General features: G+C 61.7%; 100 protein-coding genes (2 of these 100 only partly in view). 45 read left to right on the top strand and 55 right to left on the bottom strand.

Features of this window, described 5'->3' with window-relative positions:
- The 4 genes in view from RFER_RS20805 to RFER_RS20790 are tightly spaced (at most 37 nt apart) and all read left to right on the top strand, a layout consistent with a single transcriptional unit that may run on beyond the window.
- Positions 1-1,328: the 3' portion of an efflux transporter outer membrane subunit gene (locus RFER_RS20805; protein ID WP_011466366.1), read on the top strand. 130 nt of this gene lie to the left of the window's left edge; 1,328 of the gene's 1,458 nt are visible here — the last part of the coding sequence; its start codon lies off the left edge, out of view; its stop codon occupies positions 1,326-1,328.
- A 37-nt stretch (positions 1,329-1,365) separates the two neighbouring features.
- Positions 1,366-2,517 (top strand): efflux RND transporter periplasmic adaptor subunit, encoded by a 1,152-nt coding sequence (locus RFER_RS20800; RefSeq protein WP_011466365.1) that lies wholly within the window; start codon positions 1,366-1,368, stop codon positions 2,515-2,517.
- A gap of 13 nt (positions 2,518-2,530) precedes the next feature.
- A complete protein-coding gene (locus RFER_RS20795; RefSeq protein ID WP_011466364.1) occupies positions 2,531-5,626 on the top strand; it encodes an efflux RND transporter permease subunit in 3,096 nt (1,031 codons plus the stop codon).
- The gene (locus tag RFER_RS20790) at positions 5,623-6,273 is read left to right on the top strand and encodes a TetR/AcrR family transcriptional regulator (protein ID WP_011466363.1); all 651 of its coding nucleotides are present in this window, start codon (positions 5,623-5,625) and stop codon (positions 6,271-6,273) included. The genes RFER_RS20795 and RFER_RS20790 overlap by 4 nt, the downstream gene beginning before the upstream one ends.
- A 26-nt stretch (positions 6,274-6,299) precedes the next feature.
- On the opposite strand, the gene RFER_RS20785 is transcribed toward RFER_RS20790, so the two are convergent.
- The 15 genes from RFER_RS20785 to RFER_RS20715 form a co-directional block, all read right to left on the bottom strand.
- Entirely contained in the window at positions 6,300-7,727 is a 1,428-nt protein-coding gene (locus RFER_RS20785; RefSeq protein WP_011466362.1) for a sigma-54-dependent transcriptional regulator, read from the bottom strand.
- Positions 7,724-9,421 (bottom strand): hydrogenase maturation protein, encoded by a 1,698-nt coding sequence (locus RFER_RS20780; RefSeq protein ID WP_011466361.1) that lies wholly within the window; start codon positions 9,419-9,421, stop codon positions 7,724-7,726. The genes RFER_RS20785 and RFER_RS20780 overlap by 4 nt, the downstream gene beginning before the upstream one ends.
- A gap of 7 nt (positions 9,422-9,428) precedes the next feature.
- Positions 9,429-10,493 (bottom strand): hydrogenase expression/formation protein HypE, encoded by a 1,065-nt coding sequence (gene hypE / locus RFER_RS20775; RefSeq protein WP_011466360.1) that lies wholly within the window; start codon positions 10,491-10,493, stop codon positions 9,429-9,431.
- Positions 10,490-11,620, bottom strand: a complete 1,131-nt coding sequence (gene hypD / locus RFER_RS20770) for a hydrogenase formation protein HypD (protein WP_011466359.1) — start codon at positions 11,618-11,620, stop codon at positions 10,490-10,492. The genes hypE and hypD overlap by 4 nt, the downstream gene beginning before the upstream one ends.
- Positions 11,617-11,859, bottom strand: a complete 243-nt coding sequence (locus tag RFER_RS20765) for a HypC/HybG/HupF family hydrogenase formation chaperone (protein ID WP_041791050.1) — start codon at positions 11,857-11,859, stop codon at positions 11,617-11,619. The genes hypD and RFER_RS20765 overlap by 4 nt, the downstream gene beginning before the upstream one ends.
- On the bottom strand, positions 11,828-14,197 hold the full coding sequence (hypF, locus tag RFER_RS20760; RefSeq protein ID WP_011466357.1) for a carbamoyltransferase HypF: 2,370 nt from the start codon (positions 14,195-14,197) through the stop codon (positions 11,828-11,830). The genes RFER_RS20765 and hypF overlap by 32 nt, the downstream gene beginning before the upstream one ends.
- On the bottom strand, positions 14,194-15,132 hold the full coding sequence (gene hypB, locus RFER_RS20755) for a hydrogenase nickel incorporation protein HypB (RefSeq protein WP_011466356.1): 939 nt from the start codon (positions 15,130-15,132) through the stop codon (positions 14,194-14,196). The genes hypF and hypB overlap by 4 nt, the downstream gene beginning before the upstream one ends.
- A gap of 20 nt (positions 15,133-15,152) precedes the next feature.
- Entirely contained in the window at positions 15,153-15,494 is a 342-nt protein-coding gene (gene hypA / locus RFER_RS20750; RefSeq protein WP_011466355.1) for a hydrogenase maturation nickel metallochaperone HypA, read from the bottom strand.
- 10 nt (positions 15,495-15,504) lie between these two features.
- Positions 15,505-16,002, bottom strand: coding sequence for a [NiFe]-hydrogenase assembly chaperone HybE (gene hybE, locus RFER_RS20745; RefSeq protein WP_011466354.1), 498 nt, complete (start codon positions 16,000-16,002; stop codon positions 15,505-15,507).
- The gene (locus tag RFER_RS20740) at positions 15,999-16,253 is read right to left on the bottom strand and encodes a HypC/HybG/HupF family hydrogenase formation chaperone (protein WP_011466353.1); all 255 of its coding nucleotides are present in this window, start codon (positions 16,251-16,253) and stop codon (positions 15,999-16,001) included. Before RFER_RS20740 ends, hybE begins: the two co-directional genes overlap by 4 nt.
- 1 nt (position 16,254) lies before the next feature.
- Complete coding sequence (locus tag RFER_RS20735) at positions 16,255-16,746, bottom strand: HyaD/HybD family hydrogenase maturation endopeptidase (RefSeq protein WP_041791048.1); 492 nt, start codon at positions 16,744-16,746, stop codon at positions 16,255-16,257.
- Positions 16,747-16,807: 61 nt separating this feature from the next.
- The gene (locus tag RFER_RS20730) at positions 16,808-18,514 is read right to left on the bottom strand and encodes a nickel-dependent hydrogenase large subunit (RefSeq protein WP_011466351.1); all 1,707 of its coding nucleotides are present in this window, start codon (positions 18,512-18,514) and stop codon (positions 16,808-16,810) included.
- A gap of 23 nt (positions 18,515-18,537) precedes the next feature.
- Positions 18,538-19,704 carry a Ni/Fe-hydrogenase cytochrome b subunit gene (hybB, locus tag RFER_RS20725; protein ID WP_011466350.1) on the bottom strand — a complete coding sequence of 389 codons (1,167 nt, stop codon included), beginning with the start codon at positions 19,702-19,704 and terminating at the stop codon, positions 18,538-18,540.
- A 2-nt stretch (positions 19,705-19,706) separates the two neighbouring features.
- Entirely contained in the window at positions 19,707-20,702 is a 996-nt protein-coding gene (hybA, locus tag RFER_RS20720) for a hydrogenase 2 operon protein HybA (RefSeq protein ID WP_011466349.1), read from the bottom strand.
- Between the two features lie 2 nt (positions 20,703-20,704).
- Complete coding sequence (locus tag RFER_RS20715; protein WP_011466348.1) at positions 20,705-21,886, bottom strand: hydrogenase small subunit; 1,182 nt, start codon at positions 21,884-21,886, stop codon at positions 20,705-20,707.
- Positions 21,887-22,190: 304 nt separating this feature from the next.
- On the opposite strand from RFER_RS20715, the gene RFER_RS20710 reads away from it, so the two are divergent.
- The 15 genes from RFER_RS20710 to RFER_RS20640 all read left to right on the top strand — a co-directional run bounded on the left by RFER_RS20710 (position 22,191) and on the right by RFER_RS20640 (position 42,210).
- Positions 22,191-22,793 (top strand): HupE/UreJ family protein, encoded by a 603-nt coding sequence (locus RFER_RS20710; protein ID WP_011466347.1) that lies wholly within the window; start codon positions 22,191-22,193, stop codon positions 22,791-22,793.
- A 141-nt stretch (positions 22,794-22,934) separates the two neighbouring features.
- Entirely contained in the window at positions 22,935-23,780 is an 846-nt protein-coding gene (locus RFER_RS20705; RefSeq protein ID WP_011466346.1) for an HDOD domain-containing protein, read from the top strand.
- Positions 23,781-24,025: 245 nt separating this feature from the next.
- Positions 24,026-24,370 (top strand): c-type cytochrome, encoded by a 345-nt coding sequence (locus RFER_RS20700; RefSeq protein WP_011466345.1) that lies wholly within the window; start codon positions 24,026-24,028, stop codon positions 24,368-24,370.
- A gap of 165 nt (positions 24,371-24,535) precedes the next feature.
- Positions 24,536-25,144 (top strand): c-type cytochrome, encoded by a 609-nt coding sequence (locus tag RFER_RS24745; RefSeq protein WP_011466344.1) that lies wholly within the window; start codon positions 24,536-24,538, stop codon positions 25,142-25,144.
- 128 nt (positions 25,145-25,272) lie between these two features.
- Positions 25,273-27,753, top strand: a complete 2,481-nt coding sequence (locus RFER_RS20685; RefSeq protein WP_011466343.1) for an OmcA/MtrC family decaheme c-type cytochrome — start codon at positions 25,273-25,275, stop codon at positions 27,751-27,753.
- 103 nt (positions 27,754-27,856) lie between these two features.
- Positions 27,857-28,780: a DmsE family decaheme c-type cytochrome gene (locus RFER_RS20680; RefSeq protein WP_011466342.1), complete on the top strand. Its 924-nt coding sequence runs from the start codon at positions 27,857-27,859 to the stop codon at positions 28,778-28,780.
- A 16-nt stretch (positions 28,781-28,796) separates the two neighbouring features.
- On the top strand, positions 28,797-30,917 hold the full coding sequence (locus tag RFER_RS20675; RefSeq protein ID WP_011466341.1) for an MtrB/PioB family decaheme-associated outer membrane protein: 2,121 nt from the start codon (positions 28,797-28,799) through the stop codon (positions 30,915-30,917).
- A 602-nt stretch (positions 30,918-31,519) separates the two neighbouring features.
- Positions 31,520-34,162 carry an OmcA/MtrC family decaheme c-type cytochrome gene (locus RFER_RS20670; RefSeq protein ID WP_166485769.1) on the top strand — a complete coding sequence of 881 codons (2,643 nt, stop codon included), beginning with the start codon at positions 31,520-31,522 and terminating at the stop codon, positions 34,160-34,162.
- Positions 34,163-34,473: 311 nt separating this feature from the next.
- A complete protein-coding gene (locus tag RFER_RS20665; RefSeq protein ID WP_011466339.1) occupies positions 34,474-37,131 on the top strand; it encodes an OmcA/MtrC family decaheme c-type cytochrome in 2,658 nt (885 codons plus the stop codon).
- Positions 37,132-37,243: 112 nt separating this feature from the next.
- On the top strand, positions 37,244-37,657 hold the full coding sequence (locus RFER_RS20660) for a ComEA family DNA-binding protein (protein WP_011466338.1): 414 nt from the start codon (positions 37,244-37,246) through the stop codon (positions 37,655-37,657).
- Positions 37,658-37,914: 257 nt separating this feature from the next.
- Positions 37,915-38,244 (top strand): c-type cytochrome, encoded by a 330-nt coding sequence (locus tag RFER_RS20655; RefSeq protein ID WP_011466337.1) that lies wholly within the window; start codon positions 37,915-37,917, stop codon positions 38,242-38,244.
- Between the two features lie 136 nt (positions 38,245-38,380).
- Positions 38,381-39,001: a NapC/NirT family cytochrome c gene (locus tag RFER_RS20650; RefSeq protein WP_011466336.1), complete on the top strand. Its 621-nt coding sequence runs from the start codon at positions 38,381-38,383 to the stop codon at positions 38,999-39,001.
- Between the two features lie 69 nt (positions 39,002-39,070).
- Positions 39,071-39,667 (top strand): NapC/NirT family cytochrome c, encoded by a 597-nt coding sequence (locus RFER_RS20645; RefSeq protein WP_011466335.1) that lies wholly within the window; start codon positions 39,071-39,073, stop codon positions 39,665-39,667.
- A 52-nt stretch (positions 39,668-39,719) separates the two neighbouring features.
- A complete protein-coding gene (locus tag RFER_RS24740) occupies positions 39,720-39,968 on the top strand; it encodes a zinc ribbon domain-containing protein (protein WP_011466334.1) in 249 nt (82 codons plus the stop codon).
- A 253-nt stretch (positions 39,969-40,221) separates the two neighbouring features.
- Positions 40,222-42,210, top strand: coding sequence for a cytochrome c (locus tag RFER_RS20640; RefSeq protein ID WP_011466333.1), 1,989 nt, complete (start codon positions 40,222-40,224; stop codon positions 42,208-42,210).
- Between the two features lie 158 nt (positions 42,211-42,368).
- On the opposite strand, the gene hemG is transcribed toward RFER_RS20640, so the two are convergent.
- Together hemG and RFER_RS20630 are read right to left on the bottom strand one after the other, a co-directional pair.
- Positions 42,369-42,899 carry a menaquinone-dependent protoporphyrinogen IX dehydrogenase gene (gene hemG / locus RFER_RS20635; protein ID WP_011466332.1) on the bottom strand — a complete coding sequence of 177 codons (531 nt, stop codon included), beginning with the start codon at positions 42,897-42,899 and terminating at the stop codon, positions 42,369-42,371.
- 204 nt (positions 42,900-43,103) lie between these two features.
- Entirely contained in the window at positions 43,104-44,036 is a 933-nt protein-coding gene (locus RFER_RS20630) for a LysR substrate-binding domain-containing protein (RefSeq protein WP_011466331.1), read from the bottom strand.
- 249 nt (positions 44,037-44,285) lie between these two features.
- Here RFER_RS20630 and RFER_RS20625 point away from each other — a divergent pair, with 249 nt between their 5' ends.
- Together RFER_RS20625 and RFER_RS20620 are read left to right on the top strand one after the other, a co-directional pair.
- Positions 44,286-45,482, top strand: a complete 1,197-nt coding sequence (locus RFER_RS20625) for an acyl-CoA dehydrogenase (protein WP_011466330.1) — start codon at positions 44,286-44,288, stop codon at positions 45,480-45,482.
- A 537-nt stretch (positions 45,483-46,019) separates the two neighbouring features.
- Positions 46,020-47,300 (top strand): CaiB/BaiF CoA transferase family protein, encoded by a 1,281-nt coding sequence (locus RFER_RS20620; RefSeq protein ID WP_011466329.1) that lies wholly within the window; start codon positions 46,020-46,022, stop codon positions 47,298-47,300.
- Between the two features lie 21 nt (positions 47,301-47,321).
- Here RFER_RS20620 and RFER_RS20615 read toward each other — a convergent pair whose 3' ends face one another.
- From RFER_RS20615 to RFER_RS20585, 7 genes are all read right to left on the bottom strand, one after another.
- On the bottom strand, positions 47,322-48,125 hold the full coding sequence (locus RFER_RS20615) for an enoyl-CoA hydratase/isomerase family protein (RefSeq protein WP_011466328.1): 804 nt from the start codon (positions 48,123-48,125) through the stop codon (positions 47,322-47,324).
- Positions 48,126-48,135: 10 nt separating this feature from the next.
- On the bottom strand, positions 48,136-49,947 hold the full coding sequence (locus RFER_RS20610) for an AMP-dependent synthetase/ligase (protein WP_011466327.1): 1,812 nt from the start codon (positions 49,945-49,947) through the stop codon (positions 48,136-48,138).
- 2 nt (positions 49,948-49,949) lie between these two features.
- Positions 49,950-50,768, bottom strand: coding sequence for an ABC transporter ATP-binding protein (locus RFER_RS20605; RefSeq protein WP_011466326.1), 819 nt, complete (start codon positions 50,766-50,768; stop codon positions 49,950-49,952).
- A gap of 16 nt (positions 50,769-50,784) precedes the next feature.
- Positions 50,785-51,960, bottom strand: coding sequence for an ABC transporter substrate-binding protein (locus RFER_RS20600; protein WP_011466325.1), 1,176 nt, complete (start codon positions 51,958-51,960; stop codon positions 50,785-50,787).
- 53 nt (positions 51,961-52,013) lie between these two features.
- A complete protein-coding gene (locus RFER_RS20595; protein WP_011466324.1) occupies positions 52,014-53,051 on the bottom strand; it encodes a branched-chain amino acid ABC transporter permease in 1,038 nt (345 codons plus the stop codon).
- 90 nt (positions 53,052-53,141) lie between these two features.
- On the bottom strand, positions 53,142-54,020 hold the full coding sequence (locus RFER_RS20590; RefSeq protein ID WP_011466323.1) for a branched-chain amino acid ABC transporter permease: 879 nt from the start codon (positions 54,018-54,020) through the stop codon (positions 53,142-53,144).
- The gene (locus RFER_RS20585) at positions 54,020-54,889 is read right to left on the bottom strand and encodes an ABC transporter ATP-binding protein (protein WP_011466322.1); all 870 of its coding nucleotides are present in this window, start codon (positions 54,887-54,889) and stop codon (positions 54,020-54,022) included. The genes RFER_RS20590 and RFER_RS20585 overlap by 1 nt, the downstream gene beginning before the upstream one ends.
- A 115-nt stretch (positions 54,890-55,004) precedes the next feature.
- Between RFER_RS20585 and RFER_RS20580 the strand changes: the two genes are divergently transcribed.
- The 4 genes from RFER_RS20580 (at position 55,005) to RFER_RS20565 (ending at position 59,812) form a co-directional block, all read left to right on the top strand.
- Positions 55,005-55,727: a TetR/AcrR family transcriptional regulator gene (locus tag RFER_RS20580; protein WP_011466321.1), complete on the top strand. Its 723-nt coding sequence runs from the start codon at positions 55,005-55,007 to the stop codon at positions 55,725-55,727.
- Positions 55,724-56,686 carry a hypothetical protein gene (locus tag RFER_RS20575; protein ID WP_011466320.1) on the top strand — a complete coding sequence of 321 codons (963 nt, stop codon included), beginning with the start codon at positions 55,724-55,726 and terminating at the stop codon, positions 56,684-56,686. Before RFER_RS20580 ends, RFER_RS20575 begins: the two co-directional genes overlap by 4 nt.
- A 91-nt stretch (positions 56,687-56,777) precedes the next feature.
- Positions 56,778-57,698 carry a hypothetical protein gene (locus tag RFER_RS20570; protein WP_011466319.1) on the top strand — a complete coding sequence of 307 codons (921 nt, stop codon included), beginning with the start codon at positions 56,778-56,780 and terminating at the stop codon, positions 57,696-57,698.
- A gap of 77 nt (positions 57,699-57,775) precedes the next feature.
- Positions 57,776-59,812, top strand: coding sequence for a penicillin-binding protein 1A (locus RFER_RS20565; RefSeq protein ID WP_011466318.1), 2,037 nt, complete (start codon positions 57,776-57,778; stop codon positions 59,810-59,812).
- A gap of 5 nt (positions 59,813-59,817) precedes the next feature.
- Here the strand turns inward: RFER_RS20565 and RFER_RS20560 are convergent, their stop codons facing one another.
- Together RFER_RS20560 and RFER_RS20555 are read right to left on the bottom strand one after the other, a co-directional pair.
- Positions 59,818-60,336 carry a flavin reductase family protein gene (locus RFER_RS20560; RefSeq protein ID WP_011466317.1) on the bottom strand — a complete coding sequence of 173 codons (519 nt, stop codon included), beginning with the start codon at positions 60,334-60,336 and terminating at the stop codon, positions 59,818-59,820.
- A gap of 107 nt (positions 60,337-60,443) precedes the next feature.
- Entirely contained in the window at positions 60,444-61,292 is an 849-nt protein-coding gene (locus RFER_RS20555; protein WP_041791041.1) for a PA4780 family RIO1-like protein kinase, read from the bottom strand.
- A 120-nt stretch (positions 61,293-61,412) separates the two neighbouring features.
- Here RFER_RS20555 and RFER_RS23145 point away from each other — a divergent pair, with 120 nt between their 5' ends.
- Positions 61,413-64,571: a bifunctional diguanylate cyclase/phosphodiesterase gene (locus tag RFER_RS23145; RefSeq protein WP_011466315.1), complete on the top strand. Its 3,159-nt coding sequence runs from the start codon at positions 61,413-61,415 to the stop codon at positions 64,569-64,571.
- Between the two features lie 4 nt (positions 64,572-64,575).
- On the opposite strand, the gene ald is transcribed toward RFER_RS23145, so the two are convergent.
- Entirely contained in the window at positions 64,576-65,691 is a 1,116-nt protein-coding gene (gene ald, locus RFER_RS20545; protein ID WP_011466314.1) for an alanine dehydrogenase, read from the bottom strand.
- Positions 65,692-65,929: 238 nt separating this feature from the next.
- Between ald and RFER_RS20540 the strand changes: the two genes are divergently transcribed.
- Complete coding sequence (locus RFER_RS20540; protein ID WP_011466313.1) at positions 65,930-67,099, top strand: NAD(P)/FAD-dependent oxidoreductase; 1,170 nt, start codon at positions 65,930-65,932, stop codon at positions 67,097-67,099.
- A gap of 80 nt (positions 67,100-67,179) precedes the next feature.
- Here RFER_RS20540 and rfaE2 read toward each other — a convergent pair whose 3' ends face one another.
- Complete coding sequence (gene rfaE2, locus RFER_RS20535; RefSeq protein WP_011466312.1) at positions 67,180-67,692, bottom strand: D-glycero-beta-D-manno-heptose 1-phosphate adenylyltransferase; 513 nt, start codon at positions 67,690-67,692, stop codon at positions 67,180-67,182.
- Positions 67,693-67,807: 115 nt separating this feature from the next.
- Here rfaE2 and RFER_RS20530 point away from each other — a divergent pair, with 115 nt between their 5' ends.
- A complete protein-coding gene (locus RFER_RS20530) occupies positions 67,808-69,049 on the top strand; it encodes an HD-GYP domain-containing protein (RefSeq protein WP_041791039.1) in 1,242 nt (413 codons plus the stop codon).
- Between the two features lie 16 nt (positions 69,050-69,065).
- On the opposite strand, the gene RFER_RS20525 is transcribed toward RFER_RS20530, so the two are convergent.
- The gene (locus RFER_RS20525; RefSeq protein ID WP_011466310.1) at positions 69,066-69,680 is read right to left on the bottom strand and encodes a glutathione S-transferase N-terminal domain-containing protein; all 615 of its coding nucleotides are present in this window, start codon (positions 69,678-69,680) and stop codon (positions 69,066-69,068) included.
- A gap of 109 nt (positions 69,681-69,789) precedes the next feature.
- Here RFER_RS20525 and purB point away from each other — a divergent pair, with 109 nt between their 5' ends.
- The 4 genes from purB to RFER_RS20505 all read left to right on the top strand — a co-directional run bounded on the left by purB (position 69,790) and on the right by RFER_RS20505 (position 73,652).
- On the top strand, positions 69,790-71,169 hold the full coding sequence (gene purB / locus RFER_RS20520) for an adenylosuccinate lyase (protein WP_011466309.1): 1,380 nt from the start codon (positions 69,790-69,792) through the stop codon (positions 71,167-71,169).
- A 79-nt stretch (positions 71,170-71,248) separates the two neighbouring features.
- Positions 71,249-71,809: a YaeQ family protein gene (locus RFER_RS20515; protein WP_041791037.1), complete on the top strand. Its 561-nt coding sequence runs from the start codon at positions 71,249-71,251 to the stop codon at positions 71,807-71,809.
- 157 nt (positions 71,810-71,966) lie between these two features.
- Positions 71,967-72,716: a 3-oxoacyl-ACP reductase FabG gene (gene fabG, locus RFER_RS20510; RefSeq protein ID WP_011466307.1), complete on the top strand. Its 750-nt coding sequence runs from the start codon at positions 71,967-71,969 to the stop codon at positions 72,714-72,716.
- A 48-nt stretch (positions 72,717-72,764) separates the two neighbouring features.
- Positions 72,765-73,652: an ADP-polyphosphate phosphotransferase gene (locus tag RFER_RS20505; protein ID WP_011466306.1), complete on the top strand. Its 888-nt coding sequence runs from the start codon at positions 72,765-72,767 to the stop codon at positions 73,650-73,652.
- A gap of 24 nt (positions 73,653-73,676) precedes the next feature.
- Here the strand turns inward: RFER_RS20505 and RFER_RS20500 are convergent, their stop codons facing one another.
- Positions 73,677-74,093, bottom strand: coding sequence for a DUF3717 domain-containing protein (locus tag RFER_RS20500; protein WP_041792995.1), 417 nt, complete (start codon positions 74,091-74,093; stop codon positions 73,677-73,679).
- A 221-nt stretch (positions 74,094-74,314) separates the two neighbouring features.
- Between RFER_RS20500 and RFER_RS20495 the strand changes: the two genes are divergently transcribed.
- The 3 genes from RFER_RS20495 to RFER_RS20485 all read left to right on the top strand — a co-directional run bounded on the left by RFER_RS20495 (position 74,315) and on the right by RFER_RS20485 (position 75,961).
- Positions 74,315-75,034 (top strand): TerC family protein, encoded by a 720-nt coding sequence (locus tag RFER_RS20495; protein ID WP_011466304.1) that lies wholly within the window; start codon positions 74,315-74,317, stop codon positions 75,032-75,034.
- The gene (locus RFER_RS20490) at positions 75,031-75,513 is read left to right on the top strand and encodes a hypothetical protein (RefSeq protein WP_011466303.1); all 483 of its coding nucleotides are present in this window, start codon (positions 75,031-75,033) and stop codon (positions 75,511-75,513) included. Before RFER_RS20495 ends, RFER_RS20490 begins: the two co-directional genes overlap by 4 nt.
- A 94-nt stretch (positions 75,514-75,607) precedes the next feature.
- The gene (locus tag RFER_RS20485) at positions 75,608-75,961 is read left to right on the top strand and encodes a phage holin family protein (protein WP_041791035.1); all 354 of its coding nucleotides are present in this window, start codon (positions 75,608-75,610) and stop codon (positions 75,959-75,961) included.
- On the opposite strand, the gene RFER_RS20480 is transcribed toward RFER_RS20485, so the two are convergent.
- The gene (locus tag RFER_RS20480) at positions 75,929-77,575 is read right to left on the bottom strand and encodes a M48 family metalloprotease (RefSeq protein WP_011466301.1); all 1,647 of its coding nucleotides are present in this window, start codon (positions 77,573-77,575) and stop codon (positions 75,929-75,931) included. The genes RFER_RS20485 and RFER_RS20480 overlap by 33 nt on opposite strands.
- Before the next feature lie 221 nt (positions 77,576-77,796).
- Between RFER_RS20480 and moaC the strand changes: the two genes are divergently transcribed.
- Both moaC and RFER_RS20470 read left to right on the top strand, forming a co-directional pair.
- Complete coding sequence (gene moaC / locus RFER_RS20475) at positions 77,797-78,288, top strand: cyclic pyranopterin monophosphate synthase MoaC (RefSeq protein ID WP_011466300.1); 492 nt, start codon at positions 77,797-77,799, stop codon at positions 78,286-78,288.
- 567 nt (positions 78,289-78,855) lie between these two features.
- Positions 78,856-80,844, top strand: a complete 1,989-nt coding sequence (locus RFER_RS20470; protein ID WP_011466298.1) for a bifunctional DedA family/phosphatase PAP2 family protein — start codon at positions 78,856-78,858, stop codon at positions 80,842-80,844.
- 163 nt (positions 80,845-81,007) lie between these two features.
- Here the strand turns inward: RFER_RS20470 and RFER_RS20465 are convergent, their stop codons facing one another.
- The 5 genes from RFER_RS20465 to gnd all read right to left on the bottom strand — a co-directional run bounded on the left by RFER_RS20465 (position 81,008) and on the right by gnd (position 88,391).
- Complete coding sequence (locus RFER_RS20465) at positions 81,008-82,090, bottom strand: Fic family protein (protein WP_011466297.1); 1,083 nt, start codon at positions 82,088-82,090, stop codon at positions 81,008-81,010.
- Positions 82,091-82,330: 240 nt separating this feature from the next.
- Positions 82,331-83,881, bottom strand: coding sequence for a Wzy polymerase domain-containing protein (locus tag RFER_RS20460; protein ID WP_011466296.1), 1,551 nt, complete (start codon positions 83,879-83,881; stop codon positions 82,331-82,333).
- Positions 83,882-84,032: 151 nt separating this feature from the next.
- Positions 84,033-85,868, bottom strand: coding sequence for a glycoside hydrolase family 15 protein (locus tag RFER_RS20455; protein ID WP_011466295.1), 1,836 nt, complete (start codon positions 85,866-85,868; stop codon positions 84,033-84,035).
- Between the two features lie 68 nt (positions 85,869-85,936).
- Positions 85,937-87,397 carry a glucose-6-phosphate dehydrogenase gene (zwf, locus tag RFER_RS20450; RefSeq protein ID WP_244095760.1) on the bottom strand — a complete coding sequence of 487 codons (1,461 nt, stop codon included), beginning with the start codon at positions 87,395-87,397 and terminating at the stop codon, positions 85,937-85,939.
- Entirely contained in the window at positions 87,363-88,391 is a 1,029-nt protein-coding gene (gene gnd, locus RFER_RS20445) for a phosphogluconate dehydrogenase (NAD(+)-dependent, decarboxylating) (RefSeq protein ID WP_011466293.1), read from the bottom strand. Before gnd ends, zwf begins: the two co-directional genes overlap by 35 nt.
- Positions 88,392-88,672: 281 nt before the next feature.
- Between gnd and RFER_RS20440 the strand changes: the two genes are divergently transcribed.
- Positions 88,673-88,879 carry a hypothetical protein gene (locus RFER_RS20440; RefSeq protein ID WP_011466292.1) on the top strand — a complete coding sequence of 69 codons (207 nt, stop codon included), beginning with the start codon at positions 88,673-88,675 and terminating at the stop codon, positions 88,877-88,879.
- A gap of 40 nt (positions 88,880-88,919) precedes the next feature.
- Here RFER_RS20440 and RFER_RS20435 read toward each other — a convergent pair whose 3' ends face one another.
- A complete protein-coding gene (locus tag RFER_RS20435; protein ID WP_011466291.1) occupies positions 88,920-89,486 on the bottom strand; it encodes a hypothetical protein in 567 nt (188 codons plus the stop codon).
- Positions 89,487-89,514: 28 nt separating this feature from the next.
- A complete protein-coding gene (locus RFER_RS23140) occupies positions 89,515-91,035 on the bottom strand; it encodes a diguanylate cyclase (RefSeq protein ID WP_279587713.1) in 1,521 nt (506 codons plus the stop codon).
- Between the two features lie 255 nt (positions 91,036-91,290).
- Here RFER_RS23140 and RFER_RS20425 point away from each other — a divergent pair, with 255 nt between their 5' ends.
- Positions 91,291-92,406 carry a DNA alkylation repair protein gene (locus RFER_RS20425; RefSeq protein ID WP_011466289.1) on the top strand — a complete coding sequence of 372 codons (1,116 nt, stop codon included), beginning with the start codon at positions 91,291-91,293 and terminating at the stop codon, positions 92,404-92,406.
- A gap of 33 nt (positions 92,407-92,439) precedes the next feature.
- Here the strand turns inward: RFER_RS20425 and RFER_RS20420 are convergent, their stop codons facing one another.
- The 5 genes from RFER_RS20420 to RFER_RS20400 all read right to left on the bottom strand — a co-directional run bounded on the left by RFER_RS20420 (position 92,440) and on the right by RFER_RS20400 (position 96,917).
- Positions 92,440-93,783: a GGDEF domain-containing protein gene (locus tag RFER_RS20420; RefSeq protein WP_011466288.1), complete on the bottom strand. Its 1,344-nt coding sequence runs from the start codon at positions 93,781-93,783 to the stop codon at positions 92,440-92,442.
- Between the two features lie 352 nt (positions 93,784-94,135).
- The gene (locus RFER_RS20415; RefSeq protein WP_011466287.1) at positions 94,136-95,446 is read right to left on the bottom strand and encodes an RNA polymerase sigma factor; all 1,311 of its coding nucleotides are present in this window, start codon (positions 95,444-95,446) and stop codon (positions 94,136-94,138) included.
- 12 nt (positions 95,447-95,458) lie between these two features.
- The gene (locus RFER_RS20410; RefSeq protein ID WP_011466286.1) at positions 95,459-95,944 is read right to left on the bottom strand and encodes a VOC family protein; all 486 of its coding nucleotides are present in this window, start codon (positions 95,942-95,944) and stop codon (positions 95,459-95,461) included.
- 17 nt (positions 95,945-95,961) lie between these two features.
- Positions 95,962-96,411 carry a YciI family protein gene (locus RFER_RS20405; protein WP_011466285.1) on the bottom strand — a complete coding sequence of 150 codons (450 nt, stop codon included), beginning with the start codon at positions 96,409-96,411 and terminating at the stop codon, positions 95,962-95,964.
- 152 nt (positions 96,412-96,563) lie between these two features.
- Entirely contained in the window at positions 96,564-96,917 is a 354-nt protein-coding gene (locus tag RFER_RS20400) for a YciI family protein (protein ID WP_011466284.1), read from the bottom strand.
- Between the two features lie 176 nt (positions 96,918-97,093).
- Between RFER_RS20400 and RFER_RS20395 the strand changes: the two genes are divergently transcribed.
- Together RFER_RS20395 and RFER_RS20390 are read left to right on the top strand one after the other, a co-directional pair.
- Positions 97,094-97,477: a MerR family transcriptional regulator gene (locus tag RFER_RS20395; RefSeq protein WP_011466283.1), complete on the top strand. Its 384-nt coding sequence runs from the start codon at positions 97,094-97,096 to the stop codon at positions 97,475-97,477.
- 23 nt (positions 97,478-97,500) lie between these two features.
- Positions 97,501-98,496, top strand: coding sequence for an aldo/keto reductase (locus RFER_RS20390; RefSeq protein WP_011466282.1), 996 nt, complete (start codon positions 97,501-97,503; stop codon positions 98,494-98,496).
- A gap of 23 nt (positions 98,497-98,519) precedes the next feature.
- Here the strand turns inward: RFER_RS20390 and RFER_RS20385 are convergent, their stop codons facing one another.
- The 3 genes from RFER_RS20385 to RFER_RS20375 form a co-directional block, all read right to left on the bottom strand.
- Entirely contained in the window at positions 98,520-99,617 is a 1,098-nt protein-coding gene (locus RFER_RS20385; RefSeq protein ID WP_011466281.1) for a DNA glycosylase AlkZ-like family protein, read from the bottom strand.
- A 39-nt stretch (positions 99,618-99,656) separates the two neighbouring features.
- Positions 99,657-99,908: a hypothetical protein gene (locus RFER_RS20380; RefSeq protein ID WP_011466280.1), complete on the bottom strand. Its 252-nt coding sequence runs from the start codon at positions 99,906-99,908 to the stop codon at positions 99,657-99,659.
- Between the two features lie 166 nt (positions 99,909-100,074).
- On the bottom strand, positions 100,075-100,953 hold the full coding sequence (locus RFER_RS20375) for a methylglyoxal synthase (protein ID WP_011466279.1): 879 nt from the start codon (positions 100,951-100,953) through the stop codon (positions 100,075-100,077).
- Between the two features lie 194 nt (positions 100,954-101,147).
- Here RFER_RS20375 and rarD point away from each other — a divergent pair, with 194 nt between their 5' ends.
- On the top strand, positions 101,148-102,029 hold the full coding sequence (rarD, locus tag RFER_RS20370; RefSeq protein WP_041791033.1) for an EamA family transporter RarD: 882 nt from the start codon (positions 101,148-101,150) through the stop codon (positions 102,027-102,029).
- A gap of 4 nt (positions 102,030-102,033) precedes the next feature.
- Here the strand turns inward: rarD and RFER_RS20365 are convergent, their stop codons facing one another.
- Positions 102,034-102,738: a glutathione S-transferase N-terminal domain-containing protein gene (locus RFER_RS20365; RefSeq protein ID WP_011466277.1), complete on the bottom strand. Its 705-nt coding sequence runs from the start codon at positions 102,736-102,738 to the stop codon at positions 102,034-102,036.
- 138 nt (positions 102,739-102,876) lie between these two features.
- Here RFER_RS20365 and alkB point away from each other — a divergent pair, with 138 nt between their 5' ends.
- A complete protein-coding gene (gene alkB, locus RFER_RS20360) occupies positions 102,877-103,527 on the top strand; it encodes a DNA oxidative demethylase AlkB (RefSeq protein WP_011466276.1) in 651 nt (216 codons plus the stop codon).
- Positions 103,528-103,530: 3 nt separating this feature from the next.
- On the opposite strand, the gene RFER_RS20355 is transcribed toward alkB, so the two are convergent.
- Positions 103,531-103,911, bottom strand: coding sequence for a VOC family protein (locus RFER_RS20355; RefSeq protein ID WP_011466275.1), 381 nt, complete (start codon positions 103,909-103,911; stop codon positions 103,531-103,533).
- Between the two features lie 187 nt (positions 103,912-104,098).
- The gene (locus RFER_RS20350; protein WP_011466274.1) at positions 104,099-104,617 is read right to left on the bottom strand and encodes a DUF2242 domain-containing protein; all 519 of its coding nucleotides are present in this window, start codon (positions 104,615-104,617) and stop codon (positions 104,099-104,101) included.
- A gap of 621 nt (positions 104,618-105,238) precedes the next feature.
- Between RFER_RS20350 and RFER_RS20345 the strand changes: the two genes are divergently transcribed.
- A complete protein-coding gene (locus RFER_RS20345; protein ID WP_011466273.1) occupies positions 105,239-106,180 on the top strand; it encodes a GSU2403 family nucleotidyltransferase fold protein in 942 nt (313 codons plus the stop codon).
- A gap of 163 nt (positions 106,181-106,343) precedes the next feature.
- On the opposite strand, the gene RFER_RS20340 is transcribed toward RFER_RS20345, so the two are convergent.
- Complete coding sequence (locus RFER_RS20340; protein WP_084795579.1) at positions 106,344-106,985, bottom strand: NAD(P)H-dependent oxidoreductase; 642 nt, start codon at positions 106,983-106,985, stop codon at positions 106,344-106,346.
- A gap of 182 nt (positions 106,986-107,167) precedes the next feature.
- Between RFER_RS20340 and RFER_RS20335 the strand changes: the two genes are divergently transcribed.
- Positions 107,168-108,067 (top strand): LysR family transcriptional regulator, encoded by a 900-nt coding sequence (locus RFER_RS20335; RefSeq protein ID WP_011466271.1) that lies wholly within the window; start codon positions 107,168-107,170, stop codon positions 108,065-108,067.
- 164 nt (positions 108,068-108,231) lie between these two features.
- On the opposite strand, the gene RFER_RS20330 is transcribed toward RFER_RS20335, so the two are convergent.
- The 5 genes in view from RFER_RS20330 to RFER_RS20310 are tightly spaced (at most 31 nt apart) and all read right to left on the bottom strand, a layout consistent with a single transcriptional unit that may run on beyond the window.
- Positions 108,232-111,435 (bottom strand): type I restriction endonuclease subunit R, encoded by a 3,204-nt coding sequence (locus tag RFER_RS20330; protein WP_011466270.1) that lies wholly within the window; start codon positions 111,433-111,435, stop codon positions 108,232-108,234.
- A gap of 31 nt (positions 111,436-111,466) precedes the next feature.
- Positions 111,467-112,489 carry a virulence RhuM family protein gene (locus RFER_RS20325; protein WP_011466269.1) on the bottom strand — a complete coding sequence of 341 codons (1,023 nt, stop codon included), beginning with the start codon at positions 112,487-112,489 and terminating at the stop codon, positions 111,467-111,469.
- Entirely contained in the window at positions 112,486-113,184 is a 699-nt protein-coding gene (locus RFER_RS20320; RefSeq protein WP_011466268.1) for an abortive infection family protein, read from the bottom strand. The genes RFER_RS20325 and RFER_RS20320 overlap by 4 nt, the downstream gene beginning before the upstream one ends.
- Positions 113,184-114,422 carry a restriction endonuclease subunit S gene (locus tag RFER_RS23620; RefSeq protein ID WP_011466267.1) on the bottom strand — a complete coding sequence of 413 codons (1,239 nt, stop codon included), beginning with the start codon at positions 114,420-114,422 and terminating at the stop codon, positions 113,184-113,186. Before RFER_RS23620 ends, RFER_RS20320 begins: the two co-directional genes overlap by 1 nt.
- Positions 114,419-115,343, bottom strand: partial view of a type I restriction-modification system subunit M gene (locus tag RFER_RS20310; protein WP_011466266.1) — the 3' portion only. It continues 620 nt past the right edge of the window; the window shows 925 of its 1,545 coding nt (coding positions 621-1,545); its start codon lies off the right edge, out of view; it ends in the stop codon at positions 114,419-114,421. The genes RFER_RS23620 and RFER_RS20310 overlap by 4 nt, the downstream gene beginning before the upstream one ends.

Genomic DNA, 115,343 nt, shown 5'->3' with positions numbered 1-115,343 from the left:
CCGCACCGTCGCAATGGCAGGCCCCGCTGCCACACGGCGGCCAACTCACTGACCTGGCCCGCTGGTGGCAACAGTTCGACGATCCGCTGCTGACGCAACTCATCGACGCGGCACAAGCGGTGAGCCCCACGCTCGCTTCGGCGCAGTCGCGCATCGCGCAGGCGCGCGCGGCGCGCGTGTCTGCCGCCGCCGCCCTCGGCCCGACACTCAATGCCAATGCCAGCGCGGTTCGTGGTCGCCAGGACTTGAGCCTGCCATTGGGCAACACCACGTCCGTCGGCCTCCAGGCGGCATGGGAGGTCGACCTCTTCGGCGCCAACGCGGCGGCGCGTGACGCAGCGCAGGCCCGGCTGGCCGGCGCTCAGGCTTCCTGGCACGACGCCCGCGTCTCGGTGGCGGCCGAGGTGGCCGGCGCCTACGTCAGCCTGCGCGCCTGCGAGGCCCAACTCGTGCAAACGCAAATCGACGCCAACTCGCGCGCCGACACCGCGCGCCTGACCGAACTGGCGGCAAAGGCGGGCTTGCAAGCCACCGCCAGCGTTGCGCTGGCGCGAGCCAGCGCCGCCCAGGGCAGAAACCTGCTCACTCAGCAGCGCGCGCTGTGCGACCTGGGCGTCAAATCGATGGTGGCCCTCACGGGCGTGGCCGAGCCAGCCTTGCGCAGTCAACTCGCGCCGGCCAGCGCGCGCTTGCCACAGCCCGCGCAGATCGTGGTCGCCAGCATTCCGGCCGACGTGCTGGCGCAACGCCCCGACCTGTTCAGTGCCGCGCGTGAGGTGCTGGCCGCCAGCGCCGACCTGAGCCAGTCGCAGGCGCAGCGCTACCCGCGCATTGTCTTGAACGGCGCCATAGGCGCGGCGCGTTTCTCAAGCGCTGCGGACACGCTCGACGGCCCGGTCTGGAGCCTGGGCCCGGTGTCGGTGGTCATGCCCTTGTTCGACGGCGGGGCGCGTCGTGCCAACGTGGAGGCGGCGCGCGCGCGCTACGTGGAGGCCGGCGTCATCTACGCGAGCCGGCTGCGCGTGGCGGTTCGCGAAGTCGAGGAAGCCCTGGTCGCGCTGCACAGCACGGCCGCGCGCGGCAGCGACGCTCTGGTGGCGACCGAGGGCTTCGCCGCGTCTTACCGCGCCGCCGACGAACGCTTCAGGAGCGGCCTGGCCAGCCTGTTCGAACTCGAGGATGCGCGCCGCAGCGCCGTGCAGGCGCAGAGTGCGTTGATCGAATTGCAGCGCGAACGCGTGATGGCTTGGATCTCCCTCTACCGGGCTCTTGGCGGGGGCTGGATTGCCGACGCGCAGAGCGCAGCAGTGACCGCCACCCGGAACTGACCCCAATCGAATCTCCATTTGCCATTCAGGAACGACCATGAAAAACTACTTCAAACCTCGATGGATCGCACTTGCGGTCGCGCTGGCCAGCCTGCTTGGCGTGGCCTCGTTTGCCCTCACCGAGCGAGCGTCCGACGCCAAAAAGCCCGCGACCGCGGACAAGCCCGCACTGACGGTCAACGCCACCCAGCCGCAAAGCACAACGCTGCCGCGGAAAATCAGCGCCAACGGCAACCTGGCCGCCTGGCAGGAAGCCAGCATCGGCACCGAGGCCAACGGCCTGCGGCTGGCCGAGGTGCGGGTCAACGTGGGCGACGTGGTGAAACGCGGCCAGGTGTTGGCCACGTTCGCTCCCGACACGATTCAGGCCGACCTGGCCCAGATGCGCGCAGGCATGGCCGAAGCCGAGGCCACGCTGGCCGAGGCGGCCGCCAACGCCCAGCGCGCACGCGAACTGCAAACCACCGGCGCCTTGAGTGCGCAGCAGATCAGCCAGTACCTCACCGCCGAGCGCACCGCGCAGGCCCGGGTCGATGCCCAGCGCGCCATGGCCACAACGCAGCAGCTGCGCCTGGCCCAAACCCAGGTGCTGGCGCCCGACAGCGGCGTGATTTCGGCGCGCAGCGCCACCGTGGGCGCGGTGTTGCCGGCCGGGCAGGAGCTCTTTCGCATGATTCGCCAGGGCCGGATCGAGTGGCGCGCTGAGATCCCGGCCGTCGACTTGGCATCGCTCAGGTCCGGCATGGTCGCCACGATCACGCCGGCCGGCGGTGTTCCCATCAAGGGCACCGTGCGCATGGTCGCACCGACGGTCGATGCGGCCACCCGCAACGGGATCGTCTATGTCGACCTGCCGGCGCCCGGCGCGGCCAAGGTCGGCATGTTCGCGCGTGGCGAGTTCACGCTCGGCAGCGCCGAGGCGCTCACGCTGCCGCAGACGGCGGTGCTGCTGCGCGACGGCTTCAGCTACGTGCTGCGCATCGGCCCCGATTCGAAGGTCGCGCAGACCAAGGTGTCGATCGGACGCCGCGCCGGCGACCGCGTCGAGATCACCGGCGGTCTCGATCCGAAAGCACGCGTCGTTGCCGGCGGCGGCGGTTTCCTGTCCGACGGCGACACGGTGCGGGTGGTCGAGACGGCCACGCCGGTGAAGACCGCGTCGAACGCCAGCGGCGTGTCAGCCAAGTGAGTGGGAGCGCGCGATGAACGTTTCCGCCTGGTCGATCCGCAAACCCGTCCCATCCGTGCTCTTGTTCATCATGCTCACGCTGGTGGGTCTGATGAGCTTTCGCGCGATGAAGATCCAGCAGTTCCCCGACATCGATCTGCCCACCGTGATCGTCAGCGCTTCGCTGCCGGGCGCGGCACCGGCGCAGATGGAAACCGAGGTGGCGCGCAAGATCGAGAACTCGCTGGCCTCCATTCAGGGTCTCAAGCACCTGTACACCAAGGTGCAGGACGGCATGGCCACCGTGACGGCCGAGTTCCGCCTCGAAAAACCGACCCAGGAGGCGATGGACGACGTGCGTGACGCGGTGCAGCGCATCCGCTCGGACCTGCCGGCCGATCTGCGCGACCCGGCCATCACCAAGATGGACTTCGCCGGCATGCCGGTGCTGACCTACACCGTGTCGTCGTCGCGCATGGATGACGAGGCACTCTCCTGGTTCGTTGATCATCAGGTCAGCAAGGCGATGCTCGCGGTGCGCGGCGTCGGTGCGGTGAGCCGCGTCGGTGGCGTTCAGCGCGAGGTACGGGTCGAGCTTGACCCGGCGCGCCTGCTCGCGCTGAACGCCACCGCGGCGGATATCTCGCGGCGCCTGCGCGACATCCAGCAGGACGCCTCCGGTGGGCGTGCCGACCTGGGGGGCGCCGAACAGTCGGTGCGCACCATCGCCACGGTGCATTCGGCACAGGAGCTGGGCGCCCTCGAAATCTCGCTGAGCGACGGCCGGCGCATCCGCCTCGACCAGGTGGCCAGCGTCAGCGACACTGTGGCCGAGCAACGCTCAACTGCGCTGCTCAATGGCCAGACAGTGGTCGGCTTCGAGATCACGCGTTCGCGCGGAGCCAGCGAGGTCGAGGTGGCCAACGGTGTGCATATCGCACTCGACAAGCTCAAGACCGAGCACCCCGACGTGACCATCACCGAGGCCTTCAACTTCGTCGATCCGGTGATCGAGAACTACAACGGCTCGCTGGCGCTGATGATCGAAGGCGCCATCCTGGCGGTGATCGTGGTCTGGCTTTTCCTGCGCGAGTGGCGCGCCACCTTCATCTCGGCCGTGGCGCTGCCGCTGTCGATCATCCCGACTTTCGCGGTGATGCACTGGCTGGGTTTCAGCGTCAACGTCGTCACGCTGCTCTCGCTGTCTCTGGTGGTGGGCATCCTGGTCGACGACGCCATCGTCGAGATCGAGAACATCATGCGCCACCTCGGTCAGGGCAAGTCGCCCTTTCAGGCGGCGCTGGAGGCGGCTGACGAGATCGGTCTGGCGGTGATTGCGACCACCTTCACGCTGATCGCGGTATTCCTGCCCACGGCCTTCATGGCGGGCGTGGCGGGCAAGTTTTTTGTGCAGTTCGGCTGGACCGCGGCGATCGCGGTGTTCTTCTCGCTGGTGGTGGCGCGCATGCTGACGCCGATGATGGCCGCCTACATCCTGAAAGCCCCGAAGAAGCCGCATGCCGAGCCGGTCTGGATGAAGTGGTATCTGCGGCTCGCGGCCTGGTGCCTGAAGCACCGCTTGTGGACGCTGATCGCCACCGTGGTGTTCGCGCTGGGTTCGTGTACGCCGCTGTTCCTGGGAAAAATCGCCGGTGGTTTCATTCCGCCCGACGACTTGTCGCAGACCCAGGTCTACATCACGCTGACGCCCGGCAGTACGTTCAGGCAGACGTTGGCAGTGGCCGAGCAGGCGCGCGTGATCGTACAGAAGAATCCGCATGTGAAGATGGTCTACACCGCGGTCGGTGGTGGCAAGGCCGGCACCGACCCGTTCCTGTCGGCCGGCGCGGCTGAGGCACGCAAGGCCACACTGACGATCAACCTCACACCGCGCTCCGAACGCCGCGGCACCAGCAAGCAGGCGATCGAAAGTGATTTGCGTCGCGCGCTCGAAGCAGTGCCCGGGGCGAGGCTGAACGTCGGCTTCGGCGGATCGTCGGAGAAGTTCATGCTCGTCCTCGCCGGCGAGGACGGCGAGGCGCTGAATGCGCACGCCGCACGGGTCGAAAAGGAGTTGCGCGGCATTCCCGGCATCGGCGCGGTGACCTCCAGCTCCAGCCTGCAGCGGCCCGAGCTCGTGGTGCGGCCCGACAACGCGCGCGCCGCCGACCTGGGTGTGACCTCGGCGGCGATTGCCGACACGCTGCGCATCGCGACTGCGGGCGACTATGACCAGGGCCTGGCCAAGCTCAACTTCTCGCAGCGTCAGATCCCGGTGGTGGTGCGCCTGCCGGACGTCGCCCGGCAGGATCTGCCACTGTTGGAGAGGCTGGCGATCCCCGGCGCGCGTGGGCCGGTGGCCTTGGGCAATGTGGCCACGCTGACGATTGACAGCGGCCCGGCGCAGATCGACCGCTACGACCGGCTGCGCAATGTCAACTTCGAGATCGAGCTCAACGGCCAGCCACTGGGCAAGGTGCAGGCCGAGGCGGACGCATTGCCGAGCCTGGCCAAACTGCCCGCCGGCATCAGCAAGACTGCGGTCGGTGACGCCGAGGCGATGGGTGAGCTGTTCTCAAGCTTCGGCCTGGCCATGCTCACCGGCGTGCTGTGCATCTACATCGTGCTGGTGCTGCTGTTCCATGCCTGGGTGCAGCCGGTCACGATCCTGGTGGCACTGGCGCTGTCGATACCGGGCGCGATCCTGGCCCTGTTCATCACCCGCACCGACCTGACCATGCCGTCGATGATTGGCATGATCATGCTGATGGGCATCGCGACCAAGAATTCGATCTTGCTGGTCGAGTACGCGATCATGGCGCGCCGTGAGCATGGCCTGAACCGCTGGGACGCCTTGCTGGACGCCTGCCACAAGCGTGCCCGCCCGATCGTGATGACCACCATCGCCATGGGTGCGGGCATGTTGCCCATTGCGATCGGCTTCGGCACTGACCCGAGCTTCCGCGCGCCGATGGCGATTGTGGTCATCGGCGGGCTGATCACCTCCACCTTTCTCAGCCTGCTGGTGATCCCGGTGGTGTTCACCTACGTCGACGATGCGGTGCAGGGCCTGGGCCACCTGTTCCGGCGCGAACATGCTGGCCCCAGTCCACAAGCAGCAAGACCATGACGGCCGTATCAACCATGACCCCACCGCCACGCAAGACCTACCGTCACGGCGACCTGCGGCGCGTTCTGCTGGAGGCGGGCATCGAACTGGCGCGCGCCGGCGGGCCCGCTGCGGTGGTGCTGCGCGAAGCGACCCGGCGCGCCGGTGTGGCACCCAACGCGGCCTACCGCCACTTCGCCAGCCAGCAGGCCCTGCTGCAGGCGGTGCGCGCCGCCGCCCTGTCGGCTGTGGCCAAGGCGATGGAGGATGAGCTGGCCGCCTTGCCGCACGACCTGCCACCAGCTGACTTTGCCCGCGCCAGCCTGCGCGCCGTTGGCACCGGCTACCTGCGTTTTGCCCAGACCGAGACCGGCTTGTTCCGCACCGCTTTCGCGGCCGCAGGTGATTTGCAGCCAGGCACGCCGGACCCGGCCAAGGCCGGCCCCGGCGGCCTGAACCCGTTCGAACTGCTGGGCGCCGCATTGGACCAACTGGTGCAGGCCGGCGTGATGCCGCCCGAGCGCCGCCCGGGAGCTGAATTTCTCGCCTGGTCGGCCGTGCACGGCCTGGCCATGCTGGTCATCGACGGCCCGCTGGGCAGCGTCGTCGGCCCGCAGATGCAGCAGATTGGGCAGCGACTGCTGGCTATGGTGGAGAAGGGGCTGTAGCCAGTTGCCTGTGCCCCAAGCGCCACTCACCCGAGCCCGAGCCGCATCATCTTCATCCGCAGCCCAACCCGCGTCAAACCGAGTTCGTCAGCGGCGTGGGTTTTATTGCCCTTGTGACGCAGCATGGCATCCCGGATCAGTTGGGCCTCCATACGATCCAGATGGTGTTTGAGCTGCCCTGATTCTTCTTCAACGGCGTCAGACACCGGATCGGGCAGGGCGGCGGTCTGGCGCACGCGCGGTGACAGCAGTTCAGCGCCCAGCACGGGGCCGTCGCCCAGCGCCAGCGCCCGGCGAATCTCGTTTTGCAGTTCACGCACGTTGCCGGGCCAGGCGTGGCGGGTCAGCAGGTTCAGGGCTTCACGCGACATTCTTCGCCCGACCAGGGGTGACTTTTTGAGCATATCGGTCACGATCGGCTCGATGTCCTGCGCACGTTCGCGCAGCGCCGGCAGGTACAGCGTGATGCCGGCCACGCGGTAGTACAGGTCTTCACGAAAGCGCCCACTCGCCACATCGGCTTCCAGATCGCGGTTGGTGGCGGCGATCAGGCGCACATCGACGCCGACCGAGCGTGGGCTGCCGACCGGGCGGATTTCTCCCTCTTGCAGCGCCCGCAGCAGCTTGACCTGGAAGGCGGGCGACGTTTCGCCGATTTCATCCAGAAACAGCGTGCCGCCATCGGCCTGCTGAAACAGGCCGATGTGGGTGTCGGTGGCGCCGGTAAAGGCGCCGCGCTTGTGGCCAAAGAGCTCACTCTCCAGCAAGGTGTCGGGCATGGCGCCGCAGTTTTCCACCACAAAAGGCTGTTCGGCGCGGGCGCTGGCGTAGTGGATGGCGCGTGCCAGCAGCTCTTTGCCAGTGCCCGATTCACCGGTGATCAGCACCGACAGGTCGTGGCCAGCCACCCGCTCGGCCAGCGCACAGACTTCATTGAGCGGGCTGCTGTCGGCGCGGATCAACTTGTCGAAGCCCGCTAGCGCTTTGGCTTTTTGGCGCAGGCTGAAGACGCGCAGGGCCAGGTTTTCGGGGCTGGCGCGCAGCTCCAGCGTCAGGCGCTGGTTTTCCTGCTGCAAGCGCCACAGCTCGCCGGCACTTTGCAGCGTCAGCAGCAATTGGTCCGGGTGCCAGGGTTTGAGCAGATATTGCCAGATGCCGGCCTCGTTGATGCCGGTGATGATGTCTTCGGCTTCGGTGTAACCCGACAAGATGAGCCGCACGGTGTTGGGCCACTGGGCGCGCACGCCGCGCAAAAATGCCACACCCGAGGTGCCGGGCATGCGCTGGTCCGACAGCACAATCTGCACCAACTCCTGCGCCATCACGGCGTTGCCTTGTTCAGCCGACGAGGCCGTGAACACGGTGAAATGGTCATCCAGCGTGCGTTTGAGCGTCTCCAGCGAGCGCTGTTCGTCATCCACCACCAACACCGCCAGGGGTGCGCGCCCGCTCATGGCCGCTTCCAGCCCAGTTCGCGATGCACGGCCAGGTGCCGGGGTGTCCATGAGGCCGGCGACTTGTAAACAAAATGGTGTCGCGCCACGTGGTAGCTGGGGTCGAACCCGTAGAAGTTGCGGTGCATGTGTGTCATCTCCTCGGCGCGGTAGGCGGCCAGTGGTTTGGTCGCTTCGTCGCGCGCTCTTGCTTCGTTTTTAGTAGCTATCTGTGCTTGCAGATCGGGGGCTGCAGCCAGTTTTGATGCATAACGGGCGACCTCTGCGCGAAACGCGGGCACGTCGCCAGGCAGGCAGTCATCGGTGAAGCCCATCTGCAGCGCCTGCTGCGCCATCAAAGGCTGGCGGTTGTGCATGATGGCGCGCGCCGCCTCCAGGCCCAGCCGGCGTGGCAGAGAATACGTCCAGTATTCAGAGCCATACAGATTACCCATGTTTTTGTAATGCGGGTTCAGCATGACCGCCTCACGCGCCCACACCAAGTCGGCTGCCCGGGCCAGAAAGCAGCCGCCGGCGCCGGTGTTGCCGCCCACGGCGGCCACGGTGATCTGATGCTCGGTGGTGATGAGTTCGAGTGCCAGGTCGTTCATGGCGTTGATGTTGCGCCAGGACTCGTCAGCGGCTGAGCCACCCATCAAACTTGCCGCTTCGATCACGTTCAAGTGGACGCCGTTGGACCAGAAGTCTTGTCCGCCCATGAGCACCAGCACGCGCGTTGGCCGCTGCTTGGCCCAGGCCAGGGCAGAACGCAGGCGCTCACATTGCCCGGTGGACATGGCGCCGTTATAGAACTCAAAGTGCAAGTAGCCCACTTGCTCAGCTTCTTCGTAGGCAATGTCTTGCCAGGTGGGGATTTGGACACGCCACCAGCCTGGCAGCGGCGAATATGGAACGGCGGTCAATTCAGGGGCAAACGCCAGCGTGGCGGGCAGCTTGATGCTGCCGGGGCGTTTGACATGGCCGATCCAGACCGCACCATCAACGGTGGCCCGCAACAGGGCGGTTTCGCGCTGCGCGATCACCTCACCCGGCGTGCCGCGCAAGGTGGCTTCCACAGCAGCATCAAACAGATGACAAGCCTGGCCAAACAGCGCGTCGGCCACACCGGGCACGCCGTCCGCCGTATTGATCTTGCGCAGCACGGTGGCGCTGTCGTCAAGCTGCCAGTCAATCGTGCGCTCAGTCTGTTTCATCAGGGGTCGCCAGCGGCTGTTGACTGGGCGCTGCGGCACAAAGCTGCCGCTGGCCAAGCGCTCCACGGCCTGCAACACGGCCTGAGTGGCCGCTTGCGTGACTTCATGGCGATAGACGCTGGCTTTCTTGGCGGCGCGCAGGCAGAAGTTGGCGCAGGCCCAAACCGGCCCGCTGTCCATTTCAGCCTCGGCCTGCAACACGGTCACGCCCCATTCCTGTCGTCCCGCGTCGATTGCCCAGTCCAGCGCCGAGGGTCCCCGGTCGCCCGGCACGCCGGGGTGAACAATCAGGCACAGACAGTGCGACCAGACGGACTCAGGAATGGCGCGGCGCAGGTAGGGCGCCACGATCAGCTCGGGTGCAAACAAGGCACAAGCTTCCTCGGTCACCGAGTCGCTGATGTCAAACTCAACCGACACCTCGTGCCCGCGCTGGCGCAGTTCAGCGCCGAGCCGCTGGCTCAGGCTGTTAAAGGCATGGGTGAGCAGCAGGATGCGCATGGTTTTTTTAGCAGATGCGCGGCAGTTGGTCACCGGCCAGCCAATCCACAATGCGCCGGCCGCCAAAGGCGGTGGTGAGCTGGACAAAATGATGCTCGTCGGCCATCACCTCGCCAATCACGGCGGCGTCCACGCCCAGCGGATGCGCGCGCAGGGTGGCCAGCAGGCGCGGCGCATCGGCAGCCGCGCAAATCACAATCAGCTTGCCTTCGTTGGCCACATAGAGCGGGTCCAGGCCGAGGAATTCACAGGCCGCAGCCACCACCGGTTTGATCGGAATGGCTTTCTCATGCAGCATCATGCCCACACCGGATTGCCCCGCAATTTCGTTCAAGGTCGAAGCCAGGCCGCCTCGGGTGGGGTCGCGCAGGCAGCGGATGTCGGCACCGGTGGCCAGCAGCTGGGCGATCAGGCCATGCAGCGCGGCGGTGTCGGATTCAATGCTGGCCTCAAAGCTCAGGTTTTCGCGCTGGCTCATGATGGCCACGCCGTGGTCGCCCATGGACCCGGACACCAGCACCACATCGCCCGGCCGCACCCGGGCTCCGCCCAGTTCCAGCCCATCGGGCAAGACGCCGACGCCGGTGGTGGTGATGAAAATGCCATCACCTTTGCCGCGTTCCACCACCTTGGTGTCACCCGTGACCACGGGCACCCCTGCAGCATGGGCGGCGCGTGCCATGGATTCAACGATGCACGCCAGCTCAGCCAGCGCAAAACCTTCCTCCAGAATAAAACCGGCGGCCAGATAGAGGGGCGTGGCGCCCATCACCGCCACATCATTGAGCGTGCCATGCACCGACAGGCAGCCAATGTCGCCACCGGGGAAGAACAGGGGGGAGACCACATGGCAATCGGTGGACATCACCAGTCGCGCAGGCTTGCCGTTCAAAACCGCGGCGGGCAACACGGCCCCATCATTGCCCTGGCCCAGGTAGGCGTTGCCCAGATGGCGGGTGAACAGCTCAGAGATCAGTTGCACCATGGCGCGCCCGCCCGAGCCATGCGTCATGTCCACCCGGCCATGTTTCAGATCGAGCGGACGCACGTAGCCGCGTTTGACTTCACTCATGGGGTCATGTCCTTGTAACGCCCGTAACTGTAATGCGCCGCGCAGGCACCTTCGCTGCTGACCATGCACGAGCCCACCGGGTTCTCCGGCGTGCAGACGGTGCCGAAAATCTTGCAGTCTTGCGGTCGCTTGACGCCGCGCAGAATGGCCCCGCATTCACAGGCCTTGTTGTCGGGCACCGATTGGTAATCCATCTTGAAGCGGCGCTCGGCATCGAAGCTGCCGTATTTCTCACGGATCATCAAAGCGGAATAAGGCACCACGGCGAGCCCGCGCCACTCGAATTCGCGGCGCAACTCGAACACCTCGGCGACCCGGTCCTGCGCCTTCTGGTTGCCGTCGCGGCTGACCGCGCGTGCGAACTCGTTTTCAACCTCGGCACGCCCTTCGTTGACCTGCTTGACCAGCATCAGAATCGCCTGCATCACGTCCAGCGGCTCAAAGCCGGCAATCACCACCGGTTTGCGGTATTCCTCGGCAAAAAATTCATACGGCCGACTGCCAATCACGGTTGACACATGCGCCGGGCCGATGAAGCCGTCAATCGGCACCGTGCCCCACTGCCGTACTTCGGGCGACTCCAGAATCTGGCTGATCGCCGCGGGTGTCAGCACATGGCAGCACAGCACGCTGAAATTGCTCAATTGTTCCTGGTGTGCCTGCAAAATAGCCAGCGCCGTTGGCGGTGTGGTGGTCTCAAACCCGATGGCAAAAAACACCACCTCGCGCTCGGGGTTGTCGCGCGCAATCTGCAAGGCATCGAGCGTGGAATAGACCATGCGAATGTCGCCACCGCGCGCCTTGGCCTTCATCAGCGACAGGCCTTCAGAGGCCGGCACGCGCAAGGTGTCGCCATAGGTGCACAGGATCACGCCTTGCTTCAGTGCCAGGTCGATCGCCATGTCAATGCGGCCGATCGGCAGCACACACACCGGGCAGCCGGGGCCGTGCACCATGCGCACGTTGGGCGGCAGCAAGTCGGACAGGCCGTAGCGGGAAATGGCGTGGGTGTGGCCGCCACAAAATTCCATGAAGCTGTAGCTGCGCTCAGGCTGCGCCAGCCGGGCGATCTTGAGGGCCAAGGTTTTGGCGACCTCGCCGTCACGGAATTCGTCGATGTATTTCATGAGGCCGCGGCAACTGATTCAGCCATTTCAGAAAACAGCGCCAGCGTGCGCTCGGCCTCTTGCGGGTCCAGTTTTGACAGCGCATAACCCACATGCAAAATCACATAGTCGCCCACCTGAACATCGTCCAGCAGCGCCAGCGAGATCTCCTTTTTGACGCCTCCCAAATCAACGATGGCCCAGTCGCCCGCCGGGCCGCAGCCGACTTCAATCACTTTGACCGGTAGTGCAAGACACATCTTTAGTCTCCAAAGAATTCAAGGCGATCCAGGCCTGCCCGAGCGCGATGCTGCCATCGCCCGGCGACGTGTGAACCGGTGCCAGCACGGTGATGCCGCCTTGTTCCAGATTTTGCCGCAGACCTGACGATAGCAGGGTGTTGAGAAAGCAGCCACCACCCCACGCCAGGGTGCGCAATCCGGTGGCGGCTGAGGCTTGCAGCACCCAGTCGGTCAGGGCGGCCACCAGGGTCGCGTGAAAGCGGGCGGCGGCCTGGTTGACGTCGCTGGCACCCAGGAGTGATGCCAGAACGGGCAGCAGATTGAGTTGGCCCCGGTCACTGAGCGTCCAGCCCTCAGCCATGGCGGCAGGCCAGCCCTGGTTATCTATAAAAAGAGTAGCACACTGTTCAAGCAACACGGGGGCTTGAGCCTCATATTTCATATAAGAGCAGAGGCCCAGCAAACCCGCTGCTGCATCAAACACGCGGCCCATGCTCGACGTGCGCGGGCTGTTGAACTGGCGCTGCAGCATGGCGGCCACGGTATCTGCGCCGGGCTCCTGAAAACGCTCCACGATGTCGGCGTTGCGGCCCAACTCATGCAGCACCGAAGCCGCCATGCGCCAGGGCTCACGCGCGCACCTGTCGCCACCCGGCATGGCCAAGGGCGACAGGTGGCCCAGGCGCTCGAAATGCGCCCCATCGACCTTGAGCAATTCACCACCCCAGGCGCTGCCGTCGGTCCCCAGGCCCACACCATCGAGCGCCAGCCCCAACACGGGGCCCTGCCAGCCGTGCTCGGCACACACGGCGGCAATGTGGGCGTGGTGATGCTGCACAGCCAGCGTGGGCAGCCCATGGCGATCGGCAAATTCAAGGGCAGCGCGTGTGCTGTAGTCGTCGGGGTGCAGGTCGTGCGCGACGACCGCCGGCTTGACGTCGATCAGATCGCACAGGCGCTGCACCGTCTCGTTCAGGAAGTCACAGCTTGCGGCGTTGTCCAGGTCGCCAATGTGAGGCGACAAAAAAGCTTCATCGCCACGGGTCACGCACACCGTGTTTTTGAGGTGGGCGCCAAACGCCAGCACGCAAGGCCGGGAAAGCCCGGATGGCCCCGCGTGTGGCAAGCGAATGGCGACAGGCGCGTAACCCCGGCTGCGCCGGATGAACTGCGCTCCCGGTCCCAGCGGGCGCACCACGCTGTCGTCGCAGCGCGCCACGATGTCGCGGTCGTGGTCCAGATAGGCGTCGGCAATGCCAACCAGACGCGTGCGCGCCTCTGCCATATCGCGCACGATGGGCTCACCACCCGGGTTGGCGCTGGTCATCACCAGCACCATGGCCTGCGGCTTGTTGGTCCAGGCGCTGCCCGCAGGTCGGCCGGCGGCCTCATGCAACAGCAAGAAGTGGATCGGCGTCGTGGGCAGCATCACACCCAGCCACAGCAGGCCCGGCGCCACACCACACAAGGCGGCATCGCCACCTGGCCGCGCGCGCAGCAGCACGATGGGGCGCTCACGGCTTTCCAGCAGAGCACGCTCTGCATCCGATACCTGCGCATAAGGCGCCAGGCTGGCGACGTTGGCCAGCATCACGGCAAAGGGTTTTTCTTCGCGGTTCTTGGTGAACCGAAGCCGCGCCACCGCCTCCGGGTTGCGCGCATCACAAGCCAGGTGAAAACCGCCCAGCCCCTTGATGGCCACGATTTTCCCGTTTTGCAGCAGGTGCAAGGTGCGTTCAATCGGATCGCCTTGAATCGTCTGGTGCTGCGCATCCAGCAACGCCAGCGTGGGGCCGCATTGCGGGCAACAGGTGGTCTCGGCATGAAAACGCCGATCCGCCGCTGCCCTGTATTCAGCGCCACAGGCCGGGCACAGCGGGAACGCTGCCATGCTGGTCTGCGGCCGGTCGTAAGGCAAGGCGCGGGTCACCGTGAAGCGGGGGCCGCAATGCGTGCAGGTGATGAAAGCATGGCGCCAGCGCCTGTTCGTGGGGTCAAACAGCTCGTTCAGGCAATCGGCGCAGACGGCAACATCCGGGCCAATGGCCGTGACGGCGCGGCCCTGGATGCTGTCGATGATGGAGAAACCGGCCCAGTCTTCTACCAAAGCCTCACGCGCCTGCACCGCATCAACTCGCGCCAACGGCGGCGCATCCGTGCGCAGACGTTGCAACAGTTCGGCAACTTGGGGCTCAGCGCCCTGGGCAGCCATCTCGACGCCCTGGGCGTCATTGCGCACCCAGCCGGTGAGCTTGAGTTCCTGCGCCAGGCGCCAGACAAAAGGCCGGAATCCGACCCCTTGAACAATGCCGCTGACCCGGATGTGACGCGCAACGAGTGGCAACGCAGTCGTCAAGCCTGCGCCTGCAAGCGCGCTTCCAGATGGGCAATACGCGCCTTCAGACCGTCCACTGTTTGCTGCCGGTCGGCGCTGGCCTGGGACACGCCATCACGCAGAAAGGCCAGCCACTCGTCCATGCCTTCGCCACTGGTGGCCGAGAGCTCAATGACATGAATGCCAGGATTGACCCGGCGCGCGAAGCCGATGGCCGCATCCACGTCGTAATTCAGATGCGGCAGCAGGTCGATCTTGTTGAGCAGCATCAGGCTGGCGGCACGGAACATGTCGGGGTACTTGATCGGTTTGTCTTCACCCTCGGTGACCGACAAGATCACCACCTTGTGCGCCTCGCCCAAGTCAAAGGCGGCGGGGCACACCAGGTTGCCCACGTTTTCAATCATCAGCAGGGATTCATCCTCCAGCTTGAGCTGTTCCATCGCGTGCCCGACCATGTGGGCATCCAGATGACAGCCCTTGCCGGTGTTGATCTGGATCGCCTGGGCACCGGTGGCGCGAATGCGGTCAGCGTCCTGACTGGTTTGCTGGTCGCCCTCAATCACGGCCACGGCTTGCTGGCCCAACAGGGCAATGGTCTTGCACAGCAGCGTGGTCTTGCCGGAGCCGGGGCTGGACACCAGGTTCAGCGCAAAAATGCCGCGCTCAGCCAAGTTTTGCCGGTTGGCTTGCGCGTAAGCGTTGTTCTTGGCCAGGATGTCCTGCTCAATCTGCACCATGCGTTTGGGCGTGACGCCTGGGGCGTGCGCGTGTGCCGGGGTTTCGTCGTGCGAATGTAGGTGGGCATCGCTGTCAGCATGGTCGTGCGTATGCGCGTGATCGTGGGGATGATCATGACTGTGGCTGCTGCCATCCGGATGCACATGGTCGTGCGTATGCGCCTGTTCACCCTTAATCTTGACTTCACCCACACCGCAGCCACAAGTGACACACATAGCCAGTCTCCTATTTGTTGTTACTCTACTTCAAGTTCTTTGACCCGCATTTCAGTGCCCCCGGTGACCTGCAGTTGGTAGCCGCCACATTGCGGGCACTGGCCAAACACTTCCGCCATCGGCACTGTTTCTGCGCAGGCCATGCACCAAGCAGTGCCGGGCAATGTCATGATTTCCAGCCGCGCACCTTGGGCGACGCTGTCCCGCGTCACCGCATCAAAACAAAATACCATGGCTTCGGGCTCTACACCCGAGAGCTGACCAATTTCAAGCCAGACGGTGGTGACTTTGGCAAAGTGATCTTTGCGCGCTGCATCCTCTATCAGTTGCAGCACCCCTTCGGCGAGCGACATTTCGTGCATAGCGGGCAGCTTACTGTTTTCGAAAAGCAAAAAAGTTTCGGCGGGACACCGGGGTCTGCCCAGCAGCCCTATCTTTTTTGTTAACCGCCTGGGGCGGCTGCGGCACCGTCAACAGGCCGACCAAGGAGGCGCGCGCCGTCATGGTCGCCTCCGACTGGCTTGAGAACTTGCCCATGGGCGAAAACAGCGAGCAGCTCTGGTACTCACCCAGCTCCGTTTCATGGCCGCCCAGAAACGCAAAATCACCCGCAGGGAACCTGACAAAGCGACGTTTGTTTTCACCCGTGGAGACCCAGTTGTCAATGCTGCCGGGCAGCAGCAACAGGCTCATGCACCAGGGCGTCACCACCATGCCCAGCCAATGCCCCTGCCAGCGCTGGAAATCAATGGCCTCGACGGACAGCGCCGGATTGAGAATGGGCACGTCGACCATGCATTCCTGCTGGATGCGGGAAAAAGCCGCTTCAACCGCGTCAGCCGGACTGACAATGTGAATGTTGGGGCTCATGCGGATTCACCCCAGCGCCTGGCGTCATCGTGCTCTGCCATCAGCTCCTGCATCAATGCCAGGGATTCCTGCGCTCGCGCCGAGTCGATCCGCTCAAACGCAAAACCACCGGCCTGAATCAGCAGGTAGTCGCCGACCGCAATTTCTTCATCCAGCAACAGCAGGCTGACCTCGCGCCTCAAGCCAAAACACTCCGTGACGGCTGTGCCAGCACGAACCTCGATCACGCGGGAAGGTGCGGCCAGGCACATCTCAAGCGACCTGTGCCGTCAGGGGCTCAAGCGCATAGCCGCGCAAAACCAGTTCAGCAACGGCCATCTCGACCAATTGCGGAATTGTTTCCGCAATGGTCGGCGTCATCTCCATGCCCAGTTCCAGTGAAATCGGCTCAACGCCCAACACCACAATTTCTTTCGGCATGGTGTCTAGCAGTTCCAGACTGGCCAGCACATCGGGCAGACCAATTTGATGGGGCGAGAGCTTGCTGCGGAAAAAAACCGGAATCTGATCGCCCGATATTTTGACAACCGTCCCTGCCGCGGCACCGGTCCTGACGACATCGATCACGATCAGGAAATCGAGGTTGGACAGGTCTTCGATCATCTCCATGCCGGAGGTGCCGCCGTCGATAAGCTGCACCTCCGCGGGCATCTTGAAGGCCAGCTCCAGCGCCTCCACCGCGCGCACGCCTGCCGCCTCATCGGTCAGGATCGTGTTGCCGATACCCAGTACAACTGCATGCATAAAGTGAGGCCCCGAATGAAAAGAGTCAGCCATTCGTTGACCCTTGGATGGTACGCCGCTGCTAGACCGCCTTGACCGAGATGGCCGTGCCGCTCACAGTGTCGGTCAAATGGATGGCGCAGGCAATGCAGGGGTCAAAGGAGTGAATGGTGCGCAGCACTTCCAAGGGTTTTTCCGGGTCGGCGATGGGCGTATGGAGCAAGGAGGCTTCGTAGGGACCCGGCTCATCCTTCTCGTTTCTGGGACAGGCGTTCCAGGTGGAAGGCACCACGCACTGGTAATTCTTGATCTTGCCGTTGTCAATGACCACCCAGTGCGACAGGGCGCCGCGCGGCGCCTCATGAAAGCCCACGCCCATGACCTCGCCCTTGGGAAATACCGGCTTGTTGAAAGTGGCCAGATCACCCTTGCCCATATTGGTCAGCAAGGCGGTCCATTGGTCGGCCAGCAGATCCACATTGACGCAGCAAGAGATAGCGCGCGCCGCATGACGACCGATGGTGGAGTGCATGGCGTCGAGGCCAATCTTGGTCTTGGCCAATGCAGAGACCGTGTCAAGTGTGGCCGTGGCGTATTTGGTGGTGGCTTCATGACCGGCCGCCAGTCCATTGAGCACGCGGGCCAGCGGGCCGACCTGGGCGACCTTGCCGTAGAAGGTGGGCGACTTCATCCACGAATACTTGGCATCATCCTTGAAGTCGGTGTAGTTGGGTGTGGTCTCGCCCTTGTAGGGATGCAAAGCACCCGCTTTGTCATAGTTGTACCAGGAGTGCTTGACGGACTCTTCGACACCCTTGATCCAGTACTCGTCGTTGAACGACGAGATGGGCTTGCGCTTGGCCAGGTCGCCGCCCTCAATGAAACCGCCGGGGAAGGCAAACTGCGTTCCCTTGGCATCGAGCGGAATATCGGGCACCGACAAATAGTTGGTGACGCCTTTGCCTATGGCAGTCCATTCCGGGTAGAAAGCGCCCACGGCAGCGACGTCGATCAGGTAGACATTCTTGACAAAATCAGCCAGTTCATCGATCCAGCCCTTGATGGCCATCAGGCGTTCCACTGTCAACACCGCTTGTGAATCCGTCGCCAGCGGATTGGCCACACCGCCCACCGCCACATTCTGGATGTGCGGTGTCTTGGAGCCCAGAATGGACACGATCTTGTTGGCCTTGCGTTGCACTTCGAGCGCCTGCAGATAGTGCGCCACCGCCAGCAGGTTGACCTCGGGTGACAACTTCATGGCCGGGTGGCCCCAGTAGCCGTTGGTGAAGATGCCGAGCTGCCCGCCATTGACAAAATGCTGGAGCCGCTCGTGCACGCGCCGCATCTCATGCTTGCTGTTGAGGTGCCAGCTGGAGAGGCTTTCACCCAAAATGGCGGTTTTGTCCGGGTCTGCCTTGAGCGCCGAGGTCACATCGACCCAGTCGAGTGCCGACAGGTGGTAGAAGTGAACGATGCTGTCATGCACCGAGTGCGCCAGGATAATCAGGTTGCGGATGTACTGCGCATTGAGTGGAATTTCCATTTTCAACGCGTTTTCCACCGCCCGCACTGAGGTAATGGCGTGCACCGTGGTGCAGACCCCGCAGATGCGCTGCGTGATGGCCCAGGCGTCGCGCGGATCGCGTCCCAGCAAGATCAGTTCCACCCCGCGCCACATCTGGCCGGACGACCAGGCTTTGTTGACCTTGCCGCCATCGATGTCGACATCGATGCGCAAATGGCCTTCAATGCGGGTGATCGGATCAATGGTGATACGTTGTGACATTTTTGTCTCCGTCCTTGTTTTATTTAAGAAGCGACCTGCGCATGTTCCCGCGGCAACACCGGGAAGCGGCGGGTGATGATGATGTACCCGAGCACCTCGATGGCGAAGATGCCGACAGTGACCATGACTTCGGCCAGCGAGGGGAAGTAGGTCCAGCCCGAGCCGGTGAAATGCCCATAGCCAATCAGGAAGCCATTGAGGCGCAGCAAGATGCCACCGATCATGATGGCAATGCCTGCCAGAAACAGATTGGCCGGGTTGCGCCGAGCCTGCGTGCTGCCAATCAGGAAGAAGGGCGCGACAAAGGCGATGTTCTCAATCCAGAACGAGATGGCGACCCAGTCCGGATGAAAAGCCTCACCCAGCGCGCCCCGAATCAGCAGGTCGCCAAAGCGCACCACCAGATAAACCGCCAGCACACCCAGCATGATTTTGGACAACGGGTTGAGCAGACGCATCTCTATCGTCCGGCGGTAACCGGCTGCCGCGACACAGGACTCGAACAGCACCACGCCATATCCAATCACGATGGCGGTGAGAAGGTAGATCAAGGGCACCGCGGGCGTTTGCCACAACGGATTCACCTGCCCACCCATCACCACCAGCATGGTGCCCAGCGAGGACTGATGCATCATGGGCAACAACACGCCCAGCGCAATAAAGAAGAACAGCCACTTGTTGAGTTTCTTCTTCACATCCCGTCTGCCCATTTTTTCCAGAAACACGGGTGAAAACTCAATCCACATCACCAGGATGTAGGCCGTGACGCAAACCGCCACCTCAAACATCACGGAACTGGGATTGGCATAGCCCGGCCAGAAGATGTGCCAGAAGTTCCACCAGCGCCCAAGGTCCACGAAGATGCCCGCGCCCGCGAGTGTGTAGCCAAAAAGACTGGCCAGCAGAGCCGGACGCACCAGCGGGTGGTATTCACCTTTGTTGAAAATATAGACCAGCAAGGCGACCGAGAAGCCGCCGCAGGCCAGCGCCGAGCCGATCATCACATCGACCACGACCCAGATGCCCCAGGAGTAACCGTCGTTGATATTGGCCACCATCCCCAGGCCAAATATGAAGCGCACCAGAAGAATGGCAGCCATGATGGCAATGAGAACACCACAGACCAGCGTTGCCGCATTGACCAGACTGCCGCCGACCGGTGTGGGCGCCGCATGTTGATGAGTCGTCATGATCACTTCTCCCCTTTGTCTTTGTCAGTGCCTGACTCATCGTCCTCGTCATGTACGTTGCGTTTGGCAATGAAGCTCAATGCGCCCAACACGACCACCGGCATCACCAATCCACCGTAAAGTGAATGCTGGAGGGTCTCCGACGTGGCCGCCGACGACTTGGGTGGCAAGTCGGGCATGCCGACCTTGGCAAAAGTTACCGCGGAGAGTTTGAGCACCTGCGTGCCGCCGAATTCTTTCTCGCCATACACGTGCTGGAGATAGTTGCCGACCGGACCTTCATAGCTCTGATCCGGGCCGCCAATCTTGCCTCTCGGGTAACGTGTGACGCTGCCGGGCTTGAGTGCAATACGTCGTTTGGCTTCAAGCAGCAGATCGGCACTGCGGCCATAGAGCGTGGCACCGGTTGGGCATACTTCGGCGCAGGCGGAGTAGTGACCGTCAGCGTAGCGATGACGACACAACTCACATTTGCCAATCTTGCCGGTGGGCGAGTCGTATTGGTATTTGGGAATACCAAACGGGCAAGCCACCACACAATAACGGCAGCCGACACAGGCGCCGGGGTCGTAGGCCACAATGCCGGTTGCCGGGTCTTTCGTCATGGCCGACACCGGACAAGCAGACACGCAGGAGGGGTCGGCGCAATGCATGCACGATGTCTTCATGAAGGCAAAGCCATTCACCTCGGCATCTTTGGTCTGCATCGTGCCGTTGCGGTACATCTTGATGATGTTGAAGGTGTAGCCCGACGTGTCCAGTGGCGTGTCCCAGAGACGATCTTCGGTCGAGAACTCCGGCGGATTGTTATTGGCCTCTTTGCAGGCGGCCACGCAGGCCTTGCAGCCGATGCACAGCGTCGCGTCATACAACAGGCCCAGCGCCTCGGCCGGGCGACTATGGGTCTCGCGCGCGCAAGCTGGTGGCGCAACTGCGGCTGAGGTGATCGCTGCGCCACCCGCAACAACCCCTTTCAAGAAGTGACGACGAGTGTCCATGATTACACCTGAGCCTGGTCTTTGGACTTGCCTTCAGCTTTGGCGCGCTCGGCCTCGGATGCCGCGTGCGACAAGCCCAGATTGCGCGTCAACATCACGGCAGCGCCAGCCGCGGCGCCGGCCAACGCAGCGAGCGCAGCAGCAGAGGCAAAGGACGCACCCTTGCCTTGTTCTTCCACAATGCGCGGATACTGTTGCGGTGGCACGATATTGATCACTGTGGCGACCTGATGAATCGGCTTGGTAAAGCCCACGCCTTTTTCACTGCAACCGATGCAGGGGTGGCCACAGCCGACCGGCCAGTTGTTTTCGCCCGCGTCGCCAAATCCTATGGTTGAGCAATTGGCATAGGTTTCCGGCCCTTTGCAGCCCAGCTTGTAGAGGCAGTAGCCCTGACGATGGCCCGCATCACCAAACTCCATCGCAAAGCGCCCGGCATCGAAGTGCGCGCGGCGTTCACAGTTTTCATGAATCAGGCGCGAGTAGGCAAATTTGGGGCGCCCCAATTTGTCGACGTCAGGTAGCTTGCCAAAGGTCAGAAAGTGCACCACGGTGGCGAGAAAGTTATAGGGGTTGGGCGGGCAACCAGGGATGGTGACCACAGACTTGCCCAGCACCTCGGCCACACTGGAGGCGCCGGTCGGATTGGGGCCGGTAGACGGCATACCTCCCCAGGAGGCACAAGAGCCAATGGCGATCACCGCCGCCGCATCAGCGGCACATTCTTTGACCAGATCAATCGCGGTGTGGTCCCCGATCTTGCAGAAAATGCCGTTGTCCTTGACCGGAATGGCGCCTTCAACCACCAGCACATATTTGCCTTTGTGGGTCTTCATCGCGTCTTTGCGGGCGGCCTCGGCCTGGTGCCCGGCGGCGGCCATCAAAGTCTCGTGGTAGTCGAGCGAGATGACGTCCAGAATCAGCTTTTCCAGCGTTGGATGTTCAGCCCGCAACAGCGACTCCGAGCAGCCCGTGCACTCCTGAAAGTGCAGCCAGATCACCGATGGACGCTGGCTGGTTTCTATTGCCTTGGCCACCGCAGCTTCGGCGCCTTTTGGCAGTCCCATGGTGACCGCTAGCGTGGTGCAAAATTGCAGATAGTCACGCCTTGACATACCCAGGCGTTGCTCGACGCCATGGAACGCATCGGACCCCAAGTCAAATAGCTCATTCATATCGCCCATGTCTTGTCTCCTCATAACGCCAGGTCGAGTCTGGACCTGATCGCTACGACATAGGCAATTTACGGGCCAAGCTGAAACTGCGATTTTCAGGTCAAAATTTAAGGGTTTACCCGAGCTAAAAAACGCAATTTCAGCGTACGGATGGTTAGCAAATATGCAGCCTGCTAACCAGTATTTCCGTGACCAAATTGACCACCACGCCGTCATGACGATTCTGTTTCATTGGTGTTGGCGCGCGAGCCGAACCAGGCACGAATCTTGTATGAAAATCTTGTCTTTCCATAATCATATTTAGGAGCATCCCATGAAATTCTTGTCCCATAGATTGCTGCGCAATGTCAGCGTTGGCAGCTTGGCGCTGGTTGCTGGTCTGGCGCAGGCCCACACAGGGCATGGCACCACGGGTGTCTTCGAGGGGCTGGTTCACCCCTTCGGACTGGACCATCTGCTGGCCATGGTGGCAGTGGGCATGTGGTCGGTGTCCGCCCTGCCTGCCAGCAGGGTCTGGTGGGGGCCTGCCACGTTTCTGCTTGCCCTGGTAATTGGTGCAGCGCTTGGCGCCATGGGCTTGACCATGTCCTGGCTTGAACAGCTGATTTCCTTGAGTGTGGTGCTGTTCGGTGTCATGCTGGTCGCCTCGCGTCAAAAAATGCCGCTCGCGCTTGGCTTGGGATTGATCGCCTTGGCGTCATCAATGCACGGTCTGGCGCACGGTGCTGAAACCCCGGATACCGGCTTTGCCGGCTACGCCGCTGGCTTTCTGTTAACCACCGCCACACTCCACTTGGGCGGTGCGGCGGCTGGTTTGGGCGTTCGCCGCTATCTCGCCAGCACAGCCGACTGGGTCATCACCGCGATGGGAACCCTGTTGGGGGGTGCTGGTCTGTATTTGTTCAGCCAATTGTGATCCGTAGAGGCAAAAAGAGGTGTCTTAAACCTCTTTTTTCAGGAGAGTAAGGCGGGCCTTGACCTGTTGCGCAGGCCCTAAGATACTTGCCCGGCTAGCAACACAAGGATCGCTGTGGCCAACTTACTCCAACCTGCCGTTATGTCGGCGCCTCATGTGCACCTGACGGATCCGCTGTCCGGGCTTGCGGCTTGGCTGAGCTACTTCCGTAGCGCCGAGATACCGGTACTGGCCGAGACCGCCGAGGCTCTGGAAGCGTTACGCGCCCGTGAGGATGATGTGGATGCGAGCATGTTGAGCTCGGTCATACAGAATGACCCGCTGATGACACTCAAGCTACTGGCGCATGTGGGCTCCAAGCGTCGGCCAGACGCAGCCACCGGCACCGAAACCATCACCAGCGCGCTGGTGATGATGGGCATTTCGCCATTTTTTCAGCACTTTGGCGCGCAACCCACGGTTGAAGATCGGCTGCAAGATCAGCCGCTGGCGCTTGAAGGTTTGCTTGATCTGCTGAAACGCGCCGAACGCGCCAGGCTTTTTGCATTGGGTTTTGCAGTGCATCGCGCTGACCTGGACGCCGGCGCCATCCAGCTGGCAGCGTTTTTGCATGACTTTGCCGAAATGTTGCTCTGGTGTCATGCGCCCGCCCTGGCGCTCAAGATGAGCGAGGCGCAGCGCGTCGACCCGACGCTGCGTTCTGCCAGCATCCAGCGTAGTGTGCTCAATATAGAGCTGGACGATTTGCGGCAAGCGCTGATGCAAGACTGGCGCCTGCCCGAACTGCTGGTGCACATCAGTGACGGCAAGCATCCCGACCACCCGAGCGTGCGCAACGTTCTGCTGGCCGTGCGGCTGGCCCGGCACACCATGCTCGGCTGGGACAATGCAGCCCTGCCCGACGACATTGACGACATCGCCAGCCTGCTCAACGTGTCGCCCCGCATTGCGCTGGCGTTTGTGCACAAGATTGATCAGTCAGAGTAATAGGCGTGTGTCCACGCAAGGTTTCGGGTATCAGCGGCTCGCCGTTGACGTCTTTTCGCAGCTTCTTGGGTCGCCCAGGTCTTACCCATGCTTACACATGCGCTGGTCTGATCCAGTTTGATTTGATGCAAGTCATGTTCCGGCGGATCGGTGGTCAAATTTCAATTCTGTCCCTTGACATGATGAGCGGCCGAATGCTCAAATTCACCCGTCAAGTCTCGTGTTATTTTTTTAGGAGCTTTTGAATGTTTAAATCCACTCTCACCATCGTCAGTGCGTCGCTTATGTTGGCATTTGCCAGTGTGGCCCCGGCTCATGCCGCCGTTGACGCCGACGCCGCGCAAGCACTTTTCAAGAAGAATGATTGCACCAAGTGCCATTCAGTTGATAAAACCAAAAAAGGTCCGTCTTTGAAGAAGATCGCGGCCAAGTACAAAGGCAAAGCGGACGGCCAGGAAAAAGTCATCAAGAACATAACGACGGGACCCAAGGTCAAGCTTGACGATGGCTCTGAAGAAGAGCACAAGATCATTGACTCCAAAGACCCAGCCGCGCTCAAGAATGTGGCCGACTGGATTCTCTCGCAGTAACCCTTCTTGGTCCCGTGATCGGGTCGATCATCGGACGAGTAAATCTTTCGACGGCAGGGGTTGATCCGGAAAAAATCAATCACTACTGAAGAAGACGGATCCATAACGCTAATCGCTTACAGCGGTTAGCGTTATGTCGTTTTACGGGAACATGATGGAGAAAAAATGAAGCACTTGTCGGTTCAATCGGCCGCAGTCTGGCTGGTGTTGGCTTCAGCAGCGGGCTGCAGCGATAGCAATGTTGGCAGCAGTGAGAGGCCTGCATCTTCGCCCGTTGCCGTGAGTGCTAACGCAGTGACGGCAAATGATGCCGCCGCAAAGACCGCCGCCAAAGCCGCCGATGCCGCTGCCGCAACAACCGCCGCCAAAGTCACCGCCGCTGTACCCACTGCTGTACCTACTGCTGTACCTACTGCTGTACCTACTGCTGTACCTACTGCTGTACCTACTGCTGTACCTACTGCTGTACCTACTGCTGTACCTACTGCTGTACCTACTGCTGTACCTGCGGATGCCGATGCGGCACAAGCATTGTTCAAGCGAAATAGTTGCAACAAGTGCCATTCGGTTGATAAAAGCAAAACAGGTCCATCCCTGCAAAAGATTGCAGCCAAGTACAGGGGCAAGGCTGATGGTCAAGAAAAAGTCATCACGAATATTACGACCGCACCCAAGATCAAGCTTGACGACGGTAGCGAGGAAGAGCACAAGATCATCGATACCAAGGATCAGAAAGAACTGAAGAATCTGTCTGATTGGATTCTTTCGCAGTAACATCTGCCCCACTTTACAAAAATACAAGAATGTTTGGCGAGATTGAATCGCAGAGAAGCGGCAGTGCCGTTTAAACAGCTTCCAACGGGTCGTGCGATACCGTTTATAGGGCAACCGACGGAGAAAAAATGAAACAATTATTAGTACGATGGGGCATGGCTTGCTCGGTGGTGGTTGCCATGGCCGGTTGCGGTGGTGGTGGCGGTGATGGGGGCAATGTGCAGCCGCCGTCTTCAGCCGCGGTCAATAGCGCCATCGCAACGGCGAGCGCATTAGCGGCCAACGACACGGCGATAAATTCCGCTGCGCCCTTCACTGCGGTGCAGGCAGCCGGTGTACCGGTCGTCACAGTCAACAGCCCGCCCAAGGTCAACTTCACGGTGTTTTCTGACGGCGCGGTCAAAACCGGTTTGGTCATCACCAACGTGAGCTTTGCCATTGCCAAGCTTGTGCCCGGTGCCAATGGCAACCCGGACCAGTGGGTGAATTACATCTATCGCAAAGAGACTGCAACAGCTGGGGTCGGCCCGGGGACGCCCGGTGCGCCTGTGCTCGCTACAGCCATGCAGGCCACAACCGACGGCAAGCAAACCGACGCTGCACTGCTGGCAGCCCAGTTGGTTTACAACGCCGACGGCTATTACACCTACACCTTCAAGACCGACATCAAGGACGTCGCCCAGACCAATGGGGTGGTCTTCGAGCCCGCGTTGACGCATCGCGTCGCCATCCAGCTGAGCTACAAGAATGCCAAGGGTGAGACGGTTCTGGTCAACCCTTACTTCGACTTCACCATCGGTGCCGATGGCAAGTCTGTCCCGGTGACTGACCCGGCCAAAACCCGCAAGATGACAGACGTCGCGTCCTGTAACAATTGCCACGGCAAGCTGGCCTTGCATGGTGGCGGACGCGTCGACACGCAGTTCTGCGTGATGTGCCACAACCCCGGCACCACCGACGCCAACAGTGGCAACGTCCTGAATCTGGCCACCATGGTCCACAAGATCCACGCTGGCAAGCGGCTAATGGCCGCGGGCGAGGACTACACAATCTGGGGCTACCAAAACAGCATGAACAGCTACGCCGATGTCGGTTTTCCGCAAGACCTGCGCAACTGCACGGTGTGCCATTCCGGTGCCAACCCCAAGACCCCGCAGGGTGACAACTGGAAGACGAAGCCGAGCAAGGAGGCATGCCTGACCTGTCACGTCAGCAATGTGGGATCGGCTTGGGAAATCAGCCATAAGCTCATTGCCGGTACCCTCGTCGGGGCCGGGGCGCAAGCCAACGCGTTAACGAACCAGCAGTGCGCCAATTGTCATAGCGCGGGCTCGGTTGTCTCTGCAGAAAGCGTGCACTTTAACCAGGTCGAGGTGAATGCCGCCAAGTACAAGATGAACATTGAGAGCGTCGCCTTTAACGATACGGCTGACCACAAAACCCGTAGCGTGACCGTCGAGTACTTCCTCTCAGATCCCACGAATGGTAATGCTGCGTACAACCTGGTGACGTCGGAATGCACCGGCACTGCCCCCGCCATCGCTTGTGCCAACACGACCAAGTTCGGCAACCTCCGCTTCTATCTCGCCTTCCAGAATATGGTTGGCCAGTCAGATGGCACGACCGAGTTCTCGGCCTACAACAATGGCGGCAGTAGCGCCAATGCCTACGCGTACCAGGGCACCAATGACGGCAGCAACCACTATACGGTGAGCATTCCCGTCCCCGACGACACCGCCACTGCGGTTGCGAAAGGCACGGCCCGCGTCGTCAGTATTGGGCAGGTCAAGGAACACATGCTGGCAGCGACGTCCGGGACCAATCCTCGGCCCGAGGTGGTGCCAACGGTGCTGGTGAACACGGTGGTGCAGCACGCCTACAAGGAACTCGCGCTGACGGGTGCCTTGCTGCCGCGCCGCACCGTTGTCTCCAATGACAAGTGCAACGTTTGCCACGGCGCGCTGGGGACCACTTCCGGATCGAATACGCTCGCCAATGCCTTCCACGGAGGTGCCCGCAACACCGTTGAAGCCTGTGTGGTCTGCCATGACGCGAACCGGATGTCCTCAACCATCATGACCAATGGCATGGCGCTCAATGAGTCCTACCAGTTCAAGCGCATGATCCACGGCATCCATGGCAACTCCAAGCGCATTTATCCGTTCACGCATGGCAACAAGGTGGTCGGAGCATTCTGCAACCCCGCCAATACCAGCGACATTGCCAAAGCTGCTTGCGATGGCACCCTGACGTTTGCGACTGATGTTGAAAACTATGCCGCTGAGGTTGCCTATCCAGACGCTACGCTCAACTGCAACGCCTGCCACGTGAACAACTCCTACAAGACCGATATGGGCACGCTGGGTGCTGTCGTTCAGAAGGACGCCGGCGTGACAGATCCGAACCTCTGGAAGGTTATCTCGCCCAAGGCGGCCACCTGCACGTCCTGTCACGACTCTAACGCGGCCATCGCGCACGTCACCAAATTTGGTGGTGCAACGTTCGGCGACAAGTCGCAAGCAGCCGTTGCCATGCCGCGCGAGTCCTGCGACGATTGCCATGCGAGCGGCGGCGTCAAGAGCGTGGACACCGTCCACGGTCAGAAATAGCCATGAGCAGGAGAGGCTTGTCACAAGCTTCTCCTGCTGTTTTGATCGTTAGGACCTTCGGCGCAGTGTCGTGAGTCAGAGCAAGTTTTTGAAGGGGTTTGGGATGCGAATTAAGCGTTTAATGGCCGTCGTTGGCCTCAGTTTGTTCGGGTTGCTCGGTTCAGCCTGGAGCGCCGAGCCCGTCGGGGCGGCGTTGTGCGTGACCTGTCACGACGAAGAAGACCTGCCAGACATGAGCAGGTCCGCGCACGGCTTCACCGCTGACAAACGCGCGCCGGATTGCATCAGCTGCCACGGCCCGAGTCCGACCCATGCCAAGAAGCCAGCCGGCGTCGCCGAGCGGCCCCATCCCGACCGGATGTTCACCAAGAAGTCGACCACGCCTGCGAGCGAGCGCAACGCGGCCTGCCTGACCTGCCACAACAAGGACGCCAAGCGCGCGTTGTGGGGCGGCAGCCAGCACGATGCCGCTGACGTTGCCTGCAATTCCTGCCACAAGATCCATGCCAACAGCGACAAGGTGCTGTCCAAGGCCACCCAAACCGATGTCTGCTACACCTGCCACAAGGAGCAACGCACACAGATGAACCGGCCTTCGCACCACCCGGTGCCAGAGGGCAAAATGAGCTGCTCGGATTGTCATAACCCGCATGGATCGGCCGGCCCCAAGCTGGTCAAGCGCGACAGTATCAACGACACCTGCTACACCTGCCACGCCGAAAAGCGCGGCCCGTTCGTGCATTCGCATGAACCCGTCACCGAAGACTGCTCCAACTGCCACAATGCTCACGGTACAACCGTTGCGTCCATGCTCAAGGCCCGTCCGCCCTTGCTGTGCCAGCAATGCCACACGCCGCACGCCCAAACCGGCGATGGCCCGATTCCTGGCCAGCTCACGAGCGCCACTCGCAGCCAGAACTCTGTCACCATCTGGCAGGGCCGTAGCTGCCTGAACTGCCACACGCAGGTTCACGGTTCCAATAATCCGTCGACCACCAACCCGACCCCACAGCTCTTGATGCGCTGATGTACGGAGAGCAATCATGACCAGTATCGTTACATCATTTCGCTTTCAGCGCACCGCGCTTGCCTTGGCAGTGTGTGCCGCTTTCGCCCCCGTTCAGGCCCAGGCCGAGGATGACGCTGCCAGCGCCGCACAAACCACGATAAGTGTTGGCCTCGGCGCGGTCGACGGCTCCAACGCCGACCGGGCGCTGTTTCGCCAATACAACGGTTTGCGCGATCAAAGCGCCGTCGGCATGCTGGACATCGACTACAGCCTGCGCAAACCAGAGACCTCTAGCTGGGTCCAATTTACGGGTTCGAACCTGCTGGGCGACACGCGTGAGCTGGGCTTGGTCTGGAAGAATCCGGGTAGCTGGAAGTTCACCGCCGACTATGGTGAGTTGGTTCACTACGATCCAAATAGGGTTAATACCGGCCTGCTTGGCGCCGGTTCGACGACACCGCAGGTGGTCGTTGTGCCTCAAGGTACGGGGGCCGAACTTGACTTGAAGACCAAGCGAACCAGCCTGGGGCTCGGGTTCACCAAGATCATCTCGCCAAGGCTTCAATTTGCAGTCGATCTGAAGACCGAAAATAAAGAGGGTGCGCGGCTGTTCGGTCTCGGCCAGATCTGCTCCCCCCTGATCACGGGGTCGTGCAACACCGCGCTGGGTTCTGGCGTGCTGATGCTGCCCGAGCCCATCAACGCCAACCACAGTCAGGTCGAAGCCCGCTTGAGTTATGCGTTGGAAAAGCTGCGTTTCAGCGTCGGCTACTATGGCTCGTTCTACCGCAATGACAACGCCGCGCTTCAGCCGAATTTGGGTGGCTTCGCCAGCACCACCACGCCAGTGCTGAATTCACTGGCTCTGGCGCCAGACAACCAGGCGCATCAACTCGACCTGAGTGGCAGCTACGACTTCACCGGCACCACACACGGCTCATTTAAGCTGGGTTACGCCCAAGCCACACAGAACGCTGACTTTGCCGGCGCCGGTCTGATTGGCCCTGCAGGCGTCGCGAATCTTGGTGCTCAGGTGAATACGACGATGGCCAAAATTGGTATTACCTCGCGCCCGATACCCAAGCTCTCGTTGCTGGCCGATCTGCGCTATGAAGACAAGGACGACCAGACGCCGCTTGCCAACTACAACGTCGCTGGTGCGGGTGCAACTGCCGTGTCCGCCACCAACCGCGATCTTTCCAGCAAGAAGATCAAGGGCAAGCTGCAGGCCAGCTGGCAATTCACCAGTGACTATCGCGGCACCCTGGGTGCAGACTACGAATCCATTGATCGCGGCGCCTTCACCGCGACCAGTGCGGTGTCGGGCTTCATCCCACTGCGCCAGGAGACGACGGAGACGGGCGTGCGTGCAGAGCTGCGCCGCCGGTTGACAAATGACTTGAGCGGTGCGATCAGTGTGTCCAGCAGCAAACGTGACGGCTCAAACTGGTTGCAGGGCAGCAGCAGTGCGACAGGAGTCACCGAGGTTGCCGACCCCGCCACCAGCCTGTCCAGCGCCATCTTCATGCCGACACTGGCCGATCGCCAGCGCGACAAGATCAAGTTGTTTGCCGACTGGCAGCCCAGCGAGAAGTTGAGCCTTCAGTTCAGCGCTGAAGAAGGTAAAGACAAGTTCAGTACGCCCAGCACTTACGGTTTGCACGATACCCGCATGAATCAATTCAGCGTTGATTGGGGCTACGCGTTGTCTGACAAATGGGCCTTGAACGGCTATGTGTCCCAGGGCCTGCAAACTTTGAATCAGTCGCACCCTGCTGGTTACGTGATTGCTTTTGACAACACGAACACCGGTGTTGGTCTTGGCTTCACTGGCAAACTTGCCAGCAAGCTCCTGGTCGGTGGCAACCTGTCCTACGTAGATGACAAAAGTGTCTACAAGCAAACGCTCGTGAGCAGCGGGGGTTTGCCAGATGTGGTCTATCGCCAGACCGCGCTGAAATTGTTCGGCAAGTACGAGCTAGAGAAAGGCTCTTCGGTACGTGTTGATCTGGTGCACCAGCGCGTTAGCGTGAATGACTGGGCTTGGGACAATAACGGCGCGCAGTTCGCATATTCAGACGGCACAACGGTGACACAAAATCCGAACCAAACCGTCAGTTTTATCGGCGTCACTTATATCTATCTGTTGAAGTAGCCCGCTTGAGCGGGTTAGAATTTTCCCCGGGGGATCCGCGCCTGGCCACCCGGGAACATGTGCCTTTCGTCATTTGGCACAGCAAGAATCGCCTGTCCATTGCTGGGTATCAGGACAAGCCTCTGGCCAATCTAGCAAGGCCGCTTTGCCGCTGACTGCGAACTTGTTGAGGTTGCGAGGCATAAAAACTCCATTGCGGAAATGTCATGCCTCACACGCAAAAATTCTGACAGGCGCCCTAACTGCTGGTTCAGTAGTACACGACTGCAGCGCTTAGTCGAATGTGCCAAGTTGTAACAGCATTGCGCTTGATCTAAGACAAACATCCCATCACTCCTTGATAGACGAACGGCACGTGCAATGGTACAAACGCTTCCACATGTAAAGTTTTATAAAGCATGTGTCAATGTGGCATTAACGTTAAGGAGTCCTCAGTGAAATACCCTGATTTGTCTAGTAGAAGTCGACTACGGTCGACCTGGCTCAAGTTCGCGTCAGCGAGCTTGCTAGCCGTCGCCATTGCAGGTTGCGGTGGTGGCAGCGATGGTGCCCCCGGTGCAACTGGTGCCCCTGGCGCCCCTGGTGCTCCTGGTGCCCCTGGCGTGGACCTCACTGCCCTGGTGAATGTCGGTAGCAACACCACTGCGGCAACGCCTGCAGCTGCAGCCGCCTGGCAATCGCTTGCGCCCCAGGTCACGGTGACCAGCGTCACCATCAACAGCGCCCCGGTTGTCAAGTTCACCGTCAAGGATGCGGCTGGTAAAGCGATCGTGGGCCTTGCCAACTACTCCCAAAGTTCAACCGCCACCGTCAAGGGACTGACCAATCTGGGCTTCACCTTGGCCAAACTGGTGCCCGGCACCAATGGCGACCCCAGCAAATGGGTCAGCTACAACGTTATCAGGCCCGTCACCGTCGCAGAGCAGGGAGGCACCATTGCCGCCACTGCTTCGTGCAACAAGACGGCCACTGCCGCAGCCACCTGGTGCGGCACCTACCCAACCACCGACACACAGGGCACCCTGGTCGATAACGGTGACGGCAGCTACCAATACACCTTCTTCCGCGACGTCACCAAGGTCAAGGACCTCGTCGCCGGCCTAACGGACACGGCTGATGGTCTTTCCAAGAAAGCTGACCTGGGCGACCTGAGCTATGACCCGACCCTGACTCATCGTCTGGGGATTCAACTCGGCGGTGCCGCTCCTGGCACGGGCAGCAACAATCCGACCGCCAACAGCACCGGAGCACCCGCTTCAGTCAATATGGTCAACACCGCAAACGCCGTGTACAACTTCCGGCCCGATGGCGCGGCGGTGACCGCCTCGCGCGACATCGTCAAAATCGATTCCTGCAGTTCCTGCCACCAGGGCCAAGTTCTGGCGCATGGCAGCCGCAAGGATCCCAACTATTGCGTGACCTGCCACACTGACCAGATCAGATACTCGTTCAGCATGGAGGCGCCTGCCAGCGGCTTCACCTTGACTGGTGGCATAACGGGTACAACGCAGCAGAAACGTGCCGAGCAAGCGGTTGTCAATGGCCGGGCTGTCGGTAACCTGCCCAACTTCCTGCATAAACTGCACATGGGTAACGGACTGGTCAAGCAAGGCTACAACTACAACGCCAATGGCGGCGCCATGCTGTTCAATGAAGTCACCTTCCCGCAGAATGTCAATAATTGCACGACCTGCCACGACGGTTCTGCGACCGCGGCGATCAAGACTGCCAATGGCGACAACTGGAAGAGCGTGCCCAGCCTTCTCGCTTGCGGCGCCTGCCATGACGGCATCAACTTTGCCACTGGCACCGGGGCAACACTGGCTGACAAGGCCAAGGATCTTGCAGCCAAAGTCGCAATTGGAACCACACAGACCGGTCACGTTGGTGGTGCCAAGGCCAATAACGCCCAATGCGTGTTGTGCCATGATGCAGTAACCATTCCGACCTACCACGCTGCCGAAAATGCATCGCCGCATAACCCGACCGTTCCGGTCGGACTGAAGAATTTCAAATACGAAATCAAGTCCGCCGCCGCCACTGCGACCAGCGTCACGGTCGTGTTCAAGATTACCGCCGACGGAACGCCAGTTACCTTCTTGGCCCCAGCCGCAGGCATGGCCAATCCGTTGACGGGCTTCACCGGTGCGCCAGGCTTCTTGCTGGCCTATGCAAAGACGCAGGATGGTGTCACCACGCCGATCGACTACAACAACCTGGGCAATGGCCAAAGTAACGCCCAGCCAGTCAGCGTGTCGATCGCCAGCTTGCTGGACACAGCCAAGGCCACCACTGTGGGCACCTTGGCCGGTCCTGACACCAGCGGGTACTACACCGCAACCATCGTTGGTACTGCCAATGTCTTCCCCACCGGTGCGGTACTTCGTACGGTGGCACTGCAAGGTTATTTCACCCAGGTTGCGCCTGCAGCCGCTCGCCACACCCTGTCGGTCGTGAAGATGGTGGGTACCGACGCAGCACGCCGTTCTGTGGTGGAGCCTAACAAGTGCGGCAACTGTCACGAGGTGTTTGAAGGACACGGCGGCAACCGCAACATCGGTCTTGGCTCTGAAGGCATTGTGGTCTGTCTCGTTTGCCACAACCCTGGCTTGGTCACCAGCGGCCGGGGTATACCAGACGTCACGCTTGCCAACTGGAAGTTCACGACTGCAGAAGATGCCATCCTGACGGCTTGGGGTGTTGTCAAGACCGCGGTGAACGGCGCTTTGGGATTCCCGCAGGTCTCCAATAACTTCAAGGACATGATTCACGGTATCCATGCTGGCAAGGACCGTACCAACCCGATCGCCATTGCACGCAATCGCGGGGCCTCGGTAAACTTGACTGCTGGTACACAAAGCGGCGCGATCACATTGATCGACGGCAACGAAATCGGCTTCCCGGGCATTCTGAACAACTGCGAGTCCTGCCACAAAGCCGGTACTTACAGCACGGTTCCGGCCAACACGCTGGTGAGTTCATTTGAGGCAAACATTGCTGCGGCGAACACGACCACGACCGACGCGGTGAACGCTCTCAAACAGCCGAATGTGTACGACAAGGTGACGACCCCGTTCACTGCCGCCTGCGTCAGCTGCCATGACGCGGCCACAGCCCAGGCCCACATGACCCTGAACGGCGGTCAGATCCTGGTGCTACGCACTGCAGCAAACACGGCGGGTGAATCGTGCGCCGTGTGTCACAGTGCTGGCAAGGAGTTTGATGCCGCGGTCGTTCACAAATGATCCACGCATTCTGAGACAGGCCGAGTTGGGGTACTGAGCAAAGTGCCCCGACAGTCGGACTCAAGAAAACAACCCGGATACGGCGACGTACCCGGGTTATTTTTTGCCTGGCTGGGTCGCAAAAACGACCCTTGCCAATTCATTCGGAAACAATACAAATAAGGATGAAGTGATATATGTTGCGCTTGACCTAGCGCAAATAACTCACTTTGTTCACTGCGCCAAACTCTTTCTAAAGTAGTACAAACGCATACGCACGTAAAGATGTGTAAACACGGAATGAAGTTTGTATCAACGTTAAGGAGTTCTCAGTGAAATATTCTGAACTTTCAAGTCAAAAAAGAGCGGGGCCGCATTGGCTCAAGTTCGCTGCGGCGGGCTTGCTCGCGGCTGCCATTGCTGGTTGCGGTGGTAGCGATGGCGCTGCTGGCCCGGCCGGCGCGACCGGACCTGCCGGGGCGACTGGCCCCGCTGGCACACCTGCCGTTCCCACAGTCAGTGTCGCAGCCCTTACGCCTGCACAGTGGGCGGATGCCAATTTTACCGGTGTCGTCACTGGCGTTACCATCGCCAGCCCGCCGGTCGTCAGCTTCAAGGTGACTGATGCCACTGGCGCCCCCGTCATCGGTCTGGGTAGCACCTCCAAGAGCGCTACTGCAAAGTTCGCAAGTTATCCCAACCTGGCGTTCGCATTGGCCAAATTGGTACCAGCGGCCAACGGCAGCCCCAGCAAGTGGGTCAGCTACAACGTGACCACCGTAGAGACATCAACCGCCGCTATCACCGCCAGCAAACCCACCACCGACAACACCGGCACGCTGGTAGACAACGGTGACGGTAGCTACAAATACACCTTCTACCGAGATATCACCAAGGCCAAGGATGTGGTTGCGGCGCTCACCCTGACCGGCGCCAACAAGGCCGCCGACCTGGGCGACTTGACCTACGATCCGACTCTGACCCACCGTCTGGTGCTGCAGCTTTCGGGCAATGCGCCTGGAACCGGCACCAACACGGCCGATGCCGTTCAGGTGACCCCAGGGGTTGCCATGAAGAACCCGCTGAACGTCATTTATGACTTCATCCCTGCCTCCGGCAAGGTCGTCACTGACACCGACACGCAGCGCGAAATTGTGGCGATTGCCTCATGCAACCAATGCCACAGCAAGCTGGCGTTTCATGGCGGTGGTCGTGTTGACACCCGGTATTGCGTGGTCTGCCACAGTGACCAGCGCAAGTACAGCAACGCTGAAGCAGCCACCACATCTACCGGCTATTCTGGCAGCACGTACCGGATCAACGACAAGGCAGTCGGTAATTTCCCGATGTTCGTGCACGCACTTCATAAGGGCAAAGAGTTGACCAAGACCGGCTACAACTACGCCAACGTCCTGTTCAACGAAATCGGCTACCCACAACCGATCACCAACTGCGTCAAGTGCCATGATGGTTCCGCTACGGCCAAGAACAAGACGGCGCAAGGCGACAACTGGAAGAATGTCCCGAATCTGGTTGCGTGCGGCTCGTGCCATGACAATGTCAACTTTGCCACGGGTGCCAACCACATTGGCGGTGCCAAGGCTGACGACAAGCTGTGTGCACTTTGCCACGACGCAAGTTCGATCGCTTCGGTCTACCACGTGACGGTTGATCCGACCGGCGCGAATGGCCGTGGTGGTTATCCGTTGAACACTGCAGATAACGTGCCCACCCCCGGTTTCCCGTCGGGCCAAGGTCCGTCGATCCCGCTGGCTTCGCAACTGAATCTGCCAGCCGGTGTCTACAAGATTGGTCTTGAAATCAAATCGGTCACGGTTGCCGGTGCCGCAGGCGCCAAAAAAGCCACTGTCGTTTACCGTGTCCTGAAAGACGGTGCGCCAGTGACTTTGAATACCACGGGTAATTTGATTACCGGTGTTGACGGCACACCGGACATCTATTTGGCCTACGGTGTACCGCAGGATGGTCAACCAGCGGATGGCAGCACAGTGGTCGACTGGAATGCAAGCCAATCCGTGCATGTCAGCGACATCGTGGCAACGCAAGGTGCTCCCGCTGCAGATGGCTGGTACACCGTGGTGGTGAACAAGATCATTCCGGACAACGCCAAGATGGTTACGGCCGGCCTGGGCATCAACTACAACGGTTTTGTTCAGTTGAACAATGCAGCCTATCCGAAGGGCATCCGCCTGCGCGAGCCCAAGTTCGCCATGATGACTGCAACCGGTTACACCGCTCGTCGCGCCGTGGTCGATGGTGATAAGTGCAATAGCTGCCACGGCCAATTGGGTGTCGCTCCGTCCTTCCACAGCGGTGCCCGTAACAACGGCGCTGGCTGCGTAATGTGCCACACCCCCAACAATTCGACCGGCCATACCGGGGCGGCGAATAATTTTGGCGGTGGCTGGTCAGTCAGCGGCAAGAACCTGATTCACTCCATCCACGCGTCAGGCAAGCGGGAACAAGCGTTCACCTACGAAGCAACCGCCGCGAACCCGAACGGCTTCCAGGAAGTTACTTATCCTGGTGTGCTGAACAAGTGTGAACAGTGCCACGTGGCTGGTAGCTATGACTTCAGTGCCTCGGCCAATGCTGCGGCGTTGCCTAACCTGTTGTGGACCACTGAGGCAAAGACCGACATGAGCAATCCTACGTCGGCTCCTTCGATCGGACTCTCACCATGGGTTACCACATTGGGCGCAGGACAGGCGAACTATTCCACTACAGGTACTTTACCGCTTGGCAATCTGGTGACATCACCGGTGACATCGTCCTGCTTCGGTTGCCACGACAGCAAGACAGCGGTCGCGCACATGCAACTCAACGGCGGCACCATTTACGGCTTGGTTTCAGCCGTTTCTGTTAGCAAGACCACCGACCGCTCACAGGGCTTCGCCAAAGTCGAATCCTGCACGGTCTGCCATGGTACCGGCAAGGTGGCCGACATCAAGGTTGTTCACATGAACTAAGCAGCCCCACGCTGCACTTACCAAGAACCCCGGAGGCAGCAATGCCTCCGGGGTTTTTTAAGTTTTCTCCAATACACTAGCAAGCACCAAGATAAATCAAGGAACGATTTTCATGAAATTCAGCATCGCCAAAACCACCCTCATCTCCCTCACTCTGCTGTTGTCCGCCAGCGTATGCACGGCTGCAGACACCAAAGCTGTCGCGCCGCAGCAAGCCGCCAGCAAAGCGCAGGCGACCACCAAAAGCGTCAAGAGCGGCGCTGATGCCAAACCCAAGGTCGCGCCCAAAATCAAACTGGTTGACATCAACAGCGCCAGCGCTGCGGAACTGAAAAAGCTCCCTGGCATCAGCGACGCGCAAGCTGCCAAGATCATCGCTGGCCGACCTTACGGCAGCAAGGCTTGGTTGGTGAGTCACAACATCATCGACGCGGCAGTTTACGAAGGACTGAGACAGCAGGTTATTGCCAAGCAGCCGAACAAGGACGCAGTTAAGAACGCGGAGCTCTACATCAAAAAGAAATAGCAGGGCACCTGTCTTTATTTGTAGCCAATCTCAATCAGAAATGAACAGGCAGATGATGGGCATGTTGCGGCTACTTGCCACCTGGTCCGATTTGAGTCAAGATTAGCAAAATTAGTTCTGGAAGAGGTCTGCAATTTCGAATGGACGAATTGAATCCGACCTCAAGTTTGGGCTCTTGGCCGCTGTGCCGCTCGAAGCCATAGAGTCATTTGGGTGGCAAATTACCACGTCGTTTTTTTCTTTGAAGGATTATCAAAATGAAGCTTCTGACAACATTATTTCTGGCCGGCGGTTTGATGACTGCTTCGTTTGCTTACGCCGCACCCGACGCAGATGCAGCGCAAGCGCTGCTGAAGAAGAGCAACTGCACCAAATGCCACTCCGTCGACAAAAAGAAGGACGGCCCGGCGTACAAGGAAGTCGCCAAGAAGTACAAGGGCAAGGCCGATGCCGAAGCCAAGCTGCTTACGCATATCACCACGGGTCCGATGATCGAGATCGACGGTGTCAAAGAAGAACATTCCAAAGTCAAATCAAGCGATGTTGCCGAGCAAAAGAATCTGGTGCAATGGATTTTGTCGCTTTAATAGTCTGACCAGTTGAGGGCTCCCCCGGGGTCTTGAATGCCCCGGTGCGGGGGCTGAGTCCGGTTGAGCGTTGTCTCTTGCGGTTGTTCGTGGGTCATCAGCGACGCTGATACGTGTTTTCCTTGAGGAGTGCTACATGCCTAACAGAGTAATCGCAAAGGTGCGAAGAATGGTCTCGCGCAAAAGGGCCATTGTGGTGCTATTTGTCGGGTTTGCCATGGGCATAGTCGGGTTGAGCCTCTTTGGTACCAGCATGATCTATACCGGCACGGAGGCCTTTTGTGCCACCAATTGCCACGAAATGGCTGACAACAATACCCTTGAGTATCGCGACACGATTCACGACAAAAACCGCACGGGTGTGCGCGCCATCTGCTCAGACTGCCACGTGCCGCACTCCCCGGTTCCTTTGTACATTGCCAAAATGGGTGCGCTCAATGACTTGTGGAGTCACCACGTCACGCATGCAGTGGACACCAAAGACAAGTTCAACGCCGCGCGCCCGATGATGGCAACGCGCGTTTGGACTTACATGAAAGGCAACGACTCGCGCGAATGCCGCTTTTGCCATAACGAAGCCAAGATGGATCCGACAAAGCAGACACCAGTGGCACAAGCCCGCCATGCCAGGGCCAAGAAGGAAAAGATGACCTGTATTGACTGCCATTACGGTATTGCTCACACTGTGCCCGAGGGCCCGGGACCACAGGAAATTGAAGTTGACAAGAGCTTCATCCCCAGAAGCGCCATTTTCTAAAGCAAGCAATATAACGACGATTTCCACGCAGTTGCATCAGCATCGCGCGTATCAGAGGAGTAGGGTCAGATGTCCAAATTTTTTAGCAGTTTCCGCAGTTGGGGTTCACGTCCCGGAACCATTGGCGTGCTTATTTTTGGTTTGCTTCTCGGTGTGGTTTTTTTTGGTTCCGTTGCATCATTCATGGTGTATGCCAACTCCGAGAAGTTCTGCGCTACCTCCTGCCACGAGATGGGCCAGTTGGCGCAGGAGCACAAGGGCACCATCCATGACACCAACCGCACCGGGATGCGTGCCACCTGTAACGACTGCCACGTTCCGCACGGCTACATTCCCAACTACCTGGCCAAGTTCAGTCTCTGGAGAGACTACTGGGGCCACTTCGTTACGCATTCAATCGACACGAAAGAAAAATTCGAAGCCAAGCGTTATGAGTTGGCCAAGAAGGTGTGGGTTTACATGAAAGAAAATGATTCACGTGAATGCCGCCATTGCCATACAACCGCCAAGATGGACCCCGACAAGCAATCGGCCAAAGCGAAGGCGCGCCACGAGCGGCTACGCACCGAAAATATTACCTGTGTCGACTGCCATTTTGGCATTGCCCACTCAGAGCCAGATGGTCCGGGTCCCCAGGAAATCCAGGCGGCTGCCGTTGCCAAGTAATAGCGTGCAAGGCGCGGCCTGAAGACCGCTGGCCTTAACGAAAGGAAATATCGTGCTAATAGACTGCTATGAATGTAAAGCCAAGATCAGCGACACGGCGGCCAGTTGTCCCCATTGTGGTGCCCTGCCGGAAGATTCTGACCGCTCCTTGTCTGTTACGGTGACCGACTTGGACATGCGTTTCATGACCATTTTCTGGTTCATGGTCAAGGCCTCTGTTGCCGCTGTTCCGGCTGTCATTTTCGTGTACGTCGCAGCGACGGTCGTTCGCGGCGTGCTGACTCCGCTGTTTAATTTGTAGGCAAATCGACTCGCCTAGCCGTGCCACTTCGTCGCGCAACGAGTGGCGACTCCGATAGCAAACTTCGGATATTTCAGCCGCGCACTTTCATTTTTTTAGCTGGAACCAACACCAGCGCCAGTGCCAGCGATAGGGCGCGTATCTGTGGTGGTCGGCATGCCGTTTTTTGATCCAAGTCATGGCTCAGTCAGTCTGTGTAAGAAACCGACATGTTGCAGGTACACTCGCCCAACTTATCTTGGAAGGTTTTGACATGCGACTAGCGCGTTCTGCCCTGTGGGCATTCTTGGTTTGTCTTGCGAGTGGGCTACTGGCTTTACCAGCCAGCGCCCAGCCGACACTGGACAACGCGACCTGTTTAACTTGCCACGATGGCAAGAAGGGCAAACTTGAAGTCCCGGGGGCTGAAGGCAAAGCGCGTGCGCTGCGCAGCGTGGCGCCCGACAAGTTTAGTGAGGGTGTTCATGCCAACATGCAATGCGTGGCTTGCCACACCGACATTGCTGACAACGCTGATAAAGGCAACGCGCACGTCAAAGACCCTGCGCTCCCTCTGAAAAAGGTGGACTGCGCCGGTTGCCACGAAGAGTTGTGGCAACAGACGGTCAAACGCGGCAAGGAGAGCGAGCAGCCGCGGCTCGGCGTCGTTGCCAAAAACATCGAGGCGTACCGCAAGTCGTTCCACGCTCGCCCCAATGCGGACGACAAAACCAAGCCGAATGCTGCGTGCGACAGCTGCCACGACACGCACAGTTTCAATGTGCCGGTCAAGAACTCTCCGCAATACAACCAATGGCGCTTGAGCATCCCGTCCGTCTGCGGTGAAAGCTGCCACACAGACCAATTGGAGGCTTATCTTGGCTCCGTGCATGGCAAGGAGATCAGCAAGAAGCTGCTCGCTCAAGCCGCCGTTTGTTCTGATTGCCACACTGCCCATGACATCAGCGCCACGGCCAGCACCTCTTTCAAGCTGACGGTCTCATCCCATTGCGGCAACTGTCATGTGGAGAATCTCGATTCCTACAAGGACACCTTCCACGGTCAAATCAGTACGCTCGGCTACGACTACACGGCCAAGTGCTACAACTGCCACGGTAGCCACGAGATACGGCGGGTCAATGATCCGGAGTCCATGGTTTATCCGACCAACCGGATGAAGACCTGCGCCACCTGTCACAACGCCAAGAAGGGTTTGCCCGATGTGCCAGCCGGCTTTGCCAGCTACCAGCCGCACGGCAATGGCCATGATTTTGCCCGCTACCCGCAGATCTGGGTCGCCTGGCAGATCATGGTGCAGCTGTTGGTAGGTACCTTTGGCTTCTTCTGGTTGCACACAGCGCTGTGGTTCTTCCGCGAGTACAAGGAGCGCAAACAACGCGCTGGCCAGCCGCACATCAAGCCTGACTCGGTGCCTGTGCAATTTAAGGGCAAGCATGTCCAGCGCTTTAGCCGCACCTGGCGCATCGCCCACTTGACCTTTGCCCTGAGCTTGATGGTGCTGACCCTCACCGGTATGCCGCTGTTCTACTCGCATGTGGCTTGGGCACCGGTGGTCATGAGTGCGCTGGGCGGACCCCACACCGCAGGCATCATTCACCGCGTGGCGGCAGTCATTTTTGCCGGTGTGTTCTTCTGGCACCTGATCTACATCACCGTGCGCATTGCACGCGACTGGAAGAACTTCAAGTTCTTCGGCCCCAACTCCATGGTGCCGAACCTGCAGGATGGCAAAGACATGCTCGCCATGTTCAAGTGGTTCTTCGGCCAAGGCCCGCGCCCGGTGTTTGATCGCTGGACCTACTGGGAGAAGTTCGATTACTGGGCACCGTTCTGGGGCGTCACGATCATCGGTGTGAGTGGCCTGATCATGTGGCTGCCAGGCTTCTTTGGTGCCTTCCTGCCGGGCTGGGTGTTTAACGTGGCGGCGATCTTCCACGGTGAAGAAGCCTTCCTTGCAGTGGTGTTCCTGTTCACAGTGCACTTCTTCAACAACCACTTCCGCCCTGACAAGTTCCCGCTGGAAGTGGTGATGTTTACCGGCACCTTCTCACTCGAAGAGTTCAAGCATGACCATGGCGTGGAATACAAGCGCCTGCTCGACAGTGGCGAACTTGAGAAGTACCTGGTGGACGCGCCGTCGCCGACCAAGCTGGCGGCATCCAAGTTGCTGGGCTTTGTCCTGATCACGATTGGCCTGACCTTGTTGACACTGGTCGGTATCGGGTTCTTCTCCAGCCATTGAAACCGGCGCGCACAGTGCGTGGCTTTGGCCGCGCACTGTAGAGCGCCCTAGTGGCTCCGGGTGTTTCAGGGACGGGGTCCCCGCCACCGAGAGTCATAAAAAAACGCCGGGCATCATCAAGATGCCCGGCGTTTTGTTTTTGCTAGCTGCGCGAAGCCTCAGGGCATGTCACAGACCCGCTGGCCAAAGGCCTCTACCTGCTGCCAGTCGGTGAACTCAATCACCGCCTTGGGGTCGGTGGGCCCGTTCGTCATGAGCATGATCAGGCGAATCATGAAGCGGTCAACAAAGCGATAGCGGGGGTAGTCCAGCTTGCCTGCAAACACACCCAGCAATTTGGGTTGCCAGCTGAGGGTGCGCAGGAATTTGATCAGGTAGGGATTGGTGTCAGGCTGATTTTTCTCCGGCTTGCGGGCCACGATGTTGACCGTGAAAAACGCGTTGCCCTTGCTCTCCAGCAGCGCTTGGTGGCGCTCTATGAATTGCTTGACCGAGGGCTGGTGTTTGCCGTAGCGGATGCTGGCACCGATGACGATCTTGTCAAAACCGGGCAAGTCCAGCGCGTCGGCCTGGGCCAGCGGCACCACTGTCGCGGCGTGCCCCTGTTGCGCCATGACTTGCTGCAAGCGCTCGCAAATGCGCAGCGTATGGCCGTCGGTGGTCGAGTAAGCGACAAGAATTCTGCTCATCCTTTTTCCTCTGTTTGAATGCTCTGGCAAAGCCGTTGGATGGCTTGGTTTACCCATGGACGGCGCCCAAAGTGACTCCCGGAATTATCCGCGCTAACTGCACTGACGGGCCAACCAGGTCAGTGCTTTAAACGGCAATGCCTGCGTCCTGCCGGAAACCCGCTCACTGCAAAAAGTCTTCGCGTCTTGTGATGTCGCCGCCTGCTAACTGGCGGTCTCAACATCAGGCGTTTCCGCAGTCTGGGCCGCAGCTTTCTGCAGCCAGCGCACAAATCCATTGATGACCGGCCGCTCGTCGGGCGCCTGCGGCGTGACCAGGTAGTAAGCGCGCTCACTGGGTAGCACGCGCTCACAGGCCACCACCAGTTCGCCGCGGGCCAGTTCGGGTTCAATCAGCAAGCGGGGTACCAGCGCCAGACCCAGGCCGTGCGCGGCGGCGGCAGCGGTCATGGAAAACAACTCAAAGCGCGGCCCCGACAAGGCCAGCGGCGCACTCACGCCCATGGCGTCAAACCAGCGCCGCCAGGCCTCGGTGCGGGTGCTTTGCTGCAGCAAAGGCAGGTCGGCAATGGCCGCGGGGCTCAAGCTGCTCTGCCCGGCCAGAAAATGCGGGCTGCAAACCGGCACCACCTGTTCGGCCAGCAGCCGCAGCGCGCGTGTGCCCGCCCACTGGCTCACCTGCTCCGGCGTGCCGGCATACAGCGCCGCATCAAACACCGTGTCGGCAAACATGAAGGGGCGGGTGCTGGTTTCAATGTGGATGGTCAGATCGGGCTGCAGCCGTTTCAGGTCCGCCAGGCGCGGGATCAGCCAGCGCGTGGCAAAGGTCGGCACTGCCGCCAGATGCAGGGTGCCGCCCGGGCCCTGGGCCGACATGGCGTCCAGCGTGTCCTGCTCCAGCGCCTGCAGGCGCGGCGCCACCTGGGCGAAGTAATCGGCGCCGCGCTCGGTCAGCAGCACGCCGTGACGGGTGCGGCGAAACAGGGCAAGCCCCAAGAATTCTTCCAGCGCCGTGATCTGCCGCGATACCGCGCCTTGCGTCAGCGCCAGCTCTTGTGCGGCACGCGTGTAGCTTTGCTGGCGGGCGGCCGCTTCAAAGCAGGCTAGGGCCTGGAGCGATGGGATTTTTCTGCGCATGATGTGCTAAATATACACAATTCTCAGATCGGTGTTGAAAATTAATGCTATGTATGTAATAGCTGTATGCGCTTTTAATACGCGGGCTAAAGGTTGATAAAGTAGATAAATTGGATGACTGTAGATGGTGCTTCCAATATTTATATATTACAAATAATCATGCTTTGGTGATTATTCATCGTTTGCCCTCAAACCGGCTGGGCGCTACCATGCGTTATCTGTCCTTTCACTTTCATCAGGAGACCTCTCATGGCCCACGCAAGCTTCAACTGGCAAGACCCCTTTTTGCTGACCAGCCAACTCAGTGACGACGAGCGCATGGTGCGTGAGGCCGCTGCCGCCTACTGCCAGGACAAGCTGCAGCCGCGCGTGATCGAAGCCTTTCGCAAGGAGCAGACCGATGTCGCCGTCTTCCGGGAAATGGGCGAACTCGGCCTGCTCGGCCCCACCATTCCCGAGGCCTACGGCGGCCCGGGCCTGAGCTACGTCGCCTACGGCCTGATCGCGCGTGAAGTCGAGCGTGTTGACTCCGGCTACCGCTCCATGATGAGTGTGCAAAGCTCGCTCGTGATGTTGCCGATTTTTGACTTTGGCACCGAGGCGCAAAAACAGAAATACCTGCCCAAGCTGGCGACCGGTGAATGGATTGGCTGCTTTGGACTGACCGAGCCTGACCACGGCTCCGACCCCGGCTCCATGGCCAGCCGCGCGCACAAGGTGGCGGGCGGCTACAAGCTCAGTGGCGCCAAGATGTGGATCTCCAACAGCCCGATTGCCGATGTGTTTGTGGTCTGGGCCAAGGAGGTTTCCGAGAGCGGCAAGGTCGGGCCGATTCGCGGTTTTGTGCTGGACAAAGGCATGGCCGGTTTGAGTGCCCCCGCTATTCACGGCAAGGTCGGCTTGCGCGCCAGCATCACCGGTGAGATCGTGATGGACGGCGTGTTTTGCCCGGAAGAAAACGCCTTCCCCGAGGTGCGCGGCCTCAAAGGTCCGTTCACCTGCCTGGACTCGGCCCGCTACGGCATTGCCTGGGGCACGCTGGGCGCGGCCGAAGACTGCTGGCTGCGCGCGCACCGCTACGTGATGGACCGCAAACAGTTTGGCCGCCCCCTGGCTGCCAACCAGTTGATCCAGAAGAAACTGGCTGACATGCAGACCGAGATTGCGCTCGGCCTGCAAGGCTGCCTGCGGCTGGGGCGCATGAAGGACGAAGGCACGGCGTCGGTTGAAATCACCTCGATTCTGAAACGCAACTCCTGCGGCAAGGCGCTCGACATTGCCCGCCTGGCGCGCGACATGATGGGCGGCAATGGTATTTCGGACGAGTTTGGCGTGGCGCGGCATCTGGTGAATCTGGAAGTGGTCAACACCTATGAAGGCACGCACGACATCCACGCCCTGATTCTGGGTCGGGCCCAGACGGGGATTGCGGCGTTTGCGAACTGAGCGATTTGATTTGTCTTGCGACGGCGCAATTGACTCGGCAAAGTGTTGATTTGGCTCGTGGGGAAGATTGATTTGGTTGCTTTTGTATTCCCCCCCCTATCCCCCCGCCCCTTTCCACCCCCGCCGGGGCGGAAAGGGGAGCCAACAGCCACATTTGGCCAACTCTTGAATGGTGGGAAATTTGATTCTTGAGGGCGCGCTGACCTCAAAGTGGGGCCATGGCATTAACGGGCCGATCACCGATACAGAGGCTACGCCGGCTTTCAGTTTGGGCGTGGCAGCGAGCGTTCCAATGACTGGATCGGTCTGTCCATGGGTTACCGCCACTTTGAGGCCAACGCGCCACGGAGCGTTCATTTCCCGCCTTAAGAAACAGGGCCAAATGTGGCTGTTGGCTCCTCTTTCCCGCCCGGCGGGGCGGGAGAGAGGCGGGGGTGAGAGAGTGGGGGAAAAATGGCAAAAAACAAATCCTCACCAGTCAATCGCAGCGCATTCAAACAAGTCGAAAACGAATTGAAAACGAAATTGAAAGCAGACATGAACCAAGCAGACCCACAAGCCACCGCGCCAGCGGGCGCCCTGTCCCACCTCAAGGTGCTGGATCTCTCCCGCGTCCTCGCCGGCCCCTGGTGCACCCAGATGCTGGCCGACCTGGGCGCTGACGTGATCAAGGTCGAGCGCCCAGGTGCCGGCGACGACACCCGCCATTGGGGCCCGCCGTTCCTCAAGGACGCAGACGGCAACGACACGACCCAGGCCACTTATTTCACCGCCTGCAACCGCAACAAACGCGCCATCACGCTCGACATGGCCAAGCCAGAAGGCCAGGCGCTGATCCGCCAGCTGGCGCTGCAAAGCGACATCCTGGTGGAGAACTTCAAGGTCGGCGGCCTCAAGCAATACGGCCTTGATTTCGAGAGCCTGCACGCCATCAACCCGCGCCTGATCTACTGCTCGGTCACCGGCTTTGGCCAGGATGGCCCGTACGCCGAGCGCGCCGGCTACGACCTGATGATCCAGGCCATGAGCGGCCTGATGAGCATCACGGGGGAGGCCGATGCGACGCCCGGCGGCGGCCCGATGCGCGTCGGCGTGGCGGTGATCGACATCTTCACCGGCGTCTATGCCACCAGCGCCATTCTGGCGGCACTCGAAGTGCGCCACCGCACCGGTCAGGGCCAGCACATCGACATGGCCCTGCTCGATGTCGGCATGGCCGTGCTGGGCAACCAGGCGGCGGGCTACCTGAACACCGGCGCCGTGCCGCAGCGCCAAGGCAACACCCATCCGAGTCTGGCGCCGTACCAGACCTTTCCCACGCTGGACGGCGCCATGCTGCTGGCGGTGGGCAACGACGGCCAGTTTGCCCGCTTTTGTCAGGCCGCCGAGCACCCCGAGTGGGCAAGCGACCCCCGTTTTGCCAGCAACACCTTGCGCGTCAAACACCGCGACGCCTTGATCCCGGCGCTGCAGGCGCTCACCCAAACGCGCACCACCGCGCAGTGGGTTGCCCTGCTGGAAGACAAAGCCGTGCCCTGCGGCCCGATCAACGACCTCGGCCAGGCTTTTGCCGACGCCCAGGTGCAGGCCCGTGGTTTAGTGGTCAATCAGGCTGTAGCCACCGTCAATACTGCGCAATCAGCTATAAAACATATAGCAAACATCGTCACGGTGGCGAGCCCGCTGCGCTTGACGGCCACGCCGCCCGTGCTGCGCCGGGCGCCACCGTCCCTGGGGCAACACACCGAGGAGGTGTTGGCCGAGTTGGGGCTGGATGCGGCGGCGATGGTTGCCTTGCGCGCGGCCGGGGTGGTGTAGCGCAGTGCGCGGGGGGAATCGTCAGCGGCCCATGAACTGAGCCGGCTTCTTGGTGAAGAAGGCCTCGATCCCCGCTTTGAAATCCTCGGTCCCGGCACACTCGGCGAAGGCCGCCGCCTCGGCCGCGAGTTGGGTTGGCAGATCGCGTTCGAATGAGGCGCGCATCAGCCGGCGCAGACGTCCGAGCGCCACGGTCGGACCAAGGGCCAGGCGCTGCGCAAACGCGCTGACCTCGGCCTCGAGTTCGCCGGCGGCCAGCACCCGGTTCACCAGGCCCAGTCGCTCGGCGTCGGCGCTGCTCAGGGTCTCGCCCAGCATGGCGATTTCAAGCGCGCGGCGCAGGCCCACCAGCCGCGGCAGCGCCCAGGAGGCGCCCACATCGCAGCTCGTGCCCAGGTTGACGTAGGCCAGGTTGAAGCGCGTGCCCTCGGCCGCGAAGACGAAATCGGCCTGCAGCATCAAACTCAGGCCGGCACCGGCCGCGACCCCATGCACCTGCGCAATCAGCGGCGCATCCATCGCCGCCAACACCATGAGCGCCGCATTGAGCGGACCCAGCAGATCGGCCGCGCCCCGCAGCGGATCGGCGCGCAGGGTGGCAAGGTCGCCGCCCGCCATGAACGCCGGCCCGGCACCGCAGAGAACGACGGCGCGCACCGAGCGGTCGGCCGCCAGCGCTTGTACGGCATTCAGGAGTGCCCGCGCCATGGGCACATCCACCGCATTGAGGGCGTGCGGCCGGTTGAAGCGCAGGGTGGCCACGCCACCGTCGCGCTCCAGCTGAAGCGGTGCGTCGGGGCCGGGTGGCCAAGTGCTGGGGCTCATCGTGTTCCGTTCAGTGGTACAGGGCTTCGATTTCTGCCGCGTAGGTCTTGTAGATGCTGGAGCGGCGCACCTTCATGGTGGCGGTCACTTCACCGTCGTCGTGGTCCAGTTCCTTGGTCAGCAGGTGGAACTTGCGGATGTGCGAGACCTGCGCCAGTCGGGTGTTGCCCTGCGCGATTTCGGCGTCGATCAGCGCGCGCACCTCGGGCCGTTCCACGAGCGAGCGGAAGTGGGTGAACGCGATGCGGCGTGCTTCGGCCCACTGGCTCATGACTTCAAAGTCGATCTGCACCAGCGCGCCGACGAACTTGCGCCCCTCGGCCACGATGATGCATTCCTTGATAAAAGGGCTGCCCTTCATGGTGTTTTCGATTTCCGAGGGCGTCAGGTTCTTGCCACCGGCGGTGATCATGATGTCTTTCAGGCGGTCGACGATCTTGAGCTGGCCGCCCTCCTCGCGCACCACGTCGCCGGTGTAGAGCCAGCCGTCGCGGATGCTGGTCGCCGTGGCCTCAGGGTTCTTGTAGTAGCCGGCAAACACCATGTCGCCGCGCAGCAGCAGTTCGCCGTTCTCGCCGATGCGGTGCTCCACGCCCAGCGTGGGCGTGCCCACGGTGCCGACGATCACTTGGTCAATCGGGTGGCCCGTGACCATGCCGGTGGACTCGGTCAGCCCATAGACCTCGACCAGCGGCACGCCCAGCACGCGAAAGAAACGCACCACGTCGGGCGGGATCGGTGCCGCGCCCGTGAGCGCCACTTGCGCCTTGCGCAGGCCGATGAAGTTCTGCAGGGCGCGAAAGAAAGTCCAGTAACTCAGCCCAAACACCAGCTTTTCTTTGATGCTCCAGGCGGCACGCGGTTTTTCGGCCAGGCCCTGGCAGGCCGCGTAGGCTTGTCTGAACAGCACGCGGCGCAAGCGGCCGGTTTCCTGCAGCTTGATGCTGATGGTGGCGTGCATTTTTTCCCAGATGCGGGGCACGCCCAGGAACATGGTGGGCGCGACCTCGCGCAGGTCTTCCTGCACGGTGCGGATCGATTCGCCAAAGTTGACCTGCGAGCCGATGTAGATCGGCGCAAAGGTGGTCAGCATCTGCTCCGCCACATGGCACAGCGGCAGGTAGGACAGGTGGCTGGTCTCGGCCGTGAGGCGCAAGCGCTCCACGATGCCGGGCACCACGCCGCGGATGTTGCGGTAGGAAATCATCGCGCCCTTGGGCTTGCCGGTCGAGCCCGAGGTGTAGATCATGAGTCCAATGTCGTCCAGCGTCTGGTGCGCCAATACCTCGTCGATCAGGGCAAGATTGCCGCTCGCGGCGCCGAGTTGTTCCACCTCGTCAAAGGTGGCGATCAGTTGACGCGCTTCAGGGGCGAAGCTGCGCAGGCCCTTGGTTTCCATGACCACGATCTTGCGCAGCCGCGGCAACTGCTCAAGCGCGGCCAACACCTTCTCGGCCTGCTCCTGGTCTTCGCAGACCATGATCTCGATGTCAGCGTGGGCCACCACGTAGGCCACCTCGGACGTCGGGCTGGTGGAGTAGACGCCCACGGCGACGGCGCCGACCAGGCTGACGCCCATCTGCGCCAGCACCCATTCGATGCGGTTTTCGGCGATCACGCCGACATGGCCGCCCTCTGGCAAGCCCAGGGCGCGCAGGCCCAGACCGAAGTGGCAGGCGCGCAGGTAGTAGCTGCCCCAGCTGACCGGCTTCCAGATGCCAAAGTCCTTTTGCCGGATGCCGAGACGCGCGGGGGCCGCGCGCGCACGCTCGCGCAGCATCTGCGCCAGGGTCAGTTCAGGGAGTGCGGTGGGGTGGTTCATGTTCAGGACAGCCAGCGCTTGCGGCGCTTGTAATGCTTGATGTCGCGAAAGCTGCGCGCCTCGCCGCTGCCGCCGACGCCGAGGTAGAACTCGCGCACGTCGGGGTCGCCGGCCAGCCGCTCGGCGCTGCCGTCGATGACGATCTTGCCGTTTTCCATGATGTAGCCACTGTGCGCCACGGCCAGGGCCAGGGTGGCGTTTTGCTCCACCAGCAGCATGGAGACGCCGCGCTCGGCATTGATGCGCGCGATGATGGTGAAAATGTCTTCCACCAGCTTGGGCGACAGACCCAGCGAGGGCTCGTCCAGCAGGATCAACTGCGGCTGGGCGAGCAGCGCGCGGCCAATGGCCAGCATCTGCTGCTCGCCGCCCGAGAGGTAACCGGCCAGCCCTTTGCAGCGCTCGTGCAGGCGCGGGAAGTAGCTGTAGACCAGATCAAAGTCGGGTTTCACGCCGCCGCGACCGGTGAGGGCGTAGCTGGCGGTGACCAGGTTTTCTTCGACCGTGAGGTCCTCGAAGATGCGGCGCCCCTCCATCACATGGCTCAGACCCTGGCGCACCAGTTGTTGCGGCGCCAGCCGTGCGGTGGACTGACCATTGAACGAGATGCTGCCGCTCTTGAGTTCGCCATCTTCGAGTGCCAGCAGACCTGAAATCGCCTTCAGCGTGGTCGACTTGCCGGCCCCGTTGCTGCCCAGCAGGGCCACAATCTGGCCGCGCGGCACGACCAGGGAGAGGCCGCGCAGGGCCTGCACCACCTTGTTGTAGATGACCTCGATGTTGTTGACTTCGAGGACGTGGTCCGTGCCGGGCTGGGTCATCGCGTGTGACTCGTTCTCAGAGCGCGATCCAGTCGGACGCGGCCACCATCTTCTGCGCCTTCATGTCGGCCTTGTAGACCCGACCGACCGGAATGGAGTTGCCCTTGATGGTGATCGGCACGCCAATGAGGCCGCCGGTGTCGAAGTCCTTGATGCTGTTGAGCGCGGCCTTGAAATTCTTGCCGTTGAGCTCTTTGCCCGCGTCCAGCGTGCGCTTGGCGGCCTCGGTGAACAGCATCGCGGCCAGAAAGCCCTGGATGTAGGCGGTGCTCTGGTAGTCGGGATGCAACTGGCGAATCTTGTCCAGCATGGGCGCCTTGGCCGAGGTGTCGTAGTAGTAGCGGTAGGGCATGACACCCATGAAACCGTCGCCGGCTTCGCCCATCTTCATGACGGTGGAGCTGTCCATGGTCCAGAAGGTGCCCATCCACTTGCTGGTCATGCCCATTTGTTTGCCCTGGGTGATGAACTCCGGGATCGGGGCCAGGATGTAGCCGTGAAAAATGGTGTAGTCGGGCGCGGCGCGGCGCAGCTTGATCACTTCGGTCGACACATCGACGCTGCCGGGCGCGGTCATGATCTTGACCGGCACGCTGAGGCCCAGCTTCTTGGCCAGGGCCTCGCTGGTGTCAATGGGGTCGCGGCCGAATTCGGAGTCAGAGTAGACAAAAGCGACCTTGGCACCCGGCTTTTCCTTGGCGATGTGGCGCAGCAGGATGCCGAACATTTCGGTGTAGTCAGGGCCGACCAGGAATTGGTTGGGGTATTTCACCGGGTCGTTGAGCTCGGTGGCAAAGGAGGCGCCGGTCATCAGGATGTTGCCGGTGCGTTCCAGTTCGGGGTTGATGGTTCTGGAAAACGCGGTGGAGTCGCCGTAATAAAGGTTGACCTTGTTCTGGCTGGTGATCTTCTTGAAGGCCGCTACGGACACATCGACCTTGTAGCCGGTGTCCTCCGGCACATAACGCAGCTTGCGGCCCTTGATGCCGCCGCCGTCGTTGACGATTTTCACGTAGTCGGCAATGCCGGCGTTGATGCCGACGCCGGCAAAGGCGAACACGCCGGTCATCGGAATGGAGCCGCCGATGACGATGTCCTCGCCGGCCTGCGCGTGCGCCAGAGGAACGACGAGGGAGGCGCCGGCTGCCAGTAGCAGGGCGCGGCGACGTTGGGAAATCGATGATGTCTGCATACTAGTCTCCTTTTTGCTTGCGTTGTCCATGGCCGGGCGGTGCGCGCAGGCACTCAGTTGCGGAACGGCCACAGGTGAAAAAAGCGGCGAATGCGCCGCCACACTTCTGCGAGCCCATGCGGCTCGAACACCAGAAATCCAATGATCAATAACCCGAACACGACGGTGCGTACGGGCGACAGGAAGACAGTCAGTTCGCTGCCGCCGGGCAACAGGCCCACGGCCAGCTTGAGCAGCTCCGGCACCATGGTCATGAAGATGGCGCCCAGGATGCCCCCCAGAATGGAGCCCATGCCGCCGACGATGATGGCCGCCAGAAAGAAAATGGACATCGACAGCGGAAAGCTCTCGGGCGTGACGACGCGGAAGAAGTAGGCCCACAAGCCACCGGCCACGCCCGCATAGAACGATGACAGGCCGAACGACAGCAGCTTGTAGCGCAACAGGGCAATACCCAGCACTTCGGCCGAAATGTCGCGGTCACGGATCGCAATGAAGGCGCGTCCCACGCGGGTGCGAAACAGGTTGGCCGCGCCCAGCAGCATCAGCAGCGTGACCGGCACGATGATCCAGTAGAGGCGAAACGAGGTGTCGAGCACCACGCCAAACAGGCTGGCCGGGGGCAGTGTGAGACCCGCGGTACGACCCGTGAAGGCGGTGTTTGCAAACAGGAAATGCGCGATGAACGAGGCGGCGATGGTGGCGATGGCCAGGTACAGGCCTTTCACACGCAGCGACGGGATACCCACGACAAGACCGCCCGCCATGGCGACGAAGCCGCCCGCGAGCAGGTTGAGCAGGAACGGCGAGCCGACGCGGATTTCCAGGATGGCCACGGTGTAGGCGCCCAGCCCCATGAAGGCGGCCTGGCCCAGGCTCACCAGACCGGTGTAGCCGGTGAGGATGTTCAGCCCGGTGGCGCTTGCCACATTGATGCTGACCAGGCAGGCCAGGTACAGCCAGTAGTCACTGGCCATGAAGGGGAACAGCAGCAACAGGGCGGCGCCCAATACCAGCCACGTTTGCTGGGTGCGTGAGTCAAACAGCGCCGCGTCGGCGATGTAGGTCTCCTTGAGGGTTCCGATGCGCATCAGGCCTCCCGCCGGGCCGCCCCAAGGCAGGCCTGGGCCCCCTTGGGGGGCAGTGAATACACGCAGTGATGAACGTGGGGGTGCATGGTTCTAGAGCCTCTCAATCTCGTGGGTGCCAAACAGGCCATAGGGTTGGATCATGAGCACGATCACCAGCACAATGAAAGTGACCAGCAACTTGTATTCGCCGCCCAGGTAGGTGCCTGCCAGTGCTTCAACCAAGCCGATCAGCAAGCCGCCCACCAGCGCGCCGAGCACGCTGTCGAGGCCGCCGACAATAACCACCACCAGCACCGACAAACCGAATACACCCATGGAGGACGAAATGCCGCCGATGGAGCCGACGATGATGCCGGAGACGGCGGCGAGCATGGCGGACACGACCCAGGCCAGCGAGAACACGCGTGGCACGTTGATGCCCATGGAGTAGGCCGCCGCCGGGTCCGACGCGGTGGCGCGCAGGGCGACGCCGCCACGCCAGAAGCGGAACACCAGCAGCACCACGGCGATCAGAACGACCGCAATCAGGGCGCCGTAGAACACCTTGGGCGCCAGGAAGGCATCACCCACCATGACCGGTGTGTTGGGCAGAAAATCGGGCAGGCGGCGCTGGTCCGCCGTCCAGATGATTTCGACCAGGCCCACCAGGACGGAGGCCAGACCGACCGTGACCATGAAGACCGAGATCGGCGGCTCACCCAGCAGCGGGCGGATCATGGTGCGCTCGATCACGGCGCCCAGCAGCCCGGCGCCCAGCACGGCGGCCGGGATGGCCAGCCAAATGGGGAGCGCGAACGTAACGGCGAAGGTAAAGAACAGGTAAGCGCCGACCATTAGCATTTCGCCAATGGCGATGTTCACCACGCGCGTGGCCTTGTACACCATCACGAAGGCCAGCGCCGCCAGCGCATACAGGCCGCCGCTGGCAATGCCGGTCAAGCTGATTTCAAACAGGTAGGCCCAATCCATCAGACAACTCCCTCGGCAATGGCCCCGGCCTGCAGCTTGCGACGCAGGTCGCCGACGTCGCCCGAGCCGAGGTAAGCGCGGATCACCTCGGGGTCACTCTGCACCATGGCCGGCGTTCCCTGGGCAATGACCTGACCGAAGTTGAGCACCACCACATGGTCAGACAAATCCATCACCATGCCCATGTCATGCTCGACCATCAGCACGGTAATGCCCCATTCCTCGCGCACGTCGAGGATGAAGCGCGCCATGTCCTCGGTTTCTTCGCGGTTCATGCCGGCCACGGGCTCGTCGAGCATCAGGATCTCGGGCTGCATGGCCAGGGCACGGGCCATTTCCACGCGCTTTTGCAGGCCGTAAGACAGGGCCGAGACGGGGGCGTGGCGAATGTGGTCGATCTCGAGGAAGTCGATGATTCGTTCTTCGATGTCGGCGCGCAGCGCGGCCTCTTCGCGGCGCGCGCGGCCCATATAAAACAGGGCGTCAAGCACATTGGATTTCAGGTGCGCGTGGCGGCCGAGCTTGATGTTGTCGAGCACGGTCATGCCGCGAAACAGCGCAATGTTCTGAAAGCTGCGACCCAGCCCCATTTTGGCGCGCTGCGGTGTCGGCAGCCTGGTGATGTCCTGGCCTTTGAAGTACACCTGGCCGCTGTTGGGCCGGTAAAAACCCGACACCGTGTTGAACAGCGAAGTCTTGCCCGCGCCATTGGGTCCTATGACCGCCGTGATGGAGCCGGGCACCACGTCAAAACTCACGTCGCTCAGGGCGCGCACCCCACGGAAAGCCAGCGTGAGACCGTCAATGCGCAGCAGGGGCGTGGCGCTAACAGGGCCGTCTTGAGGTTCGGTCTCGATGGGCTGGCTCATGCGGGTTTATGCGTATCGAAAGACGTGTTACTGATGCGTAAAATTATTACTTGCAAGTAGATTATGGAATCCGCTGTTAACCTCAGCATCAGGATTTACCCTAAGGCCCGCCACCATGCCCAAGAAACGAACCGCAACCACCAGGACTGCCGATGCGGCACCGGAGTCGCCCTGGATTCCCGCTTCAGCGCGTGAACAACAGCGCGAGGTCAAGCGCAACGCCGTGTTGTCGACGGCGGCGCAGCTGTTCAATGAGCGCGGGTTCCATGCCACCTCACTGGACGACATCGCAGCGCGGCTGAATGTCAGCAAGCCCACGCTTTACTACTATGTCAAGAACAAGGACGAAATCCTGATCGAATGCGTGCGCAAGGGCCTGCAGATGATGCTCGAAGGCATTGATGAAGCCCGTACCGCGGGCGGTCAAGCGATCGACCAACTGGTCACCTGCATGCGGGTTTACACACGCATCGTCACGCAGGATTTCGGCATGTGTTTGATCCGCGTGGGCGACGATGAGCTGCCGCCGGAAAGCCGCCAGGCCTTGCGCCGGCTCAAGTCTGCCATCGACATGGAGTTCCGGCGTTTGGTGACTGAAGGCATTGCGGAAGGTTCGCTCGAGCCCTGCGATCCGAAAATGGCAGCCTTCGTGATCGCGGGTGCGCTGAGCTGGATCGGTCGCTGGTACCAACCCGGCGGTGAATACAGCCCCGAGGAAATTGCGACACAGTGCATTGCCATGCTGCAAGGCGGAATCTTGCGCCGCCCGGGTGGGCCCGCGGCTCTGGAGGTGGGTGTCGCGGCTGGCGCTGCGGGAATCAAGGGTGGCGAGCAATGAAACCCAAATCCCTGTTTTTACTCGGCCTGTTGGCCGGAGCCATCGCAGTGGCGAGCGCCCAGGGCGTCTCCTTCGGGCTGATCGGGGACATGCCCTACAGTGACTGGGAGCGCCAGCATCTGCCTGAACTGCTGGCCGACATGGACCGCGAAGAGCTGGCCTTTGTCGTGCATGACGGTGACATCAAGAGCGGAGGCAGCGTGTGCAGCGATGCGGTGCTGCGCGACATCCGGGACGTCTTTCAGGCGTCCAAAACCCCGCTGGTGTATGTGCCGGGCGACAACGAGTGGACCGATTGCCATCGCAAAAACAATGGCGGTTACGACCCTGTGGAACGCTTGCAAAAACTGCGTCAACTTTTCTTTGCGGGGGACAGGGCGCTGGGGCAGCGCACGCTGCACCTGGAGCGTCAGAGTCGTGATCCGGCTTTTGCCAGCTACCGGGAAAACGTGCGCTGGGAGGCGGGCGGCGCCTTGTTTGTCGGCCTGAACCTGCCCGGCAGCGAGAACAACTTTCATGGCAGCACCAAAGGGGGTGGCCCGGTGCCGGAGTTTTTACAGCGTAGTGTGGCCAACCGGGTCTGGCTGGAACAGGCCTTTGCCCACGCCCGCGCCAGGCAGCTGGCCGGCATCCTGATCGTGATCCAGGCCAATCCCGGGTTTGACGCCGCCAACCAAGGTCATCCGCAGCCGGGTTATGCGGCGTTCCTGACCCAGTTGCGCGAGGAAACCCAGGCTTTTGCCGGGCCGGTTGTATTGGTGCATGGCGACTCGCACTGGCAGAGAATCGACCAGCCGCTGCGCGATCCGGTCAGCCAGCATGTCATCAGCAACTTCACGCGGGTGGAGACCTTTGGCTATCCCTTTTTCGGCTGGGTCAAGGCCAGCGTGGTAGCGGGCGACCCGCAGGTGTTCCTGTTTACACCCCGGCCTTGGCACGCCCCTGCGGCGCCGCCTTGAGCGCGCCCATGAGTTCAGGTCGTTTCAACGCTTACCTGGAAGAGCACAAATTTTTGTCAGACGAACTATCATTCGCAAACACAATGCACCGATGTTCAAGATGGTTCAAAGAAACCTGTTGCGTTGGATGAGGTCGTTACGGGTCCTCTGCGTCTGCTTGATGTGCGTGTGCGTGGCACACACCGCTGCCGCCGGGCCAGAGACGAATTCGGCCGCATCGCTGCGGGCCAAGTACATGGCCTTGGGCCAGCAACTCAGCAACAATCAATTCAAGCGACCGCTGTATGTTGATTCGGTCGAATCCCCCAGCAATTTAAGGGGTGATATTTACGCGCTGGTGGATTACCCCTTTGCCGCCGTCAACCATGCGTTCAACGACCCGTCCCATTGGTGCGACATGTTGATTCTTCACATCAACACCAAATTCTGCCAGGCATCGACCAACCCGGCCGGCAGTCTCCTGGTGGTGCGCATCGGCAAGAAAAACTACCAGCCGCTCATGCAGGCCCAGCGGTTTGAATTTGCCTACCGTGTTGCCACCACGACGCCCGAGTATTTTGACGTCGGACTCAGCGCAGAAACGGGGCCGCTGGGCACCAGCGACTATCGCATCCGTCTCGAAGCTGTGGCTATTCCAGGCGACAAGACCTTCCTGCATATCACCTATTCCTATGACTACAATTTTGCCGGGCGGCTTGCCATGCAGGCCTATCTGGCAACCCTCGCGCGCGACAAGGTGGGGTTCACCATCGCGGGCCAGCCGTCCAGCGGACAGGTCGACTATATTGGCGGCGTGCGGGGCGTGGTGGAGCGCAACACCATGCGTTATTACCTCGCGATCGACGCCTATCTCGGCGCCTTGTCCACGCCGCCTGCGCAGCAGTTCGAAAAACGCCTGCAAAACTGGTTTTCTGCTACCGAGCTGTATCCCCGGCAATTGCATGAAGTGGACAGTGCCGCCTACCTCGACATGAAACGACGCGAGTATTTGCGCCAGCAGACTTCCCGCTAGTCTTTTCCGGCGGCGCGCGGCAAGAAAGCCCGGGCTGCCTAGAATGGCCCGGCCATGATCAAACGACACCACCACCCATGACCCCAGCCCTGCAACGCGCCGCCGCCTTCGCCACCGGGCAGTTTCACCGTCTGCTGGGGGCCACCAGGCGGCATCCTGTGCGGGCCGCTTTGCTGCTGCCGGCGCTGCTGCTGCTTTACGTGCTGGTGCTGATTCCATTCACGCCCGGCATCGGTGACCTGCGCAAAGCCAAGGCTGAAGCACCCTCCGTGCTGCTGGCTCAAGACGGCACGGTGCTGGCCGAGTACAGGCGCATCAACCGCCAGTGGGTGACTTTGGACGAGATTGCGCCGAGCGTGGTGGACGCGTTGATCGCCACCGAAGACCGCCGGTTTTACCAGCACCACGGGATTGACTTTCGCCGCCTGGCAGGCGCCGCTCTGAGCACTTTGGGCGGTGATTTGCAGGGGGGCTCGACCATCACGCAGCAGCTGGCGCGCAATCTTTACCCCGAAGAAATCGGTCGCGCCAACAGCATTACCCGCAAGATCAAGGAGGCCATCACCGCGCTGAAGATCGAGGCGGTGTATTCCAAGCGCGAGATTCTGGAGACCTACCTCAACACCGTGCCTTTTCTGTACAACGCCTTTGGCATCGAGATGGCCGCGCGGACCTATTTTGGCAAGTCCGCCGACAAGCTCGACGTGCTGGAGAGCGCAACGCTGATCGGCATGCTCAAGGGGACGAGCTACTACAACCCGGTGCAGAACCCGCAGCGCGCGCTGCAGCGCCGTAACCTGGTGCTGGAGCAGATGGCCAAAGACGGCAAGCTGGCCCCGGCCCGGCTTGCAGCGTTGTCCAAACGGCCGCTCAAACTCGATTTTGAGCGGCAAGAGGAGTCGCTGGGACCGGCGCCGCATGTGGCCCAGCACTTGCGAAAATGGCTGATCGACTGGGCCGACCGCAGGGGCTATAACATCGATGCCGACGGCCTGCGGGTGCACACCACCCTGGACGCCAAGTTGCAGAAGGTGGCCAACCAGGCGGTGGCGCGGCAGTTGGCAAGCCTGCAAAAGCTGGCGGACGGGCGGCGCAAGACCGGGCAGGAGCGCGCGGTTCTGCAGGCCGGCTTTCTGGCGCTGGACCCGCGCGATGGCGCCGTGCGGGCCTGGGTGGGCAGCCGCGACTATGCGCAGGAGCAGTTTGACCATGTGAGCCAGGCGCGGCGCCAGCCGGGCTCGACCTTCAAGCCTTTTGTGTATGGCGCGGCGTTCATGCAGGGTTTCGACCCGTCCTACACCTTGATTGATCAGCCGGTAGCGATCTCGTCGCCGGGCAGCGAGGTATGGACACCCAGCGATGCAACGCCACCCAGTGGTCTGCCCATCAGCCTGCGCGACGGGTTGGTGTATTCCAAAAACACCATCACCGCCCAGCTGATGCAACAAGTGGGGCCGGCCCGCGTCGGGCAGCTGGCGCGGGCCATGGGGGTGCGCCAGAGCAAGCTGGACTTGGTGCCCTCGCTCGCCCTGGGCACCAGCCCCGTCACGCTGATCGAGATGGTGGCAGCTTACGGCACCATTGCCAATGGCGGCAACTACCTGCAGCCGTTTTTGGTGCTGCGCGTGGAAGACCGCAACGGGCAGTTGCTGGAGCAGTTCGATCCCGTCAGGGAGCCCGGGCCAGCCATGCCACGCGCGCAGGCGCTGACCCTGGTGAACGTGATGCGCGGCGTGATTGACGAGGGCACGGGCGCCGCCATTCGCCACCGTTACGGCATCCAGGCCGACCTGGCCGGCAAGACCGGCACCACACAAGACAACACCGATGGCTGGTTCATCATGATGAATCCGCAACTGGTGGCGGGCGCCCGGGTCGGCTTTAACGACAACAGCGTGACGATGGGGTCCTGGGGCCAGGGCGCCCGCAGCGCGCTGCCCATGGTGGGGGAGGTGTTTCAGCAGGCTTTTCGCAACCGCTGGCTTGACCCGAAGGTTGAATTCGACATTCCGCGCCCGCGGCCACCACCGCCCCCGGAGCCGGCGGACAATCCGTTGAAAGGAATCGTGGACGATGTGCTGGGCGGGCTCTTGCGTCGGCTGCGCGGGGAGTGAGGGTTTTACAGCGGGTGCTCGGTGTAAAACTTGCCCCCGTGAAACAACAGGGGCGAGGCGCCGGCGCGGTGGCTGCAGCGTTCCACCTCACCGACAAAAATGACATGGTCGCCTTCCTCGTAGCGGCTGCGGTTGAAGCACTCAAACGTGGCCGCCGCGCCCACCAACAGCGGCGCACCACTCACGCCCGGCACAAACTCGACGTTGGCAAAGCGGTCCACGTCGCGCGCGGCAAACTGTTGGGCCAGCGCTTTTTGCTGCGCACTTAGGATATTGATGGCGTAGTGCGAGCCGGTGCTGAAGGCCGGTAGCGACGCGGCAGCCCGGGCCAGGCTCCACAGCACCAGGGGCGGGTCGAGTGATACCGAGTTGAACGAGTTGGCGGTGAGCCCGACCAGCGCGCCATCAAGGGTGCGGGCGGTGACGATCGTCACCCCGGTGGCAAACATGCCCAGGGCGATGCGAAACTCGGTGGCAGAAAAATTGGGGGCTTGCGCCTGGCGGCGCCGATCAGACAGAGACATGCGCCCAATTTACCCGAAATAGCAGCCCGGCTCGCGTTGTTGCGGTAAACCAGGGGTGAAATCAAGGGCAAGCCGCAGTCGCCGCCGGCGCGGTGGGTTCACCAAGGTCAGCGCGGCAACTGCTGGCGCAGGCGGCGCGCCGCCTCCTCGGCCTGGGCGTCGCCAATCTCGCGCAGCACGCCGCTCACATTCACGGCGCCTTTTTTGTGCGTGAAGCGCCCGCTGAGCGTCACCTCGGGGCTCAGCAGACCACGCTGGTACAGATCCCAGATCTCATGCCCGTAATCGGTCTGCAGCAGTTCGGGTGCGAACTGGCCGAAGAAGCTGCGCAGGTTGTTCACATCGCGCAGCAGCATGCGCTGGGCATGCTGGTTGCCCGCCGCGTCCACCGCCTGCGGCAGGTCAATGATGACCGGGCCATCCACGCCCAGCAGAATGTTGAATTCAGACAAATCGCCGTGCACCACACCGGCGCACAGCATGCGCACCACTTCAAGCAGCAGCGTGGCGTGGTGCGTGCGCGCCTGCGCGGGCTCAAGCGTGACATCGTTCAGGCGCGGCGCCGCGTCGCCGGCGGCGTCGGTCACCAGTTCCATCAGCAGCACGCCTTCAATAAAATTGTGCGGCTTGGGCACACGCACCCCGGCGTCGGCCAGCCGGTACAACGCATCCACCTCGGCGCTTTGCCAGGCTGCCTCGGCCGCCTCGCGGCCAAAGCGCGTGCCCTTGGCCATGGCGCGGGCCTGGCGCGAATTCTTGACCTTGCGGTTTTCGGTGTAGTCCACCGCCTGGCGAAAGCTGCGCTGGGTCGCTTCTTTGTAGATTTTGGCGCACCATGTTTCATTGGCGCGGCGCACCACGTAAACGGTGGCTTCCTTGCCACTCATCAGCTGGCGCACCACGGTGTCGATCAGGCCTTCTTCGATGAGCGATTGCAGTCTTGCGGGTGGTTTCATGAACGGTATTTTGCACTGTGTGGCGCCGGGTCGTGACGCGTCAGCCGTCGCTATACTGCACGCCGGGAACAAAAACATGACCACGCAATCACTGATTTGCGTCGCAATTCTGGAAGACCAATGACCGGTTCCGAGGGTAACAGCGGCATACCTGCCACGGTGTCTGCGCGGCAGTCGCTCAAAACCAAAGTCACGCTGATTACGCTGCTGGTCTTTGTGCTGAGTCTGTGGTCGCTGTCGTATTACGCCAGCCGCATGTTGCGCCAGGACATGGAGCGTCTGCTGGGGGAGCAGCAGTTTGCCACCGTGTCGCAGGTGGCGGCGCAGCTGAATCAGGCCCTGCAGGCTCGGGTCAGTGCCCTGGAGACGGTGGCGCGCGCGATCAGTCCAGCGCTGCTGGACAAGCCGCAGGCGCTGCAGGTCTTTCTTGAGCAACAGATCATTTTAAAAACGCTGTTCAATGCTGGTGTGCATGTCCTCGGGCCCGACGGTGGGGTGCTTGGGCTGGTGCCTGAGGCCAGCCGCGTCGGCGCGGACTATTTCCAGAACCCGACCGTGCAGGCGGCGCTGTCGGAAGGAAAAACCAGCATCGGCGCGCCGACACACGAGGTCTTGCTGAAGCAGCCTGTGTTCCCGGTCATCACCCTCATCCGCGATGCTGGCGGCCGAGTGATCGGCGCCCTGGCAGGCGTGACCAACCTGGACCAGCCCAGTTTTCTGGACATGATTTCGCAAAGCCGCTACGGCAAGACCGGTGGCTATGTGCTGATTGCAGCGCAGCAGCGCCGGGTGCTCGCCGCCACCGACAAAAGCCGGGTCATGGAAGTCCTGCCTGCACCCGGCGGCAACCCAGCGATTGATCGCTTTCTTCAAGGTGAGGAGGGCTCGACCGTCATGCGCAATCCGCTCGGACTCGAGATACTGGCTTCCGACAAAAGCCTGCCGGCAGCGGGGTGGGTGCTGGCTGCGGTGCTGCCCACCGCCGAGGCCTTTGCCCCGGTGCGCGCCATGCAACAGCGCATGCTGCTCGCCACCAGCCTGCTAACGCTGCTGGCGGGTCTGGTGGTCTGGTGGACGATTAAGCGCCAGCTGGCGCCACTGCTGGCGACCGCGCGCCGGCTGGCGGCCATGGCCGATGAAAAACAAGCGCTGCGAGCCTTGCCGGTGACCCACCCGGATGAAATCGGACAGGTTGTCAAAGGTTTCAATCGCCTGCTGGGCACCCTGGGTCAGCGCGAGGCCTTGTTGCAGCAAATCCTCGACACGTCGAGCGTGGCGATTTTTCTGGTGGATCGTCAAGGCCGCATCACGAAAGCCAACCAGCGCATGGCCACGCTGTTTGGCTACCCGCTCCATGAATTGCAGGGCATGGAATACGTGGCGCTGGTGCACCCCGCGCAACGCGAGACCGGGCGCAAGAATATGCTGGCCCTGCTGGACAGCGCCCTGCAGTCAGTGGATCTGGAGCGACTGTATTGGCGCGCCGACCAGACCGAATTCTGGGGCCACCTGACCGGCCAGCGTTTTGTGGATGGCAACGGTGAAGAACAAGGCCTGGTCGGTGTGATTGCCGACATTACCCAGCGCCGCCAGACAGAGGCCGAGCTGCGCATCGCCGCCATTGCCTTCGAGTCAGAGCAGGGCATGGCCATTACCGACCCGCAGGGTGTGATGCTGCGCGTCAACCGGGCCTTCAGCGCGATTACCGGCTACAGCGCGCCGGAGGCGGTCGGTCAAAACCCGCGCCTGCTCAGCTCCGGACGCCACGACGCCGCCTTTTATGCAGCCATGTGGGACAGCCTGGTGCGTGAGGGTGCCTGGCAGGGCGAAATCTGGAACCGGCGCAAAAACGGCGAGGTGTTTCCTGAATGGCTCACCATCAGCGCGGTCAAAGACCCGGCCGGGCAAGCGACGCACTATGTGGCCACATTTACCGACCTCAGCACGCGCAAGTCGGCGGAGGATCAGATCAAGAGTCTGGCTTTTTATGACACCTTGACCGGTTTGCCCAACCGCCGCCTGCTGCTGGATCGGCTGAAACAAGCGCTGGCCAGCGGTGCGCGGCACCGGCGCCAAGGCGCGCTGCTGTACATTGACCTGGACGACTTCAAGACCCTCAACAACACCTACGGCCATGATGTGGGCGACCAGTTGCTGCAGGAGGTGGCGCAGCGTTTGAGCCACTATCTGCGCGCCGGCGACACGGTGGCGCGTCCGGGCGGTGACTCCTTTGTGGTGCTGCTGGAGGCGCTGAGCACGAACTCGGTGGAGGCCGCAACCGAGGCCGAAAACACCGGTGAAAAAATCCGGCTCGCGCTCAGCCAGCCGTATCAGATCGCCGATCATGCGCATCGCAGCACGGCCAGCATCGGCGTCACCCTGTTTGACGACCGGCAGCAAGAAGGCATTGATGAGCCCTTGAAGCGGGCTGAACTGGCCATGTACCAGGCCAAGACGGCCGGGCGCAACACATTGCGCTTCTTTGACCCGCAGATGCAGACCGCCGTCATGGCCATGGCGGCGCTGGAAGCCGATTTGCGCGAGGCGGTGCGCAGCAACCAGTTTCTTCTGTACTACCAGGCCCAGGTCAGCGGTGAGCGCCAGGTTGCCGGCGTGGAAGCGCTGGTGCGCTGGCAGCATCCGGTGCGTGGTCTGGTGCCGCCGGCCGAGTTCATCCCGCTGGCCGAGCAGACCGGCCTGATATTGCCCCTGGGCCAATGGGTGCTGGAAACCGCCTGCGCCCAGTTGGCGGCCTGGGCCAGCCAGCCCGAACGCGCGCATCTCACGGTCGCGGTCAATGTCAGCGCGTTGCAGTTTCACCAGGCCGACTTTGTGGCGCAAGTGCTGGCGGCGCTCAAGCGCGCCGGCGCCAACCCGCAGCGCCTCAAGCTTGAGCTCACGGAGAGCTTGCTGGTGCACGATGCAGAAGACGTCATCGCCAAGATGATCACCTTGAAAGAACAGGGCGTGGGCTTCTCGCTGGACGACTTTGGCACCGGGTATTCATCGCTGTCTTACCTCAAGCGGCTGCCGCTGAACCAACTCAAAATCGACCAGGGCTTTGTGCGCGACATCCTGCACGACGCCAACGACGCCGCCATCGCCAAGATGGTCGTCGCGCTGGCCGATACCCTGGGCCTGTCAGTGATCGCCGAGGGGGTGGAAACCGAGGCCCAGCGCGACTTTCTGGCAGCCCAGGGTTGCCACGCTTATCAGGGCCATTTGTACAGCCGCGCGCTGCCGATTGACGCCTTCGAGGCGTTCATGCGGCAGGTTTGACGCCTCAAGCCAGCAAGGTGTCGGCGTTCACATAGGTGTAGCCCAGCGCCTTGGCGACCGCTTCATAGGTGACATGGCCGTTGGCCACGTTCAGGCCGTTTTTCAAGTGCGGGTCGTCTCTGAGCGCCTGTTTCCAGCCTTTGTCAGCCAGGGCCACGGCGTGCGCAATGGTGGCGTTGTTGAGGGCAAAGGTGGAGGTGCGGGCCACGGCGCCGGGCATATTGGCCACGCAGTAGTGCACCACCCCGTCCACCATGAACGTGGGCTCGGTGTGGGTGGTGGCGTGTGAGGTCTCGAAGCAGCCGCCCTGGTCAATCGCCACGTCCACCACCACGGCGCCTTTTTTCATGCGGGAAATCATGCTGCGCGTCACCAGCTTGGGTGCGGCGGCGCCCGGAATCAGCACCCCGCCGATCACCAGGTCGGCGTCGAGCACGGCCTCTTCGACACTGTGCGCGCTGGAGTACACGGTATTGATGCGGTTGCCAAACACCAGATCGAGCTGGCGCAGGCGGTCCACGCTCTTGTCGAGCACCGTCACCCGCGCGCCCATACCCACCGCCATTTGCAGCGCGTGCGTGCCGACCACACCGGCGCCGATGATCACCACATGGGCCGCAGGCACACCGGGCACGCCGCCGAGCAGGATCCCCAGGCCGCCCTTGGATTTTTCCAGATGCGCCGCACCGGCCTGCACCGCCATGCGCCCGGCCACTTCACTCATGGGCGCCAGCAGCGGCAGACCGCCACCGGGGCCGGTAATGGTTTCGTAGGCAATACACACGGCGCCCGACTTGATCAGGGCAGCGGCCTGCTCCGGATCGGGTGCCAGGTGCAGGTAGGTGTACAGAATCTGCCCGGGACGCAGCATGGCGCACTCCTGCGGCTGCGGCTCCTTGACTTTGACAATCATGTCAGCCTGGGCAAACACCGTCGCCACATCGGCCGCCAGCGTGGCGCCCGCCGCCTCGTATTGCGCGTCGCTCAGACCGATGTCGGCGCCAGCGCCGCGCTGCACCAGCACCTGATGGCCGTGCGTGGTGAGCTCACGCACGCTGGCCGGGGTCAGGCCGACGCGGTATTCATGGTTCTTGATTTCTTTGGGTAGTCCGACCAGCATGTTGTTCTCCAGAATAGTTGTAAAGGGCGGCCGTGCGCAGGTTGACGGCCGTATTCATGGCGGACTTCATCCGTCGATGAACGCAAATATTTTCGGACTTCAATGGCAGCTTGGGGTGGTTTGGAAAGGCTTTCATCAATCATTAGTTATGTGAATGAAAACTCGATTAGTCTTATTTTTGTGGAAATGAAATGCCTTTTGCCAGACACTGCAATTTTTCACCAACAAGCTACTCCCCATGTCCCATCAGGCTGACTTCATCATCATTGGCGGCGGTATTGCCGCTGCTTCGGTCGCTTACTGGCTGGCGCCGCACGGACGCGTCATTGTGCTGGAGCGCGAGTCGCAGCCGGGTTACCACGCCACCGGACGCTCGGCCGCGATCTTCATGGAAAGTTATGGCACGGCGCAAGTGCGCGCCCTCACCATGGCGAGCCGGGCTTTCCTGCAAGCGCCTCCCGAGGGCTTCAGCGAGCACCCCTTGCTGTCGCCGCGCGGTGCGTTGCTGGTGGCCGCGCCGGGGCAAGAGGCCTTGCTGGCCGAAAAATGGGACACCATGCACACCCTGATTCCCAATACCCAGCTGCTTGACCGCGCCGCGACCTGTGCGCTGGTGCCCGCGCTGCGCCCGGAACTGGTAGCGGGCGCGGTGTATGAGCCCGATGCCGCCGACATGGACGTGGACGCGCTCTTACAGGGTTATCTGCGCGGGTTGCGCCGCGCCGGTGGTTCTTTGATTTGTGATGCCGAGGTCACCGCGCTGGAACACGCCGGCGGGCGCTGGCGGGTGCAGGCCGGCGGCGTCAGCTACGAGGCCCCGGTGGTGCTCAATGCCGCCGGCGCCTGGGCCGATGAAGTGGCCGGCATGGCGGGCGTGCAGCCGATCGGCCTGGAGCCGCGTCGGCGCTCGGCCTTCATTTTTGCGCCGCCGGCAGAATTCACCACCGCCCAGTGGCCCATGGCCATCGGCATGAGCGAGGACTGGTATTTCAAGCCCGAAGCGGGCCTGTTGCTGGGCTCGTCCGCCAATGCCGACCCGACGCTGCCGCAGGACGTGCAGGCCGAAGAGATGGACGTGGCGCTGGGTATGTACCGCATCGAGGAGGTCACGACTTTAAGCATCCGCCGGCCCACGCGCACCTGGGCCGGGCTGCGCTCGTTCGTGGCCGATGGCGACCTGGTTGGCGGCTTCGCCACCGAGCCGAGTGGTTTTTTCTGGGTTGCCGCGCAAGGCGGCTACGGCATCCAGACCTCGGCCGCCATGGGCGAAGCCTGCGCCGCCCTGGTGCGCGGCCTGCCTTTGCCGGAGCACATTGCGGCCCATGGCCTGTCCCCTGAGATGCTGGCACCGCAGCGGCTGTTGGCTCAGCAAGCCAAGGCGTTGGAAGTGGAGGCGGTTTCCGCTTGAGGCGCACGCCGTCAACCTGATGCTATAAAAATAATAGACTCTAACGCAGACGGGACGAGGGCTACAGCCCTGTTTCGTCTTTATCCCTGCCGAATCTTGCGCACCAGCGCGGTGGTCGAGTAGCCGTCCACAAACGGCAGCGCCAGCGCCCGTCCGCCATAGGCCTGCACCACCTGGGTTTCAGCCAACTTGCTCATGTCGTAGTCCCCGCCCTTGACCAGAATGTCGGGCTTGATCTGCGTGATCAGGGCCAAAGGCGTGTCTTCGTCAAACCAGGTCACCAGGCTGGTCGCGGCCAGCGCGGCCATGACCAGGGCGCGGTCCGCCTCGTTGTTGAGCGGGCGGTCCGGCCCCTTGCCCAGGCGCCGGGCGGAGGCGTCGGTGTTGAGCGCCACCAGCAGACTGGCCCCCAGCGCGCGCGCCTGCGCCAGATACAGCACATGGCCGCGGTGCAGCACGTCAAACACGCCGTTGGTAAACACCAGCGGTCGGGGTAGCTGGGCCAGGCGGGCCAGCAGTTGGGCTGGCGCACAAATCTTGTCGGTCAGGGCCGCGATGCCGCTAACGGCGGAAATAGGGGGTTTGTTGCGCATGACTTTGATGCTAGCAGGCTCGCCACATCCTGTAAGCTCATGCTGGCCAGCGTTTGGGGTCGGACGACCCCGCGCTCACCAGATTTTTGCGTGCATGGGCATAATCCACCACTTCATGAACCTCGTTACTGTCAGCATCGACTCTGTTCTCATTGGTCGGCCGCTGCCGTTTTCGTTGTGGGACGAGAGCGGCGTCCTGTTGGCGCCCAAGGGTTTTGTGGTGAAGAGCCGGGCCGATCTGGACTCCATCAGCGACAAACGCGGCCAGCTGTTCATGGACGCGGCCGACTCCGAGTCCTATCAACGCGCCTATGTTGGCAAGCTTCACAGTCTGGTGCGCCAGGAAAAGCCCCTGGGGCAAATTGCAGAGAGCCAGTTTTCCACCTTTGAACTGGAAAACAGCCGCGCCACCCGCGATAGCACCGGCACCGATGAGCCCGATTGGCTGGACCTGCAGGGGCAAACCCAGACCATGCTGCTGGATGTCAATCCGGCGAGTTTTTGCGCCCGCCTGGACAAGTTGCAGGCCCAGCTGAGCCGGCATTTGCGCCAAAACCCGGACGGCACCCTGTTTGCCCTGATTCACCTCACGGGTAGTGAGATGCAGCTCTACAGCGCCACCCACGCCATGCTGGTGAGCGCCATGTGCAGTCTGGCCGCGCGTGAGGTGCTGAAATGGCCCGCCGCGCTGGAGACGCTGCTGGCCAAGGCGGCGCTGACCATGAACATCGGCATGACCGACCTGCAGAACCGTCTGGCCATGCAAACGACCGAGCCGAGCCCCGAGCAGCGCGCGGCCATCGACGAGCACGCGGCGCTTGCCGTGACCTTGCTCAAACAGCTGGGCATCACCGCCCCGCTCTGGCTGGAGGCAGTTCTTCACCACCACACCAAAACGCCGGGCCCGCTGGCGGGGCGCAGCGAGGGTCAGCGCATCGCGCGCCTGATCCAGCGCGCTGACATGTTTGCGGCCTGTCTGGCGCCGCGCGCGTCGCGCCCGGCCAAGTCGCCTGCCAACGCCATGCAGGCCAGTTATTTTGATGAAAACCGCCAGATTGACGAAGCCGGCGCGGCGCTGATCAAGGCCGTGGGCATTTACTCGCCGGGCACCTATGTGCGCCTGGCAACCGACGAGATCGCGGTGGTGATCAAGCGCGGCGCCAACACCACCACCCCGCGCGTGGCCGTGGTGATCAACCGCAGCGGCATGCCCACGGGCGAGCTCATTGTGCGTGACACCAGCAAGCGCGAATTTCGCATCGTTATCGGGGTGGCGCAACGCGACGTCAAGGTAAAAATCAACCTGGAACGCCTGCTCGCCTTGACCAAGCTACCCAGCACCGACCGTCCCTGGTAGCGGGCGCTTGTGCCTGTTAAACCGGGCGCGTATCGGCGAAACTGGGGCGCAGCATCAGCTTGTCATACAGCTTGAGCAAGTTGGGGTGGTCACTGCGCCAGTCGATGTCCGGAAAGCGGAAATCGAGATAACCCAGCGTGACGCCGACGGCAATGTCGGCCAGGCTCAGGTAGATGCCGGCACAAAAAGGTTTGTCGCCCAGCCCCAGGCTCATGGCCTTGATACAGACTTGCACCTTGCCCAGTTGGCGATCAATCCAGGCCGTGCTGCGCTGCGCCTTGGTGCGCCCACCCCAGGTGGCCTCCAGCCGCGCCAAAATGGCGGCGTCCAGCACGCCATCGGCCATCGCCTCCCAGGTCTTGACCTCGGCGCGTTCCCGGCCCACGGCGGGAATCAGCTTGCCCACGGGTGACAGGGTGTCGAGGTATTCCACAATCACGCGTGAGTCAAAAATGGCTTCGCCACCCTCCATGACCAGGCATGGCACCTTGCCCAGCGGGTTGGACTCGGCAATCGAGGTCTGCGGCGCCCACACATCTTCCGTGACAAATTCGTAGTCAAGTTTCTTTTCCGCCATGACGACGCGTACTTTGCGTACATAGGGGCTGGTGTGGGATCCGATTAATTTCATGGGCTGGAGTTGCGGTCAGGCGGCGGTCTTAAGGGCTTGATTCTATACAGCAGCCTTCATTCTGGCTGACGCCGGTGCGCGAGGCGGGCGCACACTTTACAATTTGCCCATGAACTTTTCATCAATCTCAGCCCTGTCGCCACTGGATGGCCGCTATTGCGCCAAACTTGCCAAATTGCGCCCCATCATGAGTGAGATGGGCTATATGCAGCGCCGCGTGCAGGTCGAAGTGGCCTGGTTCATCGCTCTGAGCGACTGCGGTTTCGCCGAATTCAAGCCCTTGACTCCCGGCGCACGCACTTACTTGCTGGGCCTGGTCAAGAATTTCTCTGAAGCTGACGGTGACGCCATCAAGGAGATCGAGAAAACGACCAACCACGATGTCAAGGCGGTGGAATACTGGATCAAGTCCAGGTTTGAAGCCCGTCCCGAGCTGCTCGCGGCCCAGGAGTTTGTGCACTTTGCCTGCACCAGCGAAGACATCAACAACACCAGCCATGCATTGCAGCTTAAAGCCGGGCGCGATCTGGTGCTGTTGCCCGCGCTCGATGCCGTCATCGCCAAACTGCGCGAGATGGCGCATGCCTTTGCCGACGTGTCCATGCTCAGCCGCACCCATGGCCAGACCGCCAGTCCGACCACCGTGGGCAAGGAAATTGCCAATGTGGTGGTGCGCCTGGTGGCAGCGCGCGAAAAAATCGCCAGCATCAAGCTGTTGGCCAAGATGAATGGCGCGGTGGGCAACTTCAACGCGCATCTGTCGGCCTGGCCCGACTTTGACTGGGAAGCCTTCAGCCGCAGGGTCATCGAGACCCCGACGCCGCTTGGCCTGGGCCTGACGTTTCAGCCCTACAGCATCCAGATTGAACCGCACGACTACATGGCCGAGCTGTTCGACGCGGTGGCGCGCACCAACACCATCCTGATCGACTGGGCGCGCGATGTCTGGGGCTATGTGAGCCTGGGTTACTTCAAGCAGCGCCTGCGCGAGGGCGAGGTCGGCTCCAGCACCATGCCGCACAAGGTCAATCCGATTGATTTCGAGAACGCCGAGGGCAACCTGGGCCTGGCCAATGCGCTCTTGCGCCATCTGAGTGAAAAGCTGCCGATTTCCCGCTGGCAGCGCGACCTGACGGACAGCACCGTGCTGCGCAACATGGGCGTGGCGATGGGCTACGCGGTGCTGGCCTACCAGTCGCTCGCTACCGGCCTGGGCAAGCTGGAGATCAACGAGGTCGCCATTGCCGCCGACCTGGACGCCTCGTGGGAAGTGATGGCGGAGCCGATCCAGACCGTGATGCGCCGCTTTGGTTTGCCGCAACCCTACGAGCAGCTCAAGAAGTTCACCCGCGGTGAACCGATGACGCGCGAACTGATGCAGGGCTTTATTGCCAAGCTGGAGATACCGCAGGCTGAGAAGCAACGCCTGCTGGCCATGACGCCGGGCAGCTACACCGGCATGGCGGCCGAGCTGGCCAAACGGGTATGACCCCCACGCTCGGCACTTCGTGCCCTCCCTGTCCCTCGAGTGGGCTGATCCGTCTTGGGACGGCCCGGCGCCTGATCTGATGGCCATCAAATCCACCATCTTCAAAGCCAGCCTGCAAATCGCCGACATCGACCACGCCTACTACGCTGATCATTTGCTCACGCTGGCGCGGCATCCGAGCGAGACCGACGAGCGCATGATGATTCGGCTGTGCGCGCTGGCGCTGCAGGCGCATCAGCTGCAAACCGTGTGCGGCGGCGACGGCACGCTGGCGTTTGGCGCGGGGCTCTCGGACCCGAACGAGCCCGACGCCTGGCTGCGCGACTACACCGGCCTGACCCGGCTCTGGATCGAAGTCGGCCAGCCCGAAGACAAGCCGCTGCTCAAGGCGTGCAACAAGGCCGACGCGGTGGTGCTGTACTGCTTCAACCACGCCGCCGAGGTCTGGTGGCGCAGCATGGAGGCCAAGCTGGCGCGGCCGCAAAACCTGAGCGTCTGGCGTATCCCCACCGTTGCGGCGCAAGCGCTGATCCCGATGGCACAGCGCAACATGCAGCTGCAGGCCACCATTCAGGAAGGCGTGCTGATGCTGGGTGACGGCACGCTCAACGTGAACATTGAGCCCATCCGCTGGAAATAAGTGCCAAATCGGGCGCTAGCCCCCGTGCTTAGGTCGTTGGATGCTATTAATTTAATTGTGGACCGGTCGAGTCCATCGACCGGCTCAGCGCTTCCGGGGCGCCGCTGGTGGGCCGCTAAGATGAGGGACTTCACAAGCCAACCTCTGTAAACCCACCATGACCGCTCCCCGCCTGCTGAACAAAGTTTCCCTCATCACCGGTGCCGCCCAAGGCATCGGCCTGGCCACCGCCCTCAAGTTTGCCGCCGAGGGCGCCATCGTCATCGTCTGCGACATCAAACAGGCGGGCGTGGACGAGGCCGTGGCACAGTGCCGCGCCCTGGGCGCCACGGCAGCGGGTTTTGTGGCGGATGTGACCCAGCGCACCACGATTGACGCCCTGGTGGCGAGTGTGAAGGCGCAGTTTGGCCGTATCGACGTGCTGGTCAACAACGCGGGTATCACGCAAGACGCGCGCCTGCAAAAAATGACGCTGGAACAGTTTGACCGCGTCATCGACGTCAACCTGCGCGGCGTCTTTCATTGCGCGCAGGCCGTGGCCGACCTCATGGTGGCGCAGGGCAGCGGCGTGATTCTGAATGCCAGCTCAGTGGTGGGTATTTATGGCAATTTTGGCCAGACCAATTACGCCGCCACCAAGTTTGGCGTGATCGGCTTCACCAAGACCTGGAGCCGCGAGCTGGGCCCCAAGGGCATCCGCGTCAACGCGGTGGCGCCCGGTTTCATCACCACACCGATGGTGGCGGCCATGCCCGAAAAAGTGCTGCAGGACTTGCAGGCCAAAGTGCCGCTCAAACGCCTGGGCAAGCCCGAGGAAATTGCCAACGTCTACGCCTTTTTGGCCAGCGACGAGGCCAGTTATATCAACGGCGCGGTGATTGAAGTCTCGGGCGGCATGTCGCTCTGAGGCGCCAGTCAGACACACCAGTCGGCTGGCGAGACTGAAAGGACCACCATGAAGATCAAGTCTGAAGCTTTCCAGGTCAAGGAAGGCGAAAAGGTCAACCTCAAGAAGTGGCCGACGCTGGTGAAACCCGCCTACAAGTCAAGGCATGAATATGAAAAACTCCTCGCCGATCAGGTGGCGGAGCTCAGCCAACTGCAGCAACTGCAGTACGCCTCCAACCGTTATGCGGTGTTGTTGATATTTCAGGCCATGGACGCAGCCGGAAAAGATGGCGCCATCAAGCATGTGATGTCCGGCATCAATCCCCAGGGATGCCAGGTGTTCAGCTTTCAGCATCCCAGCGCCGAAGAACTGGACCATGATTTTTTGTGGCGCACCACGCAGGCCCTGCCGGAACGCGGCCGGATCGGCATCTTCAACCGCTCCTATTATGAAGAAGTGTTGATCGTGCGGGTGCATCCAGAGATCCTGCGGGCGCAGCAGCTGCCGGATGACTTGCAGGACGGGAAAACCATCTGGCAGGAGCGCTACCGCTCCATCATGGGCCTGGAAAACCATCTCTACCACAATGGAACACGGATCATCAAGTTCTTCCTGCACCTGTCAGAAGAGGAGCAGCGCAAGCGCTTTCTGGCCCGTATTGACGAGCCAGAAAAAAACTGGAAATTCAGTGCTGCCGACATCGAAGAGCGCAAATTCTGGCCCCAGTACATGCAGGCCTATGAGGCGTGCCTGAGCGCCACGAGTTCGAAAATTGCGCCCTGGTACGTGGTGCCCGCCGACGACAAGGAGAATGCGCGGTTGATTATTTCCCGGATTGTTCTCGATACTTTCAGTTCGCTCAACATGCGCTACCCCGAAACCGACGCCAAGCGCCGGCAGGAATTGCAGTCGATCCGCGAGCAATTGATGAAGGAAGCGCCTGACAGCCACTGAAGAGGCACCAGGCCCTGGCGCTGATCAACCAGGCGTTTTTTTAATCGCTCGCTCGGCATATTTGTTGAAACGCCAGGCCGTGCCCACCCGTGTGATGCGGCGCCAGATCTGGCGCTTCTCGGCCGGGCGTAGCGCCGTCCAGTGCTGCACCTCGGCAAACGTGCGGCCGCAGCCCTTGCATTCTTCATCGCCCTGGCTGGTCGAGCAGATGGCAATGCAGGGTGTGTCGGGCGTGCTGTCGTACCAGGCCAGCCAGGCCTGCAGGGCGGCCTGCGACAGGGTGAACTCATCGACTTCGACCACATGCTGGAACACCATCGCGGCATAGACTTCGGCCAGCGCGCGGGTGGGTGTGGCCAGCGCGCCCTCCAAGCTGGCGGGCGCGAGGGCGCGCCAGTAGTTGATGGCGGATTCGATGTCGGTGATGTGGATGCCGGTCATGGGGAGCGGATCATAGCGGGGCCGAAGCGCGCCGCGCTTAACCCCAAGGGTCATCCGCCATCAAAAGCGCCGAAACAACCCAGCGGCGATTTAATGGTCAAATCCGCGCCGCAAGGGGACTGACGCCCTGTGGCTGCAGCGCATGTGAAGGTCGGTTCAAGCCGCGCCCAAGGGTCTCGCACCGCCGCGTTGATCCACAAAAAAATATTGAAAGGTTTTCCATGGAATTGTTTTCTGCCGCCTGGTGGTCCGCCCTGCTGGCCATTGTTTTGATCGACCTGGTGCTGGCCGGTGACAACGCCATCGTCATTGCGCTGGCGGCACGTAATTTGCCGGCCCGGCTCAGGACCAAAGCCATTGTGTGGGGCACCGTGGGTGCCATTGTGGTGCGCTCGGTCATGACGGTGGGTGTGGTCTGGCTGCTCAGGATTCCCGGCCTGATGGGGGTCGGCGGTCTGGGGCTGGTGTGGATTGCCTACCAATTGCTGGCCGAGGGCGAGGGCAAGGAACACGACGGCCCGGTGGTCAGCACCTTTTGGGGCGCCATGAAAACCATCATCGTCGCCGATGCCCTGATGGGGGTGGACAACGTGCTGGGCGTGGCCGGGGCCGCGCACGGCGCCTTTGACCTGGTCATCATCGGTCTGCTCATCAGCGTGCCGATTGTGGTGTTTGGCAGCACGGTGGTGCTGAAACTGGTCGAGCGTTTTCCGGCCATCATCCAGATCGGCGCGGCCGTGCTGGCCTTTACCGCCGCCAAAATGATCGTCAACGAGCCGCTGCTGGCCAGCCTGTTTGGCCACGCCAGCCAGCCGCTGGAGGCGATTCAGCGCGTCGCCCGCTGGGCCACCTATGCCGTTGCGGTGATCGGGGTACTGGGCGCGGGCTGGTGGCGCCAGCGCCAGGCGAGCCCAGACTCGGCCGCTAAAATCCAGCCGTGACTGACCTACTCCCCGACCCCGACAGCAAAATCGAACAAGCCCGACTGTGGCGCGACAACGGCTGGACCGCCCGCGTGATCAAGAACGAAGACGACGATGGCTGGGCCGTGGCCATGATCAAGGACGGCGAACCCGAGCCTGCCTTGATTGGCCCGTGGACCATGGGGCGCGACAAGAAGAACCCGAAGCCGCTGGATGGCAATGCCTTTAATACGCTGGTCAAGACCGCTGCCGAGTTTGTGCGCCGCCACGAGCAGCAGCTGCACGCCACGCTGCACCAAAGCATCATCGTGACGGCCAAAAATGCCCGCGTGACCGTGTCGCTTGACATCGTGCCCGATGACGACAACCCTTCTGCCACCTTGACGGCGCAGGATGAGGCTGGGACTGAGTTGGCGCAGCTGCGGGTGTCGCCGGGCTTCAAGCTCAATCGCACCAGCGCCACGGCCTGGGCGGACGGCGGTTTCCAGAAGCCCTGAAAGAAATAAAAAAAGCGACGGGCCAGACTTGAAAGCATGGCGGGGCGTTGACAACCGTCATGCCTTGCCCGCTGTCGGGTGCTATTCTTGCGCCATGAAACTCATCACCAAATGGCTGCTCAGTGCCGCCGCCCTGCTCGCCGTGGCTTATCTTTACAGCGGGGTTGTCGTCGACAGCTTCGGGGCTGCGCTGATTGCCGCGTTGGTCATTGGCCTGTTCAACATGCTGTTGCGCCCGGTGCTGGTGCTGCTGACGCTGCCGGTGACGGTGATCACGCTCGGGCTCTTTCTGTTTGTCATCAACGCGCTGATGTTCTGGTCCGCCGCGGGTGTGCTCAGTGGCTTTCACGTGCGCGGCTTTGGCGCGGCGCTGTGGGGCTCGCTGATCTACTCGGCGTTTGGCGTCGTGATCGACTCAGCGATCGAGCGTCTGTTCTTTAAGCAGTGATTGCACCTGCCGTTGGCGCGTGTCGATGATGGACTCGTCGATGTGGTCGGCCGCTGCCTGGCTCGGGCTGGCGCCCCCGTTCGCTTGTCCCTGACCGCTGTGCTGCTGGTGTGAAAACGCCTGCGCCGCCTTGAAGCGGTCCACCGCCGCCGCGTAATCCAGCCGTGCCACCTGGGCTTCGGCGTCCGCACGCAGGGCGCGCAGGGTCTGGTGCTGCGCGCCCTGCAGACTTGACAGCAGCTGCCAGGCCTGCGCATCGTGCGGATGGACCGTGACCCAGGTTTGCAGGCGCACCGCGACAGCCGCGATCGTGGCGCTGCCGCCAGCCGGGTCAGTCTGCCCAGCCGGGCCCGCCTGCAGGGCGATCTGCGCCGCCAGCAGCAGTTCCGGGCGCCGCGTGGTCGATGCCTGATCCTGCGCGGTGACCGCACCGGGCGCGGCCGCTGCGGTGAGGATGGTGTTCAAGGCGGTTTGCGCGCCGGCGGCATCACCCGCGCGCAAGGCGATTTCGGCCTGCAGCAGCCGCGCCAGGCGCGTCGCGCTGGCATCGCCCGTCACCAAGCCACGCAAGTGCTCCAGGTCGATGCGTGCCTGGGCAAAGTCGCGCAACTGGCTGGCGGCCAGCGCGGCGCCGTACCAGACGCCCGCCTGCCGGGGCGCAGCCTGGGTGCTCAGGCCGGCACTGCCAGCCTCGGCCTGCCAAGTCCGCAGCGCGTCGACGTCGGCGTTGGACAGCACCCGGGCGCGCGCCGCCACCAGGGCGTGCTCCAGCGTTAGCGTGGCTTTGACCGGCCCTGGCGCAGCCAGGCCCTGCCGCGCCTGCATGTCGGCGATGCGCTCGGTCGTGAGCGGGTGGCTGCGCAGGTAAGGGTAGGCGCCGTTGTCGGTGAGGCGCGAGGCCTGTTGCAGCTTGTCAAACATCGTGACAAAGCCCTGCCCTTTGAAGCCGGCCTCGGTCATGATGCCAAAGCCCACGCGGTCGGCCTCGCGCTCCATGTCGCGCGAGAAATTGAGCTGGTTTTGCGCCGCCACCGCCTGACCGCCCACGATCAGCGCATTGCCGGCATCGGCACTTTTGCCCGCCGCCAGTGCACCCAGCACCATGGCGCCAATCATCCAGGGTGCCATTTGCCCCTGCTTGGCCATCAGGCGCGAAATATGGCGCTGCGTGACGTGGCTGAGTTCGTGCCCCAGGACCGAGGCCAGTTCGTCGCGGTTGCTGACCACGGCAATCAGCCCCAGGTGCACACCCAGGTAGCCGCCCGGCAGGGCAAAGGCGTTGACCGTGCGGTCGCGGCCCAGCATGACCTCCCAGGCAAAACGCTCGGCCAGTTCGGGCGACAGGTCGCCACGCGCGCGCGCCGCCGCCAGCAGCGGTTGCCAGACGCCCTGCACGTACTCGGCCAGCACCGGGTCGTCCAGGTAGTCCGGGTCGCGGTAGATTTCACGCGCGATGCGATCCCCCAGGCGGCGCTCGTTGCTGCTGCTCATGTCGCTGGTGTCGCCCAGTGTCGGGATCTGGGCACCCGTGGACTGGGCGCGTGCCGGGCTCAGGTCGGTCATGCCAAAAGCTACTATAACGATAGCTAACAACGCTTTGTTGACGGGGGCCATAGCCTTGTTTGATGTAATATTTTTGATCAAAATAAATACCGTCGGTGTAATTTCAGTGGGCAGCAGCGTGGTGACAGGATGGCAAGGTTCGGTCGCTCAACGTGGGGCGGGTCTCCTCAGACCCGACAGGCCAGCGTGTGCATCGTATGATGCGCGGCGAAGATGAAGGTTCTGTCAAGTTGGCGCCCGCCCGTAATTTTTAACTGTAACGAATTTCTTCCATGAACGCACTCACCCATTTTGACGCCCAGGGCCAGGCCCATATGGTGGACGTGGCCGGCAAGGCCGCGACCCACCGCATCGGCATCGCCGGTGGCCGCATTGAGATGCTGCCCAGCACGCTGGCCATCATTGAGGCCGGCACGGCGAAGAAAGGCGATGTGCTGGGCATTGCACGCATTGCCGGCATCATGGCGGCCAAGAAAACCAGCGAGCTGATCCCCTTGTGCCATCCGCTGGCACTGACCCGGGTTGCTATTGATTTTGAAACCGACCAAGCCGATGAGACGCGGGCCAGCAGCATCTTCTGTACCGCAACGGTGGAGACCGTGGGCGCCACCGGCGTCGAGATGGAGGCGCTCACCGCTGTGCAGGTGGCGCTCTTGACCATTTACGACATGTGCAAGGCGGTGGACCGCGGCATGGTGATGACGGGCATCAAGCTGCTGGAGAAACACGGCGGCAAGTCCGGCAGTTTTGTCAACGGCACTTAAGTCTTTGCTATAGAGGGGATGTTCTGCCTCTCTTGAGACTGCGGCCCGACTGAAGTACACACGCTTGCGCGAAGACCTGTATCAATTGTCCGCTGGCTTGAGCGTGGTCAGCCCGAGGCTTTCCCAATCCTGCATACCACCGCGATACCAGAGGATTTTGTGTACCGGATCGCCAATTTCCGTACATCAATCGACTCCTTGAAGGTGGCAAAAATATAGGCTGAACGCCGCGATCTGCCTTTGACGAACCGGGCCGGGCTTTTCTGGCAGACGGCACGAAGAACTGACACACATCGAAATGCCCGCGCAACCCATCCGTATCAGCACCGCTAGCGCGGGCACGGCGCGAGCTCCCTTCGGTACATTGCACTTGACTTTGCGCCATCCGGTTGGCGTTGTCTGTGCGCCAGCGAACACGTCGGGAGATCCTTTCTTGAGCTGGCCGAAGTCCAGCGCTGGCCAGCGCACAGACTTCAGACCGGGAAGTGTCTAAGCTATTGACATTTGTCTACCGTCGTCGTGCCATGTGATCGCGCGGCCGGAGCCTCGACCGGTGAGGAGTTCCCTTTGCAAGCTTTGATCAACGCCCTTTCTCAGCACCCCCTGCTGGCACTCGCTGCGGTGTTCGCTGCGTCCCTGCTGGAGGCGGTGGCCGTGATCGGCACCGTCATCCCGGGCAGTTCGGTGGTGGTGGTTGGCGGCGTGCTGGTCGGCCTTCAGGTCCTTGACCCATGGTGGGCCGCGCTGGCGGCCGTTACTGGCGCCACGCTGGGCGACGGCATGAGCTACTGGCTCGGTCGTCATTATCACGAGCGGCTTTTGAACCTGTGGCCGCTGAAAAAGTATCCCGCGCTTTTTGAGAGTGGGCAGGCGTACTTCACGCGAAACGGCGGCAAGAGTGTGTTCCTGGGCCGGTTCCTCGGGCCGGTGCGGGCCATCGTGCCAGTCGTCGCGGGCATGTCCGACATGCCGGCGCCCAGGTTCATGGTGGTGAACGTCCTGTCCGCCATCGCCTGGGCCGGCGTGCACCTGCTGCCCGGTGTGCTGTTCGGCGCTTCGCTGCAACTTGCCGGCGCGGTCAGTTCACGTCTGTTGATCCTGTTGCTCGGATTGGTGGCGACCGTGTGGCTGTGCGCCGTGCTGTTGCGCCTGGCCCGTCGAAGGGTCTGGCCGCTGGTCATCCGCTGGCGCGATCACGCGGTGGCCTGGGCACGCGCAAGACCCGGCGTGTTGCCGCGCGTCATCCTGTCGCTGCTCGACCCTGCGCGGGCGGAGTCGCTCGGGCTGCTCATCGCGGCCTTGCTGCTGCTGGGCGGGGCCTGGATGTTTCTTGGCATCCTGGAAGATGTGCTGTCGAACGACCCGCTGGTGCAGTTCGACCACGTCGTGTTCACCGCCTTGCAGCAGCTGCGCAGCGCCTGGGCCGACCGGCTGATGATCACCGCCACCGAACTCGGCAGCACGCCGGTCGCGTTCGCCGTGATCGCTGCGGTGGCGCTGCTGCTCGCACTGAAGCGGTGCTGGCGCACGCTGGCCTATTGGTTGACGGCCGTCGGCTTTGCCCAGGCGCTGGTCTGGATCCTGAAGCTGACGCTGGGGCGGGCCCGGCCCATCACCATGTACGCTGGCATGGAGCAGTTCTCCTTTCCGAGCGGGCACGCCGCGTCCAGCATCGTGCTGTACGGGTTCCTGGCGGTGCTGCTCGCGCGGGGCAAGTCGCCCCGGGTCAGGTCGGCCATCACGCTGGTGGTGGTGCTGCTGGTCGGGCTCGTCTCGTTCTCGCGCCTGTACCTCGGGGCGCACTGGCTGTCGGACGTGCTTGCCAGCCTGAGCCTGGGCACGGCCTGGGTCGCGCTGCTGAGCATGGCCTATTTGCAGCATGTGCGCGGTGAGCGCCTGCCGGCCCGGGCCCTGTCGCTCACCGCGCTGGGGGCGCTGGTGCTGGCCGGCGCGGGCGTGGTGGCGACGCACCGGGCCGCGGATGTCATCCGCTATGCACCTCGCCAGGCCGGCGCCACCGTCACGCTCTCTGATTGGCCGTCCGGGGGATGGCTGCGCCTGCTGGCCCGCCGAACCGAGGTGGATGGTGATTACGAGGAGCCGCTGGCGCTGCAATGGGCCGGTACGGCGGACCGGATCGAGCAGGTGCTGCAGGCCGGCGGATGGCAGCGGCCGCCGCCCTGGGCGTCGCGTGCGGCGCTGTTGTGGTTGTTGCCGTCCTCGCCGGCCGGACAGCTCCCGGTGCTGGCCAAGTTTCACCAGGGCGAGGCGCCCACCATGAGTTTTGAGCAGGAACTGGACCCGTCCCAGCGCCTGGTGATCCGCCTTTGGCGCTCGTCCTACAGCGTCAACACGGCAAACAACCCCGCTGCGCCCTTGTGGGTCGGCATGGTTACGCGTGAACGGTTGACGCATCCGGCAGGCCTGCTCACGCTGGCCAGGACCGACCCGGACTTCGCCGCGTCGACGGCACAATTTGCCATGCTGCTGCAGACCCACAAGGTGGCTGTGACGATCAGGCACCGGGACGCGCTGGCGGTGTTGCTCCTTCAGTGAGCCGGGGCCGCCCAGTGCCACCGCAGCACCCTGCAGATCAGGCGGGTATTTGTCAACGGTGTCCACCACGCGCTCCGACACTACAGCGAAGGCTTCGTCGAGCGTGCAGCACAGCTCACATCAGCCAGCCAAGTGAGCGTTTCTCATTCGAGTTGGTCTTCGGTCATGGTGTGCCTTGAGGCTGGCCTTGCAAAACCGCGTTCAGAGCCAGATTGACGTAATAGTTGCCGCGCCCGATTTTTTGTTTTTGCACAAAACCGCCTTCGCTCAAAGCCTCCAGATACTTGGTTGCTGTCAGGCGTGACACCTGCAAGTCCCGCTGCACGAAGTCGATTTTCGTGTACGGGTGCATGAACAGGTTGTTGATCAAATCCTGGCTGTAAAACTTGTAGCCGGCGCGAATACGCTGCTTGTAATCGAACAGCGCCGTCTTGATGGCCTGCACGGTGGTGATGGTTTGACCGGCGGTTTGCTCCACCGCCTCCAGCAGGTACAGCACCCAGTCTTCCCAGGCATCGTCCTCGCGCACGCTTTGCAGCAGCCGGTAATAGTCTGCCTTGTGGCGCACGATGTGCTGGCTGAGGTACAGCACCGGAATGTCGAGCAAGCCTTCTTTCACCAGGTACAGCACATTCACAATGCGCCCGGTGCGGCCATTGCCATCGTAAAACGGGTGGATGCTCTCGAACTGGTGGTGGATCAGCGCCATCTTGATCAGCGGGTCGGCGTCAAACAAGTCCGCGTCGTTCATGAAGCGCTCCAGGCCGCGCATCAGTTCGATGATTTCCACCGGATCTTGCGGTGGTGTGTAGATGGTTTGCCCGCCGCCGTTCTTCAGCGCCGTGCCGGGCAGTTTGCGAAAACCTGCGTTGTTACGCTCCAGCTCGCCCTGAATCTGGATGATGTGGTTGCAGCTTAATAAGCCACTGGTGCGTACCAGTTCGAACCCGACCCGCAAGGCTTGGCGGTAGCGCAACACCTCTTTGGCCGCCGGGCTGGCAAAGGCTTCGGGCAGCACATCGTCCTTGAACAGCTCGTCATGCGTGGTGACGATATTCTCAATCTCGGAACTGTCCTTGGCCTCTTGCAGCGCCAGCGTGTTGATCAGAATGCCCTGATTGGGAATGGAGGCTGCCATGCCCTTGAGCTCAGCCAGCTTGCGGCTGCTGCTGGCCAGCTTCTTGAGGATGGCGGGCGTCTCAAAGCGGGCGGGCTTGAGTTGTTCAAGCGGCGTGAGTGTGGGCATGGGCGACCTTGAAGGGAGCAACGTGTATGGAAATTAAAGGTTTCTTTACATGTTAGCCGGGATATGTATAGAAAATGCGATTTTCTATACATGTTGGATGTGATCTTGGGAGATCCTTAATCAAATTGGCCTGTAGCCTCGGCGGAATATTCGTTAGAAGCTATAAAAAGCATAGTAACTGTGGGCGTTGGGTTCATGTCAGTGCGGGTCAGCAAGCCCATGGTGTTCTCTGGATCAGCTTCAGTTTTGCCTTGTGAGGGTGCCGGAGGTCCCGCCTGCCCGGCTGTCGGGAAACGCCGCCTGGTAACGCAGCCGGTAAAACTGCGCCTCCTCAAGGCGTCCGAGCAGCGTGGCGCTGTCGATCAGCTTTTCAATCACGCGCGGCTCGGGAGAGAAGTGCAGCAAGTCCAGGGCCAATTGGTGCAGGTGCGCCGCATTGGCCGCTGTCAAAGGGGTGGTGGTGAGCTCGGCAAAACGCAGCTGGTCCTGAAATAGCCAACTGCTTTGAATCTTTGCTAGCGGCTGCGCGCGATAGGCCTCAGCGCGCATTTTGGGGCTCAGGTAAAACTGGCTGACGCGCTGATAGTCCCAGGCGGCGTACGCCACAAATACTATTATTAAGATAGCTACTAACGAAGACAGGACGGGGGTTAGTGGCTTAAAAGGCTTAAATGATTGGGGTGACAAGGGCGCTGCATGGCGCCACAGCAGCCACAGGCTCAGGCCAAACGCCACCTGGAACGGCCCGTACCACAGCGGGTACTCCAGCAGGCTATGCAGCAGGATCAAGGCCAGCACCGACCAGGCCAGTTGCCGCGTCGCGTCCAACTCACGCCAGGGTTTGGCGCGCAGGGTCAGCCACAGGCCGGTGCCGCACAGCGCCAGCGCCAGCGGCAGGCCCAACTCGACCGCCAGATGCAGCGGCAGGTTGTGGGCGTTGTCCAGAATGTCGCAAAAGCGCCGACCCGGGTAGAGCGTGATGAAGTGGGCGTAATCGAGCTCGCCCCAGCCCCAGCCGAACACCGGTCTTTGCGCGATCAGGTGCAGCACATTGCCCCACAAGGTCAGGCGGCTGGCGCAGTGCGGGTCACCCTGCTGCAGACGCGCCAGCATGCCACTGGCATGGAGATCCTGGCCCAACAACAGCGGCAATACCACTGCACCCACGGCGTAGGCCAGCACGGCCACCAGCAGCACCCGGCGCACGGCGGGCTGGCGCCAGCCACTGGTGCGCCAGACCCCGGCCAGCAGCGTCAACAGCAGCAATTGCACCATGCCGGTGCGCGACGAGGACGCCGCGTTGCCCAGCGCCAGCAAGGCTGCCGCCGCCAGCGGCGCTAGCGTGCGCCAGCCGAGGAACGATGAACGCGCGGCGCCATCACCCGTGGCGGATGTGACTGGACCCTGCGCCAGCCACCACCACAAGGCCGCCAGGCCGATATTGGTCAGCGTGGCAAACTGGTTGCGCTGGCGCAGGTTGGCATAGGCCTCGCCCAGGTTGGTGCTGTTGACCCAGGGCTCCAACGCGCCAGTCGCTCCAAAATACTGCAGCAAGCCCAGCAGCGCACTCAGCAGCGCCACCAGCAGCCAGGCGCTGGCAGCCAGTGCCGCCAGCTGGGCCGGGCGTGCCCGCGCCAGCCACGGCAGCATGACGGCGAAACCCGCCAGCGCGGCGAGCCAGGGCACGACGTTCGGCGTCGGTCCGGGTGAAAACGGATTCAGCCAAGGCAGCGCCAGGCCCAGGAAGGCCAATGCAGACAGCAGCGTGGGGCGGTGGATAGCGTGCGGCATTTTTATGATGTTTTAGGCCTCTAGCCCCCGTGTTCATTGCGCAGATAGCTACTATTTAGATAGTATATTCGAGCCTGCTCATGTGGGCGTCCAGCTCGCCTGGTTGCCGTTTCATTTTTGCGATGCCGTCGTCTCTGGTTGACAAGATGATTCATGGTGATTGAACTGGTGGGGGCACCGCAGCCGCGGGGCGTTCCCCTTGTTCGCATGATTTTTCGATCTGCCGTTGGGGCAGCGACAGCAGCCACGCCGTGTTGACCAATGCCACGTGGGTCAGCGCCAGCGGAAAATTGCCAAGCATGTCGCCGCTGCGCGGATCGAACTCCTCTGACAGCAGGCCGACGTCGTTGCACAGCGCAAGCAGCCGCTCAAACAGGGCCTCAGCTTCGTCGCGTCGGTCGATCAGCGCCAGGCTGTCGGCGAGCCAGAACGTGCACGGCAGGAAGGCGCCCTCGCCGGGTGGTAACCGGTCGACCCCGCTCGCCGTGGCGTAGCGCATCACCAGACCGTCAACCATGAGTTCGCGCTGGATCGCCTCGACCGTGCCGCGCACACGCGCATCGTCGGGCGGCAGGAAGCCAACCAGCGGGATCATCAGCAGACTGGCATCGAGATCGGCCGCGCCGTAGTACTGCACGAAGCTGTTGCGCCGCGCATCGAAGCCGAGCTCGCAGACCTGGGCGTGAATGGTGTCGCGCGTGACCCGCCATGTATTGACCGGTCCGTCCAGGCCAAAGCGCTCGACCGCCTTGACAGCACGGTCGAAGGCGAGCCAGGCCATCACCTTCGAATGCGTGAACTGGCGCTGCGGCCCGCGCATTTCCCAGATGCCCTCGTCAGGTCCCTGCCAGTGCGTGTCCAGAAAGTCGAGCAGCGCCCGCTGGATCTCCCAGACATGTGGCTCGGGTGGCAAGCCGGCGGCGCGGACCAGGTGCAGCGTGTCCATCACTTCGCCGTAAACGTCGAGCTGGAACTGCTTGGCCGCCGCGTTGCCAACGCGCACCGGCGCGGCATGGCCGTAGCCTGGCAGCCAGTCGAGTTCGATTTCGTCAAGCCGGCGCACGCCGGTCACGCTGTAAAGAATCTGCAGGTCGGCGGGGCTGCCGGCCACGGCGCGCAGCAGCCATTCGCGCCAGGCGAGCGCCTCTTCGGTGTAGCCGGTGAGCAGCAGTGCATTGAGCGTGAAGGTGGCGTCGCGCAGCCAGCAGTAGCGGTAGTCCCAGTTGCGCACGCCAGCGCGCTGTTCGGGCAGTGAGCTGGTGGGCGCCGCAACGATGCCCCCGGTGGACTGGTAAGTCAGCGCCTTGAGCGTGATCAACGAGCGCAGCACGGCAGCGCGCCAGCGACCCTGGTAAGTGCAACGCTGCGACCAGGTCAGCCAATCGTCTTGTGTTTGTTGCAGCGCCTGTTCGGGATCAATCGGGGGCTGCTGGGCCTCGTGCGACGGCCGGTAGCTGAGCACGAAGGCCATACGCTCGCCGGCGCCCACCTCAAACTCGGCCACGGTCTTCATCTGCTCGCCATGGGTCGGCACCGTGGTGTGCAGCTCCAGCGTGTCCGGCCCGGCGGTGGCGAGCAGCGTGCCGTCGGTCCTGCGCACCCACGGCACGATCGCGCCGTAGTCGAAGCGGATGACCAGTTCCATGCGCATGTGAACGCGCCCGCGCAGGCCTTCGACGATGCGCACGAGGTCACAACGCTCCTTCGACAGCGGCATGCAGTCGATGACGCGGACCGCGCCGTCGTCAGTGTCGAATTCGGTTTCCAGGATCAGTGTGCCGTCGCGGTAGCGCCGGCGCACCGCGCGCACTTCAGCGGCCGGCGCGAGCAACCAGCGTCCGTGGTCGGGGCTGCCCAGCAGGGCCGCAAAGCAGGCACCGGCGTCAAAGCGCGGCAGGCACAGCCAGTCGATCGAGCCGTCGCGGCCGACCAGCGCGGCGGTGTGGCAGTCGCCGATCAGTGCATAGTCCTGGATGGGTAAGGGCATGTCGCTTGTTGCCTGTTGTGGGTGCTGACTGAATCCCTGGATGAACGGCGCGAAACGGCTGCGCCGGGCTAGCAGGCCGGTTCCGGGTTGTGCCAGCCGCCGTCGGCGGCGATCAATGCATCGCCCGCCTGCGGGCCCCAGCTGCCGGGTGGATAGGGGTGCGCCGCCTGATGGTCTTCCAGCACCGGATCGACCACCGCCCACGCCGCCTCCACCGCGTCTTCCCGGGTAAACAGCGCGTCTGCACCCGCCATCGCGTCGCTGAGCAGGCGCTGATACGGCGTTTCTTCGACGCGTTCCTCCTCGGTTAACAGCAGCTCGCGTTGTTCGCCGACAAAGTCCTTGCCAGCGCGCTTGACGCGCGCGGCCAGCGCGATCGACGAACACGGCGACAAATGGAAGCGCAGGTAGTTGGCATGGTCACCGGCCGCTGCGGCATCCGCGAACAGTCGTTGCGGTGGCGGCTTGAGTTGCACCCGCACCTCGCTGGCGGTGTCGGCCAGGCATTTGCCCGAGCGCAGGTACCACGGCACCCCGGCCCAGCGCCAGGAATCAATGTGCAGCCGCAGCGCGCAGTAGGTCTCGACGTCAGAGTCCGGTGCGACGTGGGGCTCGTCGCGGTAGCCGACGTACTGGCCCCGCATCAGGTCGGTCGGTTGCAGCGGGCGCATGGCCTGAAAAACGTTCGCCTTGGCGCTGTGCACCGCATCGAAGCCCTGGTACGCCGGCGGCTCCATCGCGAGCAGGGCGACGATCTGGAACAAATGGTTCTGCACCACGTCGCGCAGGCAGCCGGCGCTCTCGTAAAACGCGCCGCGGCCCAGCACGCCGAACTTCTCGGCCAGCGTGATTTGCACACTCGCGACGTGGTTGCGGTTCCAGATCGGCTCAAGAAAAGAGTTGGCGAAGCGGAAATACAGGATGTTCATGATCGCTTCCTTGGCCAGGAAGTGATCGATGCGAAAGATCGCGTCTTCGGCAAATACCTCAAACGCGACGCGGTTGAGCTCGCGTGCCGAGGCCAGGTCGCGCCCGAACGGCTTCTCTACAACCACGCGGGCCTGCGCGCCCAGACCGGCGCTGCCGAGTCCCCGGATGACGTTTGAAAACAGCGCGGGTGGAATGGCCAGGTAATGCGTCGGGCGCCGCGCCTGGCCCAAGGTCTTTTTGAGCGCGTCGAAGGTGCCAGGCTCCTTGTAGTCGCCGCTCACATACTGCAGCAACGACAGCAAGCGCTCGAGCGCGCCCGGGTCGTCCACGGCGCCGTTGGCCTCCACGCTCTGCCTCGCACGCTCGCGCAACTGCTCGACGGTCCAGGCCGACGAGGCCACGCCAATCACCGGCACGCTCAGCGTCCCCTCACGGCACATCGCATAGAGCGCCGGGAAGATTTTTTTGAACGCCAGGTCGCCAGTCACGCCAAAGAGCACCAGCGCGTCGGAGGGCGCTGGCGCGCGCTGCGCACTGTCGGGCATCTCCAGACCCATGTCGCGCCTACCGAGGGGCCTTGTGGGCCGGCTTTTCGACATGGCCGCCGAACTCGTGACGCATCGCCGACTGCACGCGGTCGGCAAAATCGGCCTGGCCGCGCGAGCCAAAACGCGCGTACAGCGCCGCACTCAACACAGGTGCCGGCACCGCCTCGTCAATGGCCGCCTGGATCGTCCAGCGGCCTTCGCCAGAGTCGGAGACGCGACCCTCGAAGCCGTCCAGGCCCGGATCGGCGGCCAGCGCGGCGGCGGTGAGGTCGAGCAGCCAGGAGCCGATCACGCTGCCACGCCGCCAGACCTCGGCAATCTCGGGCAAGTCCATCTCGTACTGGTACAGCGCGGGCGCGCGCAGCGGTGTGGTTTCCGCATCCACCTCGGCGGCGTGCTTGCCCATGTTGGCGTGGCGCAAAATGTTCAAGCCCTCGGCATACGCGGCCATGACACCGTACTCGATGCCGTTGTGCACCATCTTGACAAAGTGGCCGGCGCCGTGCGGGCCGCAGTGCAGCCAGCCCTGGTCGGCGCTGCCGCTGCCTGGCTTGCGCCCCGGCGTCGGTGTGGCGTTGCCCGCGCCCGGCGCCAGCGTCTTGAACACGGGGCTTAGCCGTTGCACCGCGTCGTCATCACCGCCGATCATCAGGCAGAAACCGCGCTCCAGTCCGGCCACGCCGCCGCTGGTGCCTACGTCGACATGGTGGATGCCCAAGGCCTGCAACGCGGCCGCGCGGCGGATGTCGTCAGGGTAGTAGGAGTTGCCGCCGTCGATGACGATGTCGCCGGCGTCGAGCAGCGGCACCAACTCGGCCAGCAGCGCGTCGACGCCCGCCGCTGGCACCATCAACCACAGCGTACGCGGTTGCGGCAAGGTTGTGACCAGCTGCTGTAGCGAGGCCGTGCCAATCGCCCCGAGTGCAGCCAGGCGTTCAACCACCTGCGGGTGCTGGTCGTGGACGACACAGTCGTGGCCCCCGCGCATCAGTCGCGTGGTCATGCTGGCACCCATGCGCCCAAGTCCGATCATGCCGATTTTCATTGTGAGGCTCCTGTTGTTCAAATGGCCAAGACTACTCCACTGGCGAAGTACCCGAAGTGATTGTGGTCGCGCAGCGGGATGTGTGTCTGTGCGCCGGTGCACGTGGGCCGCACTGACGCCACGATCAGGCATTTTTGGTGCGGTAGCGAACAGACACTTTCTGGGTGACCGCACTAAGGTGCAGACACTGCAGCGCGAATCAACGGCGGCAAGGCTTTTCCGCGATACGTCGATTCACGCCGCTTTAAGCCGCAAACCTGTACCCCTGAAAGAGAGGCGACATGGCAAAAATTGAACAACTGGAGCTGAACGCGCAGCGCGAACGACTGAACGCGGACGTGAAGAAAATGGTCGAAAAATACCGCTCGATCTTCGAGTGGGACGTGCCCGACATTGATCAGGCCCTGGCGGACCGGCTGATCGTTGCGGCCATACGCCAGGCGCTGGACAACATCGAGAACGCCTTGCCCGGACCCGCACCAACATGACGCAGCTCCGGCCGGCCTGCCTCACTTGGCCGGCTTGCTGTCACAGCGGCTTGGTCACAAAGTCAATCACCAGGCCCTTGTCCGTCACCGTGATGCTGCCCGGCTGCATCCCCATGACATCGGCCAGGGCCAGATCCTGCGGGCGCAATCGGTGCAGCACCACCTCGCGCAAGGACTGCGCGGCCAAGGTCGATCCGTAGCTGTTAAGCAACTCCGATGCCGCTGGCTGCAGGCCGACGACGTGCAAGTGCTTGAAGCGCAATTGGCAGGCGCGAAGGGTGCGGTCGCTGGCCTCGTAGCGCAGCGCAAAGTCCACATCGAACGTGCCCGTGTGGCGGCGCCCAAGCGCCGGGCCGGCGGCCTCGAGCGCCATCTCGGCGTTCACGCGGTTCTGCTCGGGCAGCAGGCGCAGGCGCGGCGCCTGCAAGTCCAGATTCAGCAGGCCCGCCACCGGATAACGCAGCGGAAAACGAAGTGCCACCGCCTGCTGCAGTTGCGCGGCAGACACGGTGTAGTGGGGCGGGGCCTGGTCGTCCGGCAGTGCCGCCCAGGCAGCATCGCTGAGCGCCAGGCAAGGCACTGCGGTCAAAAAGAATCTGCGTTGCATTCATGTTCTCCGTTGCACGTCGTCAGCATTAGGCGCTCAAATGGGGGAAAAACTCACGATCCTCCCCCAGTATGTGCCGAGCGACCAGGTCATGTGCAAGGAATTGAAACGGCTCCCCCCTGTCAAGGTCCCTGGTTTTAAAGCGGCTGACCAGATAGCCGGCGTGGGCGATGAGTTCACGGTGCATGGCGGCATGCGCCGCTGCGCCGGGAAAACCGGCGGCCAAAATGATTTTTTCCTCGTCCTCAAAATGTTTGGCAACATCGCCAATCAGCGTGTCAATGAGTGCTGCAACCTCGTCGACCGGTCGCTCCAGCAGCAAGGCGGCAAGGATGTTGTTGACGTGCCCAAACAAGGCTCGATGCTGGGCGTCAAGTTCGGCTTGACCCGATTCGTAGGCCGGATGCCAGACCAGTTGAACCAGATTCACCGCGACACTTTCCGCCACGCGCGCCGCACGGCGCGTTTGCGTAGCAAGGCGAACCTGATTACGCCCGCCATGCTTGGCGTGGTAGAGGGCTTCGTCCGCGGCGCGCAATAAACCCGCGACATCCTTGTGGCTGTCATTCGTCATGACCGCCAGGCCGATGCTGATGGTGACGCTGCCGCCGCGCGACTGCTCGTGGGGAATCTTCAACGCTTCGACGGACCGGCGCAGCTCCTCGGCCAGCCCTTGTGCGGCCGTCGCGTCCATGCCCGGCAAGACCAGCAAGAATTCTTCACCGCCATATCGCGCTGCCAGATCGCTGGCCCGCTTGGCGCTCGCCTGCAAGGTTTTCGCAACGGCGATCAAACACTGATCGCCGGCCTGATGGCCGTGAAGATCGTTGTATTTCTTGAAGTCATCGACATCAATCATGATCAGGGACAGGGGCTTGCCTTCGCGCTTGCAGCTCGCCAGTTCTCTGTCCAGCGTGGTGTCGAGGTAGCGACGGTTGTACAGCGCGGTCAGCGAATCCCGGCTGGCCTGCTCACGCAGCTGTTGCTGCAGGGCTTCAATTTCCTGGAGATTGACGACCAGGCTCTGGTTGGCTTTCAACAGTTCTTGTTCACGCGTTCGCAACTCCTCCCGAACCCGGCGCAGCTGGAGGTTTCTTTGGAATCCGACATTGCCGATCACGAGCACATAGCCGCAGATGCCCACCATGCAAAAAATCGTGAGCGGCCAGCCGGTATCGGGCGAGAACTTGAATCCGCGCACCGTGACCCATATCAGTGCGCCGGCCAGCATGGCCAGCACGTTTTTCGGCACACTGGGCCAGCCCTTGTTGGCCGCGTTATTGGTCAAGGTGGCCATGATGGCTGCAAAGCTTAGCCAAAGGGGGAATTCCAGTGCCGCCATGAACAGGCCCAGTAAAAAAGAGTCAATCAGCAGGTTGTCCAACTCCGTTTTCACGCTATCGGCGGCTCTGGCCGCGCGCCAATATTGAACATGGGGATAGAGCAAAAAAAGCAGCGCCAGAAGTGCCCAGGCAGCAACGCCGTAGTTCTTTGCAAATATATGCATTCCGCTTGCCACGAACATCAAGGCCAACGACCCGGCACGCATACGATGGTGCATGCGCACCAGCCAGCGGGTTTTCGGGGGTGTTTCTGGGTAGCGGGTCATGAGACGGGTAGGGCAATTCCTGCTGTATGCAACCTGTTTTTTGGCACGAGAATGGTTTGCGCGCAGACGCGGGGCCTACCTGGCCCCGGCATCTTCCAATTCTGGCAGGAGTCTAAGCGAAATCACCTTGATGCCACGAAGCACCGGCCGCGTCATGGGTGGACAATCCAGCAATGACCACCAGATGACCCACCCATGGCTGAAGCCCTCAAAAACCAGTTTGGCGCCGATGTGCCGCGTGCGATTGCCGCCATGATCTCGGCGGTGCACCCGTCTTTCAACCGCACGGCTTTTGTGAGCGACGTGCTGGACGGGTACGACGCGCTGGCGCTGATGCCGCGGGGAAAAAAAATAGCCCAGGCCTTGCGTCGCCATTTGCCAGACGACTATGCGCACGCGCTTGCCATCCTGCTGGACTCGCTGGATCAAGCCCATGGCCGCGACCCCGGCCAGAGCCTGGCCTCGTTTCTGTACCTGCCGCACACCCAGTTTGTGGCTGAGTTCGGCCTGGCCCACTTCGAGCTGTCGATGCGGGCACAACATGCCTTGACGCAACGCTTCACGGCCGAGTTCAGCATCCGCCCGTTCATCGAACACCACCCTGAAGCCACCTTGCGTCAGCTTCAGGCATGGGCATGCGACCCCAGTGCACACGTTCGCCGGCTGGTGTCCGAAGGCACGCGCCCCCGGCTGCCCTGGGCACCGCGTCTGCGCCGGTTTCAGGCCGACCCGGCGCCGGTATTGGCGCTGCTGGAGCTGCTCAAGGATGACCCCGAGTTGTATGTGCGGCGTTCGGTCGCCAACAACCTGAACGACATTGGCAAGGACCACCCGGACGTTCTGGTCCACACGGCCCAGGCCTGGCTCCAGGGTGCCAGTGCGCAGCGCGCATGGATCGTTGGCCATGCCTTGAGGTCCGCCGTCAAACGGGGCGAAAGCGGCGCGCTGCAGGTGCTGGGGTTTGGCCAGACGCCCCGCGTGAGCGTGACCAAGGTCCAGATCAGCCCCCGCCTTGCCGTGACCGGTGGCACCGTGCAGATTGAGTTTGACGTGACCAACTGCCACACCTCAGCACAAAGCGTGTTGGTGGACTTTTGCGTGCATTACGTCAAGGCCAACGGCCAGACCCGCGCCAAGGTGTTCAAGCTCAAAACCCTGCAACGGGCACCCGGCCAGACCGCGCCGCTGGCCAAAAAACTGTCGCTGGCGCAGATGAGCACCCGCAGACACTACCCGGGGCTCCACAAGCTGGACGTGATGCTGAATGGCCAAGCCCAGCCGCTGGGCGCATTCGAGTTGCTGCAAGCCTGATCAACCAGCCCACTCAAGCTGCATCGCGGCAATTCAACAGCTAACCACCCGGTTGCGGCCGCTGCGTTTGGCTTCGTACAGACCCTCGTCCGCAGCGGCCAGCATCTTTTCGATCGAACCGCGCTTGGTGTCGTCGCACAAGCCCATGCTCATCGTCACGCGCAATTCCGGGTGCACCTCTTGCCATGTATGTTGCTCGATGGCGGCCCGCAATGCTTCGCAACGAATGGCAGCTTGTTGCACCGTGCTTTCGGGAAATGCGATCACAAACTCCTCGCCGCCGTAACGCGCAACAATATCGGTGCTGCGGGTATTCTTGCGCAAGATCAGGGCCACGCGGCGCAACACCTCGTCGCCAATGGCGTGAGAAAAGTCATCGTTGATCGATTTGAAATAGTCCAGATCGCCCACCATGACACTGACCGACCAGCCATGGCGCATCGCCTGTTGATACAGCAGCGCAGACTGCTCGTCGAAGTAACGCCGGTTGAACATCTGCGTGAGCGGATCGCGCACGCTAAGCTCTTTCAACTGCGCAGCCTGCGACTGCACCTGCTCGTTGGTCCTGCGCAACGCCGAATGCGCCTGGGACAACTCGCGGCTCATGCGATTGAACGCCGATGCCAGCAGCCCCATCTCGTCGCGGCTGTGCACCGGCACTTGTTGCAGTATTTCGCCGTCTGCCCGCATGGATTGAATGGCGGACGTCAATTCGCGCACCCGCGCACCGAAGCGCGAACCGAACACAAGCCCCATGACAACGGTCAGCGCGCAAGCCGCCAGCAAGCCATTCTGCAACGCCTCGCGCATGGCGCCAAGGTAAGCTTTGTCCTGTGTGCTCAGTTGCGGCGATCCGACAGGAACGGCCAGCACGTCGACCTTGCCGTTCACACTGATCGGGCGCGCGTGACGGCGAAGATCCTCGCCCACCGCAGTATCTTGACGACCATCGCCCCCAAGCAGCACATGACCTTGCGTATCAATCAGCATGAAATGAAAAGGCGGGTCACGATGATGGACAGCGCCCGCGGGTGCGCCTTGTCGACGTGTTTCACCAGCGTCTGTTTCTCCCGGCAAGGCAGGCCTGCCGCCAGCACCTGGCAGGGGGTTGAGGCTGCCGGAGGGTCCTCGACGCTGCATCACAAACTCGTGAAAAACCTGATTGCGACGCGCGTTTTCCCATGAACCATACGTGCCGATATACGCCTGAATATCAGTCTGGAAATTGGTGAAGGCGGTCTCGCGTGCCGTTGCGTTGAAGTCTTGCATCAACAGCCAATAAGCCGTTCCGCCCACCGCCAATGCCGCCGTCAAGCTGGCAAGCAGCAGCATCGCAGTGAGCTTGCCGCGCAAGCTGAAGAGCAGGTTGATCCGCATAGGGCTTGTTTTCAAATAGAGGGCTGATGACCCCGTTGGGGAAACGACGCAAGCGTGCCAATACCCGATGCTGCTCACTTGACTGCGCACATCGAGCTGGTCGATGCGCTTTATGCACGTTGCGGACCATCAACAGACTGCAATGGCCGCCATGGCGCAGCTGGGCGGTGAGGCGTGAATCCAGGAGTGACTCAGACAGGTTTTTCAACCGCGTCAGGGCAAAGTATCGCACCTTTGCGCGGCGCTACGGCGCGCTGTGACAGCGGCTTGACCCGCCAACCGACCTTGGAGCATCAGATTGCCTTTGGCTGGCTTGATCCACTAGGTCCTTTGGCGAGTTCGGCCTCAGCCATCAGCCGGCCGTTGGGTCGCGCGGCTTGATGGTTTCAAGTCGGCTCTGCGCCATTGCACGCTCCTGCAGCAGCTGGCGCTCCTGCGCGTTCTGCGCCAGACCCGCCGCCCGTTCAAACTCTGCCCGCGCTTCGTCATGCCGGCCCAGCCTGGCGAGCAGATCGGCCCTCACACCGGGCAACCAGTGGTAGCGTGCCAATTGGGGATGGCGCAACAACGAATCCACGATCTCCAGCCCCGCTGCCGGGCCGAAAGCGATACCGACGGCGACGGCACGGTTGAGTTCGACGATGGGTGAGGGCATCACCTGCGCCAGTGCATCGTAAAGGGCGACGATGCGCGGCCAGTCGGTCTCTGCGTGCGTGTTGGCGCGGGCGTGGCAGGCCGCAATGGCCGCCTGCAAGGCATAAGGCCCCAGCGTTCCGCCCAAGGCTTCAGCGCGTTGCAGTGCCGCGAGGCCGCGGCGAATGAGCAGCCGGTCCCAGCGGCTGCGGTCCTGATCGGGCAGCAGTATGGGCCGGCCCGATGCGTCAACGCGTGCACCGGCGCGCGAGGCCTGCAGCTCCATCAGCGCCACCAGTCCGTGCACTTCGGCTTCCCTGGGCGCCAGAGCGGCCAGCACGCGCCCCAGGCGCACGGCTTCGTCGGTAAGGGCCGGGCGCATCCACTCGCCGCCGCTGGTGGCGGTATAACCCTCGTTGAAAATCAGGTAAATCACCTCCAGCACCGAGCCCAGGCGCGGTCTCAGGGCGTCACCCTGGGGCAGTTCAAATGGCACATGCGCCTCGGTCAGCGTGCGCTTGGCGCGCACGATGCGTTGCGCGACGGTGGGCTCCGGCACCAGGCAGGCCCGTGCGATCTCGGCGGTGCTCAGGCCGCCGAGCAGCTTGAGGGTCAAGGCGACGCGCGCCTCGGTCGAGAGCACCGGGTGACAGGCCGTGAAAATGAGGCGCAGCAAGTCGTCGCCGATCTGGTCCGATCGGGCCGCATCCAGGGCATCCACAAAATCGGGCACGATCAAAGCCTCCTGGGCCTCCAGCTCATGGCCAATCTGATCGTGCTTCTCCAGCAGCATCCTGGCGCGTCGCAAATGGTCCAGTGCACGGTTCCTGGCGGTCGTCATCAGCCAGGCGGCCGGATTGTGCGGCACACCGTCAGCGGGCCAGTGTTCCAGCGCCGCGACCAGGGCGTCCTGCGCCAGTTCTTCGGCCAGGCCGATGTCGCGCACCATGCGGGCCACCGCCGCGATGATGCTGGCCCCCTCAATCCGCCAGATCGCCTCCAGCGACAGTTGTGTAAGGCTTGCCACCACGGCTGCAGCGGCTCAAGTGCACGTCTTGTTCGTCGTGTCCATCTTGGCCATCGCCTCTTGTATTTCCTGCGGGCTCAAATCGCGCTGATGCGTCGCCACCGACCAGTTGTGGCCGAACGGATCTTGCAACACGCCATAACGATCGCCCCAAAACATGTCGGCAACCGGCATGGTGACTTTGGCACCGGCCGCCACGGCCTGGGCCACGGTGGCATCGACGCCTGGCACATACAGGTGGATCGTCACCGGCGAGCCTTTCAAGCTCTTGGGTCCGAGCGCGCCCCAAGCGGGATTTTCATCCACCAGCATCAGCATGGAGTCGCCAATCACCACGCTGCCATGCATGAGCTTGCCATCGGGCCCCGGCAGGCGATAGCCCTCCACCGCGTTGAAGGCTTTTTTGTAGAACTCGATGGCATCGGCCGCACCGGCACACACCAGGTGCGGCGTCAAAGTGTGCATGCCTTCGGGAATGGGTTTGACTGATGATTTAGACATGATCAGGACTCCTTGTTTCAAGATTTAAGGGGACTGGAAACTTGTGCCGGTGCAGCCATACCCATGTCGCGAAAGCGCTCCACGGTTTCGCTCGGGCCAAAATCTTCCAGCTCAAACAATTGGCGTACTTCAATCTCGCCTTGCTTGCCATCGATCGAGGGGTTGGGGAAGCGCCGTGTCCACTCCAGCGCCTCGGCGCGCGTGCGCACCTGAATGAGGGTGTAGCCGGCGATAAGTTCCTTGCTCTCGGCAAACGGGCCGTCGATCAGCGTGCGCTCATCCGGCTTCTTGCCGTTGTAGCGGATGCGCCACCCTTTGGCGCTGGGCTGCAAGCCCGAGCCATCGAGCAACACGCCGGCTTTGGCCAGTTGCTCGTGGTAGTCGGCCATCTCGGCCAGCAGCGTGTCGGGTGGCATCACGCCGGCCTCTGAATCCGGCGTGGCTTTGACAATAATCATGAATCGCATGGGGCTCTCCTTGTGTGTTGCGGATTGAGGTGCCGTTGACCGATCTTGTGTTGATCGGTCATTGCATTCCTCAGTTCCACGACGAACCAGCACCGTCCATTTCGACAACTATTCTCTAGGTGAAAACCCTAATCACCCTGTCCGGGGCTGCATCACGCGAAGCAAGGACCTACTTCTCGGACCTCCACCGTGCACCACTGCGCCGCCGGGCATTCGGCGGCAATGGCAATGGCCTGCGCCCGGGTCTGGCAATCGAGCAAAAAGAAGCCACCGACCATTTCCTTGGCCTCGGTAAACGGACCGTCCAGCACCTGTGATTGGCCGTCGCGCACCTGCACCCGGGCGGCGGCGGCGTGCGAGGTCAGGGATTGGGTCGCCAGCAACAAGCCTCGGGCCTTGAGCTGCGCTGCGAACTGCACCATGCTGTCATATGCCGCACGCCCTTCGGCGGGCGTTCGGGTGTCGCGCTGGTGGGGGTCTTCGACGATCAGCAAGGTGTAAGCCATGGCAGTTCTCCGACTTCATAGGGTGCGTGCGGGGTGCGGTTCAACATTATGGTCACAAGCGCTCGCACCTGCGTCCCGCAACTCCGTTGGCCTCCTGGACCTGGATTGATCGCAGATGCACTTGGGAAGAAATAAGCGCTTGACTTCGAGTGCACTCGAAGTTTTACATTAGCGCCATGAACACGTCCCTGAGCATTGCCGAGGCGGCCAAGGCCACTGGTTTGAGCCCCTACACCCTGCGCTACTACGAGCAGATTGGCCTGATCGCGCCGGTAGAGCGCCGTGGCGGCGCGCGCCGCTACGGCGACGCCGACATGCGCTGGCTTGAGTTCCTGGTGCGCTTGCGCGCCACCGGCATGTCGATGCGCGACATGCAGCGCTATGCGCAGCTGCGGCGCCAGGGCAACACGCCCGCCAGCCTGGCCGAGCGCCAGACACTGATGGAGGACCATGCCCAGCGTGTAGAGGCGGACATGCGCGTGCTGGGCGAGACGCTGGACTACATCCGCAACAAGATTCGCATCTATGAAACCATGCGGGCGCAAAAAAAGCGCACCTGAATTTTTAACCCAAAAAGGACACCATGAAAACCCGTACTCTCGGCCGCAACGGCCCCACCATTTCCGCCATCGGCCTGGGCTGCATGGGCATGAGCGAGTTCTACAGCAACCGCGACGACGCCGAGTCCATCGCCACCCTGCACCACGCCCTGGACCAGGGCCTCAATTTCCTCGATACCGCTGACGTCTATGGCCCGCACACCAATGAAGTGCTGATTGGCAAGGCCATCGCCGGGCGCCGCAAGGAGGTGTTCCTGGCCACCAAATTCGGGCTCTTGCGCGACCCGGCCAACGAGGCGGTGCGTGGGGTCAACGGTCGCCCCGACTATGTCAAGGCAAGTTGCGAGGCGAGCCTGCAGCGCCTCGGCATCGAGCAGATTGATCTGTATTACCAGCACCGCGTCGACAAGACCGTGCCGATCGAGGACACCGTGGGCGCCATGGCCGAGCTGGTGCAGGCCGGCAAGGTGCGCTACCTGGGCCTGTCCGAAGCCTCGGCCGCCACGATTGAGCGCGCCTGCAAGGTGCACCCCATCGCCGCCCTGCAAAGCGAGTATTCATTGTGGACGCGCGACCCTGAAGTCACCGGCACACTGGCGGCCTGCCGCAAGCACGGCGTGAGCTTCGTGGCCTATTCGCCCCTGGGCCGTGGATTTTTGACCGGCGCATTCACCAAGCCGGAAGACCTGCCGGCTGACGATTACCGCCGCAAGTTTTCGCCGCGCTTTGCAGAAGAAAACTTCAAACGCAACCTGGCCCTGGTCGATGCGGTCAAGCATCTGGCTGCGGCCAAGGGCATCACCGCTTCACAAGTCGCGCTGGCCTGGGTGCTGGCGCAGGGCGAGGACATCATCCCCATCCCCGGCACCAAACGCCGCACCTATCTTGACCAGAATATCGCGGCGCTTGACGTGGTGCTGAGCGCGGCCGAACTGGCTGAACTGGACCGTGCCTTCCCGCCTGATGCGGCCGCCGGCCTGCGTTACCCGGAAGCCTTTCTCGGTTCCGTCAACGCCTGATCAGTAGGGCAACGCAAAGCTGTTCAAATTGCCGGCAAGGCGAGAAAGGTGTGCAGCCGTGCCAACTCTTGCGCCAGGGCTTGGCCAAAGGCCGCCTCACGCGGCGCCGTGCCAGCCACATAGCCCAGATCAACCTTGAGCCGCTCACCACTCACCGTCACATTGCCCCAGCCAATGACCTGGTCACGCCACAACAGCGGCAGCGCGTAATAGCCGCGCACCCGTTTGGCGGCGGGCGTGTAGGCCTCGAAACGATAGGCCCAGCCCCAAAAAAGCTCGAAGCGCCGACGGTCCCAGACCACCGGGTCAAACGGCGCCAGCAGGCGCACCACCGCGCCGGGCGCATACCGGCGTGAGGCCGGCGACTCATCCGCAGGCCAATACCAGGTCACGCCATCCACCCGGCTTGTGGCCAGCCGCAACTTGGCGCGCTGGAAAGCCGCCTGGCGTTGATCGGCCCATTGCGGGGCACCGCCGCGCAGGTGGCTGATCAACTCGCCGAGCGAGCGTTCAGGCAAGGGGGCGTACTTGCCCACGATCACATCGACCAGCGCGTCCATGGCCTGGGTCGGATCGGCCAGCGGCCCCAAGGGCGCCCGTGGCTCGCAGGCGGCGTAGGTACGCACGCCACTCATGCGCCCGGCAATGCGCAGCAGGCCGCGGTGGTGCATGTCGTCGAGCAGCTGCGTGCTGGCATTGGACGAGCCACCAAACCAGTTGCGCGCCGCACCATGGGCAAAATGCGCGTCCACCTCGCGCGGGTGCACCACCCCGTGCGCCCGCACAAAGTCCAGCACGGCATGGGCCTGCGCCAGACGTGCCTTGGGCCACGCCAAGGTTGGCGTGCGCGGGTGCATCAGCGCCTGCGTGGCGCGCGGCAAAAAGCCGTAGTTGACGAAGAAGTCCTCTTCGATGCCGAGCCTGGCGTAACGCCGCTCCAGATCGCCCGCGTGATAGCCCTTGACGCGGTGGCGCAAGGTCAGGTCCTGCGCCCGCGCCGGGGCGCGGATCGGGTCGGCCTGCACAAAGCCCAGGCGCTCGATCGCGCGGGCCAGGGTGGTGGGCGTGAAGAGGGAACGCGCCACGGCGTAGCGGCGCAGGGTGTCCAGGGTGATGGGCATGGCAGTGGCAAAATAACTTGCCGCTTCACCGAGCGCCGTCTATTGGCCCACCACCGACCAACCCGCGTGCAGGTTGACCTTGTTGTTCTCGTACTCCCACTGCGTGCCGCAGCGGGCACAGACGTAGCGGGTGATGGTGACCTGACCGTGGCTGCGTGGTTCCTTGCGGTTGTCGCCTTGCACCAGTTCGGCGTGGCCGGGGGCGCGGCGCCAGTTGCGCTGGATGCCGGCGCACGAATCGCACAGCTCCGTCTTCTTCAATTCGTTCTGCTGGTTCAAGTCCTGGGTCATGTTGCTGCTCCTGATGTTGGGGATGGGTGGCTTCCCGGGGCTAGATTGTCGCCCCTCGGTCGCCGCGGCCCAAGCACCTGCGGCGTCCGCTGAAAAGCCATAAGACTTCAAACAAAATCAGGCTCAAGCCCCCGTAGAACCTGCCTTGGATGCTATCAAATCAGGATTATGCCGGAGTCCCCGGCCCGCGCATCACCGCCTGCGCCCAGCGCCGGGCCATGGTCGGGGTGTTGAAGCAGGTGGTGGCGTGCTGGGCGCTGCACACGGCGCGCTCCAGCAACTGGATGTCGGCCTCGTGCTGGCGGGCCACATGCGGGTCTTCAAAAAAGATGACTTTCTGGCAGCGCTGGTCCAGCACCAGTTCGGCAATCTGCGCGTCGCCGCCGAGCGGGCCGCTTTGGTAGCACGTGACCCAGGGCTGCGTTTGCGGCCAGCCGCGCGACCAGGCCATGTCGTTCAGGCGCTTGCCGGTGGTGCCGGTGGCCACGCGCCCGGCAAAGCGCGACAAGGTGTCGAAATGCTCGGCGGCAAAGGCCACCATCTGGTCTTTCAGCGCGTCGTGGGCGACCAGCGCCGCCACCTGGGATTCGAGCGCAAACAGCGGCGCGGTCTCGGGCACGCACAGCGTGTGCAGGCCGGCGTTGGTCAGCTCCACCGCCACCCATTCCATGGCGCCGGCCAGGGTGGATACAAACGGTTTACCGTGAATCACACACTGGCGTTTGAGCGCCTGGGCTTCAGGGTAGATCGAGGTCGGGTCAACCGGGTCCACCAGAAAAAACACGCCGTCCAGGGCGGCCTGCGGCGCCAGGCCACCGGCCATGCGCGACACCAGGCGCATCAGCCCACCGTCGCGGCCATTGCCCACGGGGTGGAGCTGGCCGTCCAGCAGTTTGTATTTGCTCAGCGCGTCATAGGCACCGCCGGTGGCGTGCAGCCCCAGGCCCAGCGCTTGCAGGCCGGGCTCACAGGCGCGCGCCCAGCGCAGCAGGCTGCTGTCCGGGCCGAGGCGATGTAATCGATGGGCGACAAGTCCAAAGTTCATGGTGATGGTTTCCTTGTGGCCCCACAGACGGGGCGTGATGGGATCTACTGTAATCGGCAGCCCGTCAGGCGGCGCGGAGCCGAGTGCGCCAAAGCAATCAAGTGCCTGCTTGTCGTCCACCTGTCATGTGCTTGCCACTAGACTCTGAACTGCACCCAAGCCATCAAGACCCATCACATGACCCCCTGCCAACTATGAATCCTGGTTTGTTTTACGCCGCGCTGGCTTACACGGCTTGGGGATTGCTCCCGGTCTTTTTCAAACAGCTCACCCGGGTCAATGCGTTTGAGATCGTGATGCACCGTATGGTGTGGTCGCTTGTTTTCCTGCTGTGCGTGCTGGCCGTGCTCAAGCGCTGGGCCTGGCTGCGCGACTTGGCCCGCCAGCCACGGGTTCTGCTGGCGTTTGCGGTGTCGGCCTTGCTTTTGTCCGTCAATTGGTCGGTGTACGTGTGGGCGGTGCAAAACGCCCATATGGTCGATGCCAGTTTGGGTTACTTCATTTTGCCCTTGGTCAACGTGGCGCTGGGCTTTGCCTTTTGGAATGAGCGTCCGCGCCCTGGGCAGTGGCTGGCGGTGGCGGTGGCCGCAGCCGGTGTGCTGTGGCTCACCGTGCAGGCGGGGCGACTGCCCTGGGTGGCTTTGGTGCTGGCGATCACGTTTGGCATCTACGGCTTGCTGCGCAAGCTGGCCAAGTTGGGCGCGCTGGAAGGCCTGACGCTGGAGACCCTGCTGCTGTGGCCCATGGCGGTGGGAATGTTGGCTTGGTGGGCATGGCACGGGCAAGGTGCCCTGGTGCAAGGCGATCCGGCGACCTTGGGCTGGCTGTTGCTGGCCGGACCGCTGACCGCCATCCCCTTGCTGCTGTTTGCCGCCGGTGCACGCCGCATACCCATGGCCACGCTGGGCATCCTGCAGTACATCTCACCCAGCCTTCAGATGCTGCTGGGCGTGTGGCTGTACGGCGAAGCGTTTGAGCCGGCGCGCGCCATCGGCTTTTATCTGATCTGGATGGCTTTGGTGCTGTACAGCGCGGACAGTTTCTGGAACGCGCGCAAACAGCGATTCAATCAATAGCCAATCAGGACCGGTCCGGAATCCCCAAGCCCCGCACCACCGCCGGCCGCGCCACAAAGGCCGCCAGCGCGCGGGTCACGTTCTGAAAATCCTGCATGCCCACCAGATCACCGGCCTCGTAAAAGCCGATCAGGTTGCGCACCCAGGGAAAGGTGGCAATGTCGGCGATGGTGTAGGCCTCGCCCATGATCCAGGCTCGGTTGGCGAGCCGCCGGTCCAGCACGCCCAGCAGGCGTTTGCTCTCCGCCACGTAGCGGTCACGCGGGCGCTTGTCTTCATAGTCCTTGCCGGCGAACTTGTGGAAGAAACCCAACTGGCCAAACATCGGGCCGACCCCGCCCATCTGCCACATCAGCCACTGGATCGTCTGGTAGCGCAGCGCCGCATCCTGCGGCATGAACTGGCCCGTCTTCTCGGCCAGGTAAATCAGAATCGCGCCGGATTCGAACAGCGCCAGCGGCTGGCCGCCGGGACCATTGGGGTCGAGGATGGCCGGAATCTTGTTGTTGGGGTTGAGCGAGAGGAATTCCGGCGACAGCTGGTCCTGCGTCTCGAAGCTGACCAGATGCGGCTCGTACGGCAGGCCGGTCTCCTCCAGCATGATCGACACCTTGACGCCATTGGGCGTGGGCAGCGAGTAGAGCTGCAGCCGGTCGGGATGCCGGGCGGGCCACTTGTGGGTGATGAAGAAGGTGGAGAGGTCAGGCATTGAGGGCTCCTTGGAATGGATGCGGGCGGTGATCGCCCTGAGTCGCGCATTTTGGCCGGAAAGGTATTTGTCTGCTGCGGCGGGGGCGGAGAATGTCACTTTACTATTTGAACTAGACAATGCTTTGTTTTCAATTCGATGGACCTCTTTGACGACCTGCCCCTGCCCCCCGAGGCCGCGCTGACGCCAATCGCGCCCGGCGCGGTGCTGTTGTACGGCTTTGCCAGGGGCGGTGATGCCGCCCTGCTGCAAGCCATCGAGTCCGTCCTCAGTCAAGCTCCCTTGCGCCACTGGCAAACCCCCGGCGGCTACACCATGTCGGCGGCCATGAGCAATTGCGGCCCGCTGGGCTGGGTGTCCGGCGCCAGCGGCTACCGCTACGCCGCGTTGGACCCACTCTCGGGCCAGCCCTGGCCCGCCATGCCCGCCTGCCTGATGGACCTGGCCCGGCGCGCCGCTGCGCAGGCCGGCTACGCGAACTTCACGCCCGATGCCTGCCTGATCAACGAATACCTGCCCGGGGCCAAACTCTCGCTGCACCAGGACAAAGACGAAAAAGACCTGCGCGCGCCCATCGTCTCGCTGTCTCTGGGTTTGCCGGCGGTGTTTCTGTTCGGCACCCCCAGCCGCAAAGACCGCCCCCAGCGCTGGCGGCTGGTGCATGGCGACGTGGTGGTGTGGGGCGGCCCGTCACGGCTGGCCTACCACGGCGTGGCCGCACTGGCCGATGGTGAGCATGCGCTGCTGGGGCGGCGCAGGTTGAACCTGACGTTTCGGTGTGTGAAGTAGCAGCTATTTGGCAGGCCGGTGCAGCGCGCAGATCTTGTTGCCGTCGGGGTCGCGCAGATACGCCAGGTAAAGCTTGCCCACCGCGCCGTCGCGAAAGCCCGGCGGCTCTTCGCAGGTGGTGCCGCCGTTGGCGATGCCGGCCGCATGGAATGCGTCACATTGTTCCGGTGACTGCGCGGCAAACCCGAGGGTGCTGCCATTGCCGTGGGTCGCGGGCTGGCCATTGATGGGCGTGGTAATGCCGAACGTACCTGCAGGGCTGCGATAGAAATACCGGCTCTTGTTGGCAACCCCCGGGCCGATGCCCAGCGTGCCAAGCAGCGCGTCGTAAAACTTCTTCGAGACCTCAAGGTCATTCACACCGACCATCACATGACTGAACATAACTTTCTCCGTTGGGGCCCGTTGGCGCGCGTTGTTGAATTGTTAGCATGGTAATTGCTGGTTGGCCCACGGCCGGTCGCCCAAATGATGAATGGCAGACATGATGCTGTTGCTCCATGGCGCCCAGCCCGGGAAAGGGTGCTGCCATTCCCGGGCGCAGCGGGCATCACTGGCGTAGCGGGTCAGATCAAGGCTGCTCCTCGTCGATCGGCGCGTCCACGGTCAGGTAGCGGTGTACCAAGGTGAAAAAACGGTCGTAAAACGGTTCTGAATTGATTGTTTCGCTGGCCACCTTGACCAAAGAATCGTCGCCAGAACTGAACGGCAGCGAGACCGAACCCAATGCGCCAACACCCAGACTGGCCGAGTTGTTGGTTTTCTTCAGGGCGTACCGGTCCTGTAACGCGGTGACAAATCCGATGGTAATTTTTCCGTCCTTGCTCTCGGGCGCACAAACCACTCTGATTTCCATCTGCAAGTGGGACTCGGCGTCGGGCTGGAAGTTTTTCTGTCCGAGCACCAAATCATCCTTGCTCATGTTGATGACGTAGCCCTGGCTCAGCAAGGCACGCCGGGCCGCCTCGCAGGTCTCGGCCGGCGATGCGTCGAACATGCGGGAGTAGGTTGACGTGGAACCGAACGCCTCTTGTGGCAACAACCGTTTGGTCGGCGTCGTGCAAGCAGACAACATACCCAGCACGCCCATGACAATCCCCCAAGCGGCGGATTGAAAAATCAAAGACGTCTTCAAAATTAAGCGCTCCTTTCAAAATTCAGAATACGTATTTCTCAAACGGACAAGAAATTCGGTCCGCATCGGGCCCAGTATCGCACCGTGGCTTGTTTTGGCGCATAGCGCCTTTTCGTCCTCGCGCGTCGGGCACTGCGGGGCGGGGGTCAACCAAGCCGACCGAGAAGCCCTCAAACGCGGTAGGGACGTGCTGCCGGCGGAGGCGGTGCAAGCAAAGCGCGGACACTGGGTCCCCACCAGTGAGCCGATTGACGACCAAGCCGCGGTGGTCTGATCCTCAACTTCAAGCCAAATCAGCCTCTAGCCCCCGTCCTACTTGCGCATGTTGCTATTAAATCAGGACTCCACCGGAATCCTCAGCCCACGCACCATGGCCGGCCGCGCCATCGACGGCCCAGCGAGCATTTGTTGGCGTGGCCGCTTCACCGCCGCGAATGGAGATCATGGCGATGGGGGCCTCCCAAGTGTCGAGCTTGTCAATGCTCCGGGGTTCCTCCCATATCGTAGAAGTATGCGTAAGCTATTGTTATAAAAGACTTTACGGTATAAAAGTAAAAATTAGATTAACATGCCGAAATGCTAGAAACCAGCGCCACTGTCGCCCGCCAGTACATCGATGCCGTCTCCACATTCGAGGCTTTGGAAGAAGCCCAAGTGGAAGCGGCCCAAGTGCGCGGCGGCATGTATTGGCATGCGGGACCAGCGTCATCGCCGGAATCCAAATACCTGGTGCGCACCACACCCGCAGGGAATGAGACCAGCCTCGGGGTCCGCACATCTGACACCGAAGCCATGTACGAGCGCTTCACCCAGCGCAAGCGCGAAAGCGCAGAGCGCGTGTCCGGCCTCAAAGCTGCCCTGGAACAACACCAACGCATGAACCGCGCTCTGCGTGTTGGCCGGGTAGACCCACTGGTAGTGGCGCTGCTCAGCCGCTTGGCCAGCACCCAACTGAGCCCGCATTTTCGCGTGGTCGGCACCCACGCGCTGTACGCCTATGAGTCCGCCGCCGGAGTGCGACTGGACTCCGACACGCTGGCCACCCGCGACATTGACCTGCTGTGGGACACCCGCAAACGCATCCTGTTCTCGACCCAGCTTGCCAAGGTAGACAGCTCCATGCTGGGCGTGCTGAAAAAGGTGGACAGCACTTTTCGCATTCGCAAAAGCCAAAAATACACCGCCGTCAACAAAGATGGCTTTGAAGTGGACATCATCCGCCGCGAGCGTGCGGGCGACGACCCGCACCCCATCAAACTCAGTGACGAGGACGAAGACTTCTGGGTAGTGCAAGCGCGCCGCGCCAATGTGTTGCTGGACTCTCCCGGCTTTTCTGCCGTGATCGTGGCCAGCAACGGCACCATGGCGCGCATGAACACGGTGCACCCGGCCACCTTCGTCGCGTTCAAGCGCTGGATGGCCAACCAACCCGACCGCGAAGCCCTCAAGCGCCGCAGGGACGTGCTGCAGGCGGAGGCGGTGCAGGAACTGCTGGATAAGTATTTGCCACAGATTTGAGTGCCAAATTGGCCGCTAGTCCCCGTGGAATAGGCGCAAGTTGCTATTAATAACAGAGCAAATCACCCGCATCCTCCACAGCTCCGACTGGCGTCTGGGTCAGCATTGCATGGGCAAGAGCCGCCCTGCACGGAGCAGGGCGGCGGGATCGGGCATTCGGTGATCAGACTTCCGTGATGAACTGCTCGCGCGGGCGGCGCACTTTGGTCAGGTTCACCAGCCAGTCCTTGTCGGCCTCGCGGTAGCCCAGCGGCAAAATGGCCACACTGCGCAGGCCCCGCTCGCGCAGGTTCAAAATCTCGCCCATCGCCTTGGGGTCGAAGCCTTCCATTGGGGTGCAGTCCACCTCTTCAAAGGCGGCGGCCAGCATGGCAGCGGTCATGCCAATGTAGGCCTGGCGCGCCGCATGCTGGTGGTTCACCTCGGCATCGCGCTGCGGGTACATGCCCAGCAGCATGTTGCGGTAGTTCTCCCAGCCCTCGTTTTTAAAGCCGCGCACGGTGTTGGTCAGGTCGAACATCATGTTGATGCGCTCGACCGTGTAGTTGTCCCACGCCGCAAACACCAGCAGATGCGAGCCATCGGTGATCTGGCCCTGATTCCAGGCGATGGGCTTGATGCGCTCGCGCACTTCTTTGCTCGTCACCACAATGATCTCGTAAGGCTGCAGGCCACTGGAGGTCGGTGCCAGGCGCGCCGCTTCCAGAATGCGCTCCACCTTGTTCTGGGGCACCGCTTTGGCGGGGTCCATCTTTTTGGCGGCGTAGCGCCACTGCAGGCACTCGATCATGGCGTCCGATGGCATCTCCTGGGCGCTGGGGAGTTCGGTGTTGGCGGGTGCTGCGAGCGTGGCGGACTGGGTCATACAAAGCTTCCTTGGATGGAGTTGGGTTAGGTTGGCATCGAATGTAGAAGCAATAACGTTGCCTGAGAAGCCCCAATAAAGCACAATTGTGTTGCTTTTGGAGCAACAATAAACTGCTAGCCATGCTCAATCCCCAACTCCTCACCACCTTCTCGGCCATCGTCAATGCGGGCAGCATCAGCGCTGCGGCCACCCGGCAGGGCTGCGGCAAGTCGGTCCTTTCGCGCCAGCTGGCCCGGCTGGAAGCCGACCTCGGCGCACGCCTCATCCTGCGCACCACGCGCAAGTTAACGCTGACCGAGGTGGGCAAGGTGGTGCTGCTGCAAGCCCAGCAGATTGACCGCGCCCTGAGCAACGTGGCGCAAATTTCTGGCCAGTTCCAGCAGGAGGTGCGCGGCCCCTTGCGGGTGGCCTGCCCGCGCCCGCTGGGGCAGCGCCATCTGGTGCCCTTGATTACCGAATTTACGCAACTTCACCCCCTGGTAGAGCTGACGCTGCTGGTGGAAGACCGCATGAGCGACCTGATCGCCGAGCAGATCGACGTGGCCATCCGTGTGGCGCATCTCGACGACTCCACGCTGGTGGCGCGCAAACTGGCCGACAACCCCCGCGTGCTGGTGGCCGCACCTGCCTACCTGGCACGCGCCGGGGTGCCCGCAGTGCCCCAGGATCTGGCGCAGCATGAATGCCTGCTGTGGACGCGCGACAACCGCGTGTTCGACGAATGGACCTTCATGCTGGACGACACCACCACCCTGGTCCGGGTGCAGGGCCGCATCCGCATCAATGACGGCATGGCCCTGGTGGCCACGGCCTGTGCCGGGGCGGGCGTCACCGTGCTGGACCGGCTGTTGGTGGAGCAGGAGCTGGCCAGTGGTGCACTGGTCGAACTGCTCCCGGCCTACCGCCTGCCCAGCGGACCGTCGCTGTATGCGGTGTACCCGGCGCGCCAATGGCTGGCGCTGAACACGGCCACGTTTGTGGAGTTTTTGCTGTCGCGGCGGTTTGCTGAACGGGTTTGAAACTGACTCTGCATGCCAATGACGGTTCTTGCCCCCGTAGATATTGCGCAAGCTGCTATTAAATACATAGCAATTAGAGTCTCAAATACCCTGCCACATAGCCTGAGTCTCCACCACTTCAACCAGGCGACAACTCTCGCGGTTGGTAACTTGATCCGCGTGGCCTACTGCGTAAGCTCGTTCGCAATCATCTCCGCCTGCTTCAGCACTGTTTCAGTCGCGAGCAACTCCATGTTTGGTGGATAACCAAATTGCCGCAGAGTGCGTTTCACAATCACCTTGAGCTTAGCTCTCACGTTCTCTTTGATAGTCCAGTCTATGGATGCGTTTTCGCGCACGCGCTGGGTTAACACCACGGCTAGTTCGCGTAACTTGTCTTGTTGCATCAGTTCACGGGCACTGTCGTTATTGGCCACTGCAGTGTAAAAAGCATATTCAAAGTCGGAAAGCCCCATGTGTCTGGCTTCATCATCGGCGGCGACGATCTCTTTGCTGACCTTGATCAGCTCGTCCATCACCTCGGCCGCAGTCAGAATCTTGTTGTGGTATTTCTTGATGGAGGCCTCTAACATCTCCATCAGTGACCGGCTTTGCACCAGGTTGCGCTTGGCGCGGATTTTCAATTCGTCATTGAGGAGTTTCTTGAGCACCTCCAAGGCCACGTTTTTATGCTCGTAGCCTTTCAGTTCGGCCAAGAATTCATCCGACAGTATGGAGATATCTGTTTTTTTGATGCCCGCCGCGTCAAACACATCAATCACTTTTTCCGACACCAACGCTTGGTCAATCACCTGGCGAATGGTGGTTTCAATTTCTTCGTTGCTGCGCTCGCCTTCGACACTGTCGTACTTCACCAGCCGCGCCTTCACGGCCTGGAAGAAGCCCACCTCGTCTTTCACGTCCATCGCTTGTTCATGCGGTATGGCAATGGCGAAGGCTTGCGAAAGCGCCGTGACCTCGTTGATATAACGCTTGCGGCCGTCATCCAAGCCGAGGATATGCTCTTCCGCCGCGAGAATCAGCGACAGCTTCTGGGCGGTATTCGCTCCGAAATAGTGTTCATAGGCAAAGCCGTGATACAGGGCCGAGATCACCTCAAGTTTCTCCAGCATCAGGCCCACGGCCTGCTCCTGCAACAGGGTTGGGTCACCCTTGCCGCCAGCATCGGAATAGAACGAAAGCGCCTCTTTGAGGTCCGCCGCGATTCCCAGGTAATCGACCACCAAGCCGCCAGGCTTGTCTTTGTACACACGGTTCACCCGCGCAATAGCCTGCATCAGGTTGTGCCCCTTCATGGGCTTGTCGATGTAGAGGGTGTGCATGCTCGGCGCATCGAAGCCGGTCAGCCACATGTCGCGCACGATCACCAACTTGAGCGGATCATCTTCAGCCTTCATGCGCTCGGCCAGCAGCTTCCGCTGCTCCTTGGTAGTGTGGTGCTTGGCGAGCTTCGGCCCATCGCTTGATGCAGCAGTCATCACCACCTTGATAACGCCTTTGCTCAGTTCGTCGGCGTGCCAGTCGGGCCGCAGTTTGATGATTTCGTCATACAGATCGGCAGCAATGCGCCGCGACATGCTCACCACCATTCCCTTGCCAGCGAATACCTCCTGTCTCGCCTCAAAGTGACCGACGATGTCGCGGGCAATGTTCTTAACTCGCTGCTCACTGCCAATCAGCGCCTCCATCTTGGTCCACTTGGCTTTGGGTTTTTGTGTCTCGGTCAGCTCGTCTTGCTCCAGCTCTTCGTCCAATTCGGCAATCAGTTTCTTGCCTTCCTCGCTCAGACTTACTTTGGCCAGGCGGCTCTCGTAATAAATACGCACCGTGGCACCATCCTCCACTGCTTGGGCAATGTCATAGATGTCCACATAGTTGCCAAACACCGCCGGGGTGTTCACATCAGTTTTCTCAATGGGTGTACCGGTGAAACCCAGATAGGTGGCGCGGGGCAAAGCATCGCGCAGATACTTGGCAAAGCCATAGACCACCTTCTTGCCGATCACCATGCCATCTGCATTTTTCTCGTCTACCGTCTTGGCGGCAAAGCCGTACTGGGTGCGGTGGGCTTCGTCGACGATCACCACGATGTTGGGACGATTGGAGAGCTGGTCGTAAACATTGCCCTCATCGGGCTGGAACTTCTGAATGGTTGAGAAAACAACGCCGCCCGCTGCCACCTTCAGCAGTGCCTTTAAGTGCTCGCGATCCTTCGCCTGCACTGGCTCCTGGCGTAACAACTGTTTGGAAGCGGCAAAGGTATTAAAAAGCTGGTCGTCCAGATCATTGCGGTCGGTGATCACCAGCACCGTCGGGTTGTCCAGCGTTAGAACAATCTTGCCGGTATAGAAAACCATGGAGAGCGACTTGCCCGACCCCTGGGTGTGCCACACCACACCCGCCTTCATGTCACTCTTAGGCTGATCTGCAATACCGGGCAGGCCATAACTGGCCGGATTCTCGCGCACGGACAGCGGCCCGCCCATGTCCGCCGCCCGCAAGGTGGAGGCTACCGCCGCGTTCACCGCGTAATACTGGTGATAGGCCGCCAGCTTCTTGATGGTGCTGATCGTGATCTGACCTGTGTTCGGATCTTCCTTGCTGCCCTTCTCGAAAACGATGAAGTGGCGCACCAAGTCCAGCAACGTTCCCTGGTTCAACATGCCGAGGATCAGCGCTTCCAACTGGCTGACCAGATGAGACGCTTCTGCTTTGCCATCAGCGCTCTTCCATGCCATAAAGCGCGACAAACTTGCTGAGATGGAGCCAGCCTTGGCCTCCAGGCCGTCAGAGATGACGACCAAAGCGTTGGCAGTGAACAGACTCGGTATGGCTTGTTTGTAGGTCTCAATCTGCTGATACGCCGACTTAAGCGTGGCGTTTTCATCGGCTGCGTTCTTGAGTTCGATCACCACCAGCGGAATGCCATTGACAAACAGCACCAGGTCGGGCCGTTTCTTTTGATGGTTTTCGATGACGGTGAATTGGTTTGCCACCACGAACTCGTTGTTCTCAGGCCGGGCGAAGTCAATCAGCCACACCCGTTCGCCGCGTGTGTCACCATCCTTTTGCATGCTGACCGGCACCCCTTCCGTCAACAGGCGATGGAAAGCCTCATTGCTGGCCAGCAAGTCTGGCGAGTGGGCCCGTTGCACCTCCTTGAGCGCCATTTCAACCACATCCCGGGGCAGCTTGTGGTTGATGCGCCCGGCGGCCTGGGCTAGCCGACCGGGCAACAGCACCTCGGCGTAGCTGCTGCGCTCTGGGCCATCACTGTCAGGGGCGATGTCAGGGCCATGCAGGTAGACGTAACCTAGCCGTTCAAACAGCTTGATGGCAAAGGTTTCGATGGCGGATTCGGTGAGCATGTCGGTCGTCCCTGTTCCCCTAAAAGGGGCATTACTTGTTTTTCTTGCCGGGCAGTTTCAAGGCCTTGACGACTTTGTCAAAGTCGGAAACATATTCAAGGTCTTGCTGCACCCTGAATTTCTCGTATTCTTTCTCTGCCTTGAGCCGCGCCATCTCCGCGCTGACTTTTCCGGCATCTTGCAAGATTGGATAGTTTGAAAGCTCCAGAAAGCTGTTCAAAAACGTCACCCAATCGGCCATCTTCATCAAAATCTGCCGCTCGGCGCGATTCTCGGCCAAGTCCAAATAGGCAGAAACAATGCGCTCCAACTCCCGAATGTGTTGTTCAGCCAAATAATTTTTAGCAACCGCAACGTCGCTTTTCAGCACTTTGCCATCGGGCGCGTTCTTGAACGTCATCAGTCCCATGTGCGGTTTACCCGAATCAGCCGCCTGATAAATGATTTCGGCCGAGGTCTTTCCGGTAATCGCCCAATGCAACTTGTTTTGCACCGTGGCAAAAAATGCCTTGGTCAGCGGCGCGTTCTTATCGTAGTCAATCGACAGTGCATAAATGTCGGTGATTTTTTGATAAAACCGCCGCTCACTGGCGCGTATCTCGCGGATGCGCTCCAGCAACTCATCGAAGTAATCTTTGCCAAATACCTGGCTACCTTGCTTGAGCCGCGCATCATCCAGCACAAAGCCTTTGATGATGTACTCCTTCAAGGTGCGCGTTGCCCAGATGCGGAACTGGGTCGCCTCCAGCGAATTGACCCGGTAACCCACCGAGATGATCGCGTCCAGGTTGTAGTACTTGGTTTGGTAGCTTTTGCCGTCGGCGGCAGTTGTTTCCAAAATGGAAATAACTGCCTTGTCCTGAAGCTCTCCGGTATCGAAGATGTTTTTCAGGTGCTTGTTGATCGCCGGTACCCCCACAGCAAACAGATCGGCCATCGCCTTCTGGGTCAACCAGACCGTCTCATCGCGCAGGGCCACGTTCAGGTTGATGTCGCCATTGGCTGCTGTGTAGAGAATGAAATTGGCAGCTTGAGGCAAGTTGTTATTTGTCATGGTTGTTCACTTTGCAAATCGGCAGCTTCTGCTGGCGGTTCTTCGGATTCAATGAAGTCTTTGTATTCCGCTTGATAGGCCTGCAAGTCCACATTGAACAAGATCTCACTGGCGGGGTAGGAATACTGACCCATGCTGAATTCGCCGAAAGATTCATCCCAATAGTTATTGAAATCTTCGTGATCGTCGTACTCAGGGGGGACATCGGCAGCCCCGGCACCAGCCGCTGGTGCGACGACATCGCCTTTTCTCTCCTCAAACGCCCGAATCAGGAAAACCGCCACGACCAAGGTGCTGTCGATCAAAAAATCTCGGGTGAGTAAATCGACTTTGTCATTCCCGTCGCTCAATTCTTTCAGCGATTTTCCATGCGACGTCGGGCTGATTTCGTTTCTCAGGGTGCCAATCAACTGGCCGATGTTGGCCAATGAAGTCGACACCTGGGTCACCAGCTGCTCGCCGTTGTATCCCAAGGCGCGAAAGGCCGTCTTCAACACGACGCTGATCGCGGGGGCATTCGCTAAGGGAATGCACTTCGCATCGCAAATTTCCTTGCCAATACCTTCCAGCAGGGCCTTTGCATTTTCGACGGAGACACTGAAGTCCGTTTCAAGATGACCTTCCATCCGGTCAACATAAACCCCATAGGGTTGCCAGCGGCTGTATTGGGCAAGCGTCGCCTTGAGCTTTTCCATCAGTAGGCGACCCGCACTTCACCGCTCATCAGCTTGGGCAACAGGGTGTCGCGCAGCTTCTCCAGCGTCTTGCGCTGCCGGGCAATCGCGATCTGCTTGTTCAGCAGTGGCTGCATCTGCCTGGACATGGTTTCAAGAACCGGAGGTGGCGGAACCAGCACCATTGCCGCGTCCAGGTCGCCGCGTTTGATGTGCCCCATGGTCGTGGCATGGCTGGCAGCGACGGCGATGAACTCGGCAAGATGGTGCTTGCACCACCTCAGATAGAACCATTTGGGGAACTCGTCCGAAGTCACCTTGAACAGATGCTGGTTCAGCACACACTTTTCGCCATCCCAAACCTTGACCATCAAGGACGCGGACCAGGCAAAAATCACATCACCGGCTTCGACGATGTAGCCGGGTTTGACTTGACTCGTCGCCCAGTCCGCAGTTTCAGAAATGCCACTGCTTAGCTCGCGAATTTTGAGAACAGGCAGTTTTTCCAGATCATTGGTTGGTGGATATTTCTGGCATGCCAACCCATTCAGGAAATTGGCGATGCTGCTGAGCGGTCTTTCGTCCCAGCCTTCTTGTGCATCTTCTACAAACCACTGCCGGAACAGGGTTTCGGCTATGGCTTCGAGGGTTTGGTTTTGACGGTGCAGCAGGTCGATTTTGTCGTCGAGACTCGCGAGCACCGCAGCAATTGATTCTTGCTCTCTGACAAGATTGGGAAGAATTATTGGCAAATCTCGCTGAGCGGTGATGCCCACATACGCGCGAGTGGAACCGCTATCGCCGTGATTTACCAGAGTGTCTTGAAAGAAAGGCGAATCAAAATAGTATTTAAGAAACCTATTGTGTAGTCTGTCTTTCTTAATGGTCCGGTAATACGTCACTTGAGGCGTTAGCATTATGTATGGGGTTCTTAATTCACCCACGATCGCAGTTCTCCCCAACGTTGCCTTGTGCGTCAGTAAGACATCTTCTGGAATAGCAAAACCTTTGGCAAGCGAGTCAGCTTGTTTCTTAGTGATGAACTTGCAGTTCACCAGGTCAACCTTCCCGGCGTTGATGTCCGTTGCCATTACGAAAGGAATTCCATCACTGACAAAGTCAGAGCCTTTCGGATGTATTTCGCCGTGATTGCCATCCAGCGGCTTTGCGATCACACCTTCGTTCACTAGCTGGCCGACAGTAACCAATGACCAACCGTCTGGCAATTGTTCAACCGAGGCTTCCAGCAGTTCATTCATACCTTTACCTTCGCCAAGTTTTCTGCAATGGCCTGGTTCAGCTCGGCTTCCTCCAAAAGCTGGGCTTCCAACTCGGCCTTCAACGATGCAAAGCGTTCCGCAAAGTCGAAGTCGTCTTCTTCATCCGGCAGGCCCACATAGCGCCCCGGCGTCAGCACATAGTCCAGTTCCGCCACCCGCGCCAGCGGCACCGAGGCGCAGAAGCCCTTTTCGTCTGCGTACTCGCTCTCGCCGGTGCGCCAGGCGTGGTAAACGCTGGCAACCTTCTGGATGTCCTCATCGCTCAGCTCGCGCGTGCGGCGGTTAATGAGGTGTCCGAGATTGCGCGCATCAATGAACAGAATCTCGCCCTTGCGCGGGTGGCCGTTGTTGCGGGCGCGGTTCATGAACCATAGGCCCGCCGGAATTTGCGTGTTCAGGAACAGCTTGGCAGGCAGGTTGACGATGCAGTCGATCAGGTTGCCGTCCACCACCATCGCCTTGCGGATGTCGCCCTCACCGCTGCTCTTGCTGGTGAGTGCGCCCTTGGCCAGCACCACACCGGCGCGGCCGTTGGGGGCCAGGTGGTGGTTGAAATGCTGCAGCCAGGCAAAGTTGGCATTGCCGGTAGGCGGCACGCCGTATTGCCAGCGACCGTCCTTGCGCAGCAGCTCGCCATTCCAGTCGCTCACGTTGAAGGGCGGGTTGGCAATGATGAAGTCGGCCTTTACATCCTTGTGCGCATCGTTGAGGAAGGAGCCTTCGTTGTTCCATTTCACTTGGGATGCGTCAATGCCACGAATGGCCAGGTTCATTTTGGCTAAGCGCCAAGTTGTCTGGTTGCTTTCCTGCCCGAAGATGGAGATGTCGTTGATGCGGCCCTGGTGTTCTGTGACGAATTTTTCCGATTGCACGAACATGCCGCCGGACCCGCAACAGGGG

This window comes from Rhodoferax ferrireducens T118 (assembly GCF_000013605.1).
Classification (GTDB): domain Bacteria; phylum Pseudomonadota; class Gammaproteobacteria; order Burkholderiales; family Burkholderiaceae_C; genus Rhodoferax; species Rhodoferax ferrireducens.
This window is presented reverse-complemented; position numbering and strand designations above follow the sequence as displayed.

Bases quoted from the DNA above. Each gene is read 5' to 3' on its own strand.
- RFER_RS20800 (WP_011466365.1), top strand. From the start codon at position 1,366: ATGAAAAACTACTTCAAACCTCGATGGATCGCACTTGCGGTCGCGCTG.
- RFER_RS20795 (WP_011466364.1), top strand. From the start codon at position 2,531: ATGAACGTTTCCGCCTGGTCGATCCGCAAACCCGTCCCATCCGTGCTC.
- RFER_RS20790 (WP_011466363.1), top strand. From the start codon at position 5,623: ATGACGGCCGTATCAACCATGACCCCACCGCCACGCAAGACCTACCGT.
- RFER_RS20785 (WP_011466362.1), bottom strand. From the start codon at position 7,727: ATGAGCGGGCGCGCACCCCTGGCGGTGTTGGTGGTGGATGACGAACAG.
- RFER_RS20780 (WP_011466361.1), bottom strand. From the start codon at position 9,421: ATGCGCATCCTGCTGCTCACCCATGCCTTTAACAGCCTGAGCCAGCGG.
- hypE (WP_011466360.1), bottom strand. From the start codon at position 10,493: ATGAGTGAAGTCAAACGCGGCTACGTGCGTCCGCTCGATCTGAAACAT.
- hypD (WP_011466359.1), bottom strand. From the start codon at position 11,620: ATGAAATACATCGACGAATTCCGTGACGGCGAGGTCGCCAAAACCTTG.
- RFER_RS20765 (WP_041791050.1), bottom strand. From the start codon at position 11,859: ATGTGTCTTGCACTACCGGTCAAAGTGATTGAAGTCGGCTGCGGCCCG.
- hypB (WP_011466356.1), bottom strand. From the start codon at position 15,132: ATGTGTGTCACTTGTGGCTGCGGTGTGGGTGAAGTCAAGATTAAGGGT.
- hypA (WP_011466355.1), bottom strand. From the start codon at position 15,494: ATGCACGAAATGTCGCTCGCCGAAGGGGTGCTGCAACTGATAGAGGAT.
- hybE (WP_011466354.1), bottom strand. From the start codon at position 16,002: ATGAGCCCCAACATTCACATTGTCAGTCCGGCTGACGCGGTTGAAGCG.
- RFER_RS20740 (WP_011466353.1), bottom strand. From the start codon at position 16,253: ATGTGCCTGGCCGCACCTTCCCGCGTGATCGAGGTTCGTGCTGGCACA.
- RFER_RS20735 (WP_041791048.1), bottom strand. From the start codon at position 16,746: ATGCATGCAGTTGTACTGGGTATCGGCAACACGATCCTGACCGATGAG.
- RFER_RS20730 (WP_011466351.1), bottom strand. From the start codon at position 18,514: ATGTCACAACGTATCACCATTGATCCGATCACCCGCATTGAAGGCCAT.
- hybB (WP_011466350.1), bottom strand. From the start codon at position 19,704: ATGACGACTCATCAACATGCGGCGCCCACACCGGTCGGCGGCAGTCTG.
- hybA (WP_011466349.1), bottom strand. From the start codon at position 20,702: ATGGACACTCGTCGTCACTTCTTGAAAGGGGTTGTTGCGGGTGGCGCA.
- RFER_RS20715 (WP_011466348.1), bottom strand. From the start codon at position 21,886: ATGGGCGATATGAATGAGCTATTTGACTTGGGGTCCGATGCGTTCCAT.
- RFER_RS20710 (WP_011466347.1), top strand. From the start codon at position 22,191: ATGAAATTCTTGTCCCATAGATTGCTGCGCAATGTCAGCGTTGGCAGC.
- RFER_RS20705 (WP_011466346.1), top strand. From the start codon at position 22,935: ATGTCGGCGCCTCATGTGCACCTGACGGATCCGCTGTCCGGGCTTGCG.
- RFER_RS20700 (WP_011466345.1), top strand. From the start codon at position 24,026: ATGTTTAAATCCACTCTCACCATCGTCAGTGCGTCGCTTATGTTGGCA.
- RFER_RS24745 (WP_011466344.1), top strand. From the start codon at position 24,536: ATGAAGCACTTGTCGGTTCAATCGGCCGCAGTCTGGCTGGTGTTGGCT.
- RFER_RS20685 (WP_011466343.1), top strand. From the start codon at position 25,273: ATGAAACAATTATTAGTACGATGGGGCATGGCTTGCTCGGTGGTGGTT.
- RFER_RS20680 (WP_011466342.1), top strand. From the start codon at position 27,857: ATGCGAATTAAGCGTTTAATGGCCGTCGTTGGCCTCAGTTTGTTCGGG.
- RFER_RS20675 (WP_011466341.1), top strand. From the start codon at position 28,797: ATGACCAGTATCGTTACATCATTTCGCTTTCAGCGCACCGCGCTTGCC.
- RFER_RS20660 (WP_011466338.1), top strand. From the start codon at position 37,244: ATGAAATTCAGCATCGCCAAAACCACCCTCATCTCCCTCACTCTGCTG.
- RFER_RS20655 (WP_011466337.1), top strand. From the start codon at position 37,915: ATGAAGCTTCTGACAACATTATTTCTGGCCGGCGGTTTGATGACTGCT.
- RFER_RS20650 (WP_011466336.1), top strand. From the start codon at position 38,381: ATGCCTAACAGAGTAATCGCAAAGGTGCGAAGAATGGTCTCGCGCAAA.
- RFER_RS20645 (WP_011466335.1), top strand. From the start codon at position 39,071: ATGTCCAAATTTTTTAGCAGTTTCCGCAGTTGGGGTTCACGTCCCGGA.
- RFER_RS20640 (WP_011466333.1), top strand. From the start codon at position 40,222: ATGCGACTAGCGCGTTCTGCCCTGTGGGCATTCTTGGTTTGTCTTGCG.
- hemG (WP_011466332.1), bottom strand. From the start codon at position 42,899: ATGAGCAGAATTCTTGTCGCTTACTCGACCACCGACGGCCATACGCTG.
- RFER_RS20630 (WP_011466331.1), bottom strand. From the start codon at position 44,036: ATGCGCAGAAAAATCCCATCGCTCCAGGCCCTAGCCTGCTTTGAAGCG.
- RFER_RS20625 (WP_011466330.1), top strand. From the start codon at position 44,286: ATGGCCCACGCAAGCTTCAACTGGCAAGACCCCTTTTTGCTGACCAGC.
- RFER_RS20620 (WP_011466329.1), top strand. From the start codon at position 46,020: ATGAACCAAGCAGACCCACAAGCCACCGCGCCAGCGGGCGCCCTGTCC.
- RFER_RS20615 (WP_011466328.1), bottom strand. From the start codon at position 48,125: ATGAGCCCCAGCACTTGGCCACCCGGCCCCGACGCACCGCTTCAGCTG.
- RFER_RS20610 (WP_011466327.1), bottom strand. From the start codon at position 49,947: ATGAACCACCCCACCGCACTCCCTGAACTGACCCTGGCGCAGATGCTG.
- RFER_RS20605 (WP_011466326.1), bottom strand. From the start codon at position 50,768: ATGACCCAGCCCGGCACGGACCACGTCCTCGAAGTCAACAACATCGAG.
- RFER_RS20600 (WP_011466325.1), bottom strand. From the start codon at position 51,960: ATGCAGACATCATCGATTTCCCAACGTCGCCGCGCCCTGCTACTGGCA.
- RFER_RS20595 (WP_011466324.1), bottom strand. From the start codon at position 53,051: ATGCGCATCGGAACCCTCAAGGAGACCTACATCGCCGACGCGGCGCTG.
- RFER_RS20590 (WP_011466323.1), bottom strand. From the start codon at position 54,020: ATGGATTGGGCCTACCTGTTTGAAATCAGCTTGACCGGCATTGCCAGC.
- RFER_RS20585 (WP_011466322.1), bottom strand. From the start codon at position 54,889: ATGAGCCAGCCCATCGAGACCGAACCTCAAGACGGCCCTGTTAGCGCC.
- RFER_RS20580 (WP_011466321.1), top strand. From the start codon at position 55,005: ATGCCCAAGAAACGAACCGCAACCACCAGGACTGCCGATGCGGCACCG.
- RFER_RS20575 (WP_011466320.1), top strand. From the start codon at position 55,724: ATGAAACCCAAATCCCTGTTTTTACTCGGCCTGTTGGCCGGAGCCATC.
- RFER_RS20570 (WP_011466319.1), top strand. From the start codon at position 56,778: ATGTTCAAGATGGTTCAAAGAAACCTGTTGCGTTGGATGAGGTCGTTA.
- RFER_RS20565 (WP_011466318.1), top strand. From the start codon at position 57,776: ATGACCCCAGCCCTGCAACGCGCCGCCGCCTTCGCCACCGGGCAGTTT.
- RFER_RS20560 (WP_011466317.1), bottom strand. From the start codon at position 60,336: ATGTCTCTGTCTGATCGGCGCCGCCAGGCGCAAGCCCCCAATTTTTCT.
- RFER_RS20555 (WP_041791041.1), bottom strand. From the start codon at position 61,292: ATGAAACCACCCGCAAGACTGCAATCGCTCATCGAAGAAGGCCTGATC.
- RFER_RS23145 (WP_011466315.1), top strand. From the start codon at position 61,413: ATGACCGGTTCCGAGGGTAACAGCGGCATACCTGCCACGGTGTCTGCG.
- ald (WP_011466314.1), bottom strand. From the start codon at position 65,691: ATGCTGGTCGGACTACCCAAAGAAATCAAGAACCATGAATACCGCGTC.
- RFER_RS20540 (WP_011466313.1), top strand. From the start codon at position 65,930: ATGTCCCATCAGGCTGACTTCATCATCATTGGCGGCGGTATTGCCGCT.
- rfaE2 (WP_011466312.1), bottom strand. From the start codon at position 67,692: ATGCGCAACAAACCCCCTATTTCCGCCGTTAGCGGCATCGCGGCCCTG.
- RFER_RS20530 (WP_041791039.1), top strand. From the start codon at position 67,808: ATGAACCTCGTTACTGTCAGCATCGACTCTGTTCTCATTGGTCGGCCG.
- RFER_RS20525 (WP_011466310.1), bottom strand. From the start codon at position 69,680: ATGAAATTAATCGGATCCCACACCAGCCCCTATGTACGCAAAGTACGC.
- purB (WP_011466309.1), top strand. From the start codon at position 69,790: ATGAACTTTTCATCAATCTCAGCCCTGTCGCCACTGGATGGCCGCTAT.
- RFER_RS20515 (WP_041791037.1), top strand. From the start codon at position 71,249: ATGGCCATCAAATCCACCATCTTCAAAGCCAGCCTGCAAATCGCCGAC.
- fabG (WP_011466307.1), top strand. From the start codon at position 71,967: ATGACCGCTCCCCGCCTGCTGAACAAAGTTTCCCTCATCACCGGTGCC.
- RFER_RS20505 (WP_011466306.1), top strand. From the start codon at position 72,765: ATGAAGATCAAGTCTGAAGCTTTCCAGGTCAAGGAAGGCGAAAAGGTC.
- RFER_RS20500 (WP_041792995.1), bottom strand. From the start codon at position 74,093: ATGACCGGCATCCACATCACCGACATCGAATCCGCCATCAACTACTGG.
- RFER_RS20495 (WP_011466304.1), top strand. From the start codon at position 74,315: ATGGAATTGTTTTCTGCCGCCTGGTGGTCCGCCCTGCTGGCCATTGTT.
- RFER_RS20485 (WP_041791035.1), top strand. From the start codon at position 75,608: ATGAAACTCATCACCAAATGGCTGCTCAGTGCCGCCGCCCTGCTCGCC.
- RFER_RS20480 (WP_011466301.1), bottom strand. From the start codon at position 77,575: ATGGCCCCCGTCAACAAAGCGTTGTTAGCTATCGTTATAGTAGCTTTT.
- moaC (WP_011466300.1), top strand. From the start codon at position 77,797: ATGAACGCACTCACCCATTTTGACGCCCAGGGCCAGGCCCATATGGTG.
- RFER_RS20465 (WP_011466297.1), bottom strand. From the start codon at position 82,090: ATGCCCACACTCACGCCGCTTGAACAACTCAAGCCCGCCCGCTTTGAG.
- RFER_RS20460 (WP_011466296.1), bottom strand. From the start codon at position 83,881: ATGCCGCACGCTATCCACCGCCCCACGCTGCTGTCTGCATTGGCCTTC.
- RFER_RS20455 (WP_011466295.1), bottom strand. From the start codon at position 85,868: ATGCCCTTACCCATCCAGGACTATGCACTGATCGGCGACTGCCACACC.
- zwf (WP_244095760.1), bottom strand. From the start codon at position 87,397: ATGTCGAAAAGCCGGCCCACAAGGCCCCTCGGTAGGCGCGACATGGGT.
- gnd (WP_011466293.1), bottom strand. From the start codon at position 88,391: ATGAAAATCGGCATGATCGGACTTGGGCGCATGGGTGCCAGCATGACC.
- RFER_RS20440 (WP_011466292.1), top strand. From the start codon at position 88,673: ATGGCAAAAATTGAACAACTGGAGCTGAACGCGCAGCGCGAACGACTG.
- RFER_RS20435 (WP_011466291.1), bottom strand. From the start codon at position 89,486: ATGCAACGCAGATTCTTTTTGACCGCAGTGCCTTGCCTGGCGCTCAGC.
- RFER_RS23140 (WP_279587713.1), bottom strand. From the start codon at position 91,035: ATGCGTGCCGGGTCGTTGGCCTTGATGTTCGTGGCAAGCGGAATGCAT.
- RFER_RS20425 (WP_011466289.1), top strand. From the start codon at position 91,291: ATGGCTGAAGCCCTCAAAAACCAGTTTGGCGCCGATGTGCCGCGTGCG.
- RFER_RS20420 (WP_011466288.1), bottom strand. From the start codon at position 93,783: ATGCGGATCAACCTGCTCTTCAGCTTGCGCGGCAAGCTCACTGCGATG.
- RFER_RS20410 (WP_011466286.1), bottom strand. From the start codon at position 95,944: ATGTCTAAATCATCAGTCAAACCCATTCCCGAAGGCATGCACACTTTG.
- RFER_RS20405 (WP_011466285.1), bottom strand. From the start codon at position 96,411: ATGCGATTCATGATTATTGTCAAAGCCACGCCGGATTCAGAGGCCGGC.
- RFER_RS20400 (WP_011466284.1), bottom strand. From the start codon at position 96,917: ATGGCTTACACCTTGCTGATCGTCGAAGACCCCCACCAGCGCGACACC.
- RFER_RS20395 (WP_011466283.1), top strand. From the start codon at position 97,094: ATGAACACGTCCCTGAGCATTGCCGAGGCGGCCAAGGCCACTGGTTTG.
- RFER_RS20390 (WP_011466282.1), top strand. From the start codon at position 97,501: ATGAAAACCCGTACTCTCGGCCGCAACGGCCCCACCATTTCCGCCATC.
- RFER_RS20385 (WP_011466281.1), bottom strand. From the start codon at position 99,617: ATGCCCATCACCCTGGACACCCTGCGCCGCTACGCCGTGGCGCGTTCC.
- RFER_RS20380 (WP_011466280.1), bottom strand. From the start codon at position 99,908: ATGACCCAGGACTTGAACCAGCAGAACGAATTGAAGAAGACGGAGCTG.
- RFER_RS20375 (WP_011466279.1), bottom strand. From the start codon at position 100,953: ATGAACTTTGGACTTGTCGCCCATCGATTACATCGCCTCGGCCCGGAC.
- rarD (WP_041791033.1), top strand. From the start codon at position 101,148: ATGAATCCTGGTTTGTTTTACGCCGCGCTGGCTTACACGGCTTGGGGA.
- RFER_RS20365 (WP_011466277.1), bottom strand. From the start codon at position 102,738: ATGCCTGACCTCTCCACCTTCTTCATCACCCACAAGTGGCCCGCCCGG.
- alkB (WP_011466276.1), top strand. From the start codon at position 102,877: ATGGACCTCTTTGACGACCTGCCCCTGCCCCCCGAGGCCGCGCTGACG.
- RFER_RS20355 (WP_011466275.1), bottom strand. From the start codon at position 103,911: ATGTTCAGTCATGTGATGGTCGGTGTGAATGACCTTGAGGTCTCGAAG.
- RFER_RS20350 (WP_011466274.1), bottom strand. From the start codon at position 104,617: ATGGGCGTGCTGGGTATGTTGTCTGCTTGCACGACGCCGACCAAACGG.
- RFER_RS20345 (WP_011466273.1), top strand. From the start codon at position 105,239: ATGCTAGAAACCAGCGCCACTGTCGCCCGCCAGTACATCGATGCCGTC.
- RFER_RS20340 (WP_084795579.1), bottom strand. From the start codon at position 106,985: ATGCCATCGGACGCCATGATCGAGTGCCTGCAGTGGCGCTACGCCGCC.
- RFER_RS20335 (WP_011466271.1), top strand. From the start codon at position 107,168: ATGCTCAATCCCCAACTCCTCACCACCTTCTCGGCCATCGTCAATGCG.
- RFER_RS20330 (WP_011466270.1), bottom strand. From the start codon at position 111,435: ATGCTCACCGAATCCGCCATCGAAACCTTTGCCATCAAGCTGTTTGAA.
- RFER_RS20325 (WP_011466269.1), bottom strand. From the start codon at position 112,489: ATGACAAATAACAACTTGCCTCAAGCTGCCAATTTCATTCTCTACACA.
- RFER_RS20320 (WP_011466268.1), bottom strand. From the start codon at position 113,184: ATGGAAAAGCTCAAGGCGACGCTTGCCCAATACAGCCGCTGGCAACCC.
- RFER_RS23620 (WP_011466267.1), bottom strand. From the start codon at position 114,422: ATGAATGAACTGCTGGAAGCCTCGGTTGAACAATTGCCAGACGGTTGG.